100 protein-coding genes, 8 tRNA genes and 3 rRNA genes (2 of these 111 cut by a window edge) are annotated in these 115343 nt (G+C 45.7%); 72 read left to right on the top strand and 39 right to left on the bottom strand.

Annotation, left to right across the window (positions count from 1 at the left end; translation table 11 throughout):
• The 6 genes from ACPUEK_RS18840 to ACPUEK_RS18815 form a co-directional block, all read left to right on the top strand.
• Positions 1-395, top strand: the 3' portion of a protein-coding gene (locus ACPUEK_RS18840) for a DUF2489 domain-containing protein (RefSeq protein ID WP_425641807.1). 67 nt of this gene lie to the left of the window's left edge; the window shows 395 of its 462 coding nt (coding positions 68-462); its start codon lies beyond the left edge, outside the window; the stop codon is at positions 393-395.
• Between the two features lie 2 nt (positions 396-397).
• Positions 398-766, top strand: coding sequence for a hypothetical protein (locus tag ACPUEK_RS18835; RefSeq protein ID WP_082866271.1), 369 nt, complete (start codon positions 398-400; stop codon positions 764-766).
• A 24-nt stretch (positions 767-790) separates the two neighbouring features.
• On the top strand, positions 791-1618 hold the full coding sequence (locus tag ACPUEK_RS18830) for a mechanosensitive ion channel family protein (protein ID WP_067033576.1): 828 nt from the start codon (positions 791-793) through the stop codon (positions 1616-1618).
• Between the two features lie 81 nt (positions 1619-1699).
• Entirely contained in the window at positions 1700-2203 is a 504-nt protein-coding gene (greB, locus tag ACPUEK_RS18825) for a transcription elongation factor GreB (RefSeq protein WP_067033580.1), read from the top strand.
• Entirely contained in the window at positions 2203-3069 is an 867-nt protein-coding gene (locus ACPUEK_RS18820; protein ID WP_067033583.1) for a DUF72 domain-containing protein, read from the top strand. Before greB ends, ACPUEK_RS18820 begins: the two co-directional genes overlap by 1 nt.
• Before the next feature lie 13 nt (positions 3070-3082).
• The gene (locus ACPUEK_RS18815; protein ID WP_067222964.1) at positions 3083-3391 is read left to right on the top strand and encodes an NGG1p interacting factor NIF3; all 309 of its coding nucleotides are present in this window, start codon (positions 3083-3085) and stop codon (positions 3389-3391) included.
• Here ACPUEK_RS18815 and ACPUEK_RS18810 read toward each other — a convergent pair.
• The 3 genes from ACPUEK_RS18810 to ACPUEK_RS18800 all read right to left on the bottom strand — a co-directional run bounded on the left by ACPUEK_RS18810 (position 3378) and on the right by ACPUEK_RS18800 (position 6024).
• A complete protein-coding gene (locus ACPUEK_RS18810; protein ID WP_417507683.1) occupies positions 3378-3917 on the bottom strand; it encodes an NUDIX hydrolase in 540 nt (179 codons plus the stop codon). The genes ACPUEK_RS18815 and ACPUEK_RS18810 overlap by 14 nt on opposite strands.
• Positions 3918-3928: 11 nt before the next feature.
• Entirely contained in the window at positions 3929-5185 is a 1257-nt protein-coding gene (locus ACPUEK_RS18805; RefSeq protein ID WP_067033592.1) for an HlyC/CorC family transporter, read from the bottom strand.
• A gap of 71 nt (positions 5186-5256) precedes the next feature.
• Entirely contained in the window at positions 5257-6024 is a 768-nt protein-coding gene (locus tag ACPUEK_RS18800; protein ID WP_067033594.1) for a cytochrome C assembly family protein, read from the bottom strand.
• A gap of 128 nt (positions 6025-6152) precedes the next feature.
• Between ACPUEK_RS18800 and ffh the strand changes: the two genes are divergently transcribed.
• From ffh to ACPUEK_RS18750, 10 genes are all read left to right on the top strand, one after another.
• Positions 6153-7532 carry a signal recognition particle protein gene (gene ffh / locus ACPUEK_RS18795; RefSeq protein ID WP_067033597.1) on the top strand — a complete coding sequence of 460 codons (1380 nt, stop codon included), beginning with the start codon at positions 6153-6155 and terminating at the stop codon, positions 7530-7532.
• A 152-nt stretch (positions 7533-7684) separates the two neighbouring features.
• Positions 7685-7933, top strand: coding sequence for a 30S ribosomal protein S16 (gene rpsP, locus ACPUEK_RS18790; RefSeq protein ID WP_067033600.1), 249 nt, complete (start codon positions 7685-7687; stop codon positions 7931-7933).
• 15 nt (positions 7934-7948) lie between these two features.
• Positions 7949-8494 carry a ribosome maturation factor RimM gene (gene rimM / locus ACPUEK_RS18785; protein ID WP_067033603.1) on the top strand — a complete coding sequence of 182 codons (546 nt, stop codon included), beginning with the start codon at positions 7949-7951 and terminating at the stop codon, positions 8492-8494.
• A gap of 18 nt (positions 8495-8512) precedes the next feature.
• The gene (gene trmD / locus ACPUEK_RS18780) at positions 8513-9265 is read left to right on the top strand and encodes a tRNA (guanosine(37)-N1)-methyltransferase TrmD (RefSeq protein ID WP_067033606.1); all 753 of its coding nucleotides are present in this window, start codon (positions 8513-8515) and stop codon (positions 9263-9265) included.
• A 70-nt stretch (positions 9266-9335) separates the two neighbouring features.
• Positions 9336-9698, top strand: coding sequence for a 50S ribosomal protein L19 (rplS, locus tag ACPUEK_RS18775; protein ID WP_067033609.1), 363 nt, complete (start codon positions 9336-9338; stop codon positions 9696-9698).
• Between the two features lie 105 nt (positions 9699-9803).
• On the top strand, positions 9804-10511 hold the full coding sequence (locus ACPUEK_RS18770; RefSeq protein WP_425641805.1) for a thioredoxin fold domain-containing protein: 708 nt from the start codon (positions 9804-9806) through the stop codon (positions 10509-10511).
• 151 nt (positions 10512-10662) lie between these two features.
• Positions 10663-11964 (top strand): homoserine dehydrogenase, encoded by a 1302-nt coding sequence (locus ACPUEK_RS18765; RefSeq protein WP_067033614.1) that lies wholly within the window; start codon positions 10663-10665, stop codon positions 11962-11964.
• A gap of 12 nt (positions 11965-11976) precedes the next feature.
• Positions 11977-13362 carry a threonine synthase gene (gene thrC, locus ACPUEK_RS18760; RefSeq protein ID WP_067222976.1) on the top strand — a complete coding sequence of 462 codons (1386 nt, stop codon included), beginning with the start codon at positions 11977-11979 and terminating at the stop codon, positions 13360-13362.
• 68 nt (positions 13363-13430) lie between these two features.
• Positions 13431-14141 (top strand): 16S rRNA (uracil(1498)-N(3))-methyltransferase, encoded by a 711-nt coding sequence (locus tag ACPUEK_RS18755; RefSeq protein WP_067222980.1) that lies wholly within the window; start codon positions 13431-13433, stop codon positions 14139-14141.
• 74 nt (positions 14142-14215) lie between these two features.
• Positions 14216-15310, top strand: coding sequence for a GGDEF domain-containing protein (locus ACPUEK_RS18750; RefSeq protein WP_425641803.1), 1095 nt, complete (start codon positions 14216-14218; stop codon positions 15308-15310).
• 48 nt (positions 15311-15358) lie between these two features.
• Here the strand turns inward: ACPUEK_RS18750 and ACPUEK_RS18745 are convergent, their stop codons facing one another.
• On the bottom strand, positions 15359-16591 hold the full coding sequence (locus ACPUEK_RS18745; RefSeq protein ID WP_067222988.1) for a sugar MFS transporter: 1233 nt from the start codon (positions 16589-16591) through the stop codon (positions 15359-15361).
• Positions 16592-16937: 346 nt separating this feature from the next.
• Here ACPUEK_RS18745 and recJ point away from each other — a divergent pair, with 346 nt between their 5' ends.
• From recJ to ACPUEK_RS18705, 8 genes are all read left to right on the top strand, one after another.
• Positions 16938-18662: a single-stranded-DNA-specific exonuclease RecJ gene (gene recJ, locus ACPUEK_RS18740; protein ID WP_425641802.1), complete on the top strand. Its 1725-nt coding sequence runs from the start codon at positions 16938-16940 to the stop codon at positions 18660-18662.
• Between the two features lie 117 nt (positions 18663-18779).
• On the top strand, positions 18780-19622 hold the full coding sequence (gene folD / locus ACPUEK_RS18735) for a bifunctional methylenetetrahydrofolate dehydrogenase/methenyltetrahydrofolate cyclohydrolase FolD (protein WP_067033635.1): 843 nt from the start codon (positions 18780-18782) through the stop codon (positions 19620-19622).
• Between the two features lie 100 nt (positions 19623-19722).
• Positions 19723-20313, top strand: coding sequence for a UPF0149 family protein (locus ACPUEK_RS18730; protein WP_067222995.1), 591 nt, complete (start codon positions 19723-19725; stop codon positions 20311-20313).
• 31 nt (positions 20314-20344) lie between these two features.
• On the top strand, positions 20345-21649 hold the full coding sequence (locus ACPUEK_RS18725; protein WP_425641800.1) for an aminopeptidase P N-terminal domain-containing protein: 1305 nt from the start codon (positions 20345-20347) through the stop codon (positions 21647-21649).
• A gap of 19 nt (positions 21650-21668) precedes the next feature.
• Positions 21669-22865 carry a UbiH/UbiF/VisC/COQ6 family ubiquinone biosynthesis hydroxylase gene (locus ACPUEK_RS18720; RefSeq protein ID WP_425641799.1) on the top strand — a complete coding sequence of 399 codons (1197 nt, stop codon included), beginning with the start codon at positions 21669-21671 and terminating at the stop codon, positions 22863-22865.
• A gap of 284 nt (positions 22866-23149) precedes the next feature.
• Positions 23150-24157: a Fe(3+) ABC transporter substrate-binding protein gene (locus ACPUEK_RS18715; RefSeq protein ID WP_067223054.1), complete on the top strand. Its 1008-nt coding sequence runs from the start codon at positions 23150-23152 to the stop codon at positions 24155-24157.
• Between the two features lie 27 nt (positions 24158-24184).
• On the top strand, positions 24185-25855 hold the full coding sequence (locus ACPUEK_RS18710) for an ABC transporter permease (protein ID WP_425641798.1): 1671 nt from the start codon (positions 24185-24187) through the stop codon (positions 25853-25855).
• 11 nt (positions 25856-25866) lie between these two features.
• Entirely contained in the window at positions 25867-26937 is a 1071-nt protein-coding gene (locus tag ACPUEK_RS18705; protein ID WP_425641797.1) for an ABC transporter ATP-binding protein, read from the top strand.
• Positions 26938-26989: 52 nt separating this feature from the next.
• On the opposite strand, the gene ACPUEK_RS18700 is transcribed toward ACPUEK_RS18705, so the two are convergent.
• Positions 26990-27856, bottom strand: a complete 867-nt coding sequence (locus ACPUEK_RS18700; protein WP_067033652.1) for an HDOD domain-containing protein — start codon at positions 27854-27856, stop codon at positions 26990-26992.
• Positions 27857-27971: 115 nt separating this feature from the next.
• Between ACPUEK_RS18700 and ACPUEK_RS18695 the strand changes: the two genes are divergently transcribed.
• The 3 genes from ACPUEK_RS18695 (at position 27972) to ACPUEK_RS18685 (ending at position 30457) form a co-directional block, all read left to right on the top strand.
• The gene (locus tag ACPUEK_RS18695; protein ID WP_067033655.1) at positions 27972-29168 is read left to right on the top strand and encodes a class I SAM-dependent rRNA methyltransferase; all 1197 of its coding nucleotides are present in this window, start codon (positions 27972-27974) and stop codon (positions 29166-29168) included.
• 216 nt (positions 29169-29384) lie between these two features.
• Positions 29385-29753 (top strand): DUF805 domain-containing protein, encoded by a 369-nt coding sequence (locus ACPUEK_RS18690; protein WP_425641795.1) that lies wholly within the window; start codon positions 29385-29387, stop codon positions 29751-29753.
• A 65-nt stretch (positions 29754-29818) separates the two neighbouring features.
• A complete protein-coding gene (locus ACPUEK_RS18685) occupies positions 29819-30457 on the top strand; it encodes a YdcF family protein (RefSeq protein WP_425641794.1) in 639 nt (212 codons plus the stop codon).
• 11 nt (positions 30458-30468) lie between these two features.
• Here the strand turns inward: ACPUEK_RS18685 and ACPUEK_RS18680 are convergent, their stop codons facing one another.
• Genes ACPUEK_RS18680 through ACPUEK_RS18665 form a run of 4 tightly spaced genes read right to left on the bottom strand, consistent with a single transcriptional unit; the run spans position 30469 to position 33427 of the window.
• Entirely contained in the window at positions 30469-31059 is a 591-nt protein-coding gene (locus ACPUEK_RS18680; protein WP_425641792.1) for a Crp/Fnr family transcriptional regulator, read from the bottom strand.
• A gap of 4 nt (positions 31060-31063) precedes the next feature.
• The gene (locus ACPUEK_RS18675; RefSeq protein WP_067033665.1) at positions 31064-31960 is read right to left on the bottom strand and encodes a DMT family transporter; all 897 of its coding nucleotides are present in this window, start codon (positions 31958-31960) and stop codon (positions 31064-31066) included.
• A gap of 11 nt (positions 31961-31971) precedes the next feature.
• Complete coding sequence (locus ACPUEK_RS18670; RefSeq protein ID WP_067033668.1) at positions 31972-32790, bottom strand: arylamine N-acetyltransferase family protein; 819 nt, start codon at positions 32788-32790, stop codon at positions 31972-31974.
• Between the two features lie 13 nt (positions 32791-32803).
• A complete protein-coding gene (locus ACPUEK_RS18665; RefSeq protein ID WP_425641791.1) occupies positions 32804-33427 on the bottom strand; it encodes a nitroreductase family protein in 624 nt (207 codons plus the stop codon).
• Between the two features lie 187 nt (positions 33428-33614).
• Between ACPUEK_RS18665 and ACPUEK_RS18660 the strand changes: the two genes are divergently transcribed.
• Positions 33615-34115, top strand: a complete 501-nt coding sequence (locus tag ACPUEK_RS18660; protein ID WP_425641790.1) for a hypothetical protein — start codon at positions 33615-33617, stop codon at positions 34113-34115.
• Positions 34116-34175: 60 nt separating this feature from the next.
• On the opposite strand, the gene ACPUEK_RS18655 is transcribed toward ACPUEK_RS18660, so the two are convergent.
• Entirely contained in the window at positions 34176-34841 is a 666-nt protein-coding gene (locus tag ACPUEK_RS18655; protein WP_067033676.1) for an HAD family hydrolase, read from the bottom strand.
• 134 nt (positions 34842-34975) lie between these two features.
• Here ACPUEK_RS18655 and ACPUEK_RS18650 point away from each other — a divergent pair, with 134 nt between their 5' ends.
• The 3 genes from ACPUEK_RS18650 to lgt are packed head-to-tail and all read left to right on the top strand — an operon-like array spanning position 34976 to position 38621.
• Positions 34976-35476, top strand: a complete 501-nt coding sequence (locus tag ACPUEK_RS18650) for an RNA pyrophosphohydrolase (protein WP_067033679.1) — start codon at positions 34976-34978, stop codon at positions 35474-35476.
• Between the two features lie 36 nt (positions 35477-35512).
• Entirely contained in the window at positions 35513-37801 is a 2289-nt protein-coding gene (gene ptsP / locus ACPUEK_RS18645; protein WP_067033682.1) for a phosphoenolpyruvate--protein phosphotransferase, read from the top strand.
• Positions 37802-37823: 22 nt separating this feature from the next.
• Positions 37824-38621 (top strand): prolipoprotein diacylglyceryl transferase, encoded by a 798-nt coding sequence (gene lgt, locus ACPUEK_RS18640; RefSeq protein WP_067033685.1) that lies wholly within the window; start codon positions 37824-37826, stop codon positions 38619-38621.
• A gap of 78 nt (positions 38622-38699) precedes the next feature.
• On the opposite strand, the gene ACPUEK_RS18635 is transcribed toward lgt, so the two are convergent.
• The gene (locus tag ACPUEK_RS18635; protein ID WP_067223028.1) at positions 38700-39551 is read right to left on the bottom strand and encodes a thymidylate synthase; all 852 of its coding nucleotides are present in this window, start codon (positions 39549-39551) and stop codon (positions 38700-38702) included.
• Between the two features lie 98 nt (positions 39552-39649).
• Between ACPUEK_RS18635 and folA the strand changes: the two genes are divergently transcribed.
• Both folA and ACPUEK_RS18625 read left to right on the top strand, forming a co-directional pair.
• Positions 39650-40150: a type 3 dihydrofolate reductase gene (folA, locus tag ACPUEK_RS18630; protein WP_067223032.1), complete on the top strand. Its 501-nt coding sequence runs from the start codon at positions 39650-39652 to the stop codon at positions 40148-40150.
• Positions 40151-40155: 5 nt separating this feature from the next.
• Positions 40156-40575 (top strand): secondary thiamine-phosphate synthase enzyme YjbQ, encoded by a 420-nt coding sequence (locus tag ACPUEK_RS18625; RefSeq protein WP_425641787.1) that lies wholly within the window; start codon positions 40156-40158, stop codon positions 40573-40575.
• Between the two features lie 51 nt (positions 40576-40626).
• On the opposite strand, the gene ACPUEK_RS18620 is transcribed toward ACPUEK_RS18625, so the two are convergent.
• From ACPUEK_RS18620 to ilvD, 3 genes are all read right to left on the bottom strand, one after another.
• On the bottom strand, positions 40627-41850 hold the full coding sequence (locus ACPUEK_RS18620) for a PAS domain-containing protein (RefSeq protein ID WP_067223039.1): 1224 nt from the start codon (positions 41848-41850) through the stop codon (positions 40627-40629).
• 39 nt (positions 41851-41889) lie between these two features.
• On the bottom strand, positions 41890-42732 hold the full coding sequence (locus tag ACPUEK_RS18615) for a 23S rRNA (adenine(2030)-N(6))-methyltransferase RlmJ (protein ID WP_425641786.1): 843 nt from the start codon (positions 42730-42732) through the stop codon (positions 41890-41892).
• A 72-nt stretch (positions 42733-42804) separates the two neighbouring features.
• Positions 42805-44649: a dihydroxy-acid dehydratase gene (gene ilvD, locus ACPUEK_RS18610; RefSeq protein ID WP_067223047.1), complete on the bottom strand. Its 1845-nt coding sequence runs from the start codon at positions 44647-44649 to the stop codon at positions 42805-42807.
• A 161-nt stretch (positions 44650-44810) separates the two neighbouring features.
• Between ilvD and ACPUEK_RS18605 the strand changes: the two genes are divergently transcribed.
• Complete coding sequence (locus ACPUEK_RS18605; protein WP_067223050.1) at positions 44811-46013, top strand: EAL and HDOD domain-containing protein; 1203 nt, start codon at positions 44811-44813, stop codon at positions 46011-46013.
• Between the two features lie 976 nt (positions 46014-46989).
• On the opposite strand, the gene fdxA is transcribed toward ACPUEK_RS18605, so the two are convergent.
• Complete coding sequence (gene fdxA, locus ACPUEK_RS18600; RefSeq protein WP_067033709.1) at positions 46990-47313, bottom strand: ferredoxin FdxA; 324 nt, start codon at positions 47311-47313, stop codon at positions 46990-46992.
• Positions 47314-47427: 114 nt separating this feature from the next.
• A complete protein-coding gene (gene mutS / locus ACPUEK_RS18595; protein ID WP_425641785.1) occupies positions 47428-50070 on the bottom strand; it encodes a DNA mismatch repair protein MutS in 2643 nt (880 codons plus the stop codon).
• A gap of 75 nt (positions 50071-50145) precedes the next feature.
• Between mutS and ACPUEK_RS18590 the strand changes: the two genes are divergently transcribed.
• From ACPUEK_RS18590 to ACPUEK_RS18580, 3 genes are all read left to right on the top strand, one after another.
• Entirely contained in the window at positions 50146-50634 is a 489-nt protein-coding gene (locus ACPUEK_RS18590; protein WP_425641784.1) for a CinA family protein, read from the top strand.
• Between the two features lie 102 nt (positions 50635-50736).
• Positions 50737-51795: a recombinase RecA gene (recA, locus tag ACPUEK_RS18585; protein WP_067033714.1), complete on the top strand. Its 1059-nt coding sequence runs from the start codon at positions 50737-50739 to the stop codon at positions 51793-51795.
• A gap of 138 nt (positions 51796-51933) precedes the next feature.
• On the top strand, positions 51934-53472 hold the full coding sequence (locus ACPUEK_RS18580) for a hypothetical protein (RefSeq protein ID WP_425641782.1): 1539 nt from the start codon (positions 51934-51936) through the stop codon (positions 53470-53472).
• Here ACPUEK_RS18580 and ACPUEK_RS18575 read toward each other — a convergent pair.
• Positions 53469-53918 carry a regulatory protein RecX gene (locus ACPUEK_RS18575; protein ID WP_425641781.1) on the bottom strand — a complete coding sequence of 150 codons (450 nt, stop codon included), beginning with the start codon at positions 53916-53918 and terminating at the stop codon, positions 53469-53471. The genes ACPUEK_RS18580 and ACPUEK_RS18575 overlap by 4 nt on opposite strands.
• Before the next feature lie 179 nt (positions 53919-54097).
• Between ACPUEK_RS18575 and ACPUEK_RS18570 the strand changes: the two genes are divergently transcribed.
• From ACPUEK_RS18570 to ACPUEK_RS18520, 11 genes are all read left to right on the top strand, one after another.
• A complete protein-coding gene (locus tag ACPUEK_RS18570; RefSeq protein ID WP_425641780.1) occupies positions 54098-55354 on the top strand; it encodes a D-amino acid dehydrogenase in 1257 nt (418 codons plus the stop codon).
• A gap of 9 nt (positions 55355-55363) precedes the next feature.
• The gene (alr, locus tag ACPUEK_RS18565) at positions 55364-56458 is read left to right on the top strand and encodes an alanine racemase (RefSeq protein ID WP_425641779.1); all 1095 of its coding nucleotides are present in this window, start codon (positions 55364-55366) and stop codon (positions 56456-56458) included.
• A 220-nt stretch (positions 56459-56678) separates the two neighbouring features.
• Positions 56679-59297 carry an alanine--tRNA ligase gene (gene alaS / locus ACPUEK_RS18560; protein ID WP_425641778.1) on the top strand — a complete coding sequence of 873 codons (2619 nt, stop codon included), beginning with the start codon at positions 56679-56681 and terminating at the stop codon, positions 59295-59297.
• 45 nt (positions 59298-59342) lie between these two features.
• A complete protein-coding gene (locus ACPUEK_RS18555) occupies positions 59343-60584 on the top strand; it encodes an aspartate kinase (protein WP_425641776.1) in 1242 nt (413 codons plus the stop codon).
• Between the two features lie 134 nt (positions 60585-60718).
• Positions 60719-60907 (top strand): carbon storage regulator CsrA, encoded by a 189-nt coding sequence (csrA, locus tag ACPUEK_RS18550; RefSeq protein WP_067033731.1) that lies wholly within the window; start codon positions 60719-60721, stop codon positions 60905-60907.
• Positions 60908-60970: 63 nt separating this feature from the next.
• A tRNA-Ser gene (locus tag ACPUEK_RS18545) sits at positions 60971-61060 on the top strand.
• A 10-nt stretch (positions 61061-61070) separates the two neighbouring features.
• Positions 61071-61147: transfer RNA gene (locus ACPUEK_RS18540), tRNA-Arg, on the top strand.
• A gap of 73 nt (positions 61148-61220) precedes the next feature.
• A tRNA-Arg gene (locus ACPUEK_RS18535) sits at positions 61221-61297 on the top strand.
• Positions 61298-61316: 19 nt separating this feature from the next.
• Positions 61317-61393 (top strand) — tRNA-Arg (locus ACPUEK_RS18530).
• A 217-nt stretch (positions 61394-61610) separates the two neighbouring features.
• Positions 61611-61700, top strand: a tRNA-Ser gene (locus ACPUEK_RS18525).
• Positions 61701-61710: 10 nt separating this feature from the next.
• Positions 61711-61787: transfer RNA gene (locus tag ACPUEK_RS18520), tRNA-Arg, on the top strand.
• A gap of 13 nt (positions 61788-61800) precedes the next feature.
• Here ACPUEK_RS18520 and ACPUEK_RS18515 read toward each other — a convergent pair.
• The gene (locus tag ACPUEK_RS18515) at positions 61801-62802 is read right to left on the bottom strand and encodes a tRNA dihydrouridine synthase (RefSeq protein WP_231872653.1); all 1002 of its coding nucleotides are present in this window, start codon (positions 62800-62802) and stop codon (positions 61801-61803) included.
• 145 nt (positions 62803-62947) lie between these two features.
• Between ACPUEK_RS18515 and ACPUEK_RS18510 the strand changes: the two genes are divergently transcribed.
• The 8 genes from ACPUEK_RS18510 (at position 62948) to rrf (ending at position 72275) form a co-directional block, all read left to right on the top strand.
• Positions 62948-63205 (top strand): OadG family protein, encoded by a 258-nt coding sequence (locus ACPUEK_RS18510; RefSeq protein WP_067033734.1) that lies wholly within the window; start codon positions 62948-62950, stop codon positions 63203-63205.
• Between the two features lie 30 nt (positions 63206-63235).
• Positions 63236-65026, top strand: coding sequence for a sodium-extruding oxaloacetate decarboxylase subunit alpha (gene oadA, locus ACPUEK_RS18505; protein ID WP_425641774.1), 1791 nt, complete (start codon positions 63236-63238; stop codon positions 65024-65026).
• A gap of 17 nt (positions 65027-65043) precedes the next feature.
• The gene (locus tag ACPUEK_RS18500) at positions 65044-66216 is read left to right on the top strand and encodes a sodium ion-translocating decarboxylase subunit beta (RefSeq protein ID WP_067223993.1); all 1173 of its coding nucleotides are present in this window, start codon (positions 65044-65046) and stop codon (positions 66214-66216) included.
• A 476-nt stretch (positions 66217-66692) separates the two neighbouring features.
• Positions 66693-68234, top strand: a 16S ribosomal RNA gene (locus ACPUEK_RS18495).
• Positions 68235-68310: 76 nt separating this feature from the next.
• Positions 68311-68387, top strand: a tRNA-Ile gene (locus ACPUEK_RS18490).
• Between the two features lie 211 nt (positions 68388-68598).
• Positions 68599-68674 (top strand) — tRNA-Ala (locus tag ACPUEK_RS18485).
• A 314-nt stretch (positions 68675-68988) separates the two neighbouring features.
• Positions 68989-71875: ribosomal RNA gene (locus ACPUEK_RS18480) — 23S ribosomal RNA — on the top strand.
• 285 nt (positions 71876-72160) lie between these two features.
• A 5S ribosomal RNA gene (rrf, locus tag ACPUEK_RS18475) occupies positions 72161-72275 on the top strand.
• Together the 16S, 23S and 5S rRNA genes with 2 tRNA genes alongside form the textbook arrangement of a ribosomal RNA operon.
• Before the next feature lie 878 nt (positions 72276-73153).
• Here the strand turns inward: rrf and ACPUEK_RS18470 are convergent.
• Positions 73154-74857: a protein adenylyltransferase SelO gene (locus tag ACPUEK_RS18470; RefSeq protein WP_425641772.1), complete on the bottom strand. Its 1704-nt coding sequence runs from the start codon at positions 74855-74857 to the stop codon at positions 73154-73156.
• A gap of 230 nt (positions 74858-75087) precedes the next feature.
• Between ACPUEK_RS18470 and ACPUEK_RS18465 the strand changes: the two genes are divergently transcribed.
• Entirely contained in the window at positions 75088-76389 is a 1302-nt protein-coding gene (locus ACPUEK_RS18465; RefSeq protein WP_425641771.1) for an MFS transporter, read from the top strand.
• Here ACPUEK_RS18465 and ACPUEK_RS18460 read toward each other — a convergent pair.
• From ACPUEK_RS18460 to gap, 6 genes are all read right to left on the bottom strand, one after another.
• Positions 76386-76862 carry an Lrp/AsnC family transcriptional regulator gene (locus ACPUEK_RS18460; protein WP_067221598.1) on the bottom strand — a complete coding sequence of 159 codons (477 nt, stop codon included), beginning with the start codon at positions 76860-76862 and terminating at the stop codon, positions 76386-76388. The two genes, ACPUEK_RS18465 and ACPUEK_RS18460, sit on opposite strands and share 4 nt — an antisense overlap.
• Positions 76863-77047: 185 nt before the next feature.
• On the bottom strand, positions 77048-78118 hold the full coding sequence (gene purK / locus ACPUEK_RS18455; protein ID WP_425641769.1) for a 5-(carboxyamino)imidazole ribonucleotide synthase: 1071 nt from the start codon (positions 78116-78118) through the stop codon (positions 77048-77050).
• Between the two features lie 3 nt (positions 78119-78121).
• Entirely contained in the window at positions 78122-78613 is a 492-nt protein-coding gene (gene purE, locus ACPUEK_RS18450; protein WP_067032598.1) for a 5-(carboxyamino)imidazole ribonucleotide mutase, read from the bottom strand.
• A gap of 201 nt (positions 78614-78814) precedes the next feature.
• Positions 78815-79270, bottom strand: coding sequence for a methylglyoxal synthase (locus ACPUEK_RS18445; RefSeq protein WP_067221593.1), 456 nt, complete (start codon positions 79268-79270; stop codon positions 78815-78817).
• Positions 79270-80715 carry a pyruvate kinase gene (gene pyk / locus ACPUEK_RS18440; RefSeq protein ID WP_067032590.1) on the bottom strand — a complete coding sequence of 482 codons (1446 nt, stop codon included), beginning with the start codon at positions 80713-80715 and terminating at the stop codon, positions 79270-79272. The genes ACPUEK_RS18445 and pyk overlap by 1 nt, the downstream gene beginning before the upstream one ends.
• An 84-nt stretch (positions 80716-80799) precedes the next feature.
• The gene (gap, locus tag ACPUEK_RS18435) at positions 80800-81813 is read right to left on the bottom strand and encodes a type I glyceraldehyde-3-phosphate dehydrogenase (RefSeq protein WP_067221588.1); all 1014 of its coding nucleotides are present in this window, start codon (positions 81811-81813) and stop codon (positions 80800-80802) included.
• Between the two features lie 360 nt (positions 81814-82173).
• Here gap and edd point away from each other — a divergent pair, with 360 nt between their 5' ends.
• On the top strand, positions 82174-83988 hold the full coding sequence (gene edd, locus ACPUEK_RS18430) for a phosphogluconate dehydratase (RefSeq protein ID WP_425641766.1): 1815 nt from the start codon (positions 82174-82176) through the stop codon (positions 83986-83988).
• A gap of 173 nt (positions 83989-84161) precedes the next feature.
• Here the strand turns inward: edd and putP are convergent, their stop codons facing one another.
• Together putP and hexR are read right to left on the bottom strand one after the other, a co-directional pair.
• The gene (gene putP / locus ACPUEK_RS18425; RefSeq protein WP_067221580.1) at positions 84162-85655 is read right to left on the bottom strand and encodes a sodium/proline symporter PutP; all 1494 of its coding nucleotides are present in this window, start codon (positions 85653-85655) and stop codon (positions 84162-84164) included.
• A gap of 316 nt (positions 85656-85971) precedes the next feature.
• Positions 85972-86832: a transcriptional regulator HexR gene (gene hexR / locus ACPUEK_RS18420; protein ID WP_067032579.1), complete on the bottom strand. Its 861-nt coding sequence runs from the start codon at positions 86830-86832 to the stop codon at positions 85972-85974.
• Positions 86833-86921: 89 nt separating this feature from the next.
• Between hexR and ACPUEK_RS18415 the strand changes: the two genes are divergently transcribed.
• Positions 86922-87806 carry a phosphotransferase gene (locus tag ACPUEK_RS18415; protein ID WP_425641765.1) on the top strand — a complete coding sequence of 295 codons (885 nt, stop codon included), beginning with the start codon at positions 86922-86924 and terminating at the stop codon, positions 87804-87806.
• Positions 87807-87808: 2 nt separating this feature from the next.
• Entirely contained in the window at positions 87809-88492 is a 684-nt protein-coding gene (gene ung, locus ACPUEK_RS18410; protein WP_067221578.1) for a uracil-DNA glycosylase, read from the top strand.
• A gap of 40 nt (positions 88493-88532) precedes the next feature.
• On the opposite strand, the gene ACPUEK_RS18405 is transcribed toward ung, so the two are convergent.
• Positions 88533-89444 carry a YgfZ/GcvT domain-containing protein gene (locus ACPUEK_RS18405; protein ID WP_425641764.1) on the bottom strand — a complete coding sequence of 304 codons (912 nt, stop codon included), beginning with the start codon at positions 89442-89444 and terminating at the stop codon, positions 88533-88535.
• A 258-nt stretch (positions 89445-89702) separates the two neighbouring features.
• On the opposite strand from ACPUEK_RS18405, the gene xylB reads away from it, so the two are divergent.
• The gene (gene xylB, locus ACPUEK_RS18400; RefSeq protein WP_425641763.1) at positions 89703-91190 is read left to right on the top strand and encodes a xylulokinase; all 1488 of its coding nucleotides are present in this window, start codon (positions 89703-89705) and stop codon (positions 91188-91190) included.
• A 74-nt stretch (positions 91191-91264) separates the two neighbouring features.
• On the opposite strand, the gene ACPUEK_RS18395 is transcribed toward xylB, so the two are convergent.
• The 6 genes from ACPUEK_RS18395 to ACPUEK_RS18370 all read right to left on the bottom strand — a co-directional run bounded on the left by ACPUEK_RS18395 (position 91265) and on the right by ACPUEK_RS18370 (position 97950).
• Complete coding sequence (locus tag ACPUEK_RS18395) at positions 91265-92152, bottom strand: helix-turn-helix domain-containing protein (protein WP_067032569.1); 888 nt, start codon at positions 92150-92152, stop codon at positions 91265-91267.
• Positions 92153-92289: 137 nt separating this feature from the next.
• The gene (locus ACPUEK_RS18390; protein WP_425641762.1) at positions 92290-93723 is read right to left on the bottom strand and encodes a mannitol dehydrogenase family protein; all 1434 of its coding nucleotides are present in this window, start codon (positions 93721-93723) and stop codon (positions 92290-92292) included.
• On the bottom strand, positions 93716-94819 hold the full coding sequence (locus ACPUEK_RS18385) for an ABC transporter ATP-binding protein (protein WP_425641761.1): 1104 nt from the start codon (positions 94817-94819) through the stop codon (positions 93716-93718). Before ACPUEK_RS18385 ends, ACPUEK_RS18390 begins: the two co-directional genes overlap by 8 nt.
• Positions 94820-94837: 18 nt before the next feature.
• Positions 94838-95668, bottom strand: coding sequence for a carbohydrate ABC transporter permease (locus tag ACPUEK_RS18380; RefSeq protein WP_067095132.1), 831 nt, complete (start codon positions 95666-95668; stop codon positions 94838-94840).
• A 10-nt stretch (positions 95669-95678) separates the two neighbouring features.
• Positions 95679-96539, bottom strand: a complete 861-nt coding sequence (locus tag ACPUEK_RS18375; RefSeq protein WP_067221556.1) for a carbohydrate ABC transporter permease — start codon at positions 96537-96539, stop codon at positions 95679-95681.
• A 103-nt stretch (positions 96540-96642) separates the two neighbouring features.
• Positions 96643-97950, bottom strand: a complete 1308-nt coding sequence (locus ACPUEK_RS18370) for an ABC transporter substrate-binding protein (protein ID WP_425641760.1) — start codon at positions 97948-97950, stop codon at positions 96643-96645.
• A gap of 324 nt (positions 97951-98274) precedes the next feature.
• Here ACPUEK_RS18370 and ACPUEK_RS18365 point away from each other — a divergent pair, with 324 nt between their 5' ends.
• Positions 98275-98559 (top strand): succinate dehydrogenase assembly factor 2, encoded by a 285-nt coding sequence (locus ACPUEK_RS18365; RefSeq protein WP_067095140.1) that lies wholly within the window; start codon positions 98275-98277, stop codon positions 98557-98559.
• 46 nt (positions 98560-98605) lie between these two features.
• Complete coding sequence (locus ACPUEK_RS18360; RefSeq protein ID WP_425641758.1) at positions 98606-98989, top strand: hypothetical protein; 384 nt, start codon at positions 98606-98608, stop codon at positions 98987-98989.
• Here ACPUEK_RS18360 and nadB read toward each other — a convergent pair.
• On the bottom strand, positions 98922-100556 hold the full coding sequence (gene nadB / locus ACPUEK_RS18355; RefSeq protein WP_425641757.1) for an L-aspartate oxidase: 1635 nt from the start codon (positions 100554-100556) through the stop codon (positions 98922-98924). The genes ACPUEK_RS18360 and nadB overlap by 68 nt on opposite strands.
• A gap of 222 nt (positions 100557-100778) precedes the next feature.
• Between nadB and rpoE the strand changes: the two genes are divergently transcribed.
• From rpoE to ACPUEK_RS18325, 6 genes are all read left to right on the top strand, one after another.
• On the top strand, positions 100779-101366 hold the full coding sequence (gene rpoE, locus ACPUEK_RS18350) for an RNA polymerase sigma factor RpoE (protein ID WP_197467833.1): 588 nt from the start codon (positions 100779-100781) through the stop codon (positions 101364-101366).
• Positions 101367-101368: 2 nt separating this feature from the next.
• Positions 101369-102019, top strand: coding sequence for a sigma-E factor negative regulatory protein (locus tag ACPUEK_RS18345; RefSeq protein ID WP_067221548.1), 651 nt, complete (start codon positions 101369-101371; stop codon positions 102017-102019).
• On the top strand, positions 102016-102963 hold the full coding sequence (locus ACPUEK_RS18340; protein WP_425641754.1) for a MucB/RseB C-terminal domain-containing protein: 948 nt from the start codon (positions 102016-102018) through the stop codon (positions 102961-102963). The genes ACPUEK_RS18345 and ACPUEK_RS18340 overlap by 4 nt, the downstream gene beginning before the upstream one ends.
• On the top strand, positions 102956-103423 hold the full coding sequence (locus ACPUEK_RS18335; RefSeq protein ID WP_425641752.1) for a SoxR reducing system RseC family protein: 468 nt from the start codon (positions 102956-102958) through the stop codon (positions 103421-103423). The genes ACPUEK_RS18340 and ACPUEK_RS18335 overlap by 8 nt, the downstream gene beginning before the upstream one ends.
• A gap of 65 nt (positions 103424-103488) precedes the next feature.
• Entirely contained in the window at positions 103489-104883 is a 1395-nt protein-coding gene (locus tag ACPUEK_RS18330; RefSeq protein WP_067221536.1) for a DegQ family serine endoprotease, read from the top strand.
• A 157-nt stretch (positions 104884-105040) separates the two neighbouring features.
• Positions 105041-105463, top strand: a complete 423-nt coding sequence (locus tag ACPUEK_RS18325) for a chemotaxis protein CheW (protein WP_067032531.1) — start codon at positions 105041-105043, stop codon at positions 105461-105463.
• 50 nt (positions 105464-105513) lie between these two features.
• Here the strand turns inward: ACPUEK_RS18325 and argA are convergent, their stop codons facing one another.
• Together argA and argE are read right to left on the bottom strand one after the other, a co-directional pair.
• Positions 105514-106824 carry an amino-acid N-acetyltransferase gene (argA, locus tag ACPUEK_RS18320; protein WP_407943021.1) on the bottom strand — a complete coding sequence of 437 codons (1311 nt, stop codon included), beginning with the start codon at positions 106822-106824 and terminating at the stop codon, positions 105514-105516.
• Positions 106817-107998 carry an acetylornithine deacetylase gene (gene argE, locus ACPUEK_RS18315; protein WP_067032525.1) on the bottom strand — a complete coding sequence of 394 codons (1182 nt, stop codon included), beginning with the start codon at positions 107996-107998 and terminating at the stop codon, positions 106817-106819. The genes argA and argE overlap by 8 nt, the downstream gene beginning before the upstream one ends.
• A gap of 114 nt (positions 107999-108112) precedes the next feature.
• Between argE and ACPUEK_RS18310 the strand changes: the two genes are divergently transcribed.
• Both ACPUEK_RS18310 and glnE read left to right on the top strand, forming a co-directional pair.
• Positions 108113-109060, top strand: a complete 948-nt coding sequence (locus ACPUEK_RS18310) for a CYTH domain-containing protein (protein WP_425641750.1) — start codon at positions 108113-108115, stop codon at positions 109058-109060.
• Between the two features lie 38 nt (positions 109061-109098).
• Positions 109099-112017: a bifunctional [glutamate--ammonia ligase]-adenylyl-L-tyrosine phosphorylase/[glutamate--ammonia-ligase] adenylyltransferase gene (gene glnE / locus ACPUEK_RS18305; RefSeq protein WP_425641748.1), complete on the top strand. Its 2919-nt coding sequence runs from the start codon at positions 109099-109101 to the stop codon at positions 112015-112017.
• Positions 112018-112096: 79 nt separating this feature from the next.
• On the opposite strand, the gene ACPUEK_RS18300 is transcribed toward glnE, so the two are convergent.
• A complete protein-coding gene (locus ACPUEK_RS18300) occupies positions 112097-114058 on the bottom strand; it encodes a TonB-dependent receptor domain-containing protein (RefSeq protein ID WP_067032517.1) in 1962 nt (653 codons plus the stop codon).
• Between the two features lie 143 nt (positions 114059-114201).
• Here ACPUEK_RS18300 and ACPUEK_RS18295 point away from each other — a divergent pair, with 143 nt between their 5' ends.
• Positions 114202-115101, top strand: coding sequence for a LysR family transcriptional regulator (locus ACPUEK_RS18295; RefSeq protein WP_425641746.1), 900 nt, complete (start codon positions 114202-114204; stop codon positions 115099-115101).
• Positions 115102-115112: 11 nt separating this feature from the next.
• On the opposite strand, the gene ACPUEK_RS18290 is transcribed toward ACPUEK_RS18295, so the two are convergent.
• A protein-coding gene (locus ACPUEK_RS18290; RefSeq protein WP_067032511.1) for an ABC transporter ATP-binding protein crosses the window boundary here: on the bottom strand, positions 115113-115343 show its 3' portion. The gene runs 630 nt beyond the window's last position; 231 of the gene's 861 nt are visible here — the last part of the coding sequence; the start codon falls outside the window, past its right edge — the gene reads right to left on this strand; it ends in the stop codon at positions 115113-115115.

Below are 115343 nucleotides of genomic sequence, written 5' to 3'. Positions count from 1 at the left end.
TCATCTCAAGACAGCTAAAGCTGAATAAACAGCGTGCTGATCGAATTCAAGCTGGTGAACAGCGTCTTCAAGAAGAGCGTGCGAAACGTATTGAAAGTGTTCGTATTCTTATGCAGGCCATTGAAGAGGATGACAAACTGACTTGGACAGAGGTCGCAATCCGTGTCAAAAATTTGCTAGATCAGTTAAGCATTGACTTGTCTGAACATGAAAGTGTAAGCGCGATTTATGTGATCGAGCAAAATACGCAACATATTCCGACACATGATCAATGGAATGAGTTACCACTAAAGGCTCGCCGTAAATATCGCGACGAAATGGATGCGTTGGAAGCGAAGCATCTTGAGCAACTGCGTCAGGCAAAAAACGATTTGTTAGCGTATAAATTCGACTGATTATGGCACAAGCTATATTGGCGGTTCTAATTAGTTTTGTGGTGTTTATCACCATACTATTATTTTTTATAAAGCATCGTCAGCGTATGCCGTATTATCAGGTAGACCAAGAAGGGTGCATCAAAGTGCTTCAAGAAGCCGTTTCCGGCTCATTGTTAGAGCGTGATTGGCATATCTTTATTGGGATGCAGGTTCGCTATGATAATGAAATTGAAGCTTTGCGGTTGGCGTGCCTTGAAGTGGATGATAGGCATGTTATAAATACCGTTACTAAAAACGGAAAGGTGTACATGGTGTTCTCAAAACAGGGAACACTAGTGCTCCAAGATCTGTTAGATCATTGGCAGCATAAAAAAGACTATTTAGCTTAACTAACGAGAGAGTGGGAATTACTTATGGATGACTTGGAAAAGTGGATCGACGAAGGAAGCCAATGGCTACCTTGGATAACTGAGAAGGGTGTGGCCATCATTGCTGGCATCGTCATCTTCTTTATTGGTAAATGGCTTGCTAGACGTGTATCGGACTGGGTCGAAAACCGCATGCTTAAATCCAAAGTGGATAAAGCAGTAGCAGGCTTTGCATCGAGTATTATGTACGCTCTATTGTTTGCGGGCGTGGTGTTAATGGCCTTGGGCCAAATTGGTGTAGAAACCACATCATTTATTGCCATTTTAGGTGCGGCTGGCTTGGCAGTAGGTCTTGCTTTACAAGGGTCGTTGTCAAATTTCGCATCGGGTGTATTGATTATTCTTCTACGTCCATTCCGTGCCGGTGATTTCGTAGACGCTGGTGGCCAAATGGGAACTGTAAATCGCATTGAACTGTTCCATACTCATATGAAAACGCCGGATAACCGAGTTATTATCGTACCAAACTCGGATATTATGGACAGCTCAATTGTTAACTTCTCGCGAGAATCAACGCGTCGTTTAGATCTGGTGATCGGTATCAGTTATGAATCTGATATCAAAAAAGCGCGAGATCTAATGAAAGAAATTTTGGTTAATGATGAGCGAGTTTTGAAAGATCCGGAGCCTATTATTTGGGTCTTTGAATTAGCCGACAGTTCTGTAAACTTTGCTGTACGCCCTTGGGTTAAGGCTGAGGACTATTGGGCTTTGCGTTCAGACCTTTTAGAAAAAATTAAATACACATTTGATGAAAACGGTGTTGGTATCCCATTTCCTCAAATGGATGTACATTTGTCGAAAGAAGACTAATAGTCGTCCTTTGTAAATCAAAGGCGCTTCGTTTTCGAAGCGCCTTTTTTGTATCTAAAATATACGGGTAAGTAGAAAGTTATGAGTCGATATCGCCCACCAGGAGCACCTAAAGCTGCCTATATCACCAAAGAGGGTGCTGATAAGTTATTGGCTGAGCTTAAATATCTGTGGAAAGAAAAGCGCCCAGAAGTCACTCAAAGTGTGAGTGACGCTGCTAAGCTCGGTGATCGATCGGAGAATGCAGAATACATCTACGGAAAAAAACAGTTACGAGAGATTGATCGTCGCGTGCGTTATTTAGAGAAACGTTTAGATCAATGTACGATCGTGGATCGTCTGCCTATTGATCGTGGTATTGTGTTTTTCGGTGCTTGGGTGACTTTGGAAGATGAAGATGGAAATCTAGAGCGTTATCGTATCGTAGGCCCAGATGAAATAGATCATCATGAGGCTTATATCAGTATGGATTCGCCTGTTGCAAAAGCGTTACTAAAACGACGTGATGGGGATGAAGTCGTGTTACGACGTGTAGGCGGAGACAGAACCTTCTTTATTGAGCAAATTGAATACCTAGAGCCCTAATGTCGATGATTCGTTTTGGTATGGCGCAATGGCAACACCCTGCTTGGGTTGATTGGATCTACCCAAGGTCAGAAAGTACTGGCGCTCGATTGGGTCATTACGCGCGGTTTTTTAAAAGCGTGGAGGTGGGAAGTACCTTTTATACTGATGTGGCGCCAGAGCAGATTGAGCGTTGGTCACAACAAGTACCGGATGATTTTCGTTTTTCTTTCAAAGCACCGCGTCGTATCTCACACCAACTTAATGAAACACCTTTTGCAGAGGTGTTAAAAGACTGGCAGCAATTTCAAACATTGCTTCAACCGATTCAAGATAAGTTGGGACCCACCATGCTGCAGTTTCCTGCGTCTGTAGACAGCAGCTACCTCATGACAATAGCGCAGTTGTGCCAAAGTTGGTGCTTAACAAGCAGTTTAAGTGTTGAAGTACGCTCTTTGAGCTATTTTGATAAACAAGAAGGTGAAAGAGCATTATTACGTTTATTGGCGGGTGGTCAATACGATAAAGTGATTATGGACTCTCGTCCGGTTTTTTCTACGCCGGCGTATTGTGACAGTCTTGAGGATGCGCAACGTAAGAAGCCTCGAGTGCCTTGCCACGTATTAGCAACCGGCGGTTTTCCGGTCGTGCGTTTCATTGGGCATCCTGATCTTGAGCGAAACCATATTTGGCTAGATCAATGGGCTGCTAAACTAGAAATGTGGTTGGCGGAGGGGCGAGAGCCGACGGTGTTTGTGCATTCGTCAGACAATATTGCGGCGCCAACCTTAGCTAGCTGGTTAGATGAGAAGCTATCGATCAAAATTAGCGGCTATGAGAAGCAGCTTGCTTTGCCTGTTCAGCATGAGCAGATGGGATTGTTATAGAGGAGTATGTCTAATGTATAGCTTGATATTTTACGTGCCTGAAACACACTTGGAGCAGGTCAAAGAAGCCGTATTTGCTGCTGGTGCGGGACACTTGGGAAATTACGATTTTGTCTGTTGGCAAGTAAAAGGAGAAGGTCAGTTTCAGCCGTCGTTACATGCCACTCCGTTTATTGGAGAAGCGGGTAAGCTGGAAGAGTTAGAAGAATATCGAGTCGAGATGATATTGCTGGACGATTGTCGGGAAGCGGTGGTCAGTGCGTTGAAGTTAAGCCACCCTTATGAAGAAGTGGCTTATCATCTGATTGCTATTGAGTGTTAACGATGATGTTGTCTTCATGGAAGCCATATTGGCCAGACTTATGATCTTCTATGAAGAACTCAAGTGTCTTGGTGACGCTACTGAAAGCCATCTCATCCCACGGAATGTCTGCTAATTCGAATAACTCAACTTCGGAGCTTTCTGAGGTAGGGTGAAAATCTGCTTTCTGTAATTCTGCTAAATAATAAATGTGTACTTGGTTAACATGCGGAATGCTGATCATTGAGAAGGGTTGCTTCGCAATGGCAACCGAGCCACTCTCTTCTAAGGTTTCTCTTAAGGCCCCTTCAAGTGTGGTCTCGCTGTTTTCCATAAACCCTGCTGGCAGTGTCCAGTAGCCTTTGCGCGGCTCGATATTGCGCTTGCAGAGTAGAACTTTGCCTTGGAATAGAGGCAGTGTGCCAGTGATCATTCGAGGATTATCGTAATCGATGAATTCACAGTTAGGACAAACCGCGCGTTTGCGATTATCGCCTTCTGGAATCTCCATGTTCACCTGGTGGCCGCATTTAGGGCAAAATCTCATAAGGTTACCTGCTAGCGTTTATGTTCTAGGCGTGCGTATTTAACAACTTTGTCTTCGATTTCTTGGATCTCAATGATGTAGTTATCCACCCATAAACTAATGGGGTGTTCTGGGATGAATTCAAGCGTTTCAATGATTAGTCCGTTAAGCGTTTTAGGTCCATCTGTCGGTAAGTGCCAGCTAAGTGTTTTATTGATGTCGCGAATGTGTGTTGAGCCTTCGATCCGGAATGAGCCGTCTTCCAGTAAGTTGATCTCTTCTTCTTCGTCTTCCTGTGGTGGCGTAAACTCACCGACAATCTCCTCGAGAATGTCTTCCAGTGCTGCAATCCCTTGTACATCACCGTACTCATCTACAACGATCCCCATTTGCTGGTGATCTTTTTGGAAGTTTAGTAGCACGGTGTTAATCGACGTACTTTCAGGAATAAAGTAAGGCTCTAGTGTTGCTTTTAGTAGGGCGGCCTTGGAAGGGTTTGATTCTCTTAAGAATTGAGCCGCATGACGGGCATGCAAAATACCAATGACTTTATTAATTTCACCATTATAAACAGGCATGCGCGTGTGTCGAGATTGGCAGATTTGCTCGATAATTTCTTCGATTGAATCTTCGATGTCGATTCCGACCACTTCGTTACGCGGGATCATGATGTCTTCAACAGAGACATTTTCAAGATCAAGGATCGAAAGTAGCATTTCTTGGTGGGCTGCTGGAATCAAACCACTGGCTTCGTTTACAACGGTTCGTAGTTCTTCTGAGCCCAGTTTGTCGTGGTTGCCATGAATGTGTTTAACACCGACTAAACGCATTAATCCGTTAGACATGGTGTTTACAATGACGACTAATGGGTACAGAACTTTAAGCAGGACTGTCAGGACCCATGAGGCAGGGAAAGCAATCTTCTCAGGGTGAATCGTTGCCATGGTTTTTGGCGTCACTTCGGCAAAGATCAAAATAATCAATGTTAAGGCACCGGTTGCAATCGCAACCCCTGCGTCACCCCATATACGCACCGCAATGATGGTAGCGATGGCAGAAGCTAAAATATTGACGAAGTTGTTACCGATTAAGATAACGCCGATGAGACGGTCTGGCCGCTCAAGAAGTTTGCTGGCTTTTTTGGCGGAGCGATTTCCACTTTTCACAAGATGTTTGAGACGATACTTATTGATCGACAACATCCCTGTTTCGGAGCTAGAAAAGAACGCTGACAAAATAATTAGGAAAAACAGTATTCCAGCGAGAATACTTAAGGGAACTTCGTTCAAAAAAATTGTGCCTCAATGATATGGTCTGACCGGATTATTAGGGGTCGCAAGACGACTGTCAAATATCCTAGTCATTTATTAATGATTTCTATCGCGATCTGGGTGCCAAAGTACCCGATCATCAATAATGCAAAGCCGCTTAACGTCAGTTTTACCGCTAACTGACCACGCCAGCCTAAATACAAGCGCCCCCCTAGCAATCCGGCAAACACAAACCAAGACGCAATGGTAAAGGCTGTCTTATGCACTAAGTGCTGGGCAAACATGTCGTCAATGAAATAAAAGCCCGTTGCGATGGTGATGCTTAATAAGACAAAAGCGGCCCAAATAAATTCAAACATTAAACGCTCAAGTACTTGTAATGGTGGTACTCGTAGCAGTTGTTTTAAATGGTGATTCTTTAACTGATACTCTTGGATTGCTAGCAAAATTCCTATACCACAAGCGGCGGTAAATAGACTGTAGGCGACAGAGGCAATCAAAATATGCATTGATGTGCCTAACGAACTACTGTGTAGCTGTTGTAAATCCCATGGCTCGACCGCATTAAGACCAATAATGACGGCTGCTAGAGGGAAAGCAATAGAAAGTAGCAAAGATAAATCTTTGTCACGGTTGCTGAACCACAGCAATAGGTTACCAATCAAGGCGATCAGTAAGCCTATGGTTAGAAAATCGAAGCCGTCTTTACTACCTAGCAACTGAATAAGTGCCATGGTGTGGACGACAATTGCGATCGCGCCGATGGTTTGCGTCGTGCGAACTCCGGGGCGCTGGTAATAGATACCACCAGCAGTGAGCGATAATATGCAAGCAAGCCAAAGCGAAAGATGTGTCATGTATTAGGCGATCCACTGGTTAAAACTATAGGGTGACGATCAATTCTTCGTTATAATAAAGTCAATTTCACCTTGGATAAACTGAAATACGCGGTTTTTTCCATCTAAAGCAAATTTTTGAGGGCAACATGTTTGACAATCTATCCGAACGCTTAACGTCATCCTTAGACCGAATCCGTGGTCGTGCCAAACTTACCGAAGACAATATTAAAGAAGTATTGCGCGAAGTGCGCATGGCGCTGTTGGAAGCTGACGTCGCGTTGCCCGTTGTAAAAGACTTTATTAATGCGGTGAAAGAACGTGCAGTCGGCACTGAAGTGTCGCGTAGTTTGAGCCCAGGTCAGGTATTCCTGAAGATCGTTAAGCAAGAACTTGAAGCGGTCATGGGGCAAGAGAACGATGAATTAAATCTTCGTGCTAAGCCACCTGCGGTGATTTTGTTAGCAGGTCTTCAAGGTGCCGGTAAAACCACTTCTGCCGCGAAACTTGCTAAATACTTAACCGAGCGTCAGAAAAAATCGGTGGCTGTGGTCAGTGCCGACGTTTATCGCCCCGCTGCGATTAAACAGTTAGAAACCTTGGCCAATGAGATTGGTGTCGATTTTATTCCAAGCGACATTTCGCAAAAACCAATTGATATTGCCAACAATGCCATCGATGTCGCGAAGAAGAGCCACAAAGATGTACTGATTGTCGATACAGCCGGTCGTTTGGCTATTGATGAAGACATGATGGCTGAGATCAAGGCGCTGCATGGTGCGATTGATCCAGTAGAAACATTGTTCGTTGTCGACGCAATGACGGGTCAAGACGCGGCCAATACGGCCAAAGCGTTTGGTGATGTGCTGCCGCTGACCGGTGTGATCTTGACGAAGACAGATGGTGATGCCCGTGGTGGTGCCGCGTTATCGGTACGTCATATTACAGGCAAGCCAATCAAGTTCTTAGGCGTGGGTGAAAAAACGGATGCCTTAGAGCCGTTTTACCCTGATCGATTAGCGTCTCGAATTCTTGGTATGGGTGACATGTTGTCCCTGATCGAGCAAGCCGAGCAAAAGATCGACAAAGAAAAAGCAGAAAAACTCGCTGGCAAGATTAAAAAAGGCAAAAGCTTTGACCTTGAAGATTTCCGCGAGCAACTGCAGCAAATGAAAAACATGGGCGGTATGACGTCGATGTTGGATAAGCTTCCTGGGATGGGGCAGTTAGGTGATATCCAAGATAAAGTGAACGATAAAATGTTCGTGCAGATGGAAGCCCTGATTAACTCTATGACACCAGAAGAGCGCCGTAACCCTGATGCGATCAATGGCTCACGTAAAAAACGTATCTCGGCGGGTGCAGGCTTACAAATTCAAGATTTAAATCGTCTTCTAAAACAGCACAAACAGATGCAGAAGATGATGAAGAAATTCAGCTCAAAAGGCGGCATGAAAAAAATGATGCGCGGCTTGGGTGGAATGATGCCTGGCGGTATGCCAGGTGGCGGGAACTTCCCGAAATTCTAAAGTTTTACCTTAGAATGAAAAAATGTTTAAAGGGCGATCAATTCGCCCTTTTGTTTTTCGGTCGAATCGACTAGAATATGCCGCCTTCTTGTAGTAGGACTCACAAAGAGCCCAACAAGAGGTGTTTCGTTAAGCAATAAGGAACCAATCATATGGTAACTATTCGTCTTTCTCGTGGTGGCTCTAAGAAGCGCCCTTTCTATCACTTGAACGTGGCTGACAGCCGCCGTGCTCGTGATGGTCGTTTTATCGAGCGTATCGGGTTCTTTAACCCTGTTGCTCGTGGTCAAGAAGAACGTCTACGTGTAGACCTAGACCGTGTTAATCACTGGGTAGGCCAAGGCGCGCAACTTTCTGACCGTGTTGCTCAGCTTGTTAAAGAAGCTGGCAAAAACGCTTAATACTGGAGTAATGCTATGTCTACTGTAAAACAGGCGAAAGCTCCTGAGCAGGCGCTTGTAGTTGGACGCATTACATCAGTATATGGTGTTAAAGGGTGGGTGAAGTTGTATTCCCATACCGACCCAATGATTGGAATCTTTGATTACAAACATTGGTGGCTGAAAACCCCTAGTGGGTGGAAAGTTATAGAGTTAAGCCAAGGGCGCACACAAGGGCGTGGTTTGGTGGCAGCAATTAAAGGGTATAACGACCGCGATCTTGTTAAAGAGATCTGTGGCTTGGATATCTATATTGATGCCAATGATCTTCCTGAACTTGAGGACGGTGATTATTACTGGTCGCAATTGGAAGGTCTTAAGGTAATTACTAATGAGGGTGTTCTTCTAGGTAAAGTCTCGCAACTGATGGAAACTGGCGCAAATGATGTGGTAGTGGTTCGGAGTTGTGAAGGCAGTTACGATCGTGAAGAGCGTTTGATTCCCTATGTACCGGATCAGTTTATTTTAAGCATTGACTTAGAAAAACAAGAAATGGTCGTAGATTGGGATCCAGACTTCTAAGATCTAACGAGGCCTAGCGTGCGAATCGGTGTAGTGACGCTGTTTCCAGAGATGTTTCAAGCCATTACCCAACATGGTGTAACGGGCAGAGCCGTCAAATCTGGACTCGTCGAAGTGGATTATTTTAATCCAAGAGCCTTTGCGCACGACAAACACAAGACGGTCGATGATCGTCCTTATGGTGGTGGCCCGGGGATGCTGATGAAAGTTCAGCCCCTAAAAGATGCGATTGAGAGTGCCAAGCAATGGGTACCCAACGCAAAAGTTATTTATCTATCCCCTCAGGGGCGTACGCTGACGCAGGAAGGCGTGCAACAGCTTGCTAAACAAGCAGAATTTATTCTGGTAGCAGGCCGTTATGAAGGCGTTGATGAACGTTTGATTCAATCTCAGATTGATGAGGAATGGTCCATTGGCGACTTTGTCCTAAGTGGTGGTGAGTTGCCGGCTATGGTGTTGATGGACTCTGTCTTTCGCATGATACCTGGCGTGTTAGGCAAACAGGCCTCTGCAGATGAAGATTCATTTTCAGATGGCTTACTTGATTGTCCACATTATACTCGCCCCGAAGTACTTGAAGGTGAACCTGTACCACCTGTACTACTTAGTGGCAACCATGAGGCGATACGGTGCTGGCGCTTAAAGCAAAAGCTCGGAAGAACTTGGCAACGCCGGCCTGACCTTCTGCAAGACCTTGAGTTGGACAAGGAACAGCAGAAGTTGTTAAAAGAGTTTATTCGTGAAACTGAAGTTTCAACCTCGGCAGAGTAGGAATCACGAGCTTATCAGAACGTTATAACCTTCGCGCTGATAAGAAACCATATCATTAGGAGTCACATCCATGAGTAATAAAACTAAGCTGATTCAACAGCTAGAGTCAGAGCAAATGACGAAAGAGATCCCGGCCTTCGGTCCTGGTGATACTGTTGTTGTTCAGGTTAAAGTAAAAGAAGGTACTCGTGAGCGTCTACAGGCTTACGAAGGTGTTGTAATTGCAAAACGTAACCGTGGCCTAAACTCTGCGTTCACAGTTCGCAAAATCTCTAGCGGTATCGGTGTGGAACGTGCGTTCCAAACTTACAGCCCGCTTGTGGACAGCATTGAAGTGAAACGTCGCGGTGACGTGCGTCAAGCTAAGATCTACTTCCTACGTGAGCGTTCAGGTAAATCTGCACGTATCAAAGAGAAATTGGCAAAACGCTAATTTCTTTAGTAGTGATAAAAAAAGGCGACTTCGGTCGCCTTTTTTTATGGAACTTCAATAGGGTATGGTGGCCTAATAAGGCAATCATAACGAGCAGAGGTTGATATGGGATACGTAGCCAAGAGTGTGTCGGCAGTCGCTTTGACACTAATAGGGATGACACAAGTGCAAGCGGGTGAGCAAGAGGTCCGAACAGCCGTGGCGAATGCATTACCGCAATATGCCGTTGAGTCGATTGAGCAGCATTCGGGTAGTGGTTTATACGTAGTAACACTTGATGATGGACCGATTCTTCATGTGACACCTAATGGTGAATATTTTATCGCCGGAGATATGTTTCAAATTGATGGTAAAAACCTAATCAATGAAACTGAACAAAAAAAGCTAGCTAAGATCGAGCAACTTCCAGAATCTGAGATGATCGTCTACAAGGCTGAGAATGAAAAAGCTCATATATCAGTGTTCACTGATATCTCTTGCGGCTACTGCCGTATGTTGCACAAAGAAGTCGAAGAGTTAAACGATCTAGGGATCACTGTTCGTTATCTTGCATACCCGCGTGCAGGTGTGGGGTCGGAATCTTACAACCAAATGGTGAATATCTGGTGTTCGGATGATCCTAAGCAATGGATGACCAACGCGAAGTTGGGTAAAGAAGTACCGGATAACAAGTGTACTAACCCTGTCGCTAGCCAGTTTCGTTTAGGAAACAGTGTTGGCGTGCGTGGTACGCCAAGCATCATTTTGGATAACGGTAAGTTCATTCCTGGCTATTTGCCAGCACAAGAGTTAGCAAAAGAACTAAACCTTTAGATGTTTACAGATATAATCTACCAAACTAAGGCCTAGTTCAGGCTTTTCTTCGTTGGGTTTAGCCACAACTGACGGTATAATCTTTGGTCACCTAATCGCTTTTTATCAGCGAGAACAAAATTATTAAAACCGTCAGTTGTGGGGTATCGTTTTGAAACCGGTAAAAGTCGGAATATGTGGTCTTGGAACAGTAGGTTCCGGTACGTTTAACATCCTGCGTAATAACGCAGAAGAAATTACACGACGTGTAGGCCGTAGCATTGTTGTAGAGCAAATTGGCGCGCGTCAAGTTAATCCTACCTGTGACACCACTGACATTAATACCACGGGTGATATTTTTGAGGTTGCTAACAATCCTGATATCGACATCGTGGTTGAATTGATTGGCGGCACCAGCGTTGCTCGTGAGCTAGTGTTAACGGCGATCGAAAATGGTAAGCATGTAGTGACAGCGAACAAAGCTCTGATTGCAGAATACGGCAATGAGATCTTTGCAAAAGCGCAAGCAAAAGGCGTCATGGTCGCATTTGAAGCGGCTGTTGCAGGCGGCATCCCAATTATTAAGATGCTGCGCGAAGGTTTGTCTTCAAACAAGATTGAATGGTTAGCCGGTATCATTAATGGTACAGGTAACTTCATCATGACTGAGATGAGCGAAAAAGGCCGTGCCTTTGATGACGTGCTTAAAGAAGCTCAAGAGCTGGGCTACGCTGAAGCCGATCCTACGTTCGATGTAGAAGGTATTGATGCCGCACATAAACTGACTATTTTGGCGTCGATTGCTTACGGCATTCCGCTACAATTTGAAAAAACTTACACGGAAGGCATTAGCCGTATCACTGCGGAAGATGTGTCTTTTGCCCGTGAATTGGGTTATTCCATTAAACATCTAGGTGTTGCACGTCGAACGAAAGCGGGTGTTGAGCTACGTGTCCATCCGACTTTGATTTCTCAAAAAGCATTACTGGCGAATGTAAATGGCGTGATGAATGCTGTCATGGTAAAAGGCGATGCGGTCGGTCCTACTCTAACGTATGGCGCTGGCGCTGGCGCAATGCCAACTGGGTCTTCAGTTGTTGCTGACATCATTGATGTTGCTCGCACATTGACAGCAGATCCAACCAATCGCGTTCCGCACTTGGCATTCCAGCCTGATCAGCTGTCTGATGCTGAGATCTTGCCAATGGAAGAGATCGAATGTGGCTTCTTCCTAAATATGACGATTCAAGATCGTGCGGGTGTATTGGCCAACATCACACAAATTCTTTCGACGAATGGCATCAGCATTGAATCCGTTATTCAGCGTGAGCGTGAAGGCAGTGATCTAGTGCCATTGGTTGTCATGACGCATGACGTGAAAGAGCGCAACATGAATGCTGCCATTGCAGCGATCGAAGCTTTGCCAGATGTTGCGGGTTCTGTTCAACGAATCCGTGTTGAAAATCTGGCGTAAGAGGATTAGGTAATGAAATACGTTTCTACTCGTGGCCAAGCTCCTGCATTAGGCTTTGGCGATGTTCTGTTAGCCGGTTTGGCGAGCGACGGTGGCCTTTATGTGCCAGAAAAGCTGCCAACTTTCTCACAAGAAGAAATCGCATCTTGGGCATCATTGAGCTACCAAGAACTCGCATTCAAAGTGATGTGGCCGTTTGTTGAAGGTGAAGTACCTGAAAGCGAATTCAAGCGCATGATTGATGAAGCTTACGCTGGTTTTAACCATTCTGCTGTCGCACCGATGGTGCAAACCGACAACAACGAATGGGTGTTGGAATTATTCCGTGGGCCAACGTTGGCGTTTAAAGATTTTGCATTGCAGTTATTGGGCCGTTTGATGGACTACATCTTGGGTCAGCGCGGTGAAAAACTGGTCATTATGGGGGCAACATCCGGTGACACAGGTTCCGCTGCCATTGAAGGTTGCCGTCACTCTGAGCATCTAGATATCTTTATCTTGCATCCTTATCAGCGTGTTTCAGAAGTGCAACGTCGTCAGATGACGACTGTGATTGATGACAATGTTTTCAATATTGCAGTGAAAGGTAACTTTGACGATTGTCAGGGCATGATTAAAGCAAGTTTTGCAGATCAAGGTTTCTTGAAAGGTGCGAAATTGGGTGCAGTAAACTCGATCAACTGGGCACGTATTATGGCTCAGATCGTTTACTACTTCTCTTCTGCCTTGGCCGTGGGTGGTCCGCATCGTAAAGTGTCTTTCTCTGTGCCTACGGGTAACTTTGGTGACATTTTTGCCGGTTACTTGGCTAAGCAAATGGGCTTGCCGATTGATCAGTTGGTTGTGGCAACGAACCAGAACGATATTTTGCACCGTACCATCGCTACGAATGATATGAGTCGCCAATCTCTGAATGTGACGCTTTCTCCAAGTATGGACATCATGGTATCAAGCAACTTCGAGCGCTTGCTATTTGATGCTCATGGTCGTGACAGCGCAGCATTGGCTGATTTGATGGCGCGCTTTAATGCAGGTGACGTTACACTCAACGATGAGGCTTGGTCATTTGTGAAAGAGAACTTTGACAGTTACAAAGTCGATGATACGCGTACCTGTGAAGTGATCTCTGAAGTGTTCCAGTCAACTCAGTACTTGCTTGATCCACACACTGCGATTGGTCTTGAAGCGGCACGTCAGTGTTGGAAAGACAAGTCTGTACCAATGATTACGTTGGCAACGGCTCATCCTGTGAAGTTCCCAGAAGCTGTTGAAAAAGCAGGTTGTGACTTACCAAGTTTACCTGAGCACATGAAAGACTTATTCGAGCGTGATGAAGCGTACGAAGTCATTGATAACGATCTATCTGCCGTACAAGGCTTTGTTGCAGATCGAATTTAGTTCTAAGCAGAGCAAGTAGGCCTTCTACTTGCTCTCTTCCTCTCCCTTTTATCGATTTCTCCTATCCTATGAATCTTATTTTATTAGCTCCGGAACAAGTCGTTTCAGACGATCGCTATGCGCTCAACGAACGTCAACTAAAGCACATTCAACAGGTTCTGAAAAAAGGCCAAGGAGATACGTTACGTGTTGGCGTTCTCAATGGTGCGATAGGTGATGCTGAATTCGATGCCTTGCAAGGGGAAGCTGTTATTCAAAGTTTATCCATTGAGCCACCAAAAGCGTTACCGCTGGAGCTGGTACTAGCACTGCCGAGACCGAATATGCTTAAGCGTACGCTGATGAATATTACGGCGATGGGCGTTAAAACCATTCACTTATTGAACTCCGCAAAAGTGGAAAAAAGCTACTGGCAAAGTCCAGTCCTTACTGAAGCGTCTTTACATTCGTACTTAATTGAGGGGTTAGAGCAAGCCCGCGATACGGTACTTCCTACCTTGCATCGACAAGTTCGCTTTCGACCCTTTGTGGAAGATATATTGCCTACAATAATGGATGGCAAAATTGGACTGGTAGCACATCCTTATCAAGCTGAGGCTTGTCCTGTTGCTTTGACTGAGCCAAGCATCTTGGCCATTGGTCCAGAAGGCGGATGGAATGAGTTTGAGATGCAAAAATGGGGCGAAGCCGGTATGAAAACGGTGCATTTAGGGGATCGAATATTAAAGGTTGAAACTGCTGTACCTGTGCTTTTATCGCGGCTTTACCCAGCGTATTAATAAAACTTTACTATCAATTTGGTTAACTTTTAAGCTATCTTTCTAGATTACGTACAGCAAGTGGAAATGAGCATATGCCAGAGTACAAGAAGCAACCATGGCATTTGATTTGGAAACGATGGTTCTCAGTGACCTTAAACGCTGGTGCGATCAATCATTCGTTTACCAACAGTTCTCGACGAACATTTATTATCAATTTATTTTGCCTTGTCGGTGTGTTGTTCACAGCGCCTTTGGGTATTCTTTCTTTACTTCAAGGAAACCTTCTTGTTGGCATTGCTCTTCTAGTGATTGCCACAATTTATGTTCTTAATCATCTCTATCTACGCCGTACACGTAACTATCTTTTTTCGGCCAATGTCATTTTATACCCGCTTTATACGCTCATGCTGTATCTTGTTTACAGTGGCGGTGTAAACGGCACTGGTCATGTTTGGATATATTGTATTCCCCCTGTTTCTTTGTTTCTGCATGGTTTGAAGCGCGGCTTGTTGGAAGTTTTTGTATTTATACTGGCACTGATATTTATACTTTTTGTGATTCCAACTCCCTTTGATAAGTTGGGTTATCACCCTGATTTGAAAACGCGGATTATTTACTCGTTTATTTTAATAGCCTTTTTGTCGACCATTTATGAGTACATATCGTCGCGCTTTAATCAGTCTCTCCAAGAGTTGTCTGTAAAACTTGAGGTCGCTGCTACCACCGATCCATTAACAGGATTACTAAATCGACGAGGTCTACAACAGCGCTTTGAGGCGTTGCAGTGGCATGCACCTGCGCTGCTGTTGTTGGATATCGATCATTTTAAGCGGATAAACGATGACTACGGCCATAAATATGGTGATGAGTATTTGGTTTTGTTTGCGCGAACCTTAGAGGCGTTTTTCCCCAAGCAGGAAAGCTTAGTGTCGCGTTGGGGCGGGGAAGAGTTTTTAGTGGTTATAGAAAAAGTGGATAATCTTAAGGATATGGCTGAAGCGCTTAGAGAAGCGCTTAAAGCAATTACGTTAAGTACTGGCTATGACACAAATATGTCTGCGACTGTCAGTATCGGCGTTACTCATGTTGGGGTCGGAGAAGATATTTTGAAAGCGATTTCTCGGGCGGATCAAGGGTTATATATAGCGAAGAATGCCGGGCGAAATAGAGTTGAAGCGATAGACTAAGGGTGAATACTAGGCACGTTCAAACAATGAACGTGCCTAGTATTAAGACTAATTACGAATCTTAGAACCCATTAAACCGTAGTAAGCAATGTATAGATAGCACAATACCGGTAGAGCAAAAGAAATCTGCAAACCAATATTGTCCGCTAAACCACCTTGCATCACAGGTACAATTGCACCCCCTACAATCGCTAGACATAGCAAGCCTGAGCCTCGACTTGTGTTAACGCCTAGACCTTTTAAGGCCAAACTGAAAATCGTTGGGAACATAATCGAGTTACAAAGACCCACTAATAAGATTGACCACATTGCCAACTCACCGTCACTGCTAATGGACAGAGCGATCAATGCCGCTGCGGCAATACTGTTAAATGCCAACAGTTTACCCGCTGCAATTTTCTGCATTAATACAGCTCCTGCAAAACGACCAACCATCGCGCCACCCCAGTAGTATGCAATGTAGTGGGCCGCTTCAGACTCAGGCATGTTTGCAATGTGCTCGAGGCCAAAATAGTTTACTAAGAAACTGCCAATCGATACTTCTGCTCCCACATACATAAAGATAGCCACAGCGCCTAGCACCAAATGGCGGTATTCCATTAAGCTACTTTGCGTATTACCAATTGCTTGACTGTCCTTTTCGAGGTCCGGTGTAGGTAACGAAATACGAGTAAAGATCAAAGCCAAAATCACCAATACGATCGCTAGGCCAAAATACGGCACAATGACACTTTCGGCTTCTTGTGCTTTGCTCGCGAACTCAACCGTTGCTGAAAAAATCAGGATACTACCAATGATAGGCGCAACCGTTGTGCCTAACGAGTTAAACGCTTGTGTCATGGTTAGACGACTTGATGCGGTATCTTCGGGGCCCATAATGGTCACAAGAGGGTTGGCTGCAACCTGTAAAATAGTGATACCTGATGCCAGCACAAATAGCGCCGTTAAGAAAACCCAGTAGGTCTGTACTTTGGCTGCGCCGATAAACAATAAACAGCCTGCGGCTGCAATCATCAGTCCAATCCCTAGACCACGTTGGAAGCCCACTTTTTTTACTAAATTACCAGCTGGAACAGAGACCAAAAAATAGGCGCCGAAGAAGCACATCTGTATGAGCATGGCCTGCGTGTAATTTAGTGAGAAGACAGATTTAAGATGCGGGATCAAAATATCATTCAGTGATGTAATAAAACCCCACATGAAAAATAATGACGTGAGTGCGACAAGCGCGAAACGTTGTCCCGACTTGCTTTGGCCCACTGATGAGGCGTGATTGCTCATAAAACCAACCTTTTTAATCGTTATGGAAAGGGATCGTTAGTGGGCGCGGATGATAACTGAGCTAGTTTCAGAAAAGAGTTAAAAATACGTGAATGGGCGCTAAAATCCATTAATGATGCAATATCAAACCTGCTTTGTAACGCTTTCTTGCGAAGCGTTACCGCACCTATTTTTTTGTCGGAGAACCGGACTTTTGTTAGACAATGAGTAAGTAAAAAAGTGGTTACAGTTCATAGCTCTAAAGCGTGCTTGCGGTGATAGTAAGAGGGGCAGTAAAGTTTAAAAGGAAATATGTTACAGTGGCTGCTCTGCCGTATTTCAATCTACCTATTATAAAGATTCCAACATGCGCATTATTCAACGAGCCCTGCCTGATGATTTAGTCAATGACTTTCCAGCGCACTTCCCAGCGACCTTGTCACGTATTTATCGATCCCGTGGCGTGACTGGGCTAAAAGAGCTGGAGTACAAACTTGCGAGTTTAGAGCATCCCAAGCAGTTTTTTGATATCGACAATGCCGCGGGCATTTTAGCGGATGCGGTTGAGCTGGGTCAGCGTATCGTTATTGTTGGCGATTTTGATGCAGACGGTGCAACGTCGACAACACTGGGCATATTGGCTTTGACCGCAATGGGGGCGATTGAGCCACAATACATTGTTCCGAACCGCTTTGAATACGGTTACGGTTTGACGCCAGAAATCGTACTCTTAGTGCAAGAGCTGGAGGCCGACGTATTGGTCACAGTCGATAATGGTATTGCTAGTCTGGAAGGGGTTGCAGCTGCGAAAGCCGCAGGTATGAAAGTGATCGTAACCGATCATCATCTACCCGGTGATACCCTGCCGAATGCCGATGCGATTGTTAATCCTAATCATCCAGACTGTGGCTTTCCTAGCAAAGCTTTAGCTGGTGTTGGGGTGATATTTTATGTGATGTCTGCACTTCGAGCGCAACTGACCCAACGTCAATGGTTTGAAAAAGCGCATATCCCTCGTCCTAATATGTCGGATTATCTAGATATTGTGGCGCTAGGTACGGTCGCAGATGTGGTGCCGCTGGATGCCAATAATCGCATTCTAGTGCAGCAGGGATTGGCTCGAATTCAGTCCGGTAAAGCGCGCCCTGGTATTTTAGCATTGCTGGAAATAGGGGGACGCGAGGCGAGTCGAATCAAAGCGACGGATTTAGGTTTTGTGGTGGGTCCGAGATTGAATGCCGCTGGGCGCTTAGATGATATGTCTATTGGTATTGAATGCTTATTAGCAGAACAAACCATGTTAGCGCGATCTTATGCCGAGCAGCTGGATATGCTTAATCGTGAGCGTAAAGCCATAGAGTCCGATATGAAACTGCAGGCGGAGCGTTCCTTGCAAGATTTAGAAACAGGCAGCGAGCTCCCTTATGGTATGTGCTTTTATAAAGAGGACTGGCACCAAGGGGTAATCGGGATACTAGCTTCACGGATGAAAGAGAAGTGCCATCGTCCTGTGATTGCCTTTGCCCAAGCGGATGAAGAGACACTAAAGGGTTCTGCTCGTTCTATTCCAGGGGTGCATATTCGTGACGCGCTGGATTTATTAGCAAAACGCCATCCTACTTTATTGTCCAAATTTGGTGGTCATGCCATGGCCGCAGGCATGTCGATTAAAACAGAAGACTACCCTGCCTTTGCTAAAGCCTTTGATAACATTATTGAAGAGTGGGTGACCCCAGAGCAACTGGAAGCAACGCTTTATACGGACGGTGCTTTAGCGGCCCAAGATTTTAGTCTGGAATTTGCTGAACAGTTACGCGTAGCTGGGCCTTGGGGGCAAGCATTTCCCGAGCCTTGTTTTGATGGCGAGTTTGAATTACTGCAACAGCGTATTGTCGGGGAAAAGCATCTTAAGCTGACGTTGCGCGATCCACAAACGAGCATGTTGATCGATGGCATACACTTTTTTGCCGATCTCACTGTCTGGCCAAATACTGCACAACGAGCACGGTTGGTTTATAAGCTGGACATTAATGAATTCCGCGGTCAACGCAATTTGCAGCTCATGGTCGATCATATCGAGCCATTGAGTTGAGTTTTAACAGAATAAATACCTAGGTATTTGCATACAGAGGGGCGGCATTCCTTTGATAATAGGATATAATCTGCGTCCCTCACTTAACCACCGAATAATTTTTGCAGGAGTTCATTCATGGCTGCACTGGTTCTTGACGGCAAACAATGCGCGAAAGAGACCGAAGAGCGTTTAGCAAAACAAGTTGCTAAACTAAAAGAACGTACCGGCGGTACTCCTATATTGGCTACGATCCTAGTAGGTGCAGATCCATCTTCTGCTACTTACGTAAAGATGAAAGGCAATGCATGTCGCCGCGTTGGAATGGACTCTCTTGCGATTGAACTGCCGGAAACCACCACCACAGAAGAATTGCTGGCAAAGATCGAAGATCTAAACGCAAATCCTGATGTTCACGGTATTTTGCTTCAGCACCCAGTGCCTGAGCAAATCAACGAGCGCGCTTGCTTCGATGCGATTGCGGCCCATAAAGATGTCGATGGTGTTACCTGTCTTGGCTTTGGTCGTATGGCGATGAAAGAGCCTGCTTTTGGTGCAGCGACTCCCGCAGGTGTTATGCGCCTATTGGAAGCCTACGATATCGACATTGAAGGCAAGCATGCGGTTGTAGTGGGACGAAGCCCAATTCTAGGTAAACCAATGGCGATGATGCTGTTGAATGCCAATGCAACGGTGACTATTTGCCACTCGCGCACGCAAAACCTCTCTGACATCGTTAAACAAGCGGACATTATTGTTGGCGCAGTAGGCAAACCTGAACTGATCAAAGCGGATTGGATCAAAGATGGCGCCATTGTTATTGATGCTGGTTACCACCAAGGTGGCATCGGCGATATTGAGCTTGCGCCATTATATGAGCGTGCTTCAGCCATCACACCTGTTCCAGGTGGTGTTGGCCCAATGACAATCAATACATTGATTTTGCAAACACTGGAGTCTGGCTTAAAACAATTAAGCTAAGCTTGAAGTGACTGCTTATGATCCTCATATATAGATCATAAAGAGCCGTGCCCATGGGCGCGGCTTTGTTTTTTTAATTCAGACAAAAAGGTTACTCCCCATGTCCACAGAAATGTTATTGGATGCGCTGGACTTCGATTTAATTGCGGATGTATTTGTTACCGAATCTATTTCGGCATCACCGGCTGAATTGCATGGGCAACTATGTGGGTATCTGGCGTCAGGCGTCGCATTACCCCTAGAAGACTGGCTTGCGATGGTAGCGGAGTTCTGTGATATCGAAGGTTGGAAAGAAGACGCCAGTCGTGATGCGATTGTTGAACTGTATCAATCAACGATCGAATTGTACCGCAATGGTGAGTACGCATTGGTGCCTTGTATGAGCGACGATGATGCGCCACTTAGTGAACGTGGTACAACGCTAGCGCAATGGGCACATGGCTTTTTAGCCGGTTACGGCTTATCTGGACATAAACCAAACTTGTCAGACGATGCGAAACAAGTACTACAAGATTTTGCCAACATCTCGGCCATGCAGGCTGATATGGAAGCTCTTGAAGAGAATAATGACAACGAAACCGATTTAATCGAACTGGTCGAATACGTTCGCTTGTCTGCCATGATGTTATATTCAGAGCACGGTAGTGTTGCGGAAAAAACGGATGCCAGCCAAGCGCCGCTTTTCCACTAATCGCACTTGAGTGAAGTAAAAGGAGTATGCAATGAAACTGTCTAAAGAAATTTATCGCGAGCGTCGTCAGCGCCTAATGAGTGCGCTCGGTGATCATACCGTTGCGGTGATTCGAGCGGGTGAGTTAGCCACGCGTAATAATGACTGCGACTATGAGTTTCGCCCGCATTCGAGCTTCTTTTACTTAACTGGATTTAATGAACCCAGCGCGATGCTGTTTATTTTACCGACAGGTGAGAGCCACATGGCTGTGCTGCCAAAAGATCCTGAGCGAGAGCAGTGGGATGGTTTTCGTCATGGCATGACTGGAGCGATGCAAACCTTTGGTATGGACCAAGCGGTTGAGCTTGATGAGTTAGAGGACTTGGCTTTAGAGCTGTTCGATGGCGCTGATAAAATCGCTTTGTTAATGGAAGACGAGCTGTTGCGTGATCAAGCGTTAACTTGGCGCGATGCATTAGCAGCACGTGCTCGCCAAGGCGCTGTTGCACCAACCAGTATTGTCGACTTGAGCGATGTATTGCATGAGATGCGTCTAATTAAAGACGCTGCTGAAATCGACATTATGGAACGCGCGGCGCAGATCAGTGTTCAAGCACACACCCAAGCCATGAAAGCGGTTGTGCCAGGGATGATGGAATACCAGTTGGAAGCAGAGCTGAACTACGTGTTTATGAAAAATGGAGCACGCGTTCCTGCATACAATAATATTGTGGCCTCTGGTTGTAATGCCTGTGTCCTACATTACATTAAGAACGATGAAGAAATTGCCGATGGCGACTTAATTCTGATTGATGCGGGTGGTGAATTAGGCTGTTACGCTTCCGATATAACCCGTACTTTCCCTGCAAACGGTAAGTTTAGTGAGCCACAGGCTCAGCTATATCAGCTGGTTTTGGATGCCTATCATGCCGGCTTAGCTCAAATGACCGTTGGTAACCCGTATGAAGCCTTTCATATCAAAGCAGTAGAAGTGTTGGTCGCAGGATTGGTAAAGCTAGGTTTGTTGCAAGGGGATGTCGAAGAGCTGATAGAGAACAAAGCCTATCGAGATTTTTACATGCACAATACTGGGCACTGGTTAGGTTTGGATGTACACGATTGTGGCCGTTATAAAGAAGCAGGTGAATCCCGCCCCTTGCAAGCAGGGATGGTTTTGACCCTTGAGCCAGGACTTTATATTAACCCAGATAATGAGTCTGTCGATGTAAAGTGGCGCGGTATTGGCATACGCATTGAAGATGACATACTCATCCGTGAAGAAGGTCCCTACGTATTAACCCACGGATTGGTAAAAGAGATTGCTGAGATTGAAGCCTTAATGGCGTCTAAATAAGTTGGAGTAGAGGTTTGGTATGGCCAGAGAATACGATGTAGTCATTGTGGGAGCCGGAATGGTTGGCGCGTTAACCGCAGTATTAACCGCTCAGAAAGGCTTAACTGTCGCTTTGATCGATAAACACTCTGGCCGTTATACGTTATCCACACCTCCAGCGTACGATGCACGCGTGAGCGCTATCTCAAAGTTATCCCAGACACTGCTTGAAGAAGCGGGCGCTTGGCAGCGTATTGCGCAAGATCGCCTTGCACCCTACCATAAAATGGCGGTCTGGGATGGGCTTGGGGATGGTTATGTGGATTTCGATACACATTATCAACAGGGGCAAACGTTAGGCCAGCTTGTGGAAAATGCTGTTTTATGTAATGCCTTAATGAAAAGTGTGCACGATACACGCGGTATTGATTTGTATTTTGATGACAGTGTGGTTGCTCAACGCCAAGTAGATCAAGGTGTAGAAATAGACCTTGCTTCTGATCGTCAATTACAAGGTTCTGTGCTGGTTGCAGCGGACGGCGCGAATTCTCAAGTGCGACATCAAAATGGCTTTGAAACGGTCGAATGGGACTATGGTCATCACGCTATTGTGACGACGGTTGAGATTGATCAGCCGCATGAAGGTACGGCATGGCAAGCGTTTGGAGAGGAAGGCATTTTAGCCTTTTTACCTTTGCCGAGTGTCGATGACAAACATTACGTGTCGATTGTTTGGTCAGTAGCGCCTAGTGATGCTGAGCAGTTGGTGGCCTTAGAAGAGGCCGATTTCTGTAAGCGCTTAACGTACTCCATTAATCGCCGTTTTTCTGCGCTGTCGATTACGGTTCCTCGAATGGCAATCCCGTTGCGTCAGCGTCATGCAAAGCAATATGTGCAAGAGGGGATTGCCTTAATTGGTGATGCGGCCCATACGATTCATCCTTTAGCAGGGCAAGGTGCAAATCTTGGTTTTGCCGATGTCAGTGCGTTGGTGCCTATTCTGGTAAAAGCGCATCAGCGTGGAGAAACGCTCGGATCGATGAAGGTCCTGCGCCGCTATCAGCGTGCGCGTATGTTGGATAATATTGCTATGTCGGCATCGATGGAAGCCTTCAAACGAATGTTCACGACGCAACAGCCTATTGTTGTACAGCTGCGTAATATGGGGATGAAGGTGTGCCATTCATCGTCGACTATTAAGCGTCAGTTGGTGGCTCATGCCTCCGGTATTCGCTAACGTCAGAAAAGCGATTAATTAACGACCTAATAACCGTTTAAAAGAGAACCTTAGTTCTCTTTTTTTGTCTATTCATCCCGTGAATTTTGTTTTTTGGCAAGTCTGCAACGATCAAAGCGGAAAAGCTATGTAAATAAAAACAGTTTTCATTTATAGTGATATTCAAATAGTTTAGCCACAACTCATATGTGTCGAGCCTCAGAATTTATAAGGTTGTAACAATGAATGCATTAGTAAGCGTATCTGGCGCGTCTGCGCGCACTTTGGTTAGTAAAAGTATCTCAATGGCTCTAGTGGCCGGTGCTGTGTTAGGCAGTACGCTGGTCACTGCAGCGGGTGAAGTGAATGTTTACTCGGCGCGAAAAGAAGCGTTGATTGCACCAGCGTTAGACGCTTTTTCAAAAGCCAATGATGTGACAGTAAATCTTGTTACAGGTAATGCCGATGCGTTGTTGCGTCGTTTACAAGTTGAGGGCAGTGCAAGCCCTGCCGATGTTTTTATCACAGTCGACGCGGGTCGTTTATACCGTGCTAAAGCAGCGGGTGTGTTGCAACCTTTTGAAACCGATGTGCTGAATGATGTCGTGCCTGACAACTTACATGATCGTGATGGGTATTGGTATGGACTGTCACAGCGTGCACGTGTGATTTTCTATAATCCAGAAAAAGTAGATGCAAGTGAGCTATCGACTTACGAAGCTCTGGCTGATCCTAAATGGAAAGGTCGTATCTGTGCGCGGTCTTCTTCGAATATCTATAACCAATCACTTGTAGCGTCAATGATTGAAGCGGATGGAAAAGAAGCGACTCAAGAATGGGTAAAAGGTTTTGTTGCCAACTTGGCTCGTCCGCCATTTGGTGGTGATACCGATCAGCTCAAAGCCGTTGCTGCTGGCGTGTGCGATGTGACCTTGGCGAATACGTATTACTTTGGCCGCCTAGGACAAAGCGATAAGGCATCAGATCGTGCTGTATATGATCAAGTTGCGTTATTTTGGCCCAACCAAACGGAAGGCGATCGTGGGGCTCATGTCAATGTAAGTGGCATTGGCTTAACAACCTCAGCGACCAATATCGACAATGCTAAGTTGTTAGTGGAATACTTAACGAATCATGAAAGCCAAGAGTGGTACGCTAACGTTAATAACGAATACCCTGTTATTGACGGTGTTGCCCCACCAAAGAGCCTGCAACCATTTGGCGAATTTAAAGCTGACTCTATGTCTCTAAGTGTTCTAGGCGATAATAACCGTATGGCGGTTGAGATGATGGATACAGCGGGCTGGAAATAATCTCACTGAACTAGAGTAAGTGTATTAATGTCGACATTGACTCAAGCAAATCCTGCTGTGCAAAGCCGTAGCAGGATTTCTTTATTGAAGCTCAGCGCAATTACGATTGCGTTGTTACTGGCTGTGCCTGTGTTGATCATTTTGGTCAATATTTTTTTAGGTGGCAGTGGGGTGTGGCAGCATTTATTAGATACTTTGCTGTTTGATTACATTTCCAATTCCCTTTTACTCATGTTGGGCGTCACCCTAGGGACACTTGCCATGGGGGTCCCTGCGGCTTGGTTAACAAGTGTGTGTAATTTCCCGGGACGATCGATGTTCGCTTGGGCGCTACTCTTGCCTCTTGCGATGCCAGCTTACATCATTGCTTATACCTACACGGGCTTATTTGATTTTGCTGGCCCTGTACAAACCTTTATTCGTGATGTAACAGGATTAGGGTACGGTGAGTATTGGTTCTTTGAAATGCGCTCTTTAGGCGGCGCTTTTGCGATGCTTTCGTTAGTACTGTATCCATACGTGTATTTAATGAGTCGAGCGGCGTTTCTAGAACAATCGGCGAATACTTTAGAAGTGTGCCGTACACTTGGTTATTCCGCGCCGCAGGCCTTTTTTCGTTTAGCATTGCCAATGGCCAGACCTGCGATCGTGGCGGGTGTGACATTGGCGATGATGGAAACCTTAGCCGATTACGGTACTGTACAGTATTTTGGTGTGACGACTTTTACGACGGGCATCATGCGAACTTTTTATGGGTTTGGTGATTTGGCTGCTGCATCGCAGCTGGCCGGTATCTTGTTGTTATTTGTCGCCGTGCTTATTTTTTCTGAGCGCTACTCCCGCAGAAAAATTTCTTACCATACTTCAGGGCTGCGTAAAGCCAGCCAACGCAAAATCGAGTTACGCGGGATGTATGGTGTCGCGGCGTTTACGGCGTGTGCTATTCCTGTTTTAGCGGGCTTTGTTATCCCTGCCTTGGTGCTGTTCTATTGGGCTATGTTTGAAGCCGAGGCAGTGGGTTGGGGCTTTATACAACTCGCTTGGAACTCATTCTATTTGGCGGCTCTAGCGGCTATGATCGCGGTCTTGTTAGCCATGGTGTTGGCGTATGCTGGGCGATTGAATAAAGAGAAAAGTGTACAAACAGCGATTGTAACCTCAGGCATGGGCTATGCTTTACCTGGTACTATTATTGCTATTGGGGTTATTGTCCCCTTGGCATGGTTAGATCATCGAATTATTGAATTTGTTCAACATGTGTTTGAGATCAAAGTTGGGTTGTTTTTCTCTGGTACTATTGCAGCGTTATTATTTGCTTATACCGTTCGCTTTATGGCAGTGTCGTTAGGCTCGGTTCAAAGTGGCCTAGGAAAAGTAAAGCCAAGTATGGACATGGCAGGTCGCTCATTAGGTTGTACGCCAGCCCAAGTATTGCGCCGTATCCATGTGCCTTTGTTAAAAAGCTCTGTACTCACAGCATTATTAATTGTTTTTGTTGATGTCTTAAAAGAGTTGCCAGCAACATTAATTTTGCGTCCATTTAACTTTAATACGCTTGCCGTGAGAGCATTTGAGCTGGCTTCTGATGAGCGTCTAGTAGATGCTGCACCAGCGTCATTAATGATTGTCGCGGTAGGCCTAATTCCAGTGATTTTGTTAAGCCGATCTATTTCATCCAGTGCACAGCATGAGGCTTAATGAGGTATAACATGACAGCAATGCCACCGAATAAAATGTTAAAAGAACTCAAATTAAGCAATATCGCTGTGGGCTACCAAGGTATTCCTATAGTGCAAGAGGCTAACTTTCGAATTATCGAGGGTCAGATAGGTTGTTTACTCGGGCCAAGTGGTTGCGGCAAATCTACCTTACTACGGGCTATTGCTGGTTTTGAGCCGCTAATGGGCGGTGAAATCACATTGGATAATGAGGTGCTGTCCTCGGCTACGGAAACACTGAGCCCTGAAAAGCGCAGTATTGGTATGGTGTTTCAAGACATTGCCTTATTTCCGCATTTAACCATTGGTGCCAATATTGCCTTTGGCCTAAAAGGCTGGTCGAAGAAAGAGGTTCAGGCTCGAATTGAATACTTGCTCGAGCTTGTTGGCTTAGAGGGTTATAACGAACGCTATCCGCACTCCTTATCAGGAGGGCAGCAACAGCGTGTTGCATTGGCGCGTGCCATTGCCCCAAAACCAAAACTTTTACTCATGGATGAACCGTTCTCAGGGCTTGATGCGAAGCTTCGAGAAGAGCTTGTGCCCGATATTCGTGCCATCTTGCAGCATGAAAAAGTCAGTGCGATTCTTGTAACGCATGATCAAGCGGAAGCCTTTGCGATGGCGGATCAGGTGGCCATTATGGAAGCCGGTCGCATTCTACAAGTGGGAACGCCCTATGAGATTTATCATGAACCGGTTTCTCGTTTTGTGGCGATGTTTATTGGTCAGGGGGACTTCTTGCCAGCCGTTGTGTGTGGTGATAACTGTGTGCATTCTGATCTAGGTGAGATTCACGGGGATATGGAGCATGGCTTTAAGTCAGGTGCGAAAGTGGATTTACTGGTTCGCCCAGATGATATCCTGCACGATGATGACAGCGCCTTTAAAGGCCTAATTGTCAGTAAATGGTTCCGTGGGTCTTACTTTTTATATCGTGTGAAATTGCCTTCTGGAAAAGTAACTTATTGTTTTGCGTCCTCGCATCATAATCATTCTATTGGTCAAGAAATTGGCTTAAGCGTCAATTTAGATCACCTAGTGATGTTTCCTACCCATTGAGTGGGCGTCAAACTTAACAAAGCGCCTCAGGCGCTTTGTTAAGTTTGAAGGTTTAAAGATTGCCAATACCTTGTTCGCGACAGGTATCGATAATTCCTTCGAAGTCATATTCGGTAAGCGATAAATGCTCTAATGCAAAGTGTCCTATTTGCATCCATTCATAGTCTTCAGCGGCTTTACCAAGATGTTTATACGTCGTGCTGATGTGCTCCGCCATTTTCAAAATAGACATAAAGGTAAGGTACTTAGTATCGCCTGCAATGCGTTCATTGTAGAGCTTTTGCGCACGGTGATGATGAGCAATGACATAACAGCACGCTTTGGGCAGGGCCCAAGATTTAGCCAGATAGTAACCGACAACCGAATGATTGGTGCGAAAGGTGCGGTTTTCAATATCGGTTAATTCAAAGTCATGGCTTTGATAACCTTCTTCTAGCACTGCTTTGTAGCCGTCAAACCGGCTCATCATAAGTGGAATGCCTGCATTGTGAAACAAACCTAAGGCATAACACTCGTCTTGATACTTGAAGCCAATTTGATGGGCGATACTAGAACAGACGGCTGCAACATCCATCGCGTTGTCCCAGAAGTTATGCATCTCTTCAATAGCACCATCGGAGAGCTCACCTTTTACAGCTAAGCCATTCACAATATTAGAGATAGAGTTTATGCCTAACATCATCACGGCTTGTTTAATCGAGGATATTTTACGAGGTAACCCGTAATAAGCCGAATTCACAAATTTCAGTACGGCGGCGGATAAACCAACATCTTGTGAGATGATTTGTGCGATGCGGTTCATATCCGGCTCTGGCATCACTTGTTCCATATGTAGGTCAACCATGACCTGCGGCTGAGGGGGGATAGCGATACCCTGAAGCACGCGTTTGAGTTGATCGTCATTTATGCCAGTAGACATCGAAACCTCTTTTTTTGAATCTACTTAATGAAAAGATCACGAAATACACCATTATCGTAGAAATCCAACACTGAACAATTATAATAGCGTTTTTTACGTAACCTTGGTGAGAATTTTGAGTGTAATTAGGTTAAAAGGGCAAGCGGACAGAAGGCTTCGTGCTGGCCATCAGTGGATTTATAGCAATGAAGTAAACATGGATGCGACGCCTTTAAAGCAGTTTAATGCTGGAGATCAAGTAATTGTTGAAACGGCCCAAGGTAAACCTTTGGGTGTAGCAATGATTAACCCTAATACACTGATCTGTGGTCGTTTGATTAGCCGTAGCGTTGATACAGTGTTAAACAAATCGACTCTTATTCATCGATTGAAAATTGCGTTGTCGCTGCGTGATATGACATACCCTGAACCATACTACCGTTTGGTTTTTGGTGACTCAGATGGCTTATCTGGTCTGGTTGTCGATCGCTTTGCTGATATTCTAGTGGTACAAATCTCTACTGCTGGCATTGAACGTATAAAGGACGAAGTCATTGAAGCGTTGCAAGAAGTGGTTAAACCAAGCGCCATTTTGATGAAAAACGATGGCAAAATGCGCAACGTTGAAGGGTTAGATACCTACGTTGAAGAAGTATTTGGTCATGTGCCAGAAGTCGTTTACCTAAAAGAAAACGATGTACTTTTCCAGGCGCCAGTTTGGGATGGTCAAAAAACAGGTTGGTTCTACGACCATCGTGAAAACCGCAAAACCATGCAAACCTTCTGTTCAGGTAAGCGCGTTTTAGATGTGTTCTCTTACGTGGGCGGTTGGGGGGTCCAAGCTGCTGCAGCCGGTGCCACGGATGTGACTTTCATAGATGCGTCGGAAGCGGCACTTGATCATGTGGATGCGAACCTTGTTTTAAACCAGTACGAAGGTGAATCCAACCTTTTGCAAGGCGATGCTTTTGAAGCGATGCAGTCTTTGATCGAAGAGAAGCAACGTTTCGATGTCGTTGTTATGGACCCACCAGCGTTTATTGCACGCCGTAAAGACATCAAAGCTGGAGAAGGGGCTTATCATCGCGCAAATCAATTAGCGATGCGGTTGGTTGCAAAAGGTGGCATTCTTGTATCTGGCTCATGCTCAATGCATTTAGAAACGAGCCGTTTGCATGACATCGTACGCAGTAACAGTCGTCAGCTAGAGCGCTTCTCTCAGTTAGTCTACCGCGGAACGCAAGCGCCCGATCATCCGGTGCATCCTGCGATTCCTGAAACGGAATATCTAAAAGCACTGTTCTATCGAATACATAACAATATGGGCTTATAAGTCTTCAGAGAAATTAGGCCATCAATAAAGCTGGATCTTGCTGATGAGGTTCAGCTTCTTGCCACTAAATGGTAAGGTATTCGTAAGTATTACTTTGATAGACAGCAATTTTATGTGGCTGTAATAGAATCTTCTCCGCTATTAAAAGGAGCTTATCCCAGCCTGATTTGGCACCGAAATAGATAAGCTGTTACGGAATTAAACAAGGAGATTTCAATGGATTTTAAACAAGTTAAAGCAATTTTCATGGATGTGCTGCAAAACTACAAAAACTTTGAAGGACGTAGCCGTCGTAAAGAGTTCTGGGTTTTCCAATTTTGTACCTTTCTAATTACGCTTCCATTTAGCATTGTCGGCGGTATTATTGGTTTGTCGCTTCTTGGCTTAATTGTTTCGTTGATCTTTTTAGTGCCTAACGTTGCAGTTTGTATTCGCCGGTTGCATGACACGGGGCGAAGTGGTTGGTTTCTACTGTTAACTTTCATCCCTGTTATTGGCGCTCTGGTACTGCTGTACTTCTTTTTACAAGATAGCCAGTCAGAAACCAATGACTTCGGCGTATCGCCAAAAGTAGCCATGACTTAGTGTTTTATGTAAAGGAAGCCATAGCGCTGTGGCTTCCTTTTCACCTTAACTGACTTAATAAAAGTATGACCTATCGATTTCTAGGCAGACTGTCTCTACTGATCTTTCTCTTAATAATGCTTATCTATTCGGCAGTAGTGTGGTGTATCTGGCACTATGATACGAAGCCGATAAATCCTCGCGCTGATGCCGCCGTTGTACTTGGTGCTTCGACAACGCCTTCAGGCCCTTCTCTGGTGTATCGTGCCCGTATTGATCACGCTATTGATCTTTACCGACAAGGGGCCGTTAACTCAATCATTCTCACTGGCGGTATGATCAAAGGTCAGGCGTCCTCTGATGCTAAAATTGCTCAGAGATATGCATCTTCAGCGGGCGTTCCTATTGATGATCTTTTGATTGAAGAGCAGTCGAAAACCACCAAGCAAAACTTAATATACATGCTTGAATTAGCAGATGAGTATGATATCCACTCTTTTGTGATTGTCAGTGATCCACTTCATCTGATGCGTGCTATGGCTATGGCAGATGACTTGGGAGTGAAGGCGATTGCTTCCGGAACGCCCACCAGTCGCTATGTAAGTTGGTCTGTTAAGATGGAATTCGCGCTCAGAGAGGCCTATTACTATCTCGCGTATCAAATATTTGGCTCTGTTCTTCCAAGTAGTTCAAATATCAGCAATGCTTCATCTAAGCAGCTTTAGAGCTAGATTTGTTATGGCGTATTTTTCAGTTGCGTTCGAATACGGCTTAAAGCAATAGGGGTAATGCCAATATAGGATGCAATTTGTTGTTTAGGTAATGTGTCTTTTAATTCAGAGAAATCTCGGCAAAAATCCAAGTATCGCTGCGTCGCAGAATGTTTCACCATGGCATGCTCTTTTTGTTCCTTGGCAATGAAGATACTTTCTAAGAACTTAATATAGGCTTGAGTAAACGCTAGATCCTGACACATTTGTTGATAAAAGGATTGCCATGAAAATGAAAAGGCAACACTGTCCACAACAGCCTCAATATTAAAAGATGCAGGCTGAGCAAGCGTCAGTGCACGAGTCGAACCTACCAGCTTAGGCGCTTTGGCCAGTGTTTGAGTGTATTCTTTGCCACTTTCGGAGAGGCTGTAATAGCGCACTAAACCACAGCTCAGAAAAAACATGTTTGCGCTTGTCTCACCTTGATTTAATAAGCATTCCCCTTTACTAAGCGAATGCACTTTGATCTCAAGCGTCAAAGAATCCCAATGGATACCTTGTTGATACTGGTCGAAAAAGTGCATCAGTTGATGCGTCAAATATTGTTTGTCCATATCTCTATTCCGAGCGTGTTGCCTGATGACTGTCTATCATTAGGATTGCCAGTAGCACCATGAAAGCGCCGATCATGAAACCATAAGAAAAGAGCAATATGGCTTCGCTTTGTGTGGCTTGATAAATAGCCACCCAAATCGGTATGGTATAGCTAAACGCCAGTAGACGTGATGCGCCCCCATAACGAATAACGAGTTGTTGCAGTACAAAGGTGAGTAGCGTCGTAAACAGTGTCAAATAGATAAGTAGTAGCCAAAATTTAGAGGCTTGCCAAGCGACATGACTTAAATCGCCCCAAGTTAGGGTAATTGGAATGAGCCAAGCCGAGCCAAACAGCATGATTCTATAAGCGCCTTCAAAAGCGGCGACGTGTCCTCCCCAGTGCTGCACACTAATGATATGCAAAGCCAATAATCCACACGCGATAAAATAAATGGCATCGCCAATATGCCAGACCATTTGACCTTCGCGAGTAAAGACTAAGACACTGATTGCACCAGCGGATCCAATCATATACCCCAGCCAATGTTTGAACGACGTACGCTGACCAAAAGCGAACATTAGCATGGCACCTAATAACGGTACGAAAGTATACATGACCGAGGTATTCAAAGAGGACGTTGTTTTCAAAGCGGTAAAAAGTCCAATGAAGAACCCGACTAAGGACCCGCTTATCAGTAAATAGCGAAGCGTTAAAATAGGCGATTTGAACACGGTTATCAGAGAGCTTTTAGTTGAGCGTTGGATGAAAAAGTAGATTGGCGACATGACTAGCAGCGCTAAGGTAAAGCGCAGTCCTGTTGTCGCCAGAGGTGACGCGTAGGGTGTGATATAGGCCGAGGCAATAAAAGATGAAGCCATCAACCAAGCCCAAAGCAACGCCACTAGAATAGAATGCATAATGGCTTCCTTTAGTTTTTCGTGATTTCTAGCTTTGGGGCGATATGGTGAGTAAATAGAAATTCACAAAGCTCGGGTTCGATACAAAGATCAAAGGTGTGTCGGAGCACTCCAAATAATTTTTCCGGCGAATCAATAATTGAGACAGATTCAGAAGATTCTGTGGCATGTTTAAATCTTTGATTGGCGAGAGAGAATGTTTCCGTAGGCGTTTTCTGACTTACCACGACATTATTTACAAATACGGCGGAAGAATGTTTATGCGAGTAAAAATGTCCGACTTCGCAGTCCGCATCACTGTACTGAGCAAGATCAAAGCGGTACAAGATGAAAGGCTCGCCTTCTTTAAGTAACAGTAATTCGTACTCATTGTGATTGGTGGCTCGAATTTGGTAATACTCAAGTCCTGCTTTTTGAGGTGTCTTACGGTTAAAAGCAATGGGTAAAATAGGACACGTCGCACCAAATCCAACATCCACTAAATATGTTTCCCCCGCACACTCAACGATGGTCAATCGATGCGTTCTAGGTACCGGTCGCTCGTTGTTATTAATGACTTTTGCCAGAACCAAACGGACGTTGAAGCCCCACTCGGCAAGTGCTTCATAGGCGATTTTGTTATGTTCAAAGCAGTAGCCTCCCGCACCGCGCTGAACGACTTTTTTGAGTATGGATTGACTGTCTAGGGGTAGATCTTTGTGTAGTAAAACGGCTAAGTTGTTAAATGTGAAACGCTCAATATGATGCACTGTAAAAGTGTTTAAAAAGTCTAAATTAGGCTCTTGAGGACGAGCCAGATTTAGCGCTTTTAAATAGTCGGTGTAAGTCATTGTTATTCAGCTCCTACGCTAAGAATTGAACAAAATCTTGGCTTGGAATACGAACTTTTGTTGGAAGTTCAAGCGAGTCATTTCGGTAGCCAACAGCGCAAATGACGCAGGTGTTCAAGCCTTGGTTTTCAAAGCCCAAAAGCTGATTAAACGCCTCTACGTCGAAGCCAGTCATAGGGCATGTGTCGATGCCTTGTGTGGCCGCTTCTGTCAACAAAGAACCCAGAGCAATATAAGCTTGCTGTTGCGCCCAGTTTTGTTGCTCTTGATGGCTTTTAGCTGCTATTGCAGATTTAATGTGATCAGAATAACCATCTAGACTGCCTATCTCAGCTCCTGTTTGCTCATAGTAGTGTTGAAAGTATTGATCAACGAGCTCATCACCAATCTTAGTTTGATGAGCGAATACAATTAAATGTGAGCATTCGTGGAGTTGGGGTTGATCAAATGCATGCTTAGCAAGTTGTTTAAGTAGGATTGGGTTTTCTATTACCCATACCTGATAAGGTTGTAAACCGTAAGAAGAGACGGAAAGTCTGGCCGCTTCCGTCAGGTCAGTAATCTGCGCTTTGGGTACTTTTTGGCTGGAAAAGTGCTTTAATGAATGCCGCCACTTCAAAGCTGGGAGTGTACTCATAACCTATTACCTCTGAATGTATTAGTAAGTTCAGTCACTTTAGCCAGCTTTTAACTGAAAATAATTAACCTAAGTTTAGTACCCTAAAAATTTTACCTATATTTAAAGCCAAGCTAAGATCCGCAACAATCAAGTTTCTGATGTTTGTAAAACCTGTGGCGAAGCCACCTACACGGAGTAATAGAAAATGAAACGGTTAATTGGGCTGCTTGCCCTGTCGCTGATGTTGCCACTAGTCGGATGTGCATCCAAGTCAGTAACGCCACTAGAAGTAGGTACAAAAGTAACGTTGAAAGGAATAGAGAATCAGTACGGTGAACCGTTTAAAAACCAAAATTCAATGCAGGCACTTATGTTTGTAGAAGGAATGTCAGCCAAAGAAGTGCTTCAAAGTGCTCTTGATAGAGTTGATACGAGCTGTTTGGATGAAGGGAAGTTAGTTTACCTTGCCGATATCAGTGGTATGCCGAGTTTGATTTCAAATATGGTGGCAGTACCTAAAATGCGTACTTATGATTATCCTATCTGGCTTGATCGAGAAGGGGATATATCTGCGACGCTTCCAAGTAAAGAGGGCCATGTTTCGTTGCTTAGTATTAATAAGCAAGTAGTGACGGCCGCAAGTTTCTACGCTAACAGTGATACGTTGTCCCAAGCACTGATTAATGAGTGTGGCATTGAACGCTAGCGAGTATTGAACAATCATAAAAAAACGCAGCATCGACTGCGTTTTTTATGATGATAGAGACTACAGAGAATTGCCACGTAGAGAAATATGTGGCCAGCCACGCTCTTTTGCGATCTCTGTTAAGGTCGGGTCAGCGTCTACCGCAATAGGGTGTTCAACCAATTCAAGCAAAGGTAAATCATTGCGAGAGTCGCTATAGAAATAACTGCCTTCCATAGAATGGCCAGTTTCTTTTAGCCAATCATTTAAGCGAGTTACCTTGCCTTCTTGGAAACTCGGGATACCGACGACATTTCCCGTGTATTGATCATCAATCACTTCTGGGACAGGCGCAATAATGTGGTCCATACCGAGAGAATCAGCGATCGGGCCCGTTACAAATTGATTTGTCGCGGTAATCAATAACAAAAAATGACCTTGGTCTTTGTGAAACTTCAGTAATTTAGAGGCTTCTTCTTGCATCATAGGGCGTACTTTTACATCCATAAACTCTTGATGTAATGCGTCACGCTCGGCTTTACTGAATTGCGTAAGCGGCTTTAGGCTGAACGCTAAATATTCATAAATATCCAATGCGCCTGCTTGATACTGCTCAAAAAAACGATCATTTGCTTCCTTGTACAGTTTTGTATCAACCAACCCTTTTTCAACGAGGAATTGTCCCCAGTTGTAGTCACTGTCGCCGCTTAGCAGCGTTCCGTCTAAGTCAAATATTGCCAGTGTCACAGCATCACCTATTAATTGAATTATGTTGCACAGTATAACGACGGTATTGACAAATAACATCCCGATTAATTGTGTGAAACACGGAATTATGGAACAATGATGAGCATTAGATTTTAGTTATAAGGTGAGACCTCGTGATTGATGCAGACGGATACAGACCGAATGTAGGCATCATCTTGATGAACGAACGAGGCCAGCTTCTTTGGGCGAGGCGCGTAGGACAAAACGCGTGGCAATTTCCCCAAGGGGGCATCAAAGCGGATGAAACACCGGAACAAGCCTTATACCGCGAACTTAAGGAAGAAGTGGGGTTAGAGCCACATCAAGTTGAGATCGTTGGTAGAACCCGAGGCTGGTTACGTTACAGGCTTCCTAAGCGAATGCTGCGTCATAATAGCAAACCCTTATGTATCGGACAGAAACAGAAATGGTTTTTGCTTTCCATTCGCTGCGCTGATGCGTGCGTGTGTGTTGATAGCAGTGATTGTCCAGAGTTTGATGGATGGCGCTGGGTAAGTTATTGGTATCCGTTAGGCCAAGTGGTTGCGTTCAAAAAGGATGTCTATCGTCGTGCATTAAAGGAACTCGTTCCCAATGCACACAGATGGTTAAAGCGTACGAAAAAGCCAGCATAAGCTTCGCTTTATCCTGCGCCAGACAGTAGAGGATTTATGTTAAGTTTATTGAGACGAATCACCCAAGAAGTTACAGCGGCTCAGTCGTTGCAAGCTGCGCTCGATATTATTGTGCGTCGTGTGCGTCGAGCGATGCGCTCTGAAGTGTGCTCAATTTACTTAGTGGATCCTAACAGTCAAGATTACGTACTAATGGCAACCCGTGGTTTAAATGCGGACGCCGCGGGCAAACTCAGTCTTAAATCCGATGAGGGTTTGGTAAGTTTAGTGGGACGTCGAGCGGAGCCGGTTAACCTAGAGGATGCGCATGTCCACCCGGCCTTTCATTACTTAAGTGGTACTGGTGAAGAGCGCTATCGTTCGTTCTTAGGTGTGCCTATTATCCACCATCGTCAAGTCCTTGGCGTGCTAGTTGTACAGCATGAAGATCGCCGACGCTTTGATGAGGGGGAAGAAGCCTTTCTGATTACCTTATCAGCCCAGCTTGCAGGTGTTATTGCGCATGCCGAAGCAACGGGCGCGATGATGTCTTTAACACCGAATACGCCACCTTCCGGAACAGACTTTCGCTACAAGGGGATTGCTGGCAGTTCGGGAGTGGCGATTGGTAAAGCGGTTGCGATTTATCCGCCTGCCGATTTAGACGTTATTCCGGATCGAACACCGCAAAGTATTGCCTCTGAAATCGAAGATTTTTATCAGGCACTTGGCGCGGTACGTAAAGACATTAAGAAAGTCAGCAGTCGCTTAAGTCAGCACATTAGTACTGATGAAAAAGCATTGTTTGATGTGTATTTGAAAATTCTCGATGATAACTCCCTTGCTGCTGAAATCGTCCGTAAGATCGAAGAAGGCAACTGGGCACCTGGAGCATTGCGTCAGGTCGTTAAGCTTCACATCTCTGTATTCGAGCAGATGGAAGATCCTTACTTGCGCGAGCGCGCAACGGATATTCGAGATTTAGGGCGTCGAATCTTATCTCACTTACAAGAAAAAACGACCAATGTTAGTGAAGAGATCACTGGGCCAGTGATTCTTGTAGGTGAAGAGTTGACGGCCTCGATGCTGGGTGAATACCCGCTCGAAAAAGTTAAAGGTTTAGTGTCTGTGATGGGCTCAAGCAGTTCTCACGTAGCAATTCTGGCGCGTGCTATGGGCATTCCGACGGTAATGGGGGCGGTCGACTTACCGTATACGAAGCTTGATAAAGTCGACATGATCGTGGATGGCTACTCTGGTCAGATTTTTACCTATCCTTCGGAAGCAATCATCGATAGTTATCAGCAAATTGTTGATGAAGAGCGTGAGCTTGAAAGTGAGTACGAGCAACTTAAAGATCTGCCATGCGAAACCTTGGATGGTCAGCGTATAGGCTTATACGTGAACACCGGCTTATTGGCAGATGTTAACCGCTCTTTGGATCGAGGTGCAGAAGGTGTCGGTCTATACCGTACCGAAGTGCCCTTTATGATTCGCGATCGTTTCCCAACTGAAGCGGAGCAAGAGCAAATTTACCGTCAGCAGCTTGAAGGCTTTGCCCCGGCACCAGTGACCATTCGAACATTGGATATTGGTGGTGATAAAGCGCTGCCGTATTTTCCAATCAAAGAAGAAAACCCATTTCTGGGCTGGCGTGGTATTCGTGTTACGCTGGACCATCTTGAAATATTTATGGCGCAAATTCGTGCCATGATCAAAGCCAGTTCAGGTCTGCATAATTTGAAGATTATGTTGCCGATGATTTCCAATGTGGCCGAAGTAGAAGAAGCCTTAGCGTTGATTCGACGTGCTTATGCTGAAGTGAAAGAAGAAGGCTTTGATGTGGTGATGCCACAAGTGGGCGTGATGATTGAGGTGCCGAGTGCGGTTTATCAAGCCAAAGAGTTAGCGGCAATGGTCGATTTCATGTCTGTGGGTAGTAACGACTTAACTCAGTATCTGCTCGCGGTAGACCGTAATAACTCTCGCGTGGCGAACTTGTACCACACATTCCACCCCGCGGTACTTCGAGCTTTAGCCGACATTGTCGAACGTACTCGAGGTGAGGGCGTTAAGTTGAGTGTGTGTGGCGAGTTAGCGGGGGATCCACTGGGCGCGATTTTAATCATGGCAATGGGTTACGACACCCTGTCGATGAGTTCAACAAGCTTACCAAAAGTCAAAGCAGTGTTACGCAAACTCAGCATGGCTCAAGCGCAAGATATGTTGCATCAAGTACTGCCATTGGTGCATTCTGATGCCGTACGTCAGACCATGATGAAACTCGTCCGCGAAGCGGGGGTCGAACGACTCATTCGTCCGTCTAAAACGGCCGCTCTTCAGTAACAACATCAACGAAAGACTTTTTATGATTGCCTACCCAGATATCGATCCGATAGCGGTTTCACTCGGCCCCATCGCCATTCATTGGTACGGATTAATGTACCTTATAGGCTTTGTGTCAGCTTATTACTTAGGTGTGTATCGTGCTAAACGCTCTGATGGTTTATGGACCTCCGAGCAAGTCAGTGACATGATCTTTTATGGTGCGATGGGGGTCATACTAGGGGGACGTATTGGGTATATTCTGTTTTATCAGTTTCCATCGTTCCTAGATAATCCACTGATGCTATTCCGTATATGGGAAGGCGGCATGTCTTTCCATGGTGGGTTGTTAGGGGTGATATTCGCGATGTGGATGTTTGCCCGAAAAACAAAAAAACACACCATTGATATCTTAGATTTTGTCGCACCTTTTGTGCCTATTGGGCTAGGATTGGGCCGCTTAGGTAATTTCATCGGTGGTGAGCTTTGGGGGAAACCGACTGACGTGTCTTGGGCGATGATTTTCCCTGGGGATCCGCTGCAACTGACTCGCCATCCATCTCAGTTGTACCAATTCGCGCTTGAAGGTGTCGCGTTGTTTGCGATCCTGTGGTTTTTCTCTCAGAAACAAAAGCCGCGTTATTGTGTGTCCGGTATGTTCCTATTGTTTTACGGTATTTTCCGTATTCTGGTCGAGTTTGTACGAGAGCCTGATCCGCAGTTGGGCTACATTGCATTTGGTTGGTTAACACAAGGTCAAATACTGTCGACGCCAATGGTGTTGTTAGGTGTTGGCCTACTGATTGTTGGCTATAAGCTGCAACGTTACCCGCAAAAGTAAACATGTCTTTGAAACCAAAAACGCCGCATACATGATGCGGCGTTTTTAGTTGTGCTAAATGCTGCACAGAAAATATAGCTACACAGAAAATGGGTAGGCAATTGGCTCGTGATATTCGTAGCCTTCTAGCTCGAAGTCTTCCAATGTGACCCACGTTTCAAGATCTTCCAAGGTTTTGATGTTTGGATTGATTTTGAAGGTTGGCACGGCCAGTGGTTCGCGTTTTAGTTGCACGTCACGCATCAGCTCAAGCTGATCTTCGTAAATGTGAGCATTCACGATCTTGTGGTACGCCTTACCCGGCTTTTTGCCTGTAATCTGCGCCATAATGGCTAACAAGAAGTAGACCTGAACCATATTGAAGTTCAACCCGAGTGGCACATCACAGCTGCGTTGTGTGCTGTTTAGGTAGAGGGTATCACCTAGCAATGAAAAGTGATGGCTGTACATACATGGACGTAGGCACGCCATATGCAATGCACCCGGATGATAGAAGGTGAAGATTTCACCACGGTTGTCGATGCCTTGGCTAAGGTCGTCAACGATTAGGCGCAGTTGGTCAACTGAACCGCCATCTGGTTTTGGGAAATTACGGCCAATCGCACCATAGCAAAGCCCCATATCGTCTTCACCTTTACGGTATGGATTGTTGAGCCATACTTGGTTGTCGTTGGCATTAGCATCCCAGGTTTTAGTGCCTAAGGCGCGAAAATCTGCGGCATTATCGTAGCCACGAAGGTAGCCAATAATCTCTGCAATGGCTGACCTCCAGTAGCTCTTACGTGTCGTGACTAAAGGGAATTCACCTGCGCCAACGTTGTAGGTGAGATCTGCGTTGATCACGGTTAGGCAACGCTTACCGGTACGCTCATTCGCTACCCATTCACCTTCATCAATAATACGATGACAAAGGTCGAGATACTGTTTCATGTAATTGAGGCCTTTGTTGGGGTAAAATGGCGGTAATTATAACAGATCTAAGAAAGCTCTGAGAGTTTTCGACACTATCCAATTTATCTGGAGCTAACATGCTGTCACTTATTGTTGCTATGTCGACCAACCGTGTAATCGGGATCAATAATTCGTTACCTTGGCATTTGCCAAATGACTTGAAGTACTTCAAACAAGTGACAATGGGTAAACCGATTGTGATGGGGCGTAATACTTATGAGTCCATTGGCAAGCCTTTACCTGGACGCCGCAATATTGTCATCAGCCGTAATCCAGATTACCAACCTGATGGGGTGGATGTGGTGTCGTCGCTGGATGCGGCCATCAAGCTGGGCGAAGATATTTGTTTAATAGACGGTCACGAAGAAGTGATGATCATTGGTGGCGCACAAATTTATGCACTGGCCTTACCACGTGTGGATCGCTTGTATATTACTCATGTGGATGCCGAGGTTAACGGCGATGCATTTTTCCCTGAAGTAGATTGGGACAATTACGAGAAAATAGGGGAAGAGTCGTTTGCTGCAGAAGGGCCTAACCCGTATGACTACCGTTTCAGTGTGTATCAACAAGGCTAATCGGTATGTGGTTTCAAAAAGAAGTAACGCTCGCCGCACGCAAGCGAGGCTTTCATCTGGTCACTGATGAGATAGTGCGTCAGCTACCGGAGCTAAAAAAGCTGAAACTAGGGCTGTTAAATGTATTTATCAAACATTCTTCAGCGTCATTGACGATTAATGAAAATGCTGACCCGACGGTACGTGTGGATTTTGAGAGTTTCTTTAATCATGCGGTGCCCGAAAATGAACCTTACTATCAGCATACGTATGAGGGCAGCGACGATATGCCTGCGCACCTTAAGAGCAGTATTCTAGGGTCGAGCTTGACGATACCGGTGACGCAAGGGGATCTGAACTTGGGTATTTGGCAGGGGGTTTATCTGTGTGAGCATCGTAACCACGGTGGCGCGCGTACGCTCGTGCTGACATTGCAGGGTGAATAAAATGTTTTCGCAGCGTAAAGGGGCGTGAGCCCCTTGTTATAGGTGTGTCTTTTATTCTGCTATGGAAATAGAAACACCTGTCGTTCGGCCTTTTTCTACAGCAGAGTTGGCGCTCTGAGCCAGTTCTTCAATGGTTTCGCCATCCTCTGGGAAAGTCGCTAGACCGACGCATAGATTTAAATGACTGCTGTCGCTGAATTCCAATACTTTCTGTTCTTCTTCACGAGGTAATAAAAAGTCATTGATCAGTTTCTGAGCGTCTTTCAAGCTGGTATTGGGTAGCAATAATAACAGTTTGTCGTGAGCGACGCGCGCAAGGATATCGGCTTCACGAATCTTTTTATAGATGTATCGTGCTGTTGTATGAATAGCGGTATTACGCTTTTCTAATGGCATGTCTGCCAACAAACCACGGGCGTCCAAATCAATTTTCGCCATGGTTAATGGTGTGTATTGACGGCGAGCAAGCCCCAACTGTTTGGTGAAATGTGTGAGCGCTGCACCACGGTTCAATAACCCAGTCAGTTCATCGAAGGTGGCTTGAGCACGTAAATGCTCTTCAAGGGCTTTCTGAGGGCTGATGTCTTCAATAAAGCCAATGATTTTAAGCACTTCCCCTTGAGGGCCTTGGCTATAAGTACGGCCACGTTCTCGTACCCAAATGAACTCATCATTGGCACGGCGAATACGGTACTCGGACTCGTAATAGCGTTGTTTGTGGTTGATGTGTTCTTCAACCGTTCGTGTCATCTTTGGCAAGTCATCTTGATGGATGCGTTCACGCCAAGCTTGACTGCTATGAGGTGTGTTCTCCAATGAGCAGCCGAGTAGAGATGCGATCGATTGCGAGCATGAAATGGTATCTTCCTCGACTTCCCACATCCAAATCCCAGCGGAAGACTCCGTCAGCGCAAACTTTAATAAAGTATTTTCCGCGACACTGAAATCCAAGTGCTCGGTGTGTGAGATATATCCGAGCACATGTCGATCATCAAGTTCTGTTAATGTGATTTCAGCGGTAATGAAGCGATCACCGACTTCCAGTTTGGTACTTAATCGCTCGACTTCACCACGTTGAATCTTATGAACGATGCTCGCTAGATCGCTTTCGCTGTCATTCATTAACGATTGCCACGTAGTTTGGCGAGCTGCGCCAACATTTAGATATAGATTCTCTAAGCTCTCGTTAGCCGCAACGATCTCGCCACTGTCGATCTGTGCGATAAACGCGGGTGTGGGCATGTGATGAAATGCGCTGGTAAACGGGATGGACATAAAGACTCCTTATCAAGTCGTGTGCTCGCCAATCGAGCCTTACTCAGGTGTAATCCAACGTAGTTGGAAGTGCGCATCGTCGTTTTCTGCCAGTACGTCGCGCAAATAGGGAAGAAACGCTTGGGCTTCTTTTTCCAAGGTCCATGGCGGATTAACGACAATCATGCCGCTGCCTGCCATACCGCGCTTGGTTTCCGTCCCGCGAATATTCAGTTCCAATAATAACGTATTTCTAATTTTGGTCGCCGCCACTGCATTAAGCAAATGATCTGCTTGGCGTCGATCCAACACAGGATACCAGATTGCAAAGGTACCTTGAGAGAAACGCTTGTAACCATCTTCAAGAGCTTTGACGACAGTCTGGTAATCTTTTTTCACTTCGTAGGGTGGATCCATCAATACGAAGCCACGTTTTTGTGGCGGTGGAAGCATGGATTTTACGGCAAGAAAACCATCATCTTTTACCACATTTGCGATTCTTTTTTTAGGGAAAAGTGCAGCAAGTTTTGGGTAGTCGTTTGGGTGCAGTTCACATAAATGCATTTTGTCTTTCTGACGCAGATAGTGATCAATTACCATCGGGCTACCAGGGTAGACCTTTAATTGGCCTTTTGGGTTGAGATCTTTGACAATATCAATAAACAATTCAAGAGGCTCAGGTAAATCATTACGCTCAATTAAGCGGCTTATTCCGGTGTCGTATTCATGGTTTAGCTGCGCTTGATCCGATGCCAATTCATACAAGCCGATTCCCGCGTGCGTGTCTAAATAAAAGAACGGAGCCTCTTTTTTAACTAGATGTTGGCAGACTTGGCTGGCAACTAAATGCTTAAGAATGTCGGCGTGATTGCCTGCATGATAAATATGGCGGTAACTAAGCATGGCATAGGGTCCAATATAATTAAAAAAGCCGCTCCTCTTTTTAAGGTGCGGCTTTGTGGTGTTAAGCGAGGATTAGTCTAGTTGGTCTAGATCGCGTACTGCGCCTTTGTCAGCACTGGTTGCAAAGTGTGCGTACACTTTCAATGCTGTTGATACTTTACGTGGACGTTCTTCAACAGGTTTCCACGCCTCAGAACCTTTTGCTTCCATTGCCGCACGACGGTGGGCCAATTCTTCATCAGACAGCAAAACGTTGATGGTACGGTTTGGAATGTCGATCAAAATACGGTCGCCATTTTCAACAAGACCGATTGCACCGCCTGCAGCCGCTTCAGGTGAAACGTGACCGATAGATAGGCCTGATGTACCACCAGAGAAACGACCATCTGTTAGAAGAGCACAGGCTTTGCCTAGTCCTTTTGACTTGATGTAAGACGTTGGGTAAAGCATTTCCTGCATCCCTGGGCCGCCTTTAGGGCCTTCGTAGCGAACGATGACAATGTCACCCGCTTCCACTTTGTCATCCAGAATGTTCTTAACCGCTTCGTCTTGAGACTCTGTTACGTGAGCACGGCCTTCAAACACAAGAATCGATTCGTCTACACCAGCACTTTTTACAACACAACCATCAAGAGCAATGTTGCCATAAAGCACGGCTAAGCCGCCTTCGAGGGAAAATGCATTTTCAATCGAGCGAATACAGCCTTCTGCACGATCACCATCAAGAGATGGCCAACGAGTGGACTGGCTAAAAGCCGTTTGCGTTGGAATGCCAGCAGGCCCTGCTTTGTAGAACTCCATAATCTCTGGCGTAGGTGAGCGCATGATGTCCCATGTCTCTAATGCTTCGAGCATGGTTTTTGAATGCACTGTGTGACATTGGTTGTGTAAAATACCAGCACGATCCAGCTCACCCAGTAAAGCAAATATACCGCCAGCACGGTGCACATCTTCAACGTGATATTTGGGCGAATTTGGCGCCACTTTACAAAGTTGAGGTACTTTGCGGGATAGGCGGTCGATGTCTTTCATGGTGAAGTCAACACCTGCTTCACGGGCAAGTGCCAACAAGTGAAGAATGGTGTTAGTTGATCCACCCATTGCGATGTCTAGCGTCATCGCATTTTCAAACGCTTCGAAGCTTGCAATGGAGCGAGGTGCCCAGTTTGCTTCATCGTTTTCGTAAAAACGCTTAGTGATCTCTACGATACGGCGACCGGCATCTAAAAATAAAGCGCGACGATCAGAGTGCGTTGCTAATGTCGTGCCGTTGCCCGGTAGACTTAGACCAAGCGCTTCCGTTAGACAGTTCATTGAGTTGGCGGTAAACATACCAGAGCAAGAGCCACACGTTGGGCACGCTGAGCGTTCGTACTCGGCTACTTTTTCATCTGTCGCCGTTGGATCTGCAGCGATCACCATGGCGTCGACTAGATCAAGCTTGTTCTCGGACAGTTTGGTTTTGCCCGCTTCCATTGGGCCGCCAGATACAAAAATAACCGGAATGTTTATGCGCATGGCGGCCATTAACATTCCAGGTGTGATTTTGTCACAGTTTGAAATACAAACCATGGCATCGGCGCAATGGGCATTAACCATGTATTCAACAGAGTCTGCAATCAGGTCACGAGATGGCAGGCTGTAAAGCATGCCGTCATGACCCATGGCGATACCGTCGTCGACAGCGATAGTGTTAAACTCTTTCGCTACGCCGCCGGCGGCTTCAATTTCTCGAGCAACCAGTTGACCCATGTCTTTAAGGTGTACATGACCTGGGACAAATTGAGTGAAAGAGTTGACCACTGCTATAATTGGCTTCTGAAAATCATCGTCTTTCATTCCGGTTGCACGCCATAGCGCACGAGCGCCGGCCATATTACGGCCGCCAGTAGAAGTTTTGGAGCGGTATTCTGGCATTTGTATCCCCACAATTTATTTTGCTTTCTTTATGAGCTCATGTTACCAAGTTTATTGCCCTCGCCCAAAGCGAAATTTAGCAATATACTGCGTAAATAGTAGCTAGTTTCGTCTGAATTATGGTCATATGACGGTTAACGTTAAATAAGGTAGTTGAACGTATGATGTATCACAATGTCGCGCTTGCTCGACAACCGATTGTAGACAATAAACTGTCTACGTTTGGCTATGAGCTGTTGTATCGCCGTGATGTTCAAGCAATGAATGCTGATGTCTATGATCAAGTTGGAGCGACAGCGCAAGTGATTAGTGCCTGTTTGCTCGATCTTGGGATGCAAAACATTGTCGGTACTGGAAAAGCTTTTATTAACTTTCCTCGCGCTTATCTTATTAATCCAAGTGGCGTACCGCTACCAAAAGAACATACGGTCATTGAAGTTCTTGAAGATGCTGGTTTTGATGCCATGTTATTAGCCTCCCTGCGCCGCTGGAACAAAGCCGGTTTTAAAATTGCTTTGGATGATTTTGTTTTTGAGCCAAAATTGGCGCCGTTTGTTGAGCTGGCTGATTACGTCAAGCTCGACATTCTCGCGTTAGGCAAAGATAAGTTTCACCAGCAAGTGGAAGCTTTGCGTCCTTTTAAGGTGAAGATCATCGCCGAAAAAGTCGAAACATGGGAGGACTATCATTTTGCTAAACTGCTTGAAGTAGACTATTACCAAGGCTACTTTTTTGAAAAGCCCCAATCTATTTCAAAAAAAGCGTCCAGTGTAAATCAAATGACCTTACTGCAATTGATGGCGTCGCTCATGCGTGCCAATGATATGTCGATTGGTGAGCTGGAAAATATTGTAGGTCAAGATATAGGGCTGGTTCACAAACTCCTCAAATATCTTAACTCTCCTATTATGGGACTGGTCGCTTCAGTCGATTCTTTGCGTTTAGCGATTACTTTGATTGGTACTGAGCAGCTTAAATCAATAACTAACCTTCTATTAATGTCAGAGATGACGGCGGATCGAGAAGTGTTACAAGGACAAGTGCTGTTACGAGCTAAACATGCTGAGTTGTTTGCGCAGTCGCAGAAATATGCCAATCAAGACCGCTATTTTTTAGCCGGCATGTTGTCGATGATTGATGTCTGTGTCGGCATCAATTTAGACGACGTGCTATCTGAGCTTCCCCTACCGCTAGAATTCACTAATGCCATCATCGAACGTTCAGGCCGCGTTGGCTACACGTTAGATTTAATTGAATCTTATGAAAAAAATCGCATTGTTAAGTCAGAAGATGACTTACAGACGCTGGCTGAAACCTATGCTGAAGCAGTGAAGTGGGTGGAAGGCTTTAAGTCTACCTTTTGAGACTTGATATTTTGTAAGGATATTCTTGCATGCCTGTAAGGTGTTTCTGAAATGTTGCGAGAAAGTTGGAAAGCTGTGTTAGGTTTTTTCTTATCTTTTTGAATTTAAAGTGGTTTTTTTTGTTTTTATTAAAGTTTTGTGTGTTTTTCATTCTTTCATGATTCGGATATATTTAGCTCATCCAGACGGAAATCAAGGATTGAGTGGCACATAGAGGTGCAGCAAGGAAGGGAGCCTTGTGGGATAAAATGGAGCGGCGACGGATGCTTTTAGACGGATTTTATATGAAGGATTAAGGCTCTACGGATTAGGGTCATATTGCCAAGGTTAGGCGGACCTCAGGGATGGGGCGTTACGGATAACGACTCACTGGATGAGTGCTTTAAAGGACTTAAAGCATAATAATGGGCAGCTTAGGCTGCCCTTTTTATTGTCTGCGTCATATTCCTCTGTTCCTCTTATGTTTATCGTTGTTATAACAAAACGTTTGTTTTGTAGGGATTGTCTGACATAGGTGTAGGGTGTTTCTGTAATGCACTCGGATTAATGGAAATATCATTTCGTATTATCGGTAAACATTTGATTTATATGTAAATATTTTGTTTTTTGTGGATTTCGATATGTTTGCATCTCGCATCAGATACTGTACATTTAGCTTATCCAAAGGGAACTCAAGGATTGAGAAGCACATAGAAGTGCAGCAAAGCTTGGAGCTTTGTCGGAGTTAGGATTAGAGAGCGGGCTGCTCAAAGACGGATTTTATAGGACATTCAAACTCGACGGATTGAGTTAAAGAGCCAAGTACGGCACGTTATGGATTGACGGCATGGAGTCGCATACTCACGGACAGAGCGCTTTAACGGATTAGAGCAAAAAAATGGGCAGCCTAGGTTGCCCTTTTCTTTGCCTGCTATTCAGAGGTAAAGGCATAAAAAAAGCAGCCATTGGCTGCTTTTTTTGGTTTTTACTAACAGGCTTATCGCTCTAGGTGCTCAAGCTTGTCTTCTACCCCGTCCCATTCAGCCGCATCAGGAAGGGCATCTTTCTGCTCTGTAATGTTCGGCCAAATCAACGCAAGCTCTTGGTTTAGCTCAACGAATACTTCTTGGCCTTCTGGTAGTTCATCTTCAGAGAAGATCGCACCTGCAGGACACTCAGGCTCACACAAAGCACAATCAATACACTCATCAGGGTTGATGGCTAGAAAGTTTGGGCCTTCGTAAAAACAGTCAACAGGGCAGACTTCTACGCAGTCTGTATATTTACAACGAATACAATTGTCAGTGACGATGAAAGCCATTCGACTTCTCCTAGAATCAGTTCAAAATTTTGCCAGTATTTTAGAGGCATTGCCTGTTTAGCGGCAAGGGGCAATTGTCAGTACCTCTAAATTTTCTGGTATTAGCTTATGCTACTACAGCTCGTTTTTCAGTTTATACAATAGATTAAGCGCTTCGAGTGGTGTTGTGTTGTCTATATCTACCCCTGCTATTGCCTCTTTTAGCTGGCTCGCATCATCTGTTGCAAATAAATCCGCTTGCATGGGGGCGCTTGGACGTATTTGAGGTGTTGCAAGTGGGGTAACGCTTTCTTTTACATGCTGAGGTGTAGATGTTTCGGTGCTCCCTAGATGGGTGCGTTCACCTTCTAATTCTCCTAGCTTCTGTCGCGCGTCGATAATGACACTTCTTGGAACGCCAGCTAATTGTGCAACTTGTAAACCATAAGACTGGCTTGCTGGGCCTTCGTGGACTTGGTGCATAAAGACGATCTCGTCTTCATATTCTGAAGCGGTTAAATGTACATTTGCTGCATTAGGTAAGCGGTCCGCTAAAGTTGTTAATTCGAAGTAGTGTGTAGCGAAAAGTACATAACTGCCAAGTTGATTTGCCAGGTATTCTACTGCTGACCATGCCAAAGAGAGGCCATCAAAGGTGCTGGTACCGCGGCCTACTTCATCCATCAGAACCAAGCTGTCTTTGGTGGCATTGTTTAGAATGTTTGCAGTTTCAGTCATTTCCACCATGAAGGTTGAACGTCCGCCTGCCAAATCATCAGAGGATCCCATGCGGGTGAAAATACGATCAACGACTGAGATAGATGCTGATTCAGCCGGTACAAAGCTGCCAGTGTGTGCTAGCAGTGTAATGATGGCAATTTGACGCATGTAGGTCGATTTACCACCCATGTTCGGGCCTGTGATCATCAGCAAGCTGCGTTCTTGATGCAGATTCAGATCATTAGGTATGAAAGGATCGGAGATCACTGCTTCGACCACAGGGTGTCGGCCCGCCTGAATATTCATACCTCCACGGTTATGAACTTCAGGGCAGCAGAAACCTAGTCGGTTCGCTCGTTCGGCAAAACAAGTTAACACATCCAATTGAGCCACAGCTTGGCTGGCGGTTTGTAATGGTCCTAAAATCTCGTTCAGCTTATCCAGCAATTGCTCATAAAGTTGTTTTTCACGGGCCAACGCTTTGGATTTTGCGCTGAGCGCTTTGTCTTCAAACTCTTTTAGTTCGGGCGTGATAAAGCGTTCGGCATTTTTGAGCGTTTGCCGGCGTACGTATTCCGCTGGCGCGAGGTCTGAATGCAATCGACTGATTTCAATGTAGTAACCGTGTACGCGGTTATAGCCTACTTTTAATGAGGAAATGCCGGTACGCTCTTTCTCTCGACGCTCAACCTCGGCTAAATAATCAGTGGCATTGCTAGACAATGAAATCAGCTCATCCAGCTCCTCGTCATAGCCTTGCGCCATCACACCGCCATCACGAATTACGGAAGGAGGGTTTTCTACAATGGCACGTTGCAACTCTTTGGTCAGTTCTGGTTGTTCGATAAGGCGATCGTACAGTTGTGCGAGGCGGCCTTCAGTAGTGCTGCATCCTTGAATCAAGCTACGCAGTTCTGGCACTGTTTCCAGTGCCCAGCGTAGGCGAACCAAGTCTCTGGGGCGAGCAGAGCGCAAGGCCACGCGAGAGAGAATACGTTCCATATCCCCAATACTTTTAATGGTGCTTTGCAGAGACTCAAATAAGAAATTCTCCATCAGTACATGTGTTGCTGTTTGACGGCTATGAATTTCATTTAGATCACGTATCGGAGTATGCAGCCAGCGCTTTAATAACCGTGATCCCATAGGCGTGGTACAGCTGTCGATAACGCTCATTAAGGTGTTACTGGCACTGCCATTTAGATTTTGATCGATTTCGAGGTTACGTCGCGTCGCGCCATCAATTAAAACGGTGTCGTCCCTTTGTTCAACGCTGATCGACTGAATATGAGGCAGTGCTGAGCGCTGAGTGTCTTTGGCATACTGTAACAGTGCTCCAGCCGAAGCAATGGCAGCGGTAAATGCTTCACAGCCGAAGCCTGACAGGTCTTTGGTGTTAAATTGTTGAATCAACTGACGATAACTGGATTCGTAGTCAAAGTGCCAAGGACCGAGTTCACTGACCCCGCGTTCTAGTGTAATCAAATCGCGCGCGGGGAAGTCTTCAGAAAGTAGAATTTCCTTAGGTGTGAGTCGTTGCAATTCGCTGACTAAGGCTTCATGGCCATCTACTTCAAATACACAAAAGCGGCCACTGGCCATATCTAGATAGGAAAAACCAAAGACGTCTAAGCCTTTACGTTGTATGTGTGCGACAGATAATAGTAAGTTTTCACGCTTTTCTTCTAGAAACGCTTCATCACTGATGGTACCAGGTGTCACAATGCGGGCGATTTTACGGTCTACAGGGCCTTTACTTGTGGCAGGATCACCGACTTGTTCAGCGATGGCAACAGACTCGCCCATACGAACTAAGCGTGCAATGTAGTTTTCAGCCGCATGAAAGGGAATGCCGGCCATTGGAATAGGTTTACCACCAGAGTGGCCGCGTGCAGTGAGCGTAATATCTAACAACTCGGCGGCGCGTTTGGCGTCGTCATAGAACAACTCATAAAAGTCGCCCATGCGATAAAACAGCATCTGATTGGGGTGCTGAGACTTGAGGCCAAAATATTGGCGCATCATGGGGGTATGGTTGTCTTTGTCTGATTGGCTCATGAGAGTGCTCACGTTGTATGGATGAAACAGGGTCGGTATTCTAAGGCATAATTTATTGATATTTAAGGGAACGCAATGGTTCAAGAGAAATTCCTTAAAGACTTGGTCAAACAAGTCGCGAAACGCCTGACTGAGCGTCAGTATCAGTTGGTAACCGCTGAGTCATGTACAGGCGGTTTAATTGGTGCGTATTGTACTGAGATGGCTGGCAGCTCACGCTGGTTTTTTGGTGGGGTGATCAGCTATGCCAATGAAGCCAAAATGGCAGCTTTGAATGTGTCGGAAGCAACGCTTAATACGGAAGGGGCAGTAAGCGCTTCCACTGTGCGCCAGATGTGTGCCGGTGCGTTAGTCCTAGGAGGAGACGTAGCGGTTGCTGTCAGTGGTGTAGCGGGGCCAAGTGGTGGTAGTCTCGAAAAGCCTGTTGGATGTGTCTATATTGCTTGGCAGGTCAAAGGACAAAAAGTAATTGTAGAGCGTTGTCAGTTTGAAGGTACACGTCGTGCGATTCGACGAGAGGCACTGGCGCGTGCGCTAGAGGGGATTTTGGAAGCGACGGAATAAAAATCTGTGTTTTTATACAGTATTTTCTTGAGCGTTTTTTTAAAACGCGCTACATTAAGCTCAGTTTAAATCTACGGATACATTACCAGTTAGGATTGAAATATGGCTAGCACGGCAGACAACAAGAAAAAAGCGTTAGACGCGGCGCTTTCCCAGATCGAGCGTCAGTTTGGTAAAGGCGCCATCATGAAAATGGGTGAAGGCGCAAAATTAGACATCGATACCGTTTCAACCGGGTCTCTCGGTTTAGACATTGCTTTGGGTGCTGGTGGTTTGCCATACGGCCGTATTTGTGAGATTTATGGGCCAGAATCGTCTGGTAAAACAACACTGACGCTAAGTGTGATTGCAGAAGCTCAAAAACAAGGTAAAACTTGTGCGTTTATCGATGCCGAGCATGCATTGGATCCATCGTACGCAGAGAAACTTGGTGTAAACATTGCTGATTTGTTGGTCTCTCAACCTGATACCGGTGAACAAGCGCTAGAAATTTGTGACATGTTGGTGCGTTCAAACAGTGTTGATGTGATTGTGGTCGACTCCGTTGCTGCATTAGTGCCTAAGTCAGAAATTGAAGGTGAAATGGGCGATTCTTCTGTCGGTGTTCAAGCTCGTCTACTATCACAAGCGATGCGTAAACTGACAGGTTCGATTAAACATGCCAACTGCTTGGTTGTATTCATTAACCAAATTCGTATGAAGATTGGTGTGATGTTCGGCTCCCCTGAAACGACAACAGGCGGTAACGCACTGAAGTTCTACAGTTCAGTACGTTTGGACATTCGTCGCATTGGCTCTGTAAAGCAGGGCGATGAAGTTATTGGTAATGAAACGCGTGTTAAAGTGGTGAAAAATAAGATTGCACCGCCGTTTAAACAAGCAGAGTTCCAAATTATGTATGGTGCGGGTATTTACCGCATGGGTGAGATCATTGATTTAGGTGTGAAACAAGGTTTCATTGACAAATCAGGTGCTTGGTATGCTTACGGTGGCAATAAAATTGGCCAAGGCAAAGCAAATGCCGCGCAATACCTTGCGGATAATCCGGCCATTGCTCAAGAAGTTGAAGCGATGATTCGTGAAGAATTGTTGGCTAAGAAAAAGAAACCAGAAGAAGCGGCTGAAGACGTAGCGGCAGAGGCTGAAGAGCTAGACATCTAGCAGTATAGTGAAACTTATAAAAGCAGCCAATTGGCTGCTTTTTTTGCTTTTAATGTTAAAAAAAGTAAGAGTTATGGAGTCTATAAATATTAACCACTACTCTATGTAGAAGCGTTATTTTTATTGAAGGTGTATAGGATGACATTTTTTGTACTGCTTATTATTGCAACAGCAGTATCCACCGTTATGCTACTTGGCAGTGTGTGGTGGTATTGGCGTGTCAAAAAACAACTCGAAAACGAGCCAGTAGAAAAGGATGAGCAGCAGGATACGCCTGAGTCAAATGATACCGAGGTGGCTAGCGACGGTTCGGTTGAAGTCTCGGTGAAAGATGCGTGGTTGGATTTAATAGACCAACAGAAAGACTTATGTAACGAGCTATTAACGACTCAAAATGACAATGAAAATGAAGATCTTACACTTCGTTGCTGGCAAACGTTTTTAGAGGTTGAACGAATTCTGATTCAGGACAGCCATGCAAATGTGGCCGACTATCTGGATAAGTTTGAATTTGTATTGGAGCGTTTAAAGCAGGCTCAAGAAATCGATGCATTACTTAAGCAGCTTTCTGTAAGTAATCAGCTATTGAAGCAGCTTAATAAGGTGATTCAAAAGACGGGAGATGCGGCATTTGAACAAATGAATACGACCGCGAACCTGAATTTAAAACTTGATGGCTTGCAAGATAAGTTACATGAAGAGCTTGAATTGGATCAAGAGCTGGCTGATGTGCGCGCTGAGCTTGCAAGTTTGCATGAATTTGCTGAGCGTTTGAAACAAAAAATGGAATCCAAGAGCGATCATGATAAAGAATATTTAGACACGCTCTCTGAATTTCTAGGAAGTGCTTCGTCAGATAGTTTTCTTGCGCCTATTAAAAGTGAGTTGGACGATAAAGTTGTGGAGCTACAGAGCTTGGCAGACTATCGTACTAAGATCATTGAAGAATTGAAGGTACGTCTTAAAAGTAAGCGCGTGTCAAAGGATGGTAGGCACGTACATTTAGCGGAATATGATGTCGCGTTTGCCAAAATGGAAAAGAGTTTGCTTGAAAGCAACAAGGTGATTAAAGCGCTTGAGCAGAAACTGGAAAGTTTACAAACGATAAAATACAACTTAAATGTCGATGTTCGAAAGCGCGAAGAAGAGCTAAAAGCCAAAGATGCGAAACTGCGTGAGTCGAGAGGTGATGTGCCAATGCAGGCACAAGCATCATTGGCTCGTGAGCAAGATTCTGTTAATGCGATTGTTGAATCTATGGATAAAGTACCTTTCTCTCCAGAATATTCAGATTTTGAAGCAGAGCAAAGTGTCAAGCTGGCTTCGTTACAGGAGCTGGTTAATGAGTCTGAGCTGTATGTTAACGTTCTGGAGCGAGACTTAGAGAGAGCTAAGATTGAGCATGACCGGCTCACTGATCGTCTAGAGAGTGGTGAAGAGGCGCCTCTTATGCTGTCATCAGAAGAAAAAGAAGAGCTTGAGAACTTACGTGAGATCAACTCAGAATTAGAGAGTGAGAAGATAAGTTTAATTGAGCAGCTATCTGTTAATTCAGAGGACACTGAAGCTGTACAAGAGCTACAACAAAAAATAAAGGAACTGGATATGAAGATAGAGACAGTCCAAGTGAACTACGTCAACATGGAAGAACGTTATCTTAATTCATTAATGTCTTAGTCATCTTCACTGAATTCGATCGCGTACTTTACTTCGTCAAAGCTAAAACCGCGGTATACGAGATAGCGTGTTTGTTTCGCTTTAGCTTTAAAGTCTCGTTCCGGCGCATCACCAAATTTGCGTTGTTTAAGCTCCAAAGCAAGCTCAAACCAATCTGCCTCTAGGCTTGCAATGGCTTGTTTTGCCAATTCATCACCAATGCCCTTCATCCTGAGTTCATTCATTATGCGCTGTTTGCCAAGAGGCTTAGACGCTCTGCTGCGACTAAATGCCTCAGCGAAACGCTGATCACTTAAATAGTTTAGCTCTGTTAGATAAAGCAGTGTTTGATCAATGGTTTCTGATTCATATCCTTTACGAAAAAGCTTCTGCTGAAGCTCTTTTGTTGAGTGCTCGCGTGCGCCTAAAAGCCATAAAGCATAATTTTTTGCGTCTAGTTCGGCCATGGTTCTCTACAGAAAAAAGAAAAGTCATTATAACTGAAAATATTGGTGATTGTTTTGGTTTAATGAACTGAAAAAATATAAAAAATCATTTTTATAATCTCTATTTTGGTTTAATTACAGTGAGAAAAACTGCAAATGATCTGTAAAAATAGTCGATAGTTCTATTTTAGAGGTCTGCTATGAAAGTTTGTATTTTAGGTGCGGGTGTTATTGGTTTGACGTCTGCTTATTATCTTGCCAAGAAAGGCATGCAGGTGACCGTAATTGATCGTCAATCGGATGTGGCAATGGAGGCAAGCTTTGCTAATGCGGGTCAGGTGTCTCCGGGTTATTCCGCCCCGTGGGCAGCACCTGGAGTGCCACTCAAAGCAGTGAAGTGGTTATTTCAAAAATACGCGCCTCTGAAAATTAGCCCTGAGCTAGAGCTTAAAAAAGTGGCATGGATGTCTAAAATGCTACGCAACTGTACGGCATCGGCTTATAACACCAATAAGTCTCGTATGATGGCTCTGGCAGAATACAGTCGTGATTGCTTCATCGATCTTCGAAAAGACATTGGTATTTCATACGACGATGGACAAGGCGGGACTTTGCAGCTATTTCGATCTGACGCGCAAGTTGATGGTGCGCAAAAAGACATTAACGTTCTGAGGTCTTTAGGCGTTCCGCATGAAGTATTAACACCGGCTGAAATTCTGGCCGTTGAGCCAGGGTTAGCGCCTTCGATCGATAAGTTTAAAGGTGGACTACGTTTGACGGGCGATGAAACTGGAGATTGCTTCATGTTTTGCCAAGCTTTAAAAAAGCAGTGCGAAAGCATGGGGGTGACGTTCCTGTTTAATACGAGTGTTGAAAAGCTAATCGTGGAACAGACGCGTATTAAGGCGATTAAGACGCTGGACGATACGATAGAGTGCGATCAATTACTGGTCTGTCTTGGTAGTTATTCAAAAGAAATGCTGAAAGCGATTGGTGTAGATGTGCCTATTTATCCGGTAAAAGGGTATTCGTTGACTGTGCCCATCAGTGATTCTAATTTTGCCCCTATATCTACGATCATGGATGAAACCTATAAAGTAGCGGTTACACGTTTAGGTGATCGTATTCGTGCGGCTGGTACTGCAGAGTTAGCAGGGTATAATCTTGATTTACCCAAAGTTCGAACGGATACCATTACTCATGTTGTGAGGGATGTCTTCCCGCAAGGCGCTGATCTTAGTCAGGCTGAATATTGGACTGGATTACGTCCGATGACGCCAGACGGTACCCCTGTTATTGGTGAAACCCCCATTAATGGTCTGTATCTGAATACAGGACATGGCACGCTTGGGTGGACTATGAGTTGCGGCTCAGCAGCCGTTATTGCTGATATCATGGCAGGTGAAAAGACGGCGATTGATTCGTCTGACCTAGCCGTTAAACGTTATGCAAATTAAGGGGCAGAAATGTCAAGGCCACTTACAGCGACCGTCGATTTAGAGGCGATCCTGTCAAATTATCGTTATGCAAAACAGCTTCATCCAACGTGTAAAGCGTTTGCCGTTGTGAAAAGTAATGCCTACGGTCATGGTGCCGTTCGCGTTGCGCAGTATTTAGAAGGCGAAGCAGATGCCTTTGCTGTTGCGACCATTGAAGAGGCTTTAGAGCTTCGTGAAGCGGGCATTGAAGCACCTGTTATGCTGCTTGAAGGCGTCTTTGAAGCGTCTGAATGGGCGTTATGTCATGAACATGGTTTCTGGGCTGCATTAGAGAATACGATGCAACTTGAAAGTTTGTTGGAACTTGGACAAAGCATTGAAAAAGTATTTGTAAAACTGGACACCGGCATGCACCGACTGGGTGTCACCAAAGAGGTGGCGAATGAGTACATACAGCGTCTTCGTGACAGTGGTTTAGTTGATGAAGTATTGCTGATGACACATTTTTCTTGTGCTGATGACCTTGCTGATCTGACGACAATGAAGCAGTTAACGTACTTTGAACAGGCCCGTCAGTCTATTGAGGGGACAGTTGAAGCCAGTGTGGCCAATTCAGCGGCGATTATGAAATGGAGTGTCCCTGAGGGTGGCTGGATCCGCCCAGGTATCATGCTATACGGTATTTCGCCGTTTGCTGAACTGAGCGGAGTAGAGTTAGGTTTGAAGCCTGCTATGACGTTAACGTCTAAGGTGATCTCTGTGCGAACGGTTACGGCAGGTGAAAAAGTTGGCTACGGCGCCACTTACATTGCAGAGCAGGATCATCAATTAGCCACCATTGCGGTAGGGTATGGTGACGGTTATCCCCGCGCGGCGGATAATGGCACTCCCATGCTGATAAAAGGCAAGGCGGCTGAGTTATCAGGCCGAGTGTCAATGGATATGATTACCGCTCGTTTGGTACAAGATGGTAGCTCTACTTTAACCATTGGCGATGATGTTGTGTTATGGGGTGACGATGTGCCGGTAGAGAAAGTGGCGTATTGGTCTGAAACCATTGGCTATGAATTGGTAACCCGCATGACCACTCGACCTAAAATGATCTATGTGGAGGCTGATTAGCCCCATTTTCCCTTCTTTTGTTTATTTGATGCTCTCAAACGAGCATCAAATGCCCATATATGATCAAAAAGTAATGAAATTCATTTTTTAGGTTTTGATCAACTACGCTGTTTCCGTGTACTATTTTCTACCTTTCTAAAGCACTGTAACGGTCTACTTAAAGACAGTCGTGCTGTTTTTTATTCGCCAGATATTTATAGAGATAGAGTCTCATCCAATTATGAAGAGTTCTGAATTACGCCAATCATTTTTGTCTTTCTTTGAAAGCAAGCAGCATCAGATCGTGGAATCCAGTTCGCTGGTTCCTGGTAATGACCCAACGTTATTGTTTACTAACGCCGGTATGGTGCAATTCAAAGATGTTTTTTTGGGGGCAGACAAGCGCCCATACACCCGAGCGACGACATCGCAGCGTTGTGTGCGTGCCGGAGGTAAGCACAATGACCTTGAAAACGTAGGTTACACTGCACGTCATCACACATTCTTTGAAATGTTAGGTAACTTCAGTTTTGGGGACTACTTCAAAGAAGAGGCCATTTCATTTGCGTGGGAATTCTTGACTGGCGTGCTTGGTTTACCAAAAGATAAGTTGTTGGTAACGGTCTACGCGGAAGATGATGAAGCGTTCGGTATTTGGAAAGATCAAATTGGTGTTCCAGAAGATAGAATCATCCGTATTGGTGATAACAAAGGCGCTCGTTATGCGTCTGACAACTTCTGGGCGATGGGCGACACTGGCCCTTGTGGGCCTTGTACCGAAGTATTTTATGATCACGGTGAGCACATTTGGGGTGGACCTCCGGGGACACCTGAAGAAGATGGCGACCGTTTTATCGAAATTTGGAACGTTGTATTCATGCAGTACAACCGTTCAGCAGACGGCACAATGGCAAACCTACCTAAGCCTTCTGTTGATACAGGCATGGGACTTGAGCGTATTGCTGCGATTTTGCAGGGTGTTCACAGTAACTATGAGATCGATTTGTTCCAAAATCTAATCAAAGCCTCTGCCATGGCAGTGGGTACTGAAGATTTCGCGTCTCAGTCACTACGGGTTATTGCCGATCACATTCGTTCATGTTCATTCATGATCGTTGATGGGGTGGTGCCGTCAAATGAAGGCCGTGGTTACGTATTGCGCCGTATTATTCGTCGTGCTGTACGTCATGGTAATAAGCTAGGTCAGAAACAGCCATTCTTCCATAAGCTGGTGGAAGCGCTGGATGTCGAAATGGGTGAAGCCTACCCAGAATTGCGTAAGCTAAAAGATCGTGTCGCTTCGATTTTACTTAAAGAAGAAGAGCAGTTTGCAAAAACACTCGATCAAGGTATGCGTATTCTTGAGGAGGCGATTGCTAACCTAGGTGACAGTAAAACGATTCCAGGTGAGACGATCTTCAAGTTGTACGATACGTTTGGTTTCCCTGCGGACTTAACGAATGATGTTGCGCGTGAAGCGGGTCTTGAAATTGATGAAGAAGGTTTTGAAAAAGCGATGGATGAGCAACGTGCTCGTGCACGTTCAGCAAGCAACTTCACGATGGATATGTCGGGTTCAGTAGACGTTGACGGTCAAACGGAATTTACCGGTTACACTTACCTAGAAGGGCAAAGCCCAGTTGAGCAAATTTTGGTCGACGGCGAGCCGGTTGATGTATTGCAAGAAGGTCAAATAGGTCTTGTCGTACTGACTGAGACACCTTTCTACGGTGAGTCTGGTGGACAAACAGGCGATCAAGGTTGGTTGCGTGGTCCTGCGGCGGTGAAAGTATCGAATACTACGAAGCAAGGTAAGGTACACCTACACCATGTTGAAGTGCGTGAAGGTTCGCTAAAAGTAGGCGATGTTGTGACCACAGAAGTGGATCGTTCATTACGTAATGCAACGGCGCTTAATCACTCGGCAACCCATCTATTGCACGAAGCGTTGCGTCGTGTTCTAGGGGATCATGTATTGCAGAAAGGTTCTTTGGTTAATGCTGAACGCCTTCGTTTTGACTTTTCTCACTTTGAAGGATTAACAGCTGCTGAGCTCGAGCAAATCGAAGACATCGTCAATGAGCAAGTGCGCTTGAACCACGAAACGATTACCGAAGTCATGGATATCGAAGCGGCCAAAGCGAAAGGCGCGCATGCGCTGTTTGGTGAGAAATACGAAGCGCAAGTACGTGTTTTGACAATGGGTTCTGATTACTCGATTGAATTGTGTGGTGGTACTCACGTTAAGCGTACAGGTGACATTGGTTTATTCAAAATTGTCACTGAAAGCGGTATTGCGGCAGGTGTTCGTCGTATAGAAGCGTTGACTGGTAAAGCGGCCATCGATGCAACGCGTCAAACAGAGTCTTCTTTGTCGCAAATCGCCGGTTTGTTTAAAGCCAGCAAAGAAGTGGCGTTTGATAAAGTTGTAACGTTGAATGATCAAGCGCGTGCGTTGCAAAAAGAAATCGATTTGCTAAAAAGCAAGTTGGCGGCCCAAGCGGGTGCGGATTTAGCGTCTCAAGCGGTTGATATCAATGGCGGTAAGTTGTTGGTTGCGCAAGTTGAAATCGACGATCCAAAAGGTCTGCGTGATTTATTGGATGAGCTGAAAAGTAAGTTAGAGTCGGCCGTGGTTGTGCTGGCAGCGAATAACGATGGCAAAGTAAGCTTGATTGCAGGTGTGACTAAAGAGTTAACGTCTAAAGTTAAAGCGGGTGACCTGATCAAAATGGCGGCCCCTTACGTTGATGGTCGTGGTGGCGGCAGACCGGATATGGCGCAAGCGGGTGGTAGTAAGCCTGAAGGTATTGCCGAAGTGCTGGCTCTTGTTCCGGACTGGGTCAACGAACGAGTATAGTGTGACGCGCCCCTCTGGGGCGCTTTTTATTTGGGATGACGTAATATGGCATTGTTAGTTCAAAAATATGGTGGCACCTCGGTCGGCTCGATTGAGCGTATCGAAGCGGTGGCTGATCGTGTCTTGAAACATAAGCAACAAGGGGACGATATCGTCGTCGTAGTTTCTGCGATGAGTGGTGAAACCAACCGTCTAATTGGCTTGGCAAAGAGTATTCAAGCGACTCCTGATGTTCGCGAAATGGATGTGCTGCTATCAACAGGAGAGCAGGTAACAATTGCTTTGTTGAGTATGGCGCTCATGAAGCGTGGTTTGAAGGCGAAGTCTTATACTGGCAGCCAGGTTCGTATTACAACCGATAATTCACACGGTAAGGCTCGTATTCAAGATATTGATACAGACGCGATGCGTTCTGATTTAGATGATGGGACAGTGTTGGTTGTTGCCGGCTTTCAGGGGGCTGATGAGTTTGGCAATATTACCACACTAGGACGCGGTGGTTCAGATACCACTGGTGTCGCTTTGGCAGCGGCGCTGAAAGCCGATGAGTGTCAGATTTACACCGATGTCGATGGGGTTTATACCACTGACCCTCGAGTGGTTGACAGTGCCCGGCGCTTAGAAAAAATTACGTTTGAAGAAATGCTTGAAATGGCAAGCCTAGGCTCAAAAGTGCTGCAAATTCGTTCTGTTGAGTTTGCGGGTAAATATCAAGTTCCATTGCGTGTGTTGTCCAGTTTTAAAGACGGTGATGGCACGCTAATTACGACTGATGGAGAGAATACTATGGAACAGCCAGCTGTATCTGGTATCGCATTTAATCGAGATGAAGCTAAGTTAACACTAAAAGGTGTGCCTGATGTGCCTGGTGTTGCGTCAAAAATTCTTGGCCCTGTAAGTGAAGCGAACGTTGAAGTGGATATGATTGTCCAAAACGTATCGATGGACGGCACTACAGACTTTACGTTTACAGTGCATCGTAATGATTACGATAAAGCACTGAATGTATTACACGGTGTGGCAAAAGACTTGAATGCGAAAGAAGTATTGTCAGATGACAAGATTGCGAAAGTATCGATCGTGGGTGTTGGTATGCGATCTCATGCCGGCGTTGCGACCAGTATGTTTAAGGCTTTGGCGGAGGAGTCGATTAATATTCAACTTATCTCCACATCTGAAATCAAAGTATCTGTCATAATTGATGAGAAATACATGGAATTGGCGGTGCGTTCATTACATTCAGCATTCAAGCTTAACGAACCGAATACGGGTGTTAGCGAAGCGTAACACTTTAATACAAGTTCAATGCTTTGGTGTATAGATTCGAAGGTAGAGAGCAGCTACAATTCATCTTGTAAGGAAATCCCTACAAAAGGGTAGGGGTTTCTGATATCTCACAAGGATTTTTAAGGAGAAGTGTTATGCTTATTTTGACTCGCCGTGTTGGTGAAACTCTAATGGTTGGTGATGAAGTGTCAGTGACTGTACTGGGTGTAAAAGGCAACCAAGTACGTATCGGTATCAATGCACCAAAAGATGTTTCTGTTCACCGTGAAGAGATCTATCTTCGCATTCAGAAAGAGCAAGATGAACAAGATACAGAAAATTAAACTTTTTTTAAAAAAAGCCTTTACATAACAACTGGTGTCTCTATAATACGCCGCACTTGTTACGGAGAGTTGGCCGAGTGGCCGAAGGCGCTCCCCTGCTAAGGGAGTATGGGGTGAAACTCATCGAGGGTTCGAATCCCTCACTCTCCGCCATTTTAAATGCGCATCCGTAGCTCAGCTGGATAGAGTACTCGGCTACGAACCGAGCGGTCGGAGGTTCGAATCCTCCCGGATGCACCATTTAGATTGAGTAAAGCAAGAATAAGTTAACTAATGCTATCCTGTTAGTTAATCGTGAATAGTTTAGATATATGCATCCGTAGCTCAGCTGGATAGAGTACTCGGCTACGAACCGAGCGGTCGGAGGTTCGAATCCTCCCGGATGCACCATCTAAACGCAAGTAGTTATGCATCCGTAGCTCAGCTGGATAGAGTACTCGGCTACGAACCGAGCGGTCGGAGGTTCGAATCCTCCCGGATGCACCACTACTACCCCTTCCTTTGTTTCTCTCTATGTATATATCAGCTTAATTTTATTTTGATCTTTTAAGTACTGTTAGCTTTCTTTTTTTTCTATTTTTCTTTTTCCTTCAATTTCTATTTTTCTCTGTCCTTCTGATTGTTTTTATTAAAATTTTTTAATTTTATGAATAATTGTGGGTTGCGTTTAGTGTTATGAATAATCATAATACTCTGCATTGACGGAGAGCTGGCCGAGTGGCCGAAGGCGCTCCCCTGCTAAGGGAGTATGGGGTGAAACTCATCGAGGGTTCGAATCCCTCGCTCTCCGCCATTTTAAATGTGCATCCGTAGCTCAGCTGGATAGAGTACTCGGCTACGAACCGAGCGGTCGGAGGTTCGAATCCTCCCGGATGCACCATTTCCTTTCTTGTTTACCCTTTCTTGTATTTAATCTCTTTGTTTTTAATAGTATTCATTAGTGCTTTTAATTCATCAGTATGCTGCGTGCTGCGTATCGCTTTTAAATTTTCTGCAATAATTGGCCAATCAGTTCTTAAATGTCCACTCCACTGTTTAATGCGACCAAGCGTGGCAAAATTGTCGTAGTGATCTAGCAGTTTGTCGATGTAGCCTTCCATAAGATCAAACAGTTCCTCAAAGCTGCCTTGCTTGCCTCCTTTCAGTTCTCTGAATATAAATGGGTTGCTTAGGCTTCCACGGCCAATCATGAAGTGAGTGCATCCTGTAACTTGCTGGCATTCTAGTAATGATTCGCGGTCGCGAATATCACCATTAGCGATAATCGTCATGCTTGAGCGTTTTGTTGCCTGGCCAATTTTCTCCCAGCGTGCTGGAGGGCCGTAGCCATCTTTTTTTGTTCGTCCATGGATGGTAAGTGTTGTGGCTCCTGCTTGCTCAATGGCATCGAGGTTTTCAAAAAACAAGTTTTCATCTTGATAGCCCAGACGCATTTTTGCAGACAGTGGAATATGTTTAGGTAATGATTGCCTGACGGCATGTACAACGTTGTAGAGCGTTTTTGGGTCTTGCAATAAAAAAGAGCCGCCACCGTGCCCATTTACGCGTTTTGCAGGACAGCCAAAATTCAAATCTAGGTGCGTTGCGCCTGCTAAACCTGCTTCTTCTGCAGTGCTTGCCATCGTGTCAATATTGGAGCCAAGTAGCTGCAAATGTACGGGGTGATTAAATGTTGTTCGACTTGCCTGATCGAGCTCTGGTACCAGCCGTTTCAAAGACTGTGCGGACACTGTTTGTTGTGTGACACGTACGAACTCAGAAACGAGGTAGTTCATTCCTCCTACGCTTGAAAGAAGCGATCTCATTGTATGATCCATGACACCTTCCATTGGTGCGACCGCCAGTATGATGTCTTGTGGTGATTGATGAGGGGTGGCGCGATTAAGCAAGTTCACGTTGTCAATATCCAAGCAAAAAAATATGAAAACTATATGCTTTATGATACAAAAGAATGCATATTAGGGAATTATTGTGCATCACAGCATTGTGGTGTACGGAATGACCGTGCCCTGAATTATTCAGATTTTAATGGAAAGTGCTATGAATAACTTAATGAGCGATGGCTTTGGTTTAATGTTATTGGGAATGGGGTTTGTTTTTACCTTCCTATGTCTGTTGATTGTTTCGACAACCTATATGTCAAAATTGATCAATCGTTATTTCCCAGAAGCAGCGCCAGTTGCTAAAAAGCCTATGGCTGCACCGACTGCTGGTGCATCCTCTGCTAGCGCTTCCGCTACTGATCCTAAAATCGCTGCTGCTATTACTGCTGCGATTCATCAACATCGTAACCGTTAATTTAAATCAGAGACGATTAGAGGCCACATCATGTCGAACAATAAACAACCTCTTGGCATCACAGATGTCGTATTAAGAGATGCCCATCAGTCACTATTTGCTACTCGCATGCGTATCGACGATATGCTGCCTATTGCAGAAAAGTTGGACCAAATTGGTTTCTGGTCGTTAGAGTCGTGGGGCGGTGCAACGTTTGATTCGTGCATTCGTTTTATTGGTGAAGATCCATGGGATCGTATTCGTGAGCTTAAAAAGGCGATGCCGAATACGCCACAGCAAATGCTTCTACGTGGTCAAAACCTACTAGGTTACCGTCATTATGCTGATGATGTTGTGACAAAATTTGTTGAACGTGCTGCCAAAAATGGTGTTGATGTATTCCGTATCTTTGATGCAATGAATGATCCTCGTAACCTAGAAACTGCGATTAAAGCGGTAAAAGGTGAGGGTAAGCATGCTCAAGGGACGATCTCTTATACAAAAAGCCGAGTGCACACACTTCAAAACTGGGTTGATTACGCGAAAACGTTAGAAGACATGGGCGCAGATTCCATTGCGATCAAAGACATGTCTGGCATTTTGACGCCTTACGATGCGTTTGAATTGGTTGGTAAGCTTAAAGACCAAACCAAACTAGAGGTTCAGCTACATGCCCATGCTACCTCAGGGCTGTCTGATATGACTATTCTAAAATCGATTGAAGCGGGTGTTGATCGTGTTGATACAGCCATTTCTTCGATGTCGATGACATATGGTCACTCTGCAACAGAATCTGTCGTTGCTGCGCTACAGGGTACAGATCGTGATACAGGTCTCGATTTAGAAAAACTAGAAGAGATCGCCTCATACTTTCGTAATGTTCGTAAGAAATACGCTAAGTTTGAAGGCTCTTTGCGAGGTACGGATTCTCGAATTCTAATTGCTCAGGTGCCGGGCGGTATGTTGACCAACATGGAAAGCCAATTACGTGAGCAAGGCGCAGCAGATAAATTTGATGCTGTTCTAGAGGAGATTCCACGAGTTCGTGAAGATTTAGGTTTAATTCCGCTCGTAACGCCAACATCGCAAATTGTCGGTACTCAAGCGGTATTAAATGTACTTACTGGTGAGCGTTACAAATCTATCTCTAAAGAAACGGCGGGTGTTCTTAAAGGAGAATACGGCGCAGCGCCAGCAGAGTTTAATAAAGAGCTTCAGGCTCGAGTGTTAAATGGTGCAGACGCGATTACCTGTCGACCTGCTGACTTACTTGAGCCTGAAATGGATAAGTTGACCGCTGAGCTAGGTGAGCTAGCAAAAGAGAAAGGTATTAAGTTAGCGTCAGATCAAATTGACGACGTACTAACGTACGCATTATTCCCTCAAATTGGTTTGAAATTCCTGCAGAACCGTGGCGATGCATCAGCATTTGAGCCTGTACCGACATTAGACGATGCCACTGCGGCACCTAAAAAGTCTCAATCTACTGACGGACCTGCGGTATATACGGTTAGTGTCTCTGGTCAAAGCTTTGTTGTACAGGTGGAAGAAGGTGGTGATGTAACGAAAATCCAGCCTGTCGCAGCATCACAATCTCCAGCGCCTTCTACTTCACCAGCTCCAGCAGGTGGTGGTGAAGATGTTCCAGCTCCATTGGCGGGCAATATTTTCAAGATTCTTGTATCACCTGGTCAGCAAGTAGCAGAAGGTGAAACATTAATGATCATGGAAGCCATGAAAATGGAAACAGAAATCTCAGCACCTAAATCCGGTACTGTCGCTTCGATCCATGTCAAAGAAGGCGATGCTGTCACTGTTGGCCAAGCCCTGTTGGCGATCTAAAAGTAGGTTATTAGAGAATGGAACAGAAATTACTCAACCTGTATCACGATACGGGTATTTATCAGTTAGAATTTGGTCAAGCCATTATGATTGTGGTTGGCCTTTTACTGATATTTCTTGCTATTAAAAAAGGCTTTGAGCCACTGCTACTATTACCAATAGGTATTGGTGCAGTATTGGTAAATATTCCGGGTGCTGGATTTATGGCAGCACCAGTCTATGATGCTGCAGGGCACATGGTCTCCCCTGGTGGTTTGCAGTACTACATCTACCATGGTGGTATTGAAACGGGCTTATTCCCGTTGATTATCTTTATGGGTGTCGGTGCTATGACAGATTTTGGGCCAATGCTTGCCAACCCAAAAACACTGTTGTTAGGTGCTGCGGCTCAATTTGGCATTTTTGCAACAGTGATTGGCGCAGTGCTATTAGGGGCTGCAGGAATCATGGACTTCACGTTAGCGGATGCGGCTGCGATTGGTATCATTGGTGGTGCAGATGGTCCAACGGCAATCTTTGTTGCGAGTCGTCTTGCGCCTGAGCTTCTTGGTGCTATTGCGGTAGCAGCTTATTCTTACATGGCCTTAGTGCCGTTGATTCAGCCGCCAATCATGCGTGCTTTAACGACACATGAAGAGCGCTCTATTAAAATGGAGCAGCTTCGTCATGTAACAAAAGCAGAAAAAATCATTTTCCCTATTGTTGTGACTATTTTGGTAGCAATGTTCCTGCCTTCAGCAGCACCACTTTTAGGTATGTTCTGTTTCGGTAACTTAATGCGAGAGTGTGGTGTAGTAGATCGCTTAAGTGACACTGCTCAAAATGCATTGATCAACATTGTTACTATCTTCCTTGGATTAGGTGTTGGTTCAAAGCTAAGCTCAGAAGCATTCTTGAATATCGAAACCTTGGGGATTTTATCGCTAGGTCTTGTCGCGTTTTCTATCGGCACGGCTGCAGGTGTATTGATGGCTAAGGTAATGAATAAATTCTCCTCAACGCCAATTAACCCATTGATTGGTGCGGCCGGTGTATCTGCGGTTCCAATGGCGGCTCGTGTCGCGAACAAAGTAGGTCTTGAAGCGAATAAGCAAAACTTCTTGCTTATGCATGCAATGGGACCGAACGTTGCGGGTGTAATTGGCTCTGCGGTAGCGGCTGGTGTCATGTTGAGTTATGTAGGCGGTTAATTTACTGCATCATTAGATAGGTCAACGAGAGGCCCACTACTCAATAGTAGTGGGCCTTTTTGTTGGTTAGTTATCTTAGGTCGCTAGGAGTAGGGGAATTAAATTGAGCGATGTATGAAAATGAGGTTGATTTGGCAGGATTTTGTGTAAAAAACAAACTGTTCTTGCTTGTTTTAAATTTTCTCCGCATTTTTATTAAATTAATGTAAAAAACCGCTTGCGCTGAAAATTCATATGGGTATTATACGCACCCACTGACACGGACAACGCTTCACAACAACGAAGCACAACGCGTCAGACGCTCTTTAAAATAGATAATCAGATAATTTGTGTGGGCGCTCGCTGGAGACTTCTAAAAATTTTGAAGTCTTAAATGAGTGACCATGTCAATTCGCTTTACGTTTGGTCGATTACTTAGGTAGTTGATTGAACATAGTTAAAGTCAGACGTGATTCATGAGTTTGAGCAAGCTTTTTAAACTGAAGAGTTTGATCATGGCTCAGATTGAACGCTGGCGGCAGGCTTAACACATGCAAGTCGAGCGGTAACAGGAATTAGCTTGCTAATTTGCTGACGAGCGGCGGACGGGTGAGTAACGCGTAGGAATCTGCCTAGTAGTGGGGGACAACATGTGGAAACGCATGCTAATACCGCATACGCCCTACGGGGGAAAGGAGGGGATCTTCGGACCTTTCGCTATTAGATGAGCCTGCGTAAGATTAGCTAGTTGGTGGGGTAAAGGCTCACCAAGGCGACGATCTTTAGCTGGTCTGAGAGGATGATCAGCCACACTGGGACTGAGACACGGCCCAGACTCCTACGGGAGGCAGCAGTGGGGAATATTGGACAATGGGCGCAAGCCTGATCCAGCCATGCCGCGTGTGTGAAGAAGGCCTTCGGGTTGTAAAGCACTTTCAGAAGTGAGGAAGGGTGATTGGCTAATATCCAATTATCTTGACGTTAGCTTCAGAAGAAGCACCGGCTAACTCTGTGCCAGCAGCCGCGGTAATACAGAGGGTGCGAGCGTTAATCGGAATTACTGGGCGTAAAGCGCGCGTAGGTGGTTTGTTAAGTCGGATGTGAAAGCCCAGGGCTCAACCTTGGAATTGCACCCGATACTGGCAGGCTAGAGTACGGTAGAGGGGTGTGGAATTTCCTGTGTAGCGGTGAAATGCGTAGATATAGGAAGGAACATCAGTGGCGAAGGCGACACCCTGGACCGATACTGACACTGAGGTGCGAAAGCGTGGGGAGCAAACAGGATTAGATACCCTGGTAGTCCACGCCGTAAACGATGTCTACTAGCCGTTGGGGATTTTATCTTTAGTGGCGCAGCTAACGCGATAAGTAGACCGCCTGGGGAGTACGGCCGCAAGGTTAAAACTCAAATGAATTGACGGGGGCCCGCACAAGCGGTGGAGCATGTGGTTTAATTCGAAGCAACGCGAAGAACCTTACCTACTCTTGACATCCAGTGAACTTTTGAGAGATCAATTGGTGCCTTCGGGAACACTGAGACAGGTGCTGCATGGCTGTCGTCAGCTCGTGTTGTGAAATGTTGGGTTAAGTCCCGTAACGAGCGCAACCCTTATCCTTATTTGCCAGCACTTCGGGTGGGAACTCTAAGGAGACTGCCGGTGACAAACCGGAGGAAGGTGGGGACGACGTCAAGTCATCATGGCCCTTACGAGTAGGGCTACACACGTGCTACAATGGCGCATACAGAGGGCCGCGAACTTGCGAGAGTAAGCAAATCCCACAAAGTGCGTCGTAGTCCGGATTGGAGTCTGCAACTCGACTCCATGAAGTCGGAATCGCTAGTAATCGTGAATCAGAATGTCACGGTGAATACGTTCCCGGGCCTTGTACACACCGCCCGTCACACCATGGGAGTTGATTGCTCCAGAAGTAGCTAGCTTAACCCTTCGGGGATGGCGGTTACCACGGAGTGGTCAATGACTGGGGTGAAGTCGTAACAAGGTAGCCCTAGGGGAACCTGGGGCTGGATCACCTCCTTAAACGATATAGAGGCTCTGGTGAGCGTTCACACAAATTATCTGATATCTGTAGTTTAGAGTGTCGTAAGTCTGGACCGGGTCTGTAGCTCAGTTGGTTAGAGCGCACCCCTGATAAGGGTGAGGTCGGCCGTTCAAATCGGCCCAGACCCACCAATCACAAGATTGGAAACCGGTTAAGCCGCTTGTTGGTTAGAGCGCACCCCATTCTCTTTGTTAAAAGTGGGTGAGGTCATGTCTTTCCGTTCAAATCGGCCCAGACCCACCAGTATTTCAAAGAGTCTATCTCTTAAGATGCTGGTGTTAATAATGTTCAAAAATACTTGAATGTTATGACAAAATGTAGAAAATACGATGAAGTATTAGAGGGGCCATAGCTCAGTTGGGAGAGCGCCTGCTTTGCACGCAGGAGGTCTGCGGTTCGACCCCGCATGGCTCCACCACTTCATACGAAAATCTACTTCTTCGCAGTTCTGCGAAACCGACACAATTCAAAGCCTTAAGCAAGATGCTTGGACAGTTAATCGAGGGATATTATCCTATTCGATGTTGACTGATGACTCCTAGTCTCTGACTTAGTGCTTTGCACTAAACTTGCTCTTTAACAATTTAACTTTTTGAAATAGACGATAATCAAGCGTCAAACCGGTGGAAAGACTCTTTAACCTAGAGGACTTTCTATGATCGTAAATCCAACTGAGACACAAAAGCTCGTTGGTATGTAGTTCAGAATAGATAAGACTATTTTGGGTTATATGGTCAAGTGACCAAGCGTGCACGGTGGATGCCTTGGCAGTCAGAGGCGATGAAGGACGTGGTAATCTGCGAAAAGGTTCGGGGAGCTGATAAACAAGCTTTGATCCGAACATGTCCGAATGGGGAAACCCACCCGCTTGCGGGTATCGTATGGTGAATACATAGCCATACGAGGCGAACCCGGGGAACTGAAACATCTAAGTACCCGGAGGAAAAGAAATCAACCGAGATTCCCTTAGTAGCGGCGAGCGAACGGGGATTAGCCCTTAAGTTGAATTGGTGTTAGTAGAAGGCTCTGGAAAGGGCCGCCATAGTGGGTGATAGCCCCGTATACGAAAACGCCTTTTTAATGAAATCGAGTAAGACGGGACACGTGATATCCTGTTTGAATATGGGGGGACCATCCTCCAAGGCTAAATACTCCTGACTGACCGATAGTGAACCAGTACCGTGAGGGAAAGGCGAAAAGAACCCCAGTGAGGGGAGTGAAATAGAACCTGAAACCGTGTACGTACAAGCAGTGGGAGCGGACTTAGTTCCGTGACTGCGTACCTTTTGTATAATGGGTCAACGACTTAATGTTAGTAGCAAGCTTAACCGTTTAGGGGAGGCGTAGGGAAACCGAGTCTTAATAGGGCGTTCAGTTGCTAGCATTAGACCCGAAACCGGGCGATCTATCCATGAGCAGGTTGAAGGTTGGGTAACACTAACTGGAGGACCGAACCCACGTACGTTGAAAAGTCCGGGGATGACTTGTGGATTGGAGTGAAAGGCTAATCAAGCTCGGAGATAGCTGGTTCTCCTCGAAAGCTATTTAGGTAGCGCCTCGCGTATTGCCATTGGGGGTAGAGCACTGTTTGGGCTAGGGGGTCATCCCGACTTACCAACCCCATGCAAACTCCGAATACCAATGAGTATGAGCGCGGGAGACACACGGCGGGTGCTAACGTCCGTCGTGGAAAGGGAAACAACCCAGACCGTCAGCTAAGGTCCCAAAGTTACAGTTAAGTGGGAAACGATGTGGGAAGGCTTAGACAGCTAGGAGGTTGGCTTAGAAGCAGCCATCCTTTAAAGAAAGCGTAATAGCTCACTAGTCGAGTCGGCCTGCGCGGAAGATATAACGGGGCTCAAACTGTACACCGAAGCTACGGATACTAATTTATTAGTATGGTAGAGGAGCGTTCTGTAAGCCGTTGAAGGTCAAGCTGTAAAGCAGGCTGGAGGTATCAGAAGTGCGAATGTTGACATGAGTAACGATAAGGGGAGTGAAAAACTCCCCCGCCGGAAGACCAAGGTTTCCTGTCCCATGTTAATCAGGGCAGGGTGAGTCGGCCCCTAAGGCGAGGCAGAAATGCGTAGTCGATGGGAAACAGGTTAATATTCCTGTACTCGTACATATTGCGATGGAGAGACGGAGAAGGCTAGGCCAGCACAGCGATGGTTGTCTGTGTTTAAGGCGGTAGGTTTGGGACTTAGGCAAATCCGGGTCCCTTTAAGACTGAGAACTGACGACGAGCCCTCTTTTGGGCGAAGTGGTTGATGCCATGCTTCCAGGAAAAACTTCTAAGCTTCAGATATGATCGAACCGTACCCCAAACCGACACAGGTGGTCAGGTAGAGAATACCAAGGCGCTTGAGAGAACTCGGGTGAAGGAACTAGGCAAAATGGCACCGTAACTTCGGGAGAAGGTGCGCCGGCCGATGTGAAGGACTTGCTCCGTAAGCATCAGTCGGTCGAAGATACCAGGTGGCTGCGACTGTTTATTAAAAACACAGCACTCTGCAAACACGAAAGTGGACGTATAGGGTGTGACGCCTGCCCGGTGCTTGAAGGTTAATTGATGGGGTTAGCGCAAGCGAAGCTCTTGATCGAAGCCCAAGTAAACGGCGGCCGTAACTATAACGGTCCTAAGGTAGCGAAATTCCTTGTCGGGTAAGTTCCGACCTGCACGAATGGCGTAACGATGGCCACACTGTCTCCACCCGAGACTCAGTGAAATTGAAATCGCAGTGAAGATGCTGTGTATCCGCGGCTAGACGGAAAGACCCCGTGAACCTTTACTATAGCTTCACAGTGAACTTTGAACCTACTTGTGTAGGATAGGTGGGAGGCTTTGAAGTGAGGACGCCAGTTCTCATGGAGCCAATCTTGAAATACCACCCTGGTATGTTTGAGGTTCTAACTCAGATCCGTTATCCGGATCGAGGACACTGTGTGGTGGGTAGTTTGACTGGGGCGGTCTCCTCCCAAAGAGTAACGGAGGAGCACGAAGGTGCGCTCAGCATGGTCGGAAATCATGCATAGAGTGTAAAGGCAAAAGCGCGCTTAACTGCGAGACAGACACGTCGAGCAGGTACGAAAGTAGGTCTTAGTGATCCGGTGGTTCTGTATGGAAGGGCCATCGCTCAACGGATAAAAGGTACTCCGGGGATAACAGGCTGATACCGCCCAAGAGTTCACATCGACGGCGGTGTTTGGCACCTCGATGTCGGCTCATCACATCCTGGGGCTGAAGCCGGTCCCAAGGGTATGGCTGTTCGCCATTTAAAGTGGTACGCGAGCTGGGTTTAGAACGTCGTGAGACAGTTCGGTCCCTATCTGCCGTGGACGTTTGAGATTTGAGAAGAGTTGCTCCTAGTACGAGAGGACCGGAGTGAACGAACCTCTGGTGTTCCGGTTGTCACGCCAGTGGCATTGCCGGGTAGCTATGTTCGGACGGGATAACCGCTGAAAGCATCTAAGCGGGAAGCCTCCTTCAAGATAAGATCTCACTGGCACTTAAAGTGCCCTAAAGAGCCGTTCGAGACTAGGACGTTGATAGGTTGGGTGTGTAAGTGCTGTGAGGCATTGAGCTAACCAATACTAATTGCTCGTGAGGCTTGACCATATAACACCAAAATGGTTTTTACTGTCGTTGTTCCAGACAACGAACAGTACTTCCTCCTTCCATGGAGGTCGAGTGTGAAGAAAACATACTCGCTGTACTACAGATTACGACACTACTGAAATTGTTCCAGACAATTTTCAGTATTGCCTCCATCCTTGGAGGTACTGGTTTGATACTTGGTTATCATTATTTCAAAAGTTTTATTGTTAAAGACTCAAGTTCACGAACTTGCGTGTTTTGGCTAAGGCAAACAGAAGCCCCCCAAAACGATCGCAAACCCGTTTGCTTGACGATCATAGAGGCGTTGAACCACCTGATCCCATCCCGAACTCAGAAGTGAAAGGCGCCATCGCCGATGGTAGTGTGGGAGATCCCATGTGAGAGTAGGTCGTCGTCAAGCATCATACAAAGGAAGCCCTGATAGCAATGCTGTCAGGGCTTTTTTGTGTCTGCGGTTTTCCGCACCTCAACGCATCAACTCAGTTAGATTACGCATCCCTTTTATGTCCCGCTTGCGCCTGTCTCATGCTTCGACGCGTCAGCGCGTGACATCAAAAACGTGCGCCTTATGGCATTGGTCAGAGAAGGCGTTCAGAAAAACACAGGCATAGCACCACCTGATCCCATCCCGAACTCATAAGTGGCTCTCAACACGCCGCAGGCGCTCACCATCGCCGATGGTAGTGTGGGAGTCCAGCAAGAATAGATAACGTCAAGCATCCTACAAAGGAAGCCCTGATAGCGATGCTGTCAGGGCTTTTTTGTGTCTGCGGTTTTCCGCATCTCAACGCATCAACTCAGTTAGATTGCGCATCCCTTTTGTGCCCCGCTTGCGCCTGTCTCATCCTTCGACGCGTCAGCGAGTGACATCAAAAGCGTGCGCCTTATGGCATCAGTCAGAGAAGGTGTTCAGAAAAACAGAGACAGAGCACCACCTGATCCCATCCCGAACTCAGGAGTGGCTCTCAACACGCCGCAGGCGCTCACCAGCGCCGATGGTCGTGTGGGAGATCCCATGTGTGAGTCCCACAAGGGGATAGATATAGGTCGTACCGCAAGGGTATAGATATCGTCAAGCATCCTACAAAGGAAGCCCTCATAGCGATGCTGTCAGGGCTTTTTTGTGTCTGCGGTTTTCCTCACCTCAACGCATCAACTCAGTTAGATTGCGCATCCTCTTTTGTGCCCCGCTTGCGCCTGTCTCATGCTTCGACGCGTGACATCAAAAGGGATGCTTAAATCTTGCAAAGTAATCCTTCGAGGTCTAGTGACTCAAACTCAGGAAGAGCAGCTGTAATGACTGACACCGCCCATGCGATAAAACTCTTCTGGGCGTAAACGGTAGTATTTATCCTCCATTTCTTGAGACTGCTCTTGGTAGGGGTTATTCAGTACTTCTTGTAGTTCTTTGATTAACGCGTAGTTGCCTTGTTCTGCTTGTTGATAAGCAGGAACGATAAGCCACTCGCGCCAAGTGTATTTTGGGTTCACTTGTTTCATCGCTTGGCTAACGCTGACGTGTTGCTCATTAGCATTGATGGCTGTACGCCATTGGTCGAGCCACTGTTGCCATTGCTCTAATTGTTCTGGCGTGGGCTTTTTGTAAAAGCTGTTTGTCAGTGGGGTGATGTCATCGGGTACATGAGATAACTCACGGAAGAACATATTGAAGTCGGCGCGGGTGCTGACCATCAATTTTAGTAAATCTAACACCAGTGCTGAGTCATAGTCTTTAAGCCCTAGTTTGCTGGCCCACATCGCCTCGATTTTTTGTTGCATGACATGGCTGAATTCGTCACGGATTTGCAGCAGCGCCTTGTGGGCGGTTGGTTCACTTTGTAGTAATGGCTCTAGTGATTTGCAGAACATACTGAAGTTCTGCTGCGCAGCTAATGGCTGATTCAAGAAGGAAAAGTGGCGACCGCCGCCTGTCCAAGGCTGGAAAGCCGGGTCGAATATTTCACAGAACCCAAATGGGCCGTAATCTAGGGTGTAACCTCCTGCTGGGCAGTTGTCACCATTAAAGTTGCCTTGGCAGTAGCCGACACGAATCCAGTTAGCCACTAAGGAGCTTAGCCTTTCTCGGAACAATTGAGCTAGCTCGAGCAGCTTGTCAGAGAAGCCTAGAGCAGGATCGATTTCTTCTTGGTACTCTCTGTCGATTAAATGCAGCACTATCATTTCAAGCTCTTTGAGCGCATCGACATGGGCGTTGTTACGAGCGCGACGGGCAAACAGTTCTAGCTGACCGACACGTATGAATGACGGCGCGACTCGGGTTGAAATCGCCACTGGATTGGAGACCATTACTTCTGGGTCATTGGACTGAGAGCCTTTGTAGTACCAAGGTCGGTCTACGCACTCGGATTTTGATACGAACAAGCTAAGGGAGCGAGAACTAGGAATCCCAAGGGCGTGCATCGCTTCTTGTGCTAAAAATTCGCGTACGCTTGAACGCAGCACAGCACGGCCATCGGCGCCGCGGCAATAGGGCGTTCGTCCGCCACCTTTTAGTTGCATTTCCCAGCGTTTACCCTTGAATATGCCTTCAAATATCGACATAGCGCGTCCATCGCCATAGCCATTGCCTGTGCGAAAAGGGCATTGCTGTGTATATTCAGTACCGTAAATGGAGAGGGCGTAACCGGTTGCCCAGCCAAGTTTAGACATCGGGGTTGGTGCTTTAGACAGATCCCCAGAAAAAACACTTTGAAAGCCTGGTGTTTTTGCCAATTTATCGTCTAATCCTAGTTCTTCAAAGAAAGCGGTGCTGTGAGCAATGTATTCAGCATTTGGTAAAAGAGTCGGCGTTACCGGTACATAATGACCCGAGTAGACTTGTCTTGGTCGATGATCATTGCCATTTTTATGGGCTTCTGGATCGGCATTTAGTGAATCCCTTAAAGAGTAGTCGGCTAACTTGGCAAACTCTTCAAGGGTGCAGATCTTAGGGTTGAGATCGCTGGTGGTGTCGTTTGTCATACAGGATCTTCTCTCATAAATAATCGTAGGGTGGATTCGGCTTATCTCTTGAGCTTATGAAAATAAACATGTTGTCGTTTTATCACGCTTTTGTAGAGCTAAGAGCGTTACTCTTTGGTGTATTTTATCGTATTGAACCTCATTACTTTATGATTAGCTGCGCAATTCTTTAAACTGTTTCGATAAAATATTACGCAATAATACTGTTGATGAGAATAAGGGCTTAATGAATGAGTGGTCAGTCGTGGGTAATGAAGTTATATAAGTGGATGGTGAAGACCAGTGAAAAAGACAGTGAAGAAAAGCGTTCGGTCGCTAAGAACTTTTTAAAATTAATTTCTGCTCAGTTTCTGACGAATACCGGTGATGCCATCGTAAACCCAAAGGTAACGCTGCCATGGTTGATGCAAAGCGTTGGAGCGCCTACCTTTTTAGTTGCTTGGTTGGTCCCGATTCGTGAGTCAGGCTCTTTGTTACCGCAGCTGTTTATAGCAAGTGCTATGAGGCGGTTAGCAATTCGTAAATGGGTCTGGGTATCTGGAAGTGCCGTACAGGCATTGTCATTATTGCTTATGGCCTTGGTGGCCGACTCATTAGATGGTTTGGCGGCGGGAGTTTGTATTTTGCTACTGCTGACGTTATTCAGTTTAGCTAGGGGGTTAAACTCTGTTGCAACGAAAGATATTTTAGGTAAAACCATTCCAAAGTCTGAACGCGGTCAAGTAACAGGGTTATCCGCCAGTGCTGCTGGATTGGTTACGATTGGTATTGCTGTGATGATGGCTGTGAGCTATCTGTATGACTGGCATACATCCGCATACTTTGTGTGGGGGCTCGTTTTAGGCGCTGTTTTATGGCTTCTATCCGCGCTTATATTCTCCAAAGTAGAAGAGACCAAAAGTGACACAGAAGAATCTGATTTTAGTTTTTTTGATTCGCTAAAACAGCTAGCGTTACTAAAAACTGATAAATCATTTCGTCATTTTGTTATCACACGAGCGTGCTTTCTCGGTACAGCCTTGAGTGCCCCTTATTACGTTGTACTGGCAGAGGATCGTATTGGTAACTCTGTTTGGGTTCTGGCAATGTTTATGGGTTTAAGTGGTCTTGCTGGCCTTTTATCAGGCCCTTTCTGGGGACGGTTTTCCGATGTTTCTAGTCGTAAGGTATTAATAACAGCCTCGACGTTAGGGGCGATGACAGGTGTGTTTCTATTTGTCATTGCTCAATTAGCACCCTCGGCATTAAGCTCGGTATGGCTTTTACCGCTATTTTATTTTCTATTAACGGTATTTCATCAGGGCATACGTGTGGGGCGTAAAACGTATTTGGTGGATATGGCTGAGGGCAATAAACGTACAAGCTATGTCGCGGTTGGTAATACCGCGATTGGTGTGATGTTACTGATATTTAGCTTAATCGGTATTTTGGGTGATGTATTTTCACTTGAGCTACTCGTTTTGGTGTATGCCCTGATTACACTGATTGGCGTGGTCATGGCCATACGTTTACCCGATGTATCTAAGTCTTAGTGATCGGGTAAAGGCACAGATGCACTTTGTTTAATCTTACTCAATACGAGTGTGGAGCTAACATCGCGGACGCCTTCCATATTTGAGAGTGTGTCACTTAAAAAGTCAGATAAAGAACTCAGGTCTTGAGCAATGACCCTTAACCAATAATCACAAGCACCTGTGACTGAGTAACACTCCAAAACAGTGTCTATTGTTGATATACGTTCTTGGAAATGTTTGCGAGCAAGGCTGTTACCTTTATCTAATGTGACGAAGACAAACGCAGTTACCTGATAGCCAAGTTCGGTGCTGTTTAACTGTGTATTGTAAGATTCAATAAGGTTGCTTTGTTCTAGTCGCTGTAAGCGCCTAGAACACTGTGAGGGAGAAAGGTTAACTTGCTCAGATAAAGCAACATTAGATAAGCGTGCATTAGATTGAAGCGCTTTAAGTAGCTTCCAATCGTATGCATCTAATTCTAAGTGATTCATTCAAGGTTCCTTGGGAATGCTACTCAGCTTATTGTTTGATTAATATGTTAAGTTGCTGAGTTAACAGTCTTATCCTAAGTAATTCTTATGAATAAACAAGCACATTGTTTGCTTTTTTTTGAGCGAATAAGAATAGAATCGTGTTGAGATGTAAAAAAGGCTGCCCAAGGCAGCCTTTTTAGCAATTAAGCGGAGGGTAAATTCTTCGATAACCAACCAAGCGCTTCATCGTAAGGCGCTGGCATGTTACTCAATAATTTTATAATCGATTGAAGTTGTTCTAAATCACCTGAACACGCATTTAAATGGCCTACTTTACGGCCTGGACGAACGTCTTTACGATACCAGTAAAGTTCTAAGCCCTTGATTGCAAGCCAATCGTAATCAACGTCAACGCCGATTAAGTTAACCATCATACTCTGGTTTTTCACTTCTGCAGGTGCAAGAGGTAGTCCTGCAACGGCACGAATATGGTTTTCAAACTGGTTCACACTTGCACCAGCTTGAGTCCAGTGTCCACTGTTGTGAACGCGTGGTGCTAGTTCGTTGATTAGCAGCTCCTCACCACAACGGAAACATTCCATTGCCATGACGCCGACATAATCTAAGGCATCCATTAGCTTACCCAGCATGCTTTCAGCTTGGCCTTGTAAGTGTTCAAGTCGCTGCAGAGGAGAGATAGAAGCGTAAAGAATACCGTTGATGTGCAAGTTTAGTGTTAATGGGTAAAAGTACTTCTCACCATTCTTACCACGCACTCCGACAACAGATACTTCTTCATCAAAGTTGATCGCTTGCTCTGCAATCGCTAGACCTTTCCAATCATCAGGGATCTCTGTGCCTTCGCTCTGCTTTAGCCAATATTGACCTTTACCATCGTAGCCACCGCGACGGCGTTTCATTAGCACACGGTCGCCCAAGGTTTGATAGGCTTTTTCTGCAGTTGAATCGTCTTCAACAGGAAACCAAGGTGCCGTTGCAAGCTCGAGTTTATCAATCCACTGTTTTTGCGTTAAGCGATCAGCAAGTTGTGGAAATGTTTCCAAGTTAACAAAGTTCGGATGTGCCGAAAGTTGTTTTGTTGCAGCAGTTTCAGGCCAATCTTCACGTTCAGCCGTGACAATATCATCGGCTTTAAGGGGCAGTGTTTCATCTGTCTCAATATCAACAGGACGAACATCTAAACCAAGTGGATTTGCTGCTTGTTTCAACATGGCACCGAGTTGACCAGCGCCTAATACCCAAATAGATGACATGTTTTAAGCCTCACGTGGATCGGGATTAGCTAGAACCGTATCAGTTTGCTCATCACGGAATGAATCAATACGCTGTGCAAGCTCTGCGTCTTCGTTCGCTAAGATCTGACAGGCAAGTAGGCCCGCGTTAAATGCGCCTGCAGTGCCGATAGCAAGTGTTCCTACAGCCACACCTTTTGGCATCTGAGCAATAGACAGTAGGCTGTCCATACCGTTTAACGCTTTGCTTTGTACTGGTACACCTAGAACTGGTAAACGCGTATGAGCTGCAACCATACCAGGTAGGTGAGCAGCGCCGCCAGCACCACCGATAATCACTTTGAAGCCGCGCTCTACAGCACTCTCAGCGAACTCAGCAAGCTTCACCGGTGTACGGTGAGCAGATACCACTTCGACATGGTAAGCAACGCCTAATTTGTCCATGATTTCTGCGGCGGCTTCCATGGTGGCCCAGTCACTTTTAGATCCCATAATAAGGGCTATTTTAGCTTGCAAAGTCGTTCTCCTGCGCTGTGCTCCAACGTTTATGAGGGGAGTGTCGGAGGTTAAATTCAAGTTTTCGGAGGAGCAGTGCTCAACTCCTGTAAAGAGGGGCGATAATATAGCCGATTTTCGTCGAAACCGCGAGTTAGGGTATGCTTAGAAACGACTTTTTTAATGTGTTAGAAGGGACTGAACAAAATCAAAAAAGGCGAGTTAAACTCTCGCCTTTAGGTAGCTTTCATAATCTGGGATTTGCTTTTCAAAAGGCTCATCAAAAAGTGGCGAGCTTATGAGGAAGTTGGCAGATGAAACGCTGCAGGCGATTGGGATATTCCACACAGCTGCGACGCGCAGAAGCGCTTTGATATCAGGGTCATGAGGCATCGGTTCAAAAGGGTCCCAAAAGAAAATTAAAACATCAATTTTACCTTCTGCGATAAGACCGCCCAACTGCTGATCTCCACCAAGAGGGCCGCTAATTAATGCGGTTACAGGTACACCAAGGTGTTTTTGTAGCAAATTACCTGTCGTGCCCGTTGCCATTAGCTCATGGTTAATGAGTTTGTCTTTATGCTGTTGAGCCCAAAAGGTTAGTTCGGGCTTCATATTGTCATGAGCCACCAAAGCAACGCGTTTACGCGCTGCAGTGGTGATGGTTTTTTTATCCATTAAACGACTTCGCCTACTTTTACGGCTTTAATCATATTACTGGTACCATGTGATACCAAGTGATCGCCTTTAGTCAAAATCACTAGGTCTCCATCTTTTACCAAACCGAGCGATTTCACTTTATTCACTAGGCCTGAAATGATGGTGTCTACGTTGTACTCTTGAGAAGAGAAAGCAACCGGTGTCACGCCACGGTATAGCGCGCATTTGTTCAGGGTCTCTTGGTTGGGCGACAACGCAAAAATGGGTAGTCCTGAAGAAATACGAGACAGTAACAATGGGGTTGTGCCAGAAGCCGTTAAGCTGATAATCGCTTTCACCCCTTCAAGGTGATTGGCGGCATACATTGCAGACATCGCAATTGTTTCAGAAACCGATGTGAAGGTGATGTCTAAACGGTGCTTAGAGCGCATTACAGAAGGTTGTTTTTCAGCGCCTATACAGACACTGTCCATCTTCTTCACAACTTCCTCTGGGAAGGCACCGGCTGCCGTTTCAGCAGACAGCATGACCGCATCCGTGCCGTCTAATACCGCGTTCGCCACGTCGAATACTTCGGCACGCGTTGGCATTGCCTGAGTAATCATCGTTTCCATCATTTGTGTTGCGGTAATAACAGGACGGTTTAATTGACGGCAGCGTTTGATCATATGCTTTTGAACGCCGATCAACTCAGCATCACCGATTTCAACACCCAGGTCACCACGGGCAACCATTACGGCATCAGATGCACGAATGATCGCGTCTAGCGTGTCATTGTCTGCAACCGCTTCAGCGCGTTCAACTTTGGCGACAATGCCAGTCTCTAGGCCTGCGGCAATGGCTAATGCACGGGCTTCTTCGATATCCGCAGCGCTTCGAGGGAAAGACACAGCAAGGTAATCGGCTTTAAGTGCGGCAGCTGTTTTAATGTCTTCTTTGTCTTTTTCCGTAAGGGCGGCAGCAGAAAGACCCCCACCTTGACGGTTGATACCCTTATTATTTGACAAGGCTCCGCCGACAACAACTTTAGTAACGACTTCATTGCCGTTGACTGCAGTGACTTCCAGCACAACACGACCATCGTCTAACAATAGTACGTTGCCTGGAGAAGAGTCCGCCGCTAATTGTGGGTAGTCAATACCAACACGTGTTTCGTCTCCAGCATTCTTATCAAAGCCAACATCAAGAATGAAAGTCGCGCCTTCTTGCAAGGTGACTTTAGTCTCTTTAAAGCGAGCGATACGGATTTTAGGACCTTGAAGGTCGCCTAGAATCGCTACATGACGCTTGTTTTTAGCTGCCATTTCACGCACGACTTTTGCGCGATCAATATGATCTTCTGCTTGTCCGTGAGAAAAATTTAAACGAAAGACGTTTGCCCCAGCCAAAATCAGCTTTTCGATCATTTCTGGTGAGCTTGAAGATGGGCCTAACGTTGCAACGATTTTGGTTCTGCGAGTCATTTTTAATCCAAATAGAGAGTTAAAGCGTGGTAACAGTATATCAGAGACGAAAAAGGCTGCGTCAGCAGCCTTTGTGAATATGCATTATTTAGCGTTCATAAATGCAATGGTATTGTCTAACATTCGGTTTGAAAAGCCCCATTCGTTGTCATACCACGCCATGACTTTAACCAGTTTTCCTTGAACGCGTGTTTGAGTCGCATCAAAGTTGGAGGTATATGTGCTGTGATTGAAGTCTGATGAAACCAGAGGCTCATAATTGACGCACAAGACTTCTGCCAAGATAGGGTCTGCAGCAATAGCGTCTTCAATAATTTTATTTACTTCTTCAGCGGTCGTTTCGCGAGGAGCAAGGAACGTTAGGTCGACCAATGAAACGTTAATTGTCGGAACACGAACGGCCATGCCGTCAAATTTTCCTGCAAGCGCAGGTACAACTAAACCAACCGCCGCAGCTGCGCCAGTTTTAGTAGGAATCATATTCATAGCCGCTGCGCGAGCACGGTATAGATCTTCATGGTAAACATCGGATAAACGCTGATCGTTAGTGTAAGCATGAATCGTCGTCATTAAACCACTTTCAATGCCTAGCTTTTCATTTAATGGTTTAGCTATCGGTGCTAGGCAATTAGTTGTACAAGAGGCATTGGAAATAACCGTCATATCAGAAGTTAGAACTTCTTGGTTAACGCCGTATACAACGGTTGCATCGACTTCTTTGCCTGGCGCTGAAATAATGACCTTTTTAGCACCTGCTGAAATGTGCGCGCCTGCGGTTTCTTTTGTTGTGAAGAACCCAGTACACTCGTAAACCACGTCAACACCTAGGTCTGCCCAAGGCAATTTTGACGGATCGCGTTCAGAGAAAGTTAGGATTTTATCTTCATTGATGTATAGCGCTTCCGCATCGAAGTCCACTTTCGCATTGAAACGTCCGTGAACTGTGTCATATTTAGTTAAGTGAGCATTGATTTTGGAATCACCAAGATCGTTGATGGCTACGACTTGGATTTGGTCGCGCTTGCCAGACTCGTACAGGGCACGAAGTACGTTGCGTCCGATACGTCCATAACCGTTGATAGCTACCTTAATCGTCATATCTCACTCCTAATGTTAAACATACATTCTGTCCTAAGGGATAAGTGTAGAACAGATTTCTTTCAATCTTATTGTAAAAACACTACAAAAATAAAAACTCTTAGTGGCTGCAAACGATGATAATGGCGTTATTGTTCAATAAACAGTCACGTCTTTGTAATGTTCCGTCATATAGCTTGTTTTATAGCTCTATTCTAGCGAAAAAAACAATCATTGGCAGTGTTTTTGGTAAAAAAATTACAGTGATGGGTGTTTTTAACCCGTTTTAGCTTGTTTGTTGTATTTATTTTATTAAAATGTAGTAAAATTACATAAATTGGTTTTATGTGTTTTTCATAAAATATAGACGGAGAAGAGATAATGAATCCTATTGTGGAACAAGTAACCCAAGCCATTATTGAGCGCAGTAAAGATCTACGTGCTCAATATTTAGCGGATATGAAGCAGGCTGAGTTAAAGGGTCCACATCGCGGAGCATTATCATGTGGCAACTTAGCGCATGGATTTGCAGCCTGTCAGCCTCAAGACAAGCAGAAATTGAAATTGATGGACGAAGCTAATATCGGCATTGTTTCTTCCTATAATGACATGTTGTCAGCCCACAAACCTTATGAAAACTATCCAGACATTATTCGTAAGGCTGTTGCAGAGATGGGCTCTATTACACAGTTTGCAGGTGGTGTACCAGCTATGTGTGATGGTGTGACGCAGGGTCTTGAGGGAATGGAATTATCGCTTTTTAGTCGCGACAATATCGCACAAGGTGCTGCGATTGCCTTATCCCATAATATGTTTGATGCCGCGTTATTCTTAGGTATTTGTGACAAAATTGTTCCAGGATTGCTTATTGCTGCGCTTCGCTTTGGTCACCTTCCCTGTTTCTTTGTGCCTGCAGGTCCAATGCCGTCAGGTATCACCAATGCTCAGAAAGCGGCGGTTCGTCAGCGCTTCGCAAAAGGGGAAGCGACTCGTGATGAACTTTTAGAAGCGGAGTCGGCGTCTTACCATAGTGCGGGTACTTGTACTTTCTATGGGACCGCGAACTCTAATCAGTTATTGGTTGAAATGATGGGACTGCAGTTACCAGGCTCTTCCTTTGTGAACCCAGAAGACCCGATGCGTGAGGCGTTAACGCGACATGTTGCTCAACTAGCAACGAAGACCACGGCGTTGGGCAATGAGTACCGACCTATTTATAAAGTCATTGATGAGCGTTCCATTGTAAATGCCATTGTTGGATTGCTCGCTACAGGTGGTTCAACCAACCACACGATGCATATTGTTGCGTTCGCTCGTGCCGCAGGTATCCTCATTAATTGGCAAGACTTTTCAGAGCTATCAAAAGTTGTACCACTGCTAACACGTATTTATCCAAACGGCCAAGCAGATATTAATCATTTCCAGGCGGCAGGCGGTATGGCGTTTTTAACCAAGCAACTGTTAAAAGGCGGTTTGCTGCATGAAGACGTGAATACCATCATGGGGCACGGTTTAACAAACTACACTAAAGAGCCGTTTATGGATGGCGATAATGTGGTGTGGCGTGACGGAATTGAAGCTAGCCTAGATGAAGATGTGGTTCGTCCTATTGAAAACCCATTTAGTCAAGAAGGTGGGTTATCGCTTTTGAAGGGCAACCTTGGGCGTGCAGTGATTAAAGTTTCAGCCGTGAAAGAAGAAAACCGCATTATTGAGGCGCCCGCAGCCGTGTTTCATGATCAGAATGATTTAGTGGAAGCGATCCGCAGCGGTGAATTAAAACGAGATTGTGTTGCGGTTGTTCGATTCCAAGGCCCGAAAGCCCTAGGTATGCCTGAACTGCATAAGCTCACACCGTACTTAGGCAACCTTCAAGATCAGGGTTATAAAGTGGCGCTGGTGACCGATGGTCGTATGTCGGGAGCATCGGGCAAAGTGCCGGCGGCGATACACTTAACACCTGAGGCGTTGGCTGGCGGTGTCATTGGTAAGATTCAAACGGGTGATTTGGTTCGTTTAGATGCGATAGAAGGCACATTAACGGTTTTAATTAGCGATGATGAGCTTGGCCAGCGTGAGCAGGCACAATGCGATTTAACCGCTTCTCATCAAGGTATGGGGCGTGAACTGTTTGCCAGCTACCGTATGTTAGTGAACGGTGCCGAACAGGGGGCATGTAGCCTGTTTCATGATTAATAGATTTCTCTGACTACTAACGTTTGTTAGTAATGGTGTTTAGGCCTCTTCGGAGGCCTTTTTTTTGACTTAAATTACTTCAAGGGAACAGCCATCATCGTAGGTGATAGGCATAAAAAAGCCGAGCACATAATACATGCTCGGCTTTTTTTGCTAGTAACTCTATTAAACGCTTAGTCTAGAGTTTCTAAATTCTTTTCGTAAGAATCAAAAGTATCCAATACTTTTTTCTCTGGAGCTCCGCTCATTAAGCTGACTACAACAATTGCCAGTGTAGAAAGAATGAAGCCTGGTACGATCTCGTAAACATCGAAAATGCCACCAGAGATTTGCTTCCAAACAACGATCGTAATACCACCGACTAAGATACCTGCTAAGGCACCGTTACGGTTCATATTGCGCCAGAATAAGCTAAGAATAACCGCTGGACCAAATGCCGCGCCAAAACCTGCCCATGCATAAGATACAAGACCTAATACAGAACTTTCAGGATTAAAGGCTAGAATCAAGGCAATAATTGACAGAGCAACAACCCCTAGGCGACCCACATTGACAATCTGTTTCTGCGTGGCTTTTGGGTTGATCCAAGTCTTATAGAAATCTTCGGCTAGTGCGGATGAAGACACAAGCAACTGAGAATCGGCTGTACTCATGATAGCGGCCAAAATAGCAGCTAAAAGAATACCTGCGATAACAGGACTGAATACGGCATTAACCAAAATCATAAAGATTTTTTCGCCGTCCTCCAGCGCTCCGCCCATATGATTATCGACGTATACAATCCCAACTAAACCAATCAATAAAGCACCGGTCATAGCGATAGTAGTCCAACCTACTGCGATACGACGCGCTGTTGCGATGTCTTTGTTTGAACGTGCCGCTTTAAAACGAGCCAAAATATGAGGTTGGCCAAAATAACCTAGACCCCAAGCGACCAATGAGATGATACCAATCATGCTTAAAGGCTCGCCATTAACGTCATTCCATAGCGTCAGTAATTCAGGGTTTTTATCAGCAAGTGTTGTCGTTAGTGTTGACCATTCACCCTCCATGATTGCAAATGGAACGATGGCCAATGCGGCACACATCAAAAGACCTTGAACTAAATCGGTCCAAGAGACCGCTAGGAAACCACCGAATAGCGTGTACGAAACGACACAAACAGTCCCGATTATGACCGCCCAGCGGTAATCTAGGCCAAATACAGTTTCGAACAGTTTACCGCCTGCAACGAGGCCAGAGCTGGTGTAGAAAAGGAAAAATAATAAGATAAAAAAGGCTGAAATCGTCTGAATCAGTTTAGATTTATCTTGGAAGCGGCTAGAGAAGTACTCCGGAAGTGTCAGTGTATTTGACTCAACACTATAAGTACGTAGGCGCTTTGCACAGATTAACCAGTTTAAATAGGTACCAGCTAATAAGCCACCGGCAAGCCAAAGAGACTCCATGCCCGCAGCAAAAGCGTAGCCAGGTAAACCTAGCAGTAACCAGCCACTCATATCAGAAGCGCCTGCAGAGAGTGCAGTAGGCCAAGGACCTAATGAACGACCGCCAAGGAAATAGTCTTCCGAGCTAGATGTGCGTTTGTAGGCATATAAGCCAATGCCTAGCATGACCACTAGATACGCTAGGAAGGTGAAGCTTATTGCTAAGCTATTGTCGATCATTTTTTAGTCCTCTTATTATCATAGTTAACGAGGCACACTGTTTGCCGAGCGGTATACGAACATAATCCGCTAGACTGCCTCGTATATTAATAATCTTTATTGTAACGAGAGTCGGCAAAGCGCCACTGCATGATTGCAGTTGGTAAACTTTATGAAACTTGACCGATGATTCTATGTATCAATAGGATTGGATTCTTTCAAAAAAATCCGGCAAATTATCGAGATTCTACGGTGCAACAATAAAAATGGCTTGAGTGCGCGACTCAACAGGAGAAAATGCTCTAAGCCTCGTTCGGCTTAGAGCATAAGTATCGGATCATTCTTGTTTTGGAAGGCGAGTGTCTTGAACGCTTAACTTAAGTTTGCGCAGGTGCTCATTAAACTCTGGACCGCGTTTTAGCAAGACGCCAGTCGCCAACGCATCGATCAGTGTTAAGTAAACAATTCGTGAGCTCATTGGCGTATAGATATCCGTATCTTCTGTTTCTTCGATCGGTAACACGATCGAGCAATGCTCCGTTAGAGGCGATCCAGGGTTGGTAATTCCAACAACAGTCGCGCCCGCTTCACGAGCCACTCGAGCGGTTTCAATCAACGGCAATGTTCGGCCAGAAAGTGAAATCACAACCACTGCATCACCCGGATGAGTGCCCGCTGCTGCCATACGTTGCACAAGAATATCTGTGTATGCTACGACCGGCATGTTTAAACGGAAAAACTTATGGTGAGCATCTTTGGCAACAGGGCCTGAGGCACCTAAACCATAGAATTCAATGCGTCGTGCTTGAGCCAGTACATCAACGACACGGCTGATCAGTGCTTCGGGTAGGAGCTCTTGAGCACGTGTTAAATTGTTCTTTGCTGCTTCAAAGATTTTATTAGTTATGGCGCCAGCGGCATCATCAGGCTCAACGTTTAAGTTTACATAAGGTGTTCCTTTCGCCAAACTTTGCGCGAGCGCTACTTTGAAATCAGGAAAGCCACTACCGATTAGACTACGACAAAAACGGTTAACCGTTGGCTCACTTACTTCGGCACGTGCGGCAAGTTTCGCAATGCTGGAGTGAATAGTCGTTTTAGGGTCGGCTAAAATGGCTTCAGCAACCTTACGTTCAGATTTACTCAACGTACTCAGTTTTTCTTGGATTCTGCGAATAATGTCTTCGTGCTTATTCATTTATGTGCTTCAACAGTATTGTATTGACTCGAATGGTTATCAACGACATTCTGACAGCGGTTTGTTCCTCTGGCAATAAGTGATTGAAAATGTGTCCACTTTCTAAGTATTTGAAGCAAATGAACTCTATCTTGCCGGAACAGGGGGACCTGAAGGTTTCTGAGCTAGATGAAGGCTTCTCCAATCATACCTACCATGTCCATTGGCCTTATCACCTAGGCATTGTTGTCAGAATTTCCGCTTTGAATGATGTTGCATTCTGTGTGAATCGTAGTGCAGAACTTGAAATATGGCAAAAGGCTGCAGAATATGGTTTGACGGCTCGAGTACTTTGGAAAAATGAACGTAACGTTGTCGCCAGTGAATTTTTAGACGGTACAACCTACTCTTGGGAAGTCGAACATACGACGTTGACGTTAGAGCCTATCTGCCAAGCAATGCGTGCATTACATTGTATTACCGCCGTATCTCATGAGTATGACGTATACGCTCTTATGGCATCTTGGTTGGATCACATCGAACATCATCCTAATCATCATGAAATTAAAGATTTATATCAGCAAGCCTCCGTGTTCTTTCAAACCTTAACTATGCCAGTACGACCAAAACGGCTCAGTGTTTGCCACAATGATCTGAACCCTAAAAATATGCTCGTTAAAGATGGCGAGGTGCGTTTAATCGACTGGGAGTGTGCCGGCATGAACGATCCGCTATTTGATTTTGCAGTGTTAGTACATGCGCATCATTTGAATGATGCGCAAATCAAACAAGCTTATCTGATTATATTTGAAGCGAAGCTGGACGCGCAGCACTCTGCAATTATCACTCAATATCGTCAGGCCTACGTGTTAAGAGAATTAATCTGGTTGCTGTTAAAGCACCTCGTCAGTGGCATTCAAGATTTAGACTGTTTGCAGTGGTATCATGCGTTGCTAACAGACCCCGTGTTTAACCCTTACTTTACAGCAGAGTGACTATGAACCTTGCAGCCGATTGGCAAGCTTATCTAGCAGAAGAATTTGATAAAGAATACATGCAGTCATTGCGTGACTTTTTGGTAAAAGAAAAAGAGGCCAAAAAGGTGATCTTCCCTCATTCAAGTGATTGCTTTAATGCGCTCAATGAAACTCGATTTGCAGATGTCAAAGTGGTGATTTTAGGGCAGGACCCTTACCACGGACCGAACCAGGCGCACGGACTTTCATTCTCGGTTAAGCCAGGTGTGAAAACACCACCCTCATTGGTCAATATCTATAAAGAATTGGAAACCGATCTTAGCATCCCTATCGCAGATCACGGTTATTTAATCAATTGGGCACGACAAGGGGTGTTACTGCTGAACAGTGTGTTAACCGTTGAGGCATCAAAGGCAGGTTCGCATCAGAAAAAAGGGTGGGAAACCTTTACCGACCAGATCATTCAACTGATTAACGAGCACCACCAAGGGGTTGTGTTTATGTTGTGGGGGGCTTATGCGCAAAAGAAGGGTCGTCACATTAATCGCGATAAACACCTAGTACTAGAAAGTGTGCATCCGTCACCATTGTCTGCCTATCGTGGTTTTTTGGGGTGCGGTCATTTTTCTAAAGCAAATGATTATTTGCTTGGTATCGGTAAGACGCCGATAGATTGGAGCGCTCACCTGCAACCCGTTGAGTAGGGCAAAGCTAAAAAGGCGCGCCGTTCAGCACGCCTTTCTATTAATTGCCTAGTACGTAAGGCAGTGGGATCAATTGCATCTCTTTGCCTTCAGATACCACACTTTTTATATCACTTTGATCGACGTTCAATATTAACTGGGCGACGGTTACGGTACCAATTTGAGCCACATCAAATATTTCGCCTATCGTTTTGTCTTCTTCATTAGCGACACTTGAACCGATGGTATGTGAGTTATCACTTACGGCTAAAGCTAAATGCTTCTTAGATTTTCCACGGTATTTCATGCGCGCCACAATTTCTTGTCCGGTATAACAGCCTTTGGTAAAGCTGATGCCACCGTTGCGATGCATGTTGATCCATTGCGGCAAAATCTCTTCACGTAAACTTTCGCCAATGAGAGGACGTGCCGCTAAGAGCCCCATTACCTGATGAGCTGCTGGGTCTTCTGCATCCGGTAACTCTTCCGTAACAGGAGCAACCGTCAACGTTTCTTGGTAATAGGTGTTATTCAAAATTAACTGACTGCAGCCATCTTGATAAGTTGTCAAAATAGCGAGTTCGTATTGCTCTTGTGGCGTAGTGTTATCTGTCAAAGCAAACATAGAACTGACATGGAACTGTTCACTGACATTGTTTAACTCGGTCTTAAAAAATACAGCGTACTTTTTCAGGTGCGCTAAAAGGGTATCCAGAACATCCAGTTTTAATACCAGCTGGTAGGACTCAGATGCCGTTCGCACGATAAAAAAGTTTGCAATAATACGACCTTTAGGGGTACAGACAGCACCAAATGTGCTGCTCTGCTCCGACACCAGTTTCATGTCAGCGGTGGTTTGGCCTTGTAGTAACTTCGCGCTATCTGGACCCATGACGGAAATGACACCCAGGTCAGAACGGTGGCTGTAACTGGTAGCTGGAAGTATTTCACTAAGAAGCTGCTGGAGCTGCATAATGACCTCAAATAAGTAAATTTAATATTACTCATAATGTGGGGCATACCCTGCTTAATTTCAATGAGTCAAAAGCGCAAATCTGCATACAGTGTTAGAAGCGCATGATAATTGACGCTTTTTGCCTTGTACTGATACGTAAAAAGCGGATTTCTGTGAATTGATTGACTCCCGCCTTACTTCTTTTAACACTGATGAGATAGGGCGTTTTTAAGACGCCGCATAATAAAAAGCACATATATTGGATAGGTAATCATCATGTTCTTAGGGTTGGATTTAGGTACATCCGGATTGAAAGGGGTGGTTATAAATGAGCAAGGGCACGTCGTAGCGCAGGCGAACCAACCTTTGACTGTGAGTTCACCACGCGCAACATGGTCAGAACAGGCTCCTGATACATGGTGGCAAGCGCTTATGGATGTGTGCTTTGCTTTGTCAGACGTTGTCGATTTAAAACAGATTCAGGCGATCGGTCTGTCAGGCCAAATGCATGGCGCAACTTTGATTGATGTGAGCGGTGCAGTATTGCGACCATGTATTTTATGGAATGATGGCCGCAGCCAAAAGCAGTGTAAGACGTTGATGGCAACGCACCCAGAGCTTATGTTGCGCTCTGGTAATCTTGCCATGCCTGGCTTCACATTACCTAAAATCCTATGGGTGAAAGAGAATGAACCGGAGATCTACGCGCAGATAGATAAAGTGCTGTTGCCGAAAGATTATCTCGCTTACCGATTAACGGGGGTGTTTTCGAGTGACTGTTCTGATGCCGCAGGAACGTTATGGTTAAACCCACAAACACGTCAATGGGATGAGCACTTGCTGAAGCTGACAGGGCTTTCTCTTGCTAATATGCCGAGTGTTCATGAAGGTGCTCAAATCATCGGACAGCTGTCGCCCAGTGTGGCAAGTGCCCTAGGTTTTAATGACGTTCCTGTCGTCGCGGGGGCAGGTGATAATGCCGCAGGTGCTGTCGGAATGGGGATAACCGAACCGGGCCAAGGTTTTGTTTCTTTAGGCACTTCAGGGGTCTATTTTGTCGTATCCGAGTCACACAATGCCAACCCTGAAAACACAGTGCATGCCTTTTGTCATGCTTTGCCAAATCGTTGGCACCAAATGGGCGTAACGTTAAGTGCAGCGAATTCGCTATCTTGGTTTGCTAAGACAGTATCGATGTCCGTTGCGGATCTGTTAGATGAACTTGAACTCGCATCGATTCGTAAAACTTCTGTTGTTTTCTTACCTTACTTAAATGGTGAACGAACGCCAATTAACGATCCCCTTGCTTGTGGACAGTTTTTTGGTCTTCGTAGCAGCACTCGCCGAGAGGAGATGACCTTGGCGATACTTGAAGGGATTGCCTTTTCCTTGCTTGATTGTCAGAACGCGTTGGAAAGTGCGGGCAGCTCAGTGAATGAATTGTCGTTGATTGGCGGTGGCGCTCGCAGTGAATTATGGCGCAGTATCATTGCTAGTATATTGGGTAAAACCCTAACATACCGTGATGGTGGCGATGTCGGTCCTGGGCTCGGCGCTGCGCGTTTAGCGCTCTTGGGTAAAAAAGAACAGGACGGTCAAGATATAGAGGCATTGATCAAGCAACACTGTCGTATGCCTGAAGTACTGGCAACCCATTCACCTGAGCAAGTTACGCAGTCCTATTATCAAGCCAAGCATGTGATTTACCAGCAGCTCTATCGCAGTACCGAATCACTGAATACTCAGATGTCACAGTTGTGTTGAAATTTTGAATAAGAAAAGCCGTCATCAAGTTGACGGCCAACATACGCCTTGTGACGAAAGTGTCAGAGAAAGGCTTAACCTTCAATACGCTGATAGTATTGAGTTCTAAAATCTCTCGGGGTAACCCCTTTTAGTTCGTGAAAACGGCGGTTGAAATTGGCCACATTGTTGAACCCTACCTGAAAGCAAATGTTGGCAATTTGTTGATCTGTTTCGGTCAGTAAATTACAGGCTCGGCTGATGCGCATGCGGTTTACAAACTCTGTAAAACGGTTACCTGTGGCTTTTTTAAAGAAGCGTGAGAAGTGGCTGTCCGACATGCCTATTAAGCTTGCAACATCTGCCAACGTAATGTCATTGGCATAGTTTTTGGAAACATAATCGACAACAGTATTAATCTTACGCTGTAACGTCTCGCTGGATTTCAAGTCGATTTGTACTGTTGATAATAAACGGTAACTGCGGCTTTGTGATAACTGATGCAGTAGCGGCAAGGCTAGGATCACTCGTTGAAGCCCCGATGCATCGCGTACCTTGGAGAAGGTTTCTTTTAAATAGTGGTAATCTATATCGAAGAACTCAATGCCAGATTTCGCGCGCTGTAACATTGGCATGATCTCCGCAAGTTCAGGAAAAATTTTAGCACCGTATTCAAACGATTCATGATCAAAACGAATCACCATGTCACGTAAAGGCACACTGGTGTCTCCGTCTTGGCAGATCCAATTATGTGGAAGACGAGGGCCAGTTAGAATCAACTGCCCAGGTTTGTAATTACCAATGTAATCGCCGACGAACACTTTGCCTTGGGAGGCGACTATAAAGTGCAACTCATAATCAGTGTGCGCATGCCAGCGAATTAGCTCGCTTGGGTAGCCGTGTTCTAGGTAGCGGATCGTCTCAATATCATCATCGACGAGCTCGTATTCGGGGGTGACTCTTTTTGTTGTTATGGCCGACATAGTATTACCTATTTATTCAAACGACACGATAGCCCCAATGCCGTGACAGTCATTGGGGCCAGTTGTGTAGACACTTTAGTTTAGCAGGTAAGTGTCTCGTTATTTAGCGATCTAATGGTCGCTATTGGATCTGGGTGTTACATGGAGTATTGCTGTTGCATTGATCGAATCGCTTGGCTCAGTTGCGCTATGAACTGCGGGTGCTGACGTGGTATGTCGCCCCATAAAAAGCGGTCATTAGCAAACGCCTGAATGCCTTCTTCATCATCGCTGTATGGCTGCAAAGATTCTAAGTTTGGCTCATGATAAGGTGTCGAAATAGAACCTGTGCGTGCTTTTTGAAAGTAAACGAACCAAGCCGCAATACCTTCAATCGTCTTACTGGGCGTTTGGCCTAACTGATAACAGCCCGTGAGTGATGGATAAACGAAAATTGGGAATTTGGCATAACCATCGGTACAAATACGCTCAACGGTATCGCCAATGTTGGCATTGCTAAAACGACGCTCGATGATGTCCGCATACGCCTCTAGATTGACAATAGAGTTGCCAATAGCAGGGATGGCATCTTGATGAACAAAGTCACGAAAGTACTGGCGTAAAGCCTCATCGCGCATGGCTTCGTCAAAGTATGTCATGCCTTTTAAAGCGGCTTGATAAACGACATTGGTATGGCCTGCATTCAGAATGCGAATTTTAGCTTCTTCGTAAGGGTCCACTTGATCGACAAATTGTACCCCGACTTGTTCAAGTGGAGGCTTTGCCCCCGCAAAATTATCTTCTACGACCCATTGGATAAAGTCTTCGCCCATAACCGCCAGTTCATCGTCGGTAGCAAAACGTTGTTGTACGTCTTGCACATGCTCGGGACTGGGTTTTGGTGTAATGCGATCGACCATGGAGCATGGAAATGCGACATTTTCGTTGACCCATTGAGCGAGTGCTTGGTCGCCTTTTGCATTAAGAAACTGCATTAATCCGGCTTTTAATACGTCTCCGTTATGACGTAAATTATCGCAGCAGAGCAAGGTGATTTTTGCTTGGCTTGTTTGACTCCGAAGTTTTAATCCTGCGTATAAAAAAGCATACAGCGTATGACGTTGACCCGCTAAATCGCCTTTAATTGCGGGGTGATCCAGCATCAACTGGCGTGTTTCATCAAGGTAATAGCCACCTTCTGTGACAGTCGATGTGACAAGTTGAGTCGCGCTATCGGCCATCTGCTGGTCTACTTGAGCGGGGGTTTTCGCACCATCGATTTGTTTCACCATTGAGCGAATGTGTTGGTAAACAGTGGCACCGTCTGCAGCCATGGTTTTAAGAATATATTCGCCATCTTGTTCGATAAAACGAGCAAATTGAGCGCTGTCTTGGGGGCGAAGATTAACCCCAGTAATGCCCCATTGCTTGCCTTCAGGCAGGGCTAATAAACGGTCAAAATAGACCGCTTGATGGGCGCGATGAAATGCCCCGACGCCTAAATGCATCACCCCTGACGTGACATCGCTTCGAACATAGTCTTGGCACTGTATTTGATTGGCATTTTGACCGAATGTTAGGCGGTTAGTCATGGCATGCCTCCTCTGCGATCACAGAAAAGACGCGGTCATTCTGGTTAAATAAAATCACTTCTTCACGTTCTAGTGAGATGTGAATTTCCTCGCCATCTTTAATGGTTGTGCGAGCTGGTGCTTTAACGATGATGGTTTGATCATTTGCGAGGCGAACATGGGTATAGGCTTCTGAACCAAGATGTTCAATCAGTTCTACCTTGCCGATAATGTCACCACCAGATTCGACGATGTGCATATGTTCTGGGCGCACGCCCATTACAACGCTATCAGGTAGCGGCCCGCGCGTACGAGCAACAGGAAAATCGATGCTGGCATTGAGCAGTTTCAGGTGTAAGGTATCGTTTTCTCGAACTACATTATCTAACGCAATCAAGTTCATTTTTGGCGTACCAATGAACTCTGCCACAAAGCGGCTGTTTGGTGAGCGGTACAGCTCTAAGGGAGTGCCCACTTGCTCAATTTGGCCAGCGTTTAAAATCACCACGCGATCGGCCAAGGTCATGGCTTCTATTTGATCGTGGGTTACATAAATCATCGTGGTGCCGAGCTTCTTATGCAGGCGCGCAAGCTCTAAGCGCATTTGTACACGAAGGGCAGCGTCTAGGTTTGAAAGCGGCTCGTCAAATAGGAAGACTTTCGGTTGACGAACAATGGCGCGGCCGATCGCCACACGTTGGCGCTGACCACCAGAGAGCTCTTTAGGTTTACGCTCTAACAGTTTGTCCAATTGTAAAGAAGCGGAGACTGATTTGACCTTCTCATCAATCACGCTTTGCTCTTCTTTCGCCAATCTTAGGGCAAAGCTCAGATTATCGGCCACAGACATGTGGGGATACAACGCATAAGATTGGAACACCATGGCCAAATCACGTTTTGAAGAAGCCAGTTCGGTAATATCGCGACCGTCCAACTCGATGTTGCCACCAGTGCTGGATTCTAAGCCGGCAATGGTGCGAAGTAGAGTGGATTTACCACACCCAGATGGCCCCACAAAGACTATAAATTCGCCTTCCTCAATTGCCAAGTTGATACCACGTAACGCGTGGTAATTATCGTAGTGTTTCTGCAGATCGGTAATGTTTAAGTAAGCCATTATTGTTATTCCTATAGACTATTTCACAGCGCCAAATGTAAGGCCTTGTACCAGTTGCTTTTGGCAGAACCAGCCAAAAATGACGATTGGGGCACAGGCAAGCGTTGAGGCAGCAGACAGTTTTGCCCAGAACAAGCCTTCAGGGCTTGAGTAAGAGGCAATCATCGCCGTTAATGGTGCGGCTTCTGACGCCGTTAAATTGAGTGACCAGAAGGCTTCATTCCAGCATAAAACGATGGACAGTAAGCCGGTTGAGGCAATGCCACCAACGGACAGTGGTAACACGACTTTGATCATTTCATCCCATGGTGTCGCGCCGTCCATACGGGCCGCTTCTAGGATTTCTTTAGGCAAATCTTTGAAGTATGAGAACAGCATCCAAACAATGATAGGCAGGTTCATCAGAGTAAAGATGATCACGAGTCCTAGCTTTGAATCCAACAGACCGTAATCACGAGACAAAATGTAAATCGGCACCAGAACCCCAACCGCAGGAAGCATCTTGGTGGATAACATCCACAGTAAGATGTCTTTGGTACGTTTGCCCGGGAAAAATGCCATGGAGTATGCCGCGGGAATAGCGATGATCAGCGCTAGAATCGTCGCGCCAAATGAGGTGACGACTGAGTTCCATGCGTGTTTTAGGTAGTCACTGCGCTCTTGTACCACGGTAAAGTTTTCAAGCGTTGGTTCAAAAAACAGCTGTGGTGGAACGGAAATGGCCTGCAATTCCGTTTTAAAGGATGTGATAAACATCCAGAAAATTGGAAAGAACAGCAGTAATGCAACGCACCAAGATGCTAATCCGACCAGAAGGGTTTTGAGTTTACGTTGTTGCGTTAAAGTCATAATAATTACCTCACACTGTTAGGTTTTTGCCGACAGCGCGGATTAAGAAAAAGGCAACGATGTTGGCCAACAGTACGGCGAATAGACCACCTGCTGAGGCGACGCCCACGTCGTATTGCAATAAAGCTTGGTTGTAAATTAAGTACGCTAAGTTGGTGCTGTCGTAACCTGGGCCACCCCCGGTAGAAACATAGATCTCAGCGAAAACGGCCAATAAGAAAATCGTCTCGATCATGACCACTACGGCAATAGGGCGAGCCAAATGAGGTACCGTTAAATAGCGGAAGATATGCCAACCATTAGCGCCATCCATTTGTGCTGCTTCTTTTTGTTCCGTGTCTTGAGATTGAAGCGCGGTGACAAATACTAAAATGGCGAACGGTAGCCACTGCCAACTCACCATAATAATGATCGACATAAGAGGGTAGTCAGACAGCCAATCGATGGGCTCTAACCCTAAAGATTGAGAGATCCAAGCGAAGATTCCATAGACCGGATTCATCATCATATTCTTCCAGATCAATGCATTGACGGTTGGCATGATGAAGAAGGGGGAAATCAATAAGACGCGGACAACGTTTCGTCCAAAGAACGGCTTATCAATCAGTGCCGATAAGGCGACTCCGAGCACCACGGTAATCAGCAGTACTGAAATCAACAGAATGAGCGTATTGGAAATGGCAATCCAGAAACCTGGGTCGGTAATAAAAAACTCAAAGTTCATCCAGCCAACGAAGTTATTACGACCTGGGTACAATAGGTTGTAATTGATGGTGGAAAAATAAATGGTCATGGACAATGGCACCAGCATCCATGCTAAGAGCAGTAGCACAGAGGGGGCCATTAGTAAGCGAGTAATGGAACGCTTCATAGGATTTTCTCTCGTTATTATAGCTTTATGAGCGCGTCTCACGACGGAGGATCTACACCGAAAGGTTAATAACCTTTCGGTGTAGAGGCTCTACTTTGCGAGTTTAGTAGTAACCGGCTTGACGCATTTGACGATCAGCAGAACGATTAGCGGATTCCAGTGCTTTATCGACAGATAAGCTGCCAGCTAAGGCTCCGGAGACCATTTGTCCTGTTGTTGTACCAATCGCTTGGAATTCAGGAATGGCCGCAAATTGAACACCGACGTAAGGTGAAGGTTCCAGCGTGCTGTCGTTTGGATTGGCTGAATTGATGGCCTTAAGTTCAGCTTCAGCAAACACGGCTGCGTCACGGAACTTAGGATTATCATAGGTTGATTGACGTGTGCCTGTTGGTACCGCGCCCCAGCCATTTTTTGCGCCGACAAGCTGAATGTACTCTTTGGAGGTGGCCCAGCGTACGAATTTTTGTGCTGCATCGGCATTTTTAGTCGCTGCTGGAATGCCTAGCGCCCAAGACCAAAGCCAGTTAGCACCTTTCTCTGTAACGGCATAAGGCGACTGAGCAAAACCAACTTGATCTGCAACTTTCGATTGTTTTGGATCGGTAACAAAAGAGGCGGCAATCGTGGCATCAATCCACATACCACACTTACCTTCATTAAACAGTGCTAAGTTTTCGTTAAAGCTGTTACCACTGGCACCCGGTGGCCCATAGTTATCAAGCAAATCGACATAGAATGATACGGCATTTTTCCATTCGTCCGACGTTAGCTGCGGCTTCCAATCCATGTCAAACCATCGAGCACCAAAGGAGTTGGCCATCGCGGAGAGGAATGCCATATTGTCCCCCCAGCCAGCTTTACCACGCAGGCAAATACCGTATATGCCGTTATCGGGATCATTCATGGCCGCAGCGGCATCACGAATGTGCTCCCAGCTATCGCGGTCGCTAATCGTTACGCCAGCTTTCTCAGCGAGGTCTTTACGATACATGACCATAGAGCTTTCCCCATAAAAAGGGGAGGCAAACATAGTGCCATCATAAGAAAGACCGCCACGGATAGAAGGTAAGATATCCTTTACATCATAAGAGCCGCTGGTATCAATGGGCTCTAACCAGCCACGCTCTCCCCAAATAGGTGCTTCGTACATACCTATGGTCATCACGTCATACAGGCCACTACCATTGGCAATGTCCTGAGTCACATTCTGGCGCAGCACGCCTTCTTCTAGTGTGACCCATTTTACTTTGATATCAGGGTATTGTTTTTCGAATTCAGGTGTCAGCTTTTGCATCTCGATCATGTGACCGTTATTTACCGTTGCAACGGTAATTTGTGTTTCAGCAAACGTATTAAAAGTGGCGAGCGTAACAGCGCAGGCGATGGCTGTTTTGGTAAGACTTTTCATAGGTTCTCCCATTTGGGTAAGTTTCTTTTTATTGTCGCACCTAAAAGGCTTGATCGATTGTTGATCAAGTAAGGTAAGAATAGGACAAGTCTTAATTGACTCACTAGTACATTAATAATGGATAGTGGTACTTTTTTGTTTCTTTAGTGGCTATATGTATAAAAATGTAGTCAAAATAATACTCTTTTGACTGTGCAGATTTTGCCGTCTAAATAAGCAAAATCTAAAGATTCATATCAAGAATGCATGACTTTGCTATGTCGGCTGGTTTGCCCAGACTAAGGGAGGGGCTATAATGGCGCCTCTATATTGGGGAGACCTTTCATGACTGATCAAATTGAATCGAAGGATTCACCAGGCTTTAAGCGTTTAAAATGGCAATGCCGCCGTGGAATGTTGGAGCTAGATGTATTATTTGAGCCTTTCTTAGAGGATGTGTTTTTATCACTAGAAGAAGAGGATAAGCAGCGTTTTTACAAGCTTATCGAATGTGAAGATCAAGAAATTTTTCCTTGGTTCATGCAGAAGGAAGTACCTGAAGATCCAGACTTAGCTCGTATAGTCCATGTGATTGTGACTCGTGTGCAGCCAGAAAACTATCGCGCTTAAGCCTTCTAGGCTTGCTAAAGTAATCTCATTGCTATGGTTTATAGCTGTGACTGCTTTAGTAATTTTGTTGCAATGGTCAGCAGCGGCTCAATGCCTCTGCTGGTTAGTCCTAGCGGCTATATTTGTACGACAAATGCGTCAACCTGAGGTCATCGTCGAATGTTATGATGACCGAGTGGAGTGGACTCAAAAGCAGGTTTCTGAATACTGTCAGTTACACTATCTGACGCAACATTGGATGGTTGTTAAAATTCCGATGGCGCAAAAAACCACTTTTTCTGAAAAGCTCATCACTATGATTAACCGCTATCGTTTGGTTTATAAAGACCAAATGACGACAGCGGATTACCGTTATTTACGTTCTAGGCTATGTGTGGACAAGCTGATGGGTTTTCCAGCTCAGAAGAGCGAATCCTCGGTTTTAAAATAGTCGGGGTACTGTTTTCGTGCTTGTCTGGATAGTCCAAGGTAAAGTGCAGACCACGGCTTTCTTTGCGGGCCATAGCTGACTGAATAATCAAATCTGCAACAACGGCAAGGTTTCGTAACTCAAGTAAGTCGGCCGAAACGCGGTAATTAGAGTAGAACTCTTCGATCTCGGAAAGCAGCAAGTCGACTCGGTGTTTAGCTCGCAATAAACGTTTATTGGTACGCACAATTCCGACGTAATCCCACATGAAACGACGCAGCTCATGCCAGTTATGGGTGATCACGACGTCTTCATCGGAGTCGGTGACCTTTGAGGAATCCCAATCAGGTATTTGATAATCTGCGCGAGGCTCGTTATCCGCCAGCATTTTTTGTGCTGCAGAGCGTGCGTAAACAATGCATTCAAGTAACGAATTGCTGGCAAGACGGTTAGCGCCATGCAAGCCAGTATAGGACGCTTCTCCAATCGCGTATAAATCGGTGACATCCGTTGTGCCATGTTGGTCTACTACCACACCACCGCAGGTGTAATGCGCTGCAGGAACAACAGGGATAGGGCCTTTGGTCATGTCGTGACCATAGTTTAGGCAGCGCTTATAGATGGTTGGGAAATGTTCCTTAATGAACTCAGGGTCCTTGTGGGAGATATCCAGCAATACGTGCTTAACGCCTAAGCGTTTCATTTCATGGTCAATGGCGCGCGCAACGATGTCGCGCGGTGCGAGTTCACCGCGGTCATCAAAATTAAACATGAAGCGAGTACCATCGGGAAGCAACAAACGGCCTCCTTCGCCACGCACGGCTTCAGAGATTAAGAACGTTTTTGCCTTGGCGTCATACAGGCAAGTCGGGTGGAATTGGTTGAATTCCATATTGCCAACACGACAACCAGCACGCCACGCCATGGCGATCCCGTCACCAGAAGCCGTATCCGGGTTACTGGTGTATAAATATACTTTACTGCTGCCACCTGTCGCGAGGGCAACACGGTGAGCATGAAACACTTCTACTGTGTCTGTTTTTTGGTTCAGCGCATACAGACCGATCACTCGATTTTGTTCACTTAGTCCAAGCTTCTGAGTCGTAACCAGGTCGATCGCAACGCGATCTGGATAAAAATGAATGTTTGGATGAGCCAATGCATTTTTGACCAGTGTTTGTGATATCGCTAAACCGGTTGCATCGGCAGCATGGATAATACGTCTGTGACTGTGACCGCCTTCTTTAGTTAAGTGATAATCATCACTTTCGCCATTTCGAGTAAAGGGCACACCTTGGTCAATTAGCCAGTCGATGCTTGGTTTGGAGTTCTCTACCGTGAAGCGAATAGCGTCTTCGTTCCCCAATTCCGCCCCAGCATTAATGGTATCCTGAACATGGGAATCCACGGTATCTTTGTCAGACATGACCGCCGCAACACCACCTTGAGCGTACAACGTAGAGCCTTCTGAGATGTCGCCTTTCGTCAAAATTGCGACTTTATGCTCGTTAGCAAGCTCAAGTGCAAGGGTTAGACCGGCTGCGCCTGCGCCGATGATAACAATGTCGTGGTGAAGATGTTTGCTCATGTTGTTGTTCTAAATAGTGTTAAACGAAACTAATATTACACTTCTTTGGGGTCCCAATGAATACCCCAGTGCGACACTCAAATCGTACATCAGGTGAAATAAATAGAATACAATGCTTCTTAAAGGTACAAAATATCTTTTCATGGAACTCTCCAAACCGCACGTTGTCCATATATGCAACAACTTGGTGGGCACAGTATGTTAATGAATTATGAGGTGCCTATGCAGCACGAAACGTCCAGTGATGAGGCGTTAGTTAAGCGAGTTCAGAACGGAGATAAGCGTGCATTTGACTTGTTGGTATTGAAATATCAGCACAAAGTGGCCGCTTTGATATCCCGTTATATTCAGGACAAGCATGAAGTGCTGGATGTGGCTCAAGATAGTTTTATCAAAGCGTATCGGGCAATTGATAGCTTCCGAGGGGAAAGTGCGTTTTACACTTGGCTCTATCGTATCGCGGTGAATACAGCAAAAAATTACCTTGTTAGCCGCTCTCGTCGGCCCCCTTCTAGTGATGTTGAATTGGATAACGAAGACGTCCATGCAAACTATAGGGAGCTTTCCGACGGTGGTACGCCAGATGCAAACTTGAACCGTGACCGTTTAGAATCAGAGATTCAAAGTGCGATCAAAGATCTACCGGAGGAGTTACGAGGGGCATTAACCTTACGTGAGTTTGATGGTTTGAGTTACGAAGATATTGCTCAGGTCATGGATTGTCCTGTAGGTACTGTTAGATCGCGTATTTTTCGCGCCCGTGAAGCTGTGGAAAAACGTATTCGTCCCATTTTTGGGGGAGGAGAGTAGTTATGTCAAAATTCTATGACAAACACGGCTCGGGCAATGATGATAGTTTATCGGCATTTTTAGATGGTGAAGCCACACATGCTGATATTGATGTCTTGTTAGCGAAAGATAGGCAAGAGCTAGCAAGCCAAGTGGATCGTTATCACCGAATTCATCAAGCGATGCAGCCTGAGCAAGCGTTATTGATTGACGATGGGGGATCTTTCTTAGATCAAATGCATCGTAAATTAGACGAAGGGAAGCAAGACACAAATGTAGTGGCATTTCCAACGCAAGGCCAAGCTTTATCTAAGCCTGAAAAACTTGAACAAGTAACATTGCCCAACATGACGTCAGGATCAAGCCTGTCGAAACGTTCGGTATTTTCGGGGCTGGCGGTCGCCGCAAGCGTAGCGTTTGCTGTTGTCCTAGGTGGTAATATTTTATTGCAAGGTGACAATACGGCTCAAACACCAGTGTTTGCTGCGGCACCCTCTGTGCAGCAAATGCCTACTGAATCGTTTAATGCGCTCAGCGCTGAAGAGGCGCTGCAAAACAATGAGCGCCTGCAGAACTACTTACGTCAACATGCTCAGCAAGCCTCGATGACAGTAGGTCAAGGCATGATACCGATGGCGAGAGTCGTGGGTTATCCGCAAGGCAACACGCAATGATTCGTGGGTTAGTCCTTTCACTTTTGGTGCTGACAAGCAGCACTCTTTGGGCTGCCCAGTCCGGTGTGGATTGGCTGGCCCGCATGACGGAGTCGTTTGATTCTGTTGCCTACGATGGTGTGTTTGTCCATCAAGAAGCTGGCATGATGAACTCTATGCGTATTCGCCGGGGCTTAATTGGAGGCGTAGAGTACGAAAGTTTAGAGGATTTAGACGGTCAGCGTATTACGGTCATTCGAGTCGATGACAGTGTGATTTGTGTTTTTCCTGATAAAGAAGATTACGTCGCTGGATTTTTACCAGCCGAGCCGTTTCGACGCTTTCAAAAGCTGGATAAAGACCGCTTAACCCAAGCTTATGATATTGAAGTGGTGCATAAAAGTCAGCGTATTGCGTCGCGCAATGCGGTGAAATTGACGTTGATTCCAAAGGATGAATTTCGCTACGGGCATGAGTTTTGGGTAGATAAAGAGAATGGCTTTTTACTGAAGCATGATGTCTTAAGTTCGGATAACAAACTGCTCGAGCGAATTCAGTTTACTTCAGTTGAGTTCTCGCCTGACTTGAAAGAAAAAGACTTCACCCCAAGTGATGACTCCTACACCCAAAAATTTGTAGAAATTGAGCCTGAGGTTGTGCCCCGCCATTGGCACTTTGACTGGTTGCCCAATGGGTTTGATCTTGTCTGGAAGGATGCACGTCGTATGAATGACACCACCAACATGTTGTTGCTGTCCGATGGTATGAGTACGGTGTCAGTCTTTGTCGAACGCACCGATAAAAAGCGTCCGCAAACCCTAATGAATCTAGGTGCGACCATTGCGGGCGAAAAAAGTATTAAAGTGGGTGATCAAATGTTTCTTTTAACCCTTGTTGGTGAAGTGCCTGCGCAGACGATCCAACGTCTTATGACAGTAATGATGCCGGGTTCAAATAATGATTGAAGAAAATGGTACGGTGTTGTCTATTGAAGGTGGCATTGCAGAAGTGGAAACCATTCGCACCAGTAGTTGTACCAGTTGTCGTGCGCGTCATGGGTGTGGTCATCATACGATTGCAAAAGTCTCTAACAGCAACCGTATGTTGATGAAAGCCATTGCTACGGATGACCTAAAAACCGGGCAAAGCGTGGTGGTTGGTATCCCAGAAGATACATTGTTGCAGGCCTCTTTGTGGATGTATGCCGTACCTCTACTTGGATTAGTGCTTGGCGCATCATTACCTTCACTGGTTACGGAACAAACGCTTGTTTCGGTTGTCGGAGCAATAAGTGGATTTGCTGGTGGTTTGTTGGCGGCGAAATGGAAGTCGTCTCAAGAAACTAAGAATCCAGATTACTATCCGCGAGTTCTGCGAATCAATACAAATCAGGCCCAGATCATTCCGGTGGTTCAAAAAGCCTGAAAAATCCCTCTTCACCTGACACTATAGCAACATACTAACTTTGGTACGTCTGAGGAGACCAATACATGAACAGATTGCTAAAACGTGTGAGCTGGGTCAGCATCAGCTTATTGATGCTGCTCTCTTCACTGGCAAATGCAGCGAACCTTCCTGATTTTACTGAGCTGGTAGAAGATGCTTCTCCAGCAGTGGTGAACATCAGTACCGAGCAAGCGCCTTCTTCTGACAAGCGTCAGTTAAGCCCTGATGCGCGTGAGCTGAACGAGTTTTTCCGTCACTTCTTTGGCCAACAACCATTTGGTCAACAGCAGCAACAACCGCAACAGCCGCGTCAGCAACAACGTAGCTCACTTGGTTCAGGTTTTATCATCTCCCATGACGGTTATGTATTGACCAATAATCACGTCATTGATGGCGCGGATGTGATTCATGTACGGTTAAATGACCGTCGCGAATACGAAGCGACATTAGTGGGTACCGATGTCCGTACTGATTTAGCGTTGCTTAAGATTGAAGCGGACGATGACTTGCCGATTGTAGATATGGGTGATTCAGATGACCTGAAAGCAGGGCAATGGGTGTTAGCCATCGGCTCTCCTTTTGGCTTTGATTACACTGTCACGGCAGGGATTGTGAGTGCCATTGGGCGTAATTTACCTAGTGATAACTACGTGCCTTTCATTCAAACAGACGTTGCGATTAACCCAGGTAACTCAGGTGGTCCACTCTTTAACTTGGATGGCGAAGTAGTGGGTATTAACTCACAAATTTACACGCGCTCCGGTGGCTTTATGGGGGTGTCGTTTGCGATTCCATCAAATGTTGCCATGTCTGTAGTTGAACAGCTTAAGTCGGACGGTAAAGTTTCACGAGCTTGGCTAGGCGTGTTGATTCAAGATGTGAACCGTGATCTTGCTGAATCGTTTAATCTAGATCGACCACATGGTGCGTTAGTCAGTCGTGTAATGCCGGATTCGCCAGCGGAAGAAGCAGGCTTGAAAGCAGGCGATATCATTATGGCATTCAATGGTAAGACCATTGAACACTCTTCTGAATTACCTTATTTGGTTGGCGAGCTGAAAGTTGGAACCGATGCCAAAGCGCAAGTATTCCGTGATGGTAAAGAGCAAACGATTACGATAGGTCTGGCTAAACGCCCTGATAACGCTCAAATTGCACAACAGAAAGCCGATGAGAATCGCTTGGGCATGACCGTCACTGAAGTGCCTGAAAACATGGATGTCGATGCTGGTGTTATGGTTCAGCAAGTCCTAGGTGGCGCTGCAGCACGTAATGGCCTCCAGCAAGGTGATGTGATTACAATGCTTAATGGCGAGACCATCGAAGGTGTGGCCGAGTTTAATCGTATTGCCCAGACTATTCCGGCGAACCGTTCCGTACCGATGCGTGTTATCCGTGATGGTTACCCAATGTTTATTCCGTTTAAAATAGTGGAATAACGAATTATTCAGAACCTAAAAGCCCGCTATTGGTAACAATAGCGGGCTTTTTTTTGGATAAAACTTGAATGTAAAGATTAGACGTGTAAGTATTTTTTACGCATAGTTTTGCGTTTAATTGAGTCTGTCTCATGTTCACATTACATCTGGAGGGGTCGTGGAGACTGTTGAAAAGGGGATCTGCTTTCGCTTGGGAGAAGAGCGTTATATTCATCCGCTTCATTGTATAAAAGAAGTTCTTAGCTACCAATCTCCAGCACCTGCACTAGGCAGTAGTCCAGGCGTTGAGGGGATGATCGAGGTTCGCGGCAATATGGTGACGGTATTATACGGTTCGCACTTATTAGATATTAACCCTAACCAATGCGATCAAGAAGGTCATATTGTTGTGCTTGATTTGCCGACAGGTTACTTCGGCGTGCGCGTAGAAAGCGTTGAAAGAGTCATGGATCTCCCTGACTCGCTAGAAGTCGAGAGTATGGAGTATCGCTCTCATCAGTGTATACAGGGAACTATGCTGGAAGAAGGCGAGCTGTACATTATGGTCGATTTTTCAGATTATTGTTCGACGCTGAATTAACGTTAGCAATAGACCAGCGATATCGATACCGCTGGTCTGTGTGATTAAAACTAAAGCTTTTTCGCGAAAATCTTAGAGTTACGCTGATAATTATACAGTGCCTGTTTTTTCGCAGGCAGAGATTCTAAGCTGGTTTCCTTAAAGCCTCGCTCGATAAACCAATGTGCGGTCCGTGTTGTCAGTAGAAAGATGGTGTCCAAGTTTTGTTTCTTCGCTTCGGCTTCGATGCCTTTAAGTAAGCGTTCACCTCGGTTGGAGCCTCGGTACTCTGGAGAGACGGCTACGCAAGCTAATTCTCCCGCACGCTCTTGTTCAAACGGATAGAGTGCGGCGCACGCGACAATCGCGCCATCGCGTTCAATCACAATAAAGCGCTCGATCTCATTCTCTAGTAGCTCACGGGAACGGCGGACCAAAATGCCTTTGTCTTCCAGTGGTGTTAGCAATTGCATCATGCCGCCTACATCTTCAATGGTCGCTAAGCGCAGTCGTTCATAGCTGTCTTCATCAATCATGGTGCCAGAGCCTTCACGTGTGAATAGCTCACTTAGTAGGCCACCGTTTTCATTGAATGAGATGATGTGTGAGCGCGGAACTTGTGCCCGTACGGCCATCAGGCAGGCTTCTAGAGCATTACGTGTTTCTGGCGAAAGACTACCTTGCGCCAAAATCGTGTCCGCTTGATGCGCCAATAACTCAGAAAACAACTCGTCTTTTTGGTCAAAAATACCCTCATCTTCGGTAAAGATGATGAGTTTGTCGGCTTTCAGCTGAATCGCTGCTTGGGTCGCGACGTCTTCTGCTTTGAGGTTGAATACTTCGCCTGTGGGTGAAAAACCTAAATGTGGCAAAAGCACCATGTTGTCATCTTCTAGAAGTCGGAAGATAGCGTCACGGTCAATGCGGCGCACTTCCCCCGAGTGGCCGTAGTCAATACCATCAACCACACCTAACGGTCGTGCCACAACATAGTTGCCGCTGCAAACACGCAAGCCAGCGTTGGCCATCGGTGTATTCGATAGTCCCATCGACAACTGTGCTTCAAGCTGCACACGCACCGCTGAAGACGCTTGAATGACATCGATGAGCTGGTCTTGCGGCGTGACTCGATAGCCGTCTTCAATACGAGACGACAACCGTCGGTTACCCAGCGCTCGGTCAATTTGTGGTCGTGCACCCTGCACGAGCACCAGTCGAATGCCCAAAGAATCCAGCAGGGCTAGATCATGGATAATGTTGGAGAAGTTAGGGCTTTCAAACGCTTCACCAGGAATTAAAATCACCAGCGTTTTACCGCGGTGTGCATTGATGTAGGGTGAAGAGTGGCGAAACCAGTCTACGTAATTGAGCTCGTCAGACACGCGATGCCTCATTTTCTGTACTCGGGGTTAAACAATAGCGTTCCACTAATCCTTTGATGACGTGTTGCATGGGCGCGATTTGGTCGAGCGCCATAAACTCGTTTGGCTGGTGGGCTTGGTCGATGGATCCTGGGCCTAGTATTAATGTTTCCATACCTAATTGGTTTAAAAACGGTCCTTCTGTTGCAAAGGCTACTGTAGCGGCATCTTTTTGTGTGAGTCGCTCACACGCTTTAATAATATCGGACTCTTTCTGAGTTGAAAACGATGGCACATCTGGAAACAGGTGATGCAACTCGATTTGAGTCCCCGTATTTTGCTGAATGCGAGGCAGTAAAGCGGCGATTTCTTGATACAAAGACTGATTATCCATCCCCGGTAAAGCGCGAATATCGAATTCTAATTCACAGCGCCCGCAAATACGGTTGGGATTATCGCCGCCATGAATGCAACCAAAGTTCATGGTTGGATAATCAATCACAAAGTTGGCATCGCGGTAGGTTTGTTTTAAGCCGTTTCGGTAGATCATCAGTTCTGACATAACGGCGTGCATGGCATCCAATGCATTGCTACCCAGCGCCGGGTTTGAAGAGTGCCCCGCTTGGCCTGTGATACGAATTTTCTCCATCATGATGCCTTTATGAGCGTGAATAGGCGTCAATGACGTGGGTTCGCCAATCAGCGCATAGCGTGCTTTAGGACGGCCTTCGCTGACCAAGGCACGAGCACCGTCCATGGAGCTTTCTTCATCCGCTGTCGCGAGAATGATCAAAGGTTGTTCAAGTTTGCTTAAATCCATGTCTTTGATGGTATCAATCACGATGGCAAAAAAACCTTTCATATCGCAGGTGCCTAGGCCGTAAAGCTTGTTATCGCGTTCATTCAGCTTAAATGGATCACTCTGCCAGCGGTCTTCATCGTACGGGACGGTGTCCGTATGCCCAGATAGCACTAATCCGCCAGCCCCTTGACCGATCGTAGCGATCAGGTTCACTTTGTCTGGTTGTCCTGGCAATGGCATGATTTCACATTGGAACCCCAGTCCTGACAGCCAGTCCTCCAATAATAAAATGACACCTTTATTTGACTGATCCCAACTTGCTTGGCTACAACTGATAGAGGGCGTGGCGATCAGTTGTGACATCATGCTCAGTAATGAGGGAAGTGAGGTCATTAAGAGACTCCTGTTGCGTACAGTGAAATTTATCTTACACACGTTCGCTTCTGGTAAACTTGCTTCTTTGCACAGTTGTTTCCGGCAAATCCGGAAGTTATGAGGTTACGAAATATGGCTACCGAGCTTGAACTAAAGTTAATGGTTCACCCCGAGTATCTCAAGTCTGCATGCGATTTTCTCGATGAATTTTGTGAAAAAAACGTCAGTTCAAGCAGTGCCCGCCAAGCGACGCTCGATTTAATGAATGGCTATTACGATACTGCAGATGGTTTGTTATTGGAAAACGGCATTGCTTTGCGTATCCGTGCTGTGAATCAAGCCTATATTCAAACAGTCAAAACACGCGGCAGTAGTCGTATCGGTATGCATGCCCGAGGTGAGTGGGAATGGTCTTTACCTTCTGACGCGTTAGATTTAACGCTATTGAAAGAGGTACCGTTGTCCGATGCTTTACAAGACATGGCATGGTCACGGGATTTAATAGAAGTCTTCCGTACCGATTTTAAACGTCATGTCTGGTTAATCCATTTTGAAGACGCCGTCATTGAGGCGGTTTGCGATGAAGGTGAAGTGTCCTCAACGTTTGGCCGAGACAGCATTTGTGAGTTGGAGTTAGAGCTTAAATCTGGCCCTGAGACCGCTTTGTATAGTTTCGCAAAATACATCGCCACAGATATTCCAGTTCAAGTCAGTGTCGTGTCTAAAGCCCAAAAAGGCTCGCGCTTGAAACACCGTCGAATAGAGTTTCCGAAAAAACCGAATGCGCAAGCATCGATGATGAGCTTTGCAGAGTACTGGTACGAAACATGGTTAGTGTATTGGGAAGCTATGTTCTATCTAAAAGACGAAGCCTTGCTGCAACCCATTCGAACGGCCTTACAACAATTAAAACAATGTGTTCCTGCACAAATTTCCGAGCAGTTGGAATCGCTAGATCAACGATACGATGCCTTTTTTAAAGCCAATGACGAGTCTTTGTTGTCGGGATTGGCAGGCACGCTAGAAACGGGAATAATGATGCTAGAGACGGGGCAGTGGCTGAACAAGCAGCTTGACTAAATCATGCCCGTCGCGTGAATAAAAATAAGGATGATAACTTGACGCTGACACCGATATCCCAAGTACATGCGCTCTTCACCCAAGAACAATTAGACATCAAAAACCAAGCCATTAGCGATGCAATTGCACGTCGCATGGGGCTGGAGGTGCCTAATGGTGTATTGAGTCAAGCTGAGCGAATTTGGCTGTTGAGCGAATACGTGCATAAACAGCTGACCCGTTTTCCTCACTGGCTGGAAAGTTTGCTAGAGCCGGCTCAAACATTAGCGCCGCCAACGGTTGAACAACTCTATGCCGGGGAAAAAGCCTGGGGGCAAGCCGTTAGCGAAGAGGTGCTGTTGCCCGATTGGGATGAAGCCATGCTGATGCAACAACTGCGTCGTTATCGCCATTGGTGGATGACGCGCCTGATTACAAGCGATATTCAGCAAACAGTAGACTTGCAAACCCTGACGGCCCATTTAAGTAAGTTGGCTGACGTGGCGGTGAATGTTAGCCAACAATGGTCCATGCGTCAGTACCAAAACTTATACGGCCAAGCGCTCGACAGTGCTGGCGTGGCACAAAAACTGATCGTCATTGGTATGGGTAAACTCGGTGGTTATGAACTCAATCTATCTTCTGATATCGATTTGGTGTTTGCGTTCCGAGAACACGGCGAAACCCAAGGCGGGAAGAAGGCCATATCACATCAAGAATACTTCACCAAAATCGGTCAGAAACTGATTCAACATTTGGATCAAGTGAATGCGGAGGGTTTTGTCTTCCGCGTTGATATGCGCTTACGTCCGTTTGGTCAATCTGGTGCATTGGTCATGAGCATGGATTCTTTGGAAAACTACTACCAAGATCAAGGCCGTGATTGGGAACGTTATGCAATGATCAAAGCGCGTGTAATGGCGGGTGATGCGCAAGACGTGCGTGAGTTTGAATCGATTCGCCGTCCTTTTGTATATCGCAAGTATCTTGATTTTGGTGCCATTGGTGCGTTGCGTGATTTGAAATCCATGATTGCCAAAGAAGTGCGCCGAAAAGGTATTGAACACAATATTAAACTTGGCGAAGGGGGCATTCGTGAAGTGGAGTTTATCGTGCAAGCATTGCAAATACTGCACGGTGGCCGAGATCAAAGCCTACAAAAGCCTGCCTTGTTTAAGGCGCTTCCAGTATTAGGTCAAGATGGCTATCTACCAGATGATCAGGTAAATAGCTTGTTATCTGCGTACCGTTATCTACGTCGTGTTGAGCATGCTCTTCAGGGCGCAGCGGATGAGCAGACTCAGTTGTTACCAGAAGAGGATCTGGCGCGCACTCGGTTAGCGTATCAAGTTGGCGAGCCAAGCTGGCAAGCGTTGTTGGATACGCTTTGGCAACATCGACACAAAGTACACGAATGCTTTCAAAATCTGATTGATGATGGTGAAGAAAACTCCAGTGACGAGTTGACGCAAGAAGCATGGCGGGTGATTTTGAAGCAACCGCATGAGCAAACATTGATCGAAGAAGCGATCGATGCAATTGCATGGCAAGATGCAGAAACCGTTGTTCAAGTGCTAGCTCAGTTCTTGGGGTCACGTGCCGTGGCTTACATGCAGCCGATTGGGCAGGAGCGATTAGCTGTCTTTTTAGCGGCGTTGATGACCTGCTTGGAAGAGGAAGCCTTTCCCGATGTGGTACTACAGCGCATCATTCCAATCATGGAAGCGGTGACTCGCCGAACCTCTTACCTTGTTTTGCTGTCGGAAAATCAAAGTGCCATCGTACATTTGATGGGGTTGTGTCGTGAAAGTGTTTGGTTTTCTGAGGCGATCTCAAACTCCCCCGCATTGTTAGATGAGTTATTAGACGCTAACACACTGTTTTCGCCACCCTCTAAGTCGGGTATGGCGCAAGAGCTACGACAGATCTTAGTTCGACTACCAGAAGAAGATGAAGAAGCACACATGGACGCCATGCGTCGTTTCCGTCGCTCGATAATCATGCGTATTGCTGCCTGTGACATCACTGGGATATTGCCACTTATGAAAGTAAGTGATCACTTAACTTGGCTGGCGGAAGTATTGTTAGAGCAAGTATTGCAGCAGTCTTGGCATTATTTAACACAGCGTCATGGCTATCCCATGCAAAATGGTGAGCCTGTAATGACACCTGAGTTAGTGATTGTCGGGTACGGAAAGTCGGGGGGTATTGAGCTTGGTTACGACTCGGATCTGGACTTGGTGTTTATTCACAATGCCCAGATAAAAAGCAGTACCAACGGCGAACGTAGTGTAGATAACTTGGTGTTTTATACACGTCTCGGTCAACGTATCATTCATTTGCTCACCAGTTTCACTTCGGCTGGACGCTTGTACGAAGTGGATATGCGTTTACGCCCATCAGGTAATTCAGGCTTATTGGTGGCCAGCTTAGAGTCTTTTCAAGATTATCAGCAGAACGAAGCGTGGTCATGGGAGCACCAAGCGCTATGTCGTTCACGTGTGTTAGCGGGTGATGCTCAATTGGCTCAGCAGTTTGATGAAACCCGAGCAGCGGTTCTGAGCCGAAAGCGTAATCGCCCTGAGCTGAAAGAAGAAGTCATCAAAATGCGTGAAAAAATGCGTTCGCATCTTGATACCAGTGGTCGTGACAAAGGCTTCGACCTTAAGCAAGGGGCGGGTGGTATTATTGATATTGAGTTTATGGTTCAGTATATGGTGCTGGCTTGGTCGTATAAGTACCCTAACTTAATAGAGTTCTCAGACAATATTCGCCAACTTGAAGCGGCGGCCGAAAATGGTTTATTAGCGGCGGACGTTGTCGCAAAAATGAAGGACGCCTATACCTTTTATCGTGCGACGGTACATCGACAAGCCCTGCAAAAGCAAGGGCGTTTAGTGCCGGTAGACACCTTAGAAGAAAACCAAGCTCTAATTTCCCAGTACTGGGATGATTTTTTAGAGCAGCCGTGCCAGTAAATAAAACACTAAAAATCCCCACCTGACATCAGGCGGGGATTTTAGTGATCACTAACTATTATTCGTTATACGGCCTCAATCAGAAAGCAACATTCACTTTCGCTTGATAGCGGCGGCCATCCAGAGTTTTTTCGTAAGTCTCTTGATCAATGGTTTTATCGAACAGGTTGTAAATACCCGCGTAGAACGTTACGTCATCCGTTGCTTTGTAGCTTAAGCCTGTATCAACGAGTGTGTAGTCTGGAATTTCAGCCTGCATGCTGGTACGGCCTAGTCCTTCGGTCGTTTCCCCAGTGTAGTTTGCTTCCCCCCAAATATTCAGCTTCTCTGTCGCATCCCAAGATAGGTTAGAGTGTACTCGGTGCTTTGGAATACGGTTTAGAGGCTTACCTTTGAATGCTCCCGACTTTTGTTCTGAGTCGGTAAATGTGTAGCCGATATCCCATGCAAGGGTGGTTGTGATTGGCATGGTGAAAGAGGCTTCAACCCCTTGAGTAACGACTTCGTCGACATTGTATCGAGTACTTACAAAGCTCCAATCTTCACCTCGATACGAGCAATCAAGCACACTTAAATCGCCACTATCACAAATGCGATCTTCGGTGATTTTATCATCAAATTTAGTGTAGAACGCCGTCAGTTCAGCCTGAGTGCCGCGGTGGTCAGTCCAAGCTATACCAATTTCGTGACTGACACTTTTTTCTGCTTCAAGCGCTGAGTTACCAAGCAGAATACCATTACCGCGTCCTGTAATTTGTCCCCAGCCGTCTGTGGCTTGGCGTAGGTCTGGCGAGCGATAACCTGCACTAATACCGCCTTTAAGAGTTATGTTTTCGGTAGTTTGCCAGACACCGTAAATACGAGGCGTAATGGCGCTGCCGTAGTTTTCATCTTCGTTATAGCGAAGCCCTGTGGTTAATGAGAAAGAGTCCGTCAGGTAGTACTCATCTTCTGCGAAGACTGCTCCTTGCCAGCGCTCAAGATTGTCCACATCTGCATCTAGCTGGTTGCCAGAATCACTGAGTTGTTGGTTTTCAAACTGACCACCGATAGTTAAGGTATGGTTGTCGAAGAATAAGTGGCTTTGATGGTTCAGCACGGTCGACTCATACTGCATTTCACGAGACGTGTTATCGTTGTCTTCGTAGCTAAGATACGTTGTATGTTGTGCATTCTCGGTTTTTAACTCATTTGTTAAAGAGAAATGGTCGCGCTGATATTCGGTATTACTGACGGTTGCTGGGTTACCTGTGCGGTCGAGTAGGCTAACCGATTTACCCGGTGTGCTGTTACGGTCTTGAGTTTCTGTACCTGCTTCAAATTTAATAGACTGCTGATTATTGATTTTCCAGGTTACTTTACTGGTTAGATTTTCCATTGACTGTTCGTTGTAGCCATCGACAAAGTTGTCTTCATCTCGTTCAGAGATTTGACCGAAAAGCTCCAAACCAAGCTTATCTTTTACAAGAGGGCCGGCTACATAAAAGTCACTTTGAAGGCTGTTGCCTGAGTCGCTGTCTTCTTGAATAACAGTGCCTAAGCTCATCTCACCATGCCAGTCGTCTTGGACTTTCTTGGTAATGATATTGATGACACCGCCTAATGCATCAGAGCCATAAAGTGATGACATAGGGCCACGAATAACCTCGATACGTTCGATGGCCGAAATGGGCGGTAACCAACCTTGTTCAATGCCAGGACCATCAGAGTTTGGGCGTGTTTCGCGACTACCTTGGCGCTTACCGTCGACCATGATAAGAGTATATTTGCCTTCCAATCCACGCATTGTAATGTCTGATGAAGATCCACCGCCTGTGACGAAGACGCCTGGCACCGCTGTAAGGGCATCGGTGACATCGCGATAGCTTTTTTTCTGAATGTCTTCAGCGTTAATAACGGTGATCGATGCTGCAGCGTCCTGTGTACTTTGCTCATAGCCTGAGGCACTGACAACCAGCTCATCTAGGTTGATCGTTTCAGCGTGAACAGAGTGGGCAAAAGCGATGCTTGCAGCAATAAGCGAGAATGAAAACGAACGCATGAACTTAATCCTTCAAATATGTACAAATGATGCAAATTTAAATAGTAATCTTTATCATTTGTATTCTCTAATATTTGTGTAGGATTGTCTTGAGATGATGCGTTGCATATTTTACAACGGTGACAATGTAAGAGAGAGGGTCTGTGTACGATTTAAATGATTTGAAAAGCTTTGTATCTGTTGTGGAGTCAGGCAGTTTAAGCACCAGCGCGAAAGAATTAGAGGTTTCAAAGTCAACCTTAAGTCGACGTATCTCACATTTAGAAAATGTGATGCGGCAACCTCTGATGCGTCGCCAAGCAAATCGTATGATTATTAATGATGCTGGCAAAGCGTTTTTGCCATTTGCAAAGAGCATTTTAGAAACCGTAGGAAGAGCACATCGAACCGTCGATGAACTCAAGGAAAGTGTGTCGGGAAAGCTAACCTTTGCATTGTTTTCTGGGTTAGGGCGCTCTTGGGTGAACGGTCAGTTATTCCGTTATCTAGCTCAATATCCAGACATTAATGTAGACATGTATACCATTTCTCGAATTGATGAACTTAAGGCGGAAACAGATGTAGCGATTTGGATGGGAGGTCTTAGAGAAACGCCGTTTAAAACCGAACTATTAGGTGAAATGAGCTGCAGTTTGTATGCCAGTAAAGACTACATCGAAAAACAAGGTGAGCCAACAAATGTTGAAGAATTAGAGACCCATAATTGGGTCAATCTACACAGCTTTTATCCAAACGAAAGCAGCTTGTCTCTTTATCATCCTGAGATAGGCTACCATGACGTTTCCATGCCTTGCTCACGTTTGAGTACGGATCTATTAAGCTTTCAAATTGATGGCATTGTAAATGGCCATGGTATTGGTGTTATTCCAGACGAGATGGTGGCGGCTAGAGCCAAGTATCACCCTGGCGATATGGTAAAAGTGCTGCCCTCATGGCAAGCACCAAGTATCCCATTATACTTATTATATTCTTATGGCCACCTGCCCAAACGGTGCCAAGTATTATTACAACAACTTAAAAAGGCCTACCTTAATCACGACTAAGCTTCAAAAAGTTATGAAAATGCCATGTCGCGCTTGGCTTTTTTTGACGCTGTTGATGTTTTAGCTGTGACCGGTGCGCCACTTCGACGAACATTGATTAAGATCGGGGCGCCAGTACTCGGGTCATCGAGTAAGTCGCACTGAATGCCATAAAGTTCTTCGAGAATGCTTGGCTGAATCACTTCTTTTGGTGTGCCTTGAGCGATGATTTCACCGGACTTCATCGCAATTAAATAGTCTGA

The organism is Marinomonas gallaica (assembly GCF_049821165.1).
Classification (GTDB): Bacteria; Pseudomonadota; Gammaproteobacteria; order Pseudomonadales; family Marinomonadaceae; genus Marinomonas; species Marinomonas gallaica.
The sequence above is the reverse complement of the archived record's forward strand: the minus strand, read 5'-3'. Positions and strand labels throughout refer to the sequence as shown.

Bases quoted from the DNA above. Each gene is read 5' to 3' on its own strand.
- ACPUEK_RS18835 (WP_082866271.1), top strand. From the start codon at position 398: ATGGCACAAGCTATATTGGCGGTTCTAATTAGTTTTGTGGTGTTTATC.
- ACPUEK_RS18830 (WP_067033576.1), top strand. From the start codon at position 791: ATGGATGACTTGGAAAAGTGGATCGACGAAGGAAGCCAATGGCTACCT.
- greB (WP_067033580.1), top strand. From the start codon at position 1,700: ATGAGTCGATATCGCCCACCAGGAGCACCTAAAGCTGCCTATATCACC.
- ACPUEK_RS18820 (WP_067033583.1), top strand. From the start codon at position 2,203: ATGTCGATGATTCGTTTTGGTATGGCGCAATGGCAACACCCTGCTTGG.
- ACPUEK_RS18815 (WP_067222964.1), top strand. From the start codon at position 3,083: ATGTATAGCTTGATATTTTACGTGCCTGAAACACACTTGGAGCAGGTC.
- ACPUEK_RS18810 (WP_417507683.1), bottom strand. From the start codon at position 3,917: ATGAGATTTTGCCCTAAATGCGGCCACCAGGTGAACATGGAGATTCCA.
- ACPUEK_RS18800 (WP_067033594.1), bottom strand. From the start codon at position 6,024: ATGACACATCTTTCGCTTTGGCTTGCTTGCATATTATCGCTCACTGCT.
- ffh (WP_067033597.1), top strand. From the start codon at position 6,153: ATGTTTGACAATCTATCCGAACGCTTAACGTCATCCTTAGACCGAATC.
- rpsP (WP_067033600.1), top strand. From the start codon at position 7,685: ATGGTAACTATTCGTCTTTCTCGTGGTGGCTCTAAGAAGCGCCCTTTC.
- rimM (WP_067033603.1), top strand. From the start codon at position 7,949: ATGTCTACTGTAAAACAGGCGAAAGCTCCTGAGCAGGCGCTTGTAGTT.
- rplS (WP_067033609.1), top strand. From the start codon at position 9,336: ATGAGTAATAAAACTAAGCTGATTCAACAGCTAGAGTCAGAGCAAATG.
- ACPUEK_RS18770 (WP_425641805.1), top strand. From the start codon at position 9,804: ATGGGATACGTAGCCAAGAGTGTGTCGGCAGTCGCTTTGACACTAATA.
- thrC (WP_067222976.1), top strand. From the start codon at position 11,977: ATGAAATACGTTTCTACTCGTGGCCAAGCTCCTGCATTAGGCTTTGGC.
- ACPUEK_RS18755 (WP_067222980.1), top strand. From the start codon at position 13,431: ATGAATCTTATTTTATTAGCTCCGGAACAAGTCGTTTCAGACGATCGC.
- ACPUEK_RS18750 (WP_425641803.1), top strand. From the start codon at position 14,216: ATGCCAGAGTACAAGAAGCAACCATGGCATTTGATTTGGAAACGATGG.
- ACPUEK_RS18745 (WP_067222988.1), bottom strand. From the start codon at position 16,591: ATGAGCAATCACGCCTCATCAGTGGGCCAAAGCAAGTCGGGACAACGT.
- recJ (WP_425641802.1), top strand. From the start codon at position 16,938: ATGCGCATTATTCAACGAGCCCTGCCTGATGATTTAGTCAATGACTTT.
- folD (WP_067033635.1), top strand. From the start codon at position 18,780: ATGGCTGCACTGGTTCTTGACGGCAAACAATGCGCGAAAGAGACCGAA.
- ACPUEK_RS18730 (WP_067222995.1), top strand. From the start codon at position 19,723: ATGTCCACAGAAATGTTATTGGATGCGCTGGACTTCGATTTAATTGCG.
- ACPUEK_RS18725 (WP_425641800.1), top strand. From the start codon at position 20,345: ATGAAACTGTCTAAAGAAATTTATCGCGAGCGTCGTCAGCGCCTAATG.
- ACPUEK_RS18720 (WP_425641799.1), top strand. From the start codon at position 21,669: ATGGCCAGAGAATACGATGTAGTCATTGTGGGAGCCGGAATGGTTGGC.
- ACPUEK_RS18715 (WP_067223054.1), top strand. From the start codon at position 23,150: ATGGCTCTAGTGGCCGGTGCTGTGTTAGGCAGTACGCTGGTCACTGCA.
- ACPUEK_RS18710 (WP_425641798.1), top strand. From the start codon at position 24,185: ATGTCGACATTGACTCAAGCAAATCCTGCTGTGCAAAGCCGTAGCAGG.
- ACPUEK_RS18705 (WP_425641797.1), top strand. From the start codon at position 25,867: ATGACAGCAATGCCACCGAATAAAATGTTAAAAGAACTCAAATTAAGC.
- ACPUEK_RS18700 (WP_067033652.1), bottom strand. From the start codon at position 27,856: ATGTCTACTGGCATAAATGACGATCAACTCAAACGCGTGCTTCAGGGT.
- ACPUEK_RS18690 (WP_425641795.1), top strand. From the start codon at position 29,385: ATGGATTTTAAACAAGTTAAAGCAATTTTCATGGATGTGCTGCAAAAC.
- ACPUEK_RS18685 (WP_425641794.1), top strand. From the start codon at position 29,819: ATGACCTATCGATTTCTAGGCAGACTGTCTCTACTGATCTTTCTCTTA.
- ACPUEK_RS18680 (WP_425641792.1), bottom strand. From the start codon at position 31,059: ATGGACAAACAATATTTGACGCATCAACTGATGCACTTTTTCGACCAG.
- ACPUEK_RS18675 (WP_067033665.1), bottom strand. From the start codon at position 31,960: ATGCATTCTATTCTAGTGGCGTTGCTTTGGGCTTGGTTGATGGCTTCA.
- ACPUEK_RS18670 (WP_067033668.1), bottom strand. From the start codon at position 32,790: ATGACTTACACCGACTATTTAAAAGCGCTAAATCTGGCTCGTCCTCAA.
- ACPUEK_RS18665 (WP_425641791.1), bottom strand. From the start codon at position 33,427: ATGAGTACACTCCCAGCTTTGAAGTGGCGGCATTCATTAAAGCACTTT.
- ACPUEK_RS18660 (WP_425641790.1), top strand. From the start codon at position 33,615: ATGAAACGGTTAATTGGGCTGCTTGCCCTGTCGCTGATGTTGCCACTA.
- ptsP (WP_067033682.1), top strand. From the start codon at position 35,513: ATGTTAAGTTTATTGAGACGAATCACCCAAGAAGTTACAGCGGCTCAG.
- lgt (WP_067033685.1), top strand. From the start codon at position 37,824: ATGATTGCCTACCCAGATATCGATCCGATAGCGGTTTCACTCGGCCCC.
- ACPUEK_RS18635 (WP_067223028.1), bottom strand. From the start codon at position 39,551: ATGAAACAGTATCTCGACCTTTGTCATCGTATTATTGATGAAGGTGAA.
- folA (WP_067223032.1), top strand. From the start codon at position 39,650: ATGCTGTCACTTATTGTTGCTATGTCGACCAACCGTGTAATCGGGATC.
- ACPUEK_RS18625 (WP_425641787.1), top strand. From the start codon at position 40,156: ATGTGGTTTCAAAAAGAAGTAACGCTCGCCGCACGCAAGCGAGGCTTT.
- ACPUEK_RS18620 (WP_067223039.1), bottom strand. From the start codon at position 41,850: ATGTCCATCCCGTTTACCAGCGCATTTCATCACATGCCCACACCCGCG.
- ACPUEK_RS18615 (WP_425641786.1), bottom strand. From the start codon at position 42,732: ATGCTTAGTTACCGCCATATTTATCATGCAGGCAATCACGCCGACATT.
- ilvD (WP_067223047.1), bottom strand. From the start codon at position 44,649: ATGCCAGAATACCGCTCCAAAACTTCTACTGGCGGCCGTAATATGGCC.
- ACPUEK_RS18605 (WP_067223050.1), top strand. From the start codon at position 44,811: ATGATGTATCACAATGTCGCGCTTGCTCGACAACCGATTGTAGACAAT.
- fdxA (WP_067033709.1), bottom strand. From the start codon at position 47,313: ATGGCTTTCATCGTCACTGACAATTGTATTCGTTGTAAATATACAGAC.
- mutS (WP_425641785.1), bottom strand. From the start codon at position 50,070: ATGAGCCAATCAGACAAAGACAACCATACCCCCATGATGCGCCAATAT.
- ACPUEK_RS18590 (WP_425641784.1), top strand. From the start codon at position 50,146: ATGGTTCAAGAGAAATTCCTTAAAGACTTGGTCAAACAAGTCGCGAAA.
- recA (WP_067033714.1), top strand. From the start codon at position 50,737: ATGGCTAGCACGGCAGACAACAAGAAAAAAGCGTTAGACGCGGCGCTT.
- ACPUEK_RS18580 (WP_425641782.1), top strand. From the start codon at position 51,934: ATGACATTTTTTGTACTGCTTATTATTGCAACAGCAGTATCCACCGTT.
- ACPUEK_RS18575 (WP_425641781.1), bottom strand. From the start codon at position 53,918: ATGGCCGAACTAGACGCAAAAAATTATGCTTTATGGCTTTTAGGCGCA.
- ACPUEK_RS18570 (WP_425641780.1), top strand. From the start codon at position 54,098: ATGAAAGTTTGTATTTTAGGTGCGGGTGTTATTGGTTTGACGTCTGCT.
- alr (WP_425641779.1), top strand. From the start codon at position 55,364: ATGTCAAGGCCACTTACAGCGACCGTCGATTTAGAGGCGATCCTGTCA.
- alaS (WP_425641778.1), top strand. From the start codon at position 56,679: ATGAAGAGTTCTGAATTACGCCAATCATTTTTGTCTTTCTTTGAAAGC.
- ACPUEK_RS18555 (WP_425641776.1), top strand. From the start codon at position 59,343: ATGGCATTGTTAGTTCAAAAATATGGTGGCACCTCGGTCGGCTCGATT.
- csrA (WP_067033731.1), top strand. From the start codon at position 60,719: ATGCTTATTTTGACTCGCCGTGTTGGTGAAACTCTAATGGTTGGTGAT.
- ACPUEK_RS18510 (WP_067033734.1), top strand. From the start codon at position 62,948: ATGAATAACTTAATGAGCGATGGCTTTGGTTTAATGTTATTGGGAATG.
- oadA (WP_425641774.1), top strand. From the start codon at position 63,236: ATGTCGAACAATAAACAACCTCTTGGCATCACAGATGTCGTATTAAGA.
- ACPUEK_RS18500 (WP_067223993.1), top strand. From the start codon at position 65,044: ATGGAACAGAAATTACTCAACCTGTATCACGATACGGGTATTTATCAG.
- ACPUEK_RS18470 (WP_425641772.1), bottom strand. From the start codon at position 74,857: ATGACAAACGACACCACCAGCGATCTCAACCCTAAGATCTGCACCCTT.
- ACPUEK_RS18465 (WP_425641771.1), top strand. From the start codon at position 75,088: ATGAGTGGTCAGTCGTGGGTAATGAAGTTATATAAGTGGATGGTGAAG.
- ACPUEK_RS18460 (WP_067221598.1), bottom strand. From the start codon at position 76,862: ATGAATCACTTAGAATTAGATGCATACGATTGGAAGCTACTTAAAGCG.
- purK (WP_425641769.1), bottom strand. From the start codon at position 78,118: ATGTCATCTATTTGGGTATTAGGCGCTGGTCAACTCGGTGCCATGTTG.
- ACPUEK_RS18445 (WP_067221593.1), bottom strand. From the start codon at position 79,270: ATGGATAAAAAAACCATCACCACTGCAGCGCGTAAACGCGTTGCTTTG.
- pyk (WP_067032590.1), bottom strand. From the start codon at position 80,715: ATGACTCGCAGAACCAAAATCGTTGCAACGTTAGGCCCATCTTCAAGC.
- gap (WP_067221588.1), bottom strand. From the start codon at position 81,813: ATGACGATTAAGGTAGCTATCAACGGTTATGGACGTATCGGACGCAAC.
- edd (WP_425641766.1), top strand. From the start codon at position 82,174: ATGAATCCTATTGTGGAACAAGTAACCCAAGCCATTATTGAGCGCAGT.
- putP (WP_067221580.1), bottom strand. From the start codon at position 85,655: ATGATCGACAATAGCTTAGCAATAAGCTTCACCTTCCTAGCGTATCTA.
- hexR (WP_067032579.1), bottom strand. From the start codon at position 86,832: ATGAATAAGCACGAAGACATTATTCGCAGAATCCAAGAAAAACTGAGT.
- ACPUEK_RS18415 (WP_425641765.1), top strand. From the start codon at position 86,922: ATGTGTCCACTTTCTAAGTATTTGAAGCAAATGAACTCTATCTTGCCG.
- ung (WP_067221578.1), top strand. From the start codon at position 87,809: ATGAACCTTGCAGCCGATTGGCAAGCTTATCTAGCAGAAGAATTTGAT.
- ACPUEK_RS18405 (WP_425641764.1), bottom strand. From the start codon at position 89,444: ATGCAGCTCCAGCAGCTTCTTAGTGAAATACTTCCAGCTACCAGTTAC.
- xylB (WP_425641763.1), top strand. From the start codon at position 89,703: ATGTTCTTAGGGTTGGATTTAGGTACATCCGGATTGAAAGGGGTGGTT.
- ACPUEK_RS18395 (WP_067032569.1), bottom strand. From the start codon at position 92,152: ATGTCGGCCATAACAACAAAAAGAGTCACCCCCGAATACGAGCTCGTC.
- ACPUEK_RS18390 (WP_425641762.1), bottom strand. From the start codon at position 93,723: ATGACTAACCGCCTAACATTCGGTCAAAATGCCAATCAAATACAGTGC.
- ACPUEK_RS18385 (WP_425641761.1), bottom strand. From the start codon at position 94,819: ATGGCTTACTTAAACATTACCGATCTGCAGAAACACTACGATAATTAC.
- ACPUEK_RS18380 (WP_067095132.1), bottom strand. From the start codon at position 95,668: ATGACTTTAACGCAACAACGTAAACTCAAAACCCTTCTGGTCGGATTA.
- ACPUEK_RS18375 (WP_067221556.1), bottom strand. From the start codon at position 96,539: ATGAAGCGTTCCATTACTCGCTTACTAATGGCCCCCTCTGTGCTACTG.
- ACPUEK_RS18370 (WP_425641760.1), bottom strand. From the start codon at position 97,950: ATGAAAAGTCTTACCAAAACAGCCATCGCCTGCGCTGTTACGCTCGCC.
- ACPUEK_RS18365 (WP_067095140.1), top strand. From the start codon at position 98,275: ATGACTGATCAAATTGAATCGAAGGATTCACCAGGCTTTAAGCGTTTA.
- nadB (WP_425641757.1), bottom strand. From the start codon at position 100,556: ATGAGCAAACATCTTCACCACGACATTGTTATCATCGGCGCAGGCGCA.
- rpoE (WP_197467833.1), top strand. From the start codon at position 100,779: ATGCAGCACGAAACGTCCAGTGATGAGGCGTTAGTTAAGCGAGTTCAG.
- ACPUEK_RS18345 (WP_067221548.1), top strand. From the start codon at position 101,369: ATGTCAAAATTCTATGACAAACACGGCTCGGGCAATGATGATAGTTTA.
- ACPUEK_RS18340 (WP_425641754.1), top strand. From the start codon at position 102,016: ATGATTCGTGGGTTAGTCCTTTCACTTTTGGTGCTGACAAGCAGCACT.
- ACPUEK_RS18335 (WP_425641752.1), top strand. From the start codon at position 102,956: ATGATTGAAGAAAATGGTACGGTGTTGTCTATTGAAGGTGGCATTGCA.
- ACPUEK_RS18330 (WP_067221536.1), top strand. From the start codon at position 103,489: ATGAACAGATTGCTAAAACGTGTGAGCTGGGTCAGCATCAGCTTATTG.
- argE (WP_067032525.1), bottom strand. From the start codon at position 107,998: ATGACCTCACTTCCCTCATTACTGAGCATGATGTCACAACTGATCGCC.
- ACPUEK_RS18310 (WP_425641750.1), top strand. From the start codon at position 108,113: ATGGCTACCGAGCTTGAACTAAAGTTAATGGTTCACCCCGAGTATCTC.
- ACPUEK_RS18300 (WP_067032517.1), bottom strand. From the start codon at position 114,058: ATGCGTTCGTTTTCATTCTCGCTTATTGCTGCAAGCATCGCTTTTGCC.